Consider the following 89941-nt stretch of genomic DNA (forward strand, 5'->3'; position numbering starts at 1 on the left):
CGGCGCGATGGAAAACTGGGGCCTGGTGACCTACCGCGAGGTGTACCTCACGCTTGACCCCGACAACACGGCGCTTGAGCTGAAGCAGCGCGTGGCCACGGTGATCGCCCATGAGTTGGCCCACCAGTGGTTCGGCGACTTAGTGACGATGAAGTGGTGGGACGACCTGTGGCTGAATGAAAGCTTCGCCAACATGATGGAGTACGTGGCGATCGACGCCATCGAGCCGGATTGGCACATCTGGGAGAGCTTCCAAACGGGCGATGTCCCCGCTGCGCTGCAACGCGATGCCACTGATGGCGTGCAGTCCGTGCACGTGCAGGTGGAAGACCCGGCCGAGATCGATGCGCTGTTCGATGGTGCGATCGTTTACGCCAAAGGGGCCCGGATGCTGGTCATGGTGCGTGCCCTGCTGGGCGATGACGCCTTGCGCAAGGGGCTCAAAGCTTACTTTGAGGCGCATCAGTACGGCAACGCCACCGGCGCCGACCTGTGGGCCGCGCTGGGCGCTGCCTCGGGCTTGGATGTCGGCGCCATCATGACGTCTTGGCTCGAGCAGCCGGGCTACCCGGTCGTGACCGCACAAGTGCAGGCGGGCCACCTCGTGCTCACGCAGGCGCAGTTCTTCATCGGGGCAGGGGTCAATGCGGACCGCGTTTGGCAGATTCCGCTGAACGCCAACTTTGCCGCCCCGACCCTCATGACCGCGGCCACCCTCGACCTTGGCGATTACACCGCCCTGCGGCAGGCTGCCGGCAAGCCGCTGCGGCTGAATGTGGGCAATAATTCCCACTTCATCGTGGCCTACGATGAAACGCTGAGCCAGGATCTGCTGGCGCAGGTCGCCACACTTGACGCCATCGACCAGCTGCAGTTGCTACAAGACGCGCGACTGTTGGCCGAAGGGGGCAAGCAGTCCTACGCCGCCGTGGTGCCGCTACTTAAGCAGTTCGCCGACACCCGGGCTAACGTGGTGTACGCCGCGCTGTACCAAGCGGCCGTCAACCTCAAGAAGTTTGCCCAACCCAAGACCCCGGCAGAGGCGCAACTCAAGCAGCTGTTTGACCAGTTGAGCGCCGCGCAGGTGGCCCGGCTGGGCTGGCAGTCTCAGGCAGGGGAAAGCAACGATGATTTGCTGATCCGGCCATACGCACTGGCGGCCGCGGTTTATGCGGAAAACCCAGCGGAGCAGGCCGCGGCCCATGCCATCACGGCCGCGGTGGCGGATTACGCCGAGCTGCCGGCTGACACGCGCGCTTATTTGCTCATCAACGAGGTCAAGCACTACGGTAGCGTCGCGCTGTTCGATCAGTTGCTGGCGGCCTACGAGGCGACATCCGACCCGAGCTACAAGGAAGACTTGGCGGCGGCGTTGACCAACACGCCGGACCCGGCACTGATCGCGCGGATCGTGACGGCGTTCGAGGACGCCACGATCATCAAGCCGCAGGACCTGCGGAGTTGGTTCCGCGGCGTGCTGGCCAACCCGCAGGGGCAACAGGCGGCCTGGGATTGGCTGCGCACCGAATGGGGCTGGTTAGAGCAAACCGTCGGCGGGGACATGGAGTTCCCGACCTACATCACGGTTGTGGCCCGAATCTTCGAGACGCCGGAACGCCTGGCCGAGTTTAAGGCTTTCTTCGAGCCAAAGCTCAAGGACCAGGCGGTGACCCGTGAAATCATTATGGACACGAAGGTAATCGAAGGCCGCGTTGCTCTGATCGCGGCTGACCAGGCCGCGGTCACTGCGGCGGTCGCGAACGCCTTATAAGCACCTGAAAGAGCCGGCCGCTTGCGACCGGTTTTTTGGTGCGCTAGGGTGTGTTTTAAAAAGTTCTCATAGCACGCGTTCCGCCGCCACCCACCGGAGCTGGAAGTGTCACTGGCTGGACCGGGGTCCGGGATTTTAAAACACATGCTAGCCTAAAAAGGGCCCTGATTCTGTCTCATTGCTTGGGCACAATTGAAATCAAGTGCCAAAGCTGGCACACTGAGAGTAAAGGAGCGTGAAAACATGGCAGAGATTCAACTATCTGACGCATTGGTGGCGCGGCTGCGCGAGCGCGGGCTGGCCGACCGCGAGCTGCTCTTGATCACCGACGATGGCGGTGGCAAGTACTCCCTGCAGGGCGGCGCTTGTAGCATTGGCACCAAGTTCACCTTGATCGTGCTGGACGCCCCCGATCCCGATTATCCGGTGACCCTGCGCAACGATGCAGGGCTGCACCTGCACACCTCGGACTACGATCTGATCTTCCTCGGTCCGGGGCTTGCGATGGACTACGCCAACGGGGCCATCAGCCTTAAGGACAACGCCCACGCGTTGGACGCAAGCGTTCGGATCGCCACGGGCCAAGAAGTGTTGGCGGCGTTTGAGCGGGGCATCCTGCTGGAAGGCGCAACCTGTTAAAGTCAAAAAAGCTGCCTCGCGAGCCTTGCGTGGCAGCTTTTTAATTCGGTTGGTCTGGCAAGGCGATGGTCTTGGTGAAGTGCCGGTCGTTGACGTTGGTGTCTTGCATCTGGCTGTCAACGTAGGCCTTGAGGCTTGGCACCGTGGCGCAGACCTGGTAACCGCGGCTGGCGTGCAGCTTGGCCAGTTCGGCCTGCGTCGGTGAGTCCGCGCCGGCGAGGTAGCGCCAGTTCAGGTCATCGAGCAGCTTGACGGCCGCCTTGAGGTCCGCGTCACTGACCCCGGGCTGCGCGCTCAGCATGCGGGCCGCCATCATGCCACCGTGGCCGGCAAACAGCGACTTGAGGTAGGTCTGATAGTGCGTCAGGTCCTTGTTCTGGCGCTCTTTGGCCGTGAGCACCGGCGTCAGGTCGGTGGTGGCCATGCGGTAGGTCAGCTTGGTCGGCGTGACCGTCACCTTACCGTAGCTGCCGGGCGACACGGCGAAGCTACCGGAGGTCACCTCGGTGGTGGGGCACTGGTTGTCTGGGTCGTTCATCACGTCTTGGGCGTGAATGTGGCCTGAAAACAGCACCGGGACCTGATAGTCAGTCAGCACCTGCCGCAACTTATCGGCGTTGCTCAACACGAAACCGGTGCTGATCATTTGGCTGTGCGAGTACAGAGTGTGGTGCATGAACACCAGGCTGGTGCGCCCGGCCTGTTTGGCGGCCTGCAGGCGCGCGCGCAGCCACTTAAGCGTTGTCGGGGTCAAAACGCCACCGGTGTTGGGGTTGCTGGAACTGGCCTGGATCGGATAGATGCAACTGTCCAGCAGGATGAGCTGGTACTGGTTGTTCAGGTCAACGGTGTAAGACAGCGAATCGGTGTCTTCACTAGTGGCGTGCATGTAGCCGTCAGGGAAAACGCGCTGCCAGTCCGTCGGGCCGATCTGCGCCACCTTCAGCTGATTTTGGCCTTTGAACGCGCGGGCCCAGCCGTCATAGATGTCGTGGTTGCCCGGCACCACCAGCACGCGAATACCGGCTTTTTGCAGCGGCCTGAGGCGTTTGGCCAGGCCCTTGGCAGAAGCCAGCGCACCGTTAAAGGTGATGTCGCCGGTGATCACCACCGCGGTGGGCTTGGCCTTGAGTGCGGCGTGCACGAACGCGCGGATCGCGACCGGCTGGTAGTCCAGGTCCTTGCCGGCTGTGCTTTGCTTGATGGCGGTGAAGGCCTGCTTCTGATCGTGAAGGGCCGGGTCAATGAAGTGCGTGTCGGACAGCACCCAAAAATCAGTCTTGTCGGCCTGGGTGAGCTGATGCACGGGGGCGTGTGGGGCAGCCTGGCTGAGGCCCCAGGCCGTGGCGGTCAAAACCAGCAGCGCCGCCGTGAGTTTTAGCATGAATTTCATCCGTTCACCTCGAACACTTGAATTGGCTTGAGGACAAGTCTGCCCGCATTATACGCCACGGTGCGACCGGCGGCGAGGGTTATTTGGCCGCGCCGTGCACCAGGCGGCGGAACAGCAGGAAGATAATGCCCCCAAACACGATCAAGAGCACGAACGCCCAAAACGAGCCGGCCGCGACGGCCTGCGCGTGAGTCCAACCGGGTTCGTGGCGCATCCCCATCATCAGCGCCAAAACCGTGGTGCCGATCGCCCCGGCGACCTGCTGGCCGGTGTTGTATAGCGCGTTGGCATCGTTTTGCAGGGACTGGTCTAGATGCTTGAGGCCAAAGGCAACCGAATTACCAAAGGCCATGGAGCGGCCCATCGCAAAGATGAGGTAGGCGATCGTCACGCCGAGGACGCCCATGCGCGCGCCAAAGACGGCCATTGCCAGCAGGCCCAGCGTGAACAGCGCATCGCCAAGGTACAGGGGGAGCTTGCCCCCGAAGCGATCGAGCAGCCACCCGTAGACGGGCTGGCCGGCACCGTTGAGGACACTGCCTGGCAACAGCACCAGCCCGCCGATCAGCGAGCTGGCCGCGAACACGTCCTGCACGTAGTTGGGCAGCAGGAAGTTGATGCCGACATTGGCGAACTGAAGTAGCACGTAAGGCAAGAAGCTGTAAAGAAAGGCCGGGGCCTTGAACACCGCCAGGGAAAACAGCGCGCGTGTGGCATGACGCGAGGCGCGGATGAATCCCCACAGCGTGGCAGCCCCGAGCCCAAACAGCACCGTCGCCTGAAGCCATTGGCCGCTGCCCAGCGCGTTAAGACCGGTAATCAGAGTGATGAGGCTGACACTGAGCATGGCAAACCGGCCCCAGTCAAAGGCGTACTGGCCGGTTGGGGTGTACTGTTGGATGCGGCGGTGGCCCAGCGCCAGCAGCACCAGTGCCACCGGCAACGTGCCCCAAAACAGCCAGCGCCAGTCCGCAAACGCGACGACTGCGCCGCCAAATGTCGGCCCCAGCGCAGGGGCGATCAGAATGATCAAGTTGGCCATGCCGATGTAGGCGCCAAGCTTCGCCCGCGGCACGACGTCCAAGATAATATTGACCATCAATGGCGTGCACAGCCCGACGCAGCCCGCCTGAATCAGCCGGCCGAGCAGCAGCACCCAGAAGGTGGGCGCGAGGCCGCAGACCACGTCGCCGGTGATGAAAAGTAGGGCGGCTGCGGTGAACAGGGCGCGATTGGTGGAGCGGCGTTTCATGTAGGCCGAGGTCAGCATCACCAGTGCGGTCGTCAGGAGGTAGCCGGCCGTGACCCACTGCACGGTGCTGAGGGTGACATGAAACTCGCGCATCAAGGCGGGAAAGGTGACATTCATCGCCGTTTCCGTCAGCACGCCCATGAACGACATCAAGGCCACGATCGCGACCACTAGCATCGGGTTGGTCTGGTTCTTTGCTTGCATTGGGCACCGTCCTTTTTCTGAAAACGTAATGCTTCCATCTTGTCGCCATCCGGGCGAAATGTCAACTTTGGTCGCGTTGGCGTATACTGAGGTGTTGTGAGAAAAAAGATAAAGGAGTCGCTAATGATCACCCAAACCGCTCGCTTGACCCTCCGTCCGCTGACCGAGGCTGACCTGCCGGCCCTGTGCCGCACGCTGACCGACCCACTCGCCATGTACGCCTACGCGCACGCCTTCAGTGACGCGGAGTGTGTGGCCTGGCTGACCAAAATGCTGACGTGTTATCAAACCGATGGCTTCGGGCTGTGGGCGGTGATCCGCCAAAGTGACGGTCAGTTCCTCGGCCAGTGCGGTCTGACACGGCAAAACTTTAACGACACAGCGGTGGTCGAAATTGGCTACTTGCTGGAGCGCCGCTTCTGGCATCAGGGCTACGCCATTGAGGCCGCGCGCGGCGTCAAAGCCTACGCGTTCGATCAGCTGCAGGTGCCGCGCGTCTGGTAGATCATTCGCGACACGAACCTCGCGTCGATGAACGTGGCGATCCGCAATGGCATGCTGGTGCGCGGGCGCATGGTAAAGCACTATTACGGGATCGATATGCCACACCTCGGGTTTGCGGTGGACCGGCCTGCAGCGCAATGAGTCTTGGTGTATACTGTGTAAGCACTTACGATTTTTGAGGAGGAACTCTAGTCATGGATTTAATCGTCGTTCGCCACAGTATTAGCGTCGCCAACCACCAGGACCTCATCTCAGGCGCGGATTCCGACGTGCCGCTGTCAGCAGAAGGCGTGGCTTACGCCCAGAAGGTGCGCGCCGCGTACGACTGGGACCGCTTCGATGCCGTTTACGCCAGCCCCTTGCAGCGCGCGCAGAAGACGGCGCAGATCCTGACCGCTGACCGCCCAGACATTCAGCTCGATGCGCGGATCGAGGAGATGCACTTCGGGGAGTGGGAAGGCCTGTCCGCGGACCCGATTCGCACGGTTCACCCCGATGCCTTCGACTACATGGGGATGTTTAACGAAAACTATGCCAAGTACGCGCCAGGCGCTGAGTCTTATGCCAGCGTGATCGCGCGCACCGCCGCGTTTTTGGCGGATGTCGAGCAGGCGCACCCGAGCGATGCGGTGCTCGTGGTGTGCCACGGCATGACCATCCGGGCACTGATGGCAGCCGTCTTGCACGCGCCGGTGTTCAGTTTCGGGACGGTCCACAACGTGACGCTGAACCAGGTGCACTTGGACGAAAACGACGGCTTCCGGCCGCGGCTTGAAAGTTACGACCAGGCGCTGGTTTGATTCACCGGCGGAACAAGTCGCGATGAGCGCGACACGCAAAAAGGGCCCGAGAAATAATGAGCGGGCCAAGAATGCGTCGTGACGATCCCGGAATAGGAGGAGTCAAAATGCAATGCCCTGCCTGTATAAGACGGCGCCCCTGACAAACCAGCACTTAGGTTTGTCAGGGGCGCCATTTGATAAGCTGGGCGTAACCGCGTTTTGGCTTAGCTTTTTCGTGTGTGTTAGTTGAAGTGAAGAAGGGTGTACCAGTGGTCGCCGACATTGGCGTAAGCGCTGGGGTCAAAATGGTTCAAGGCGACGCCGGCGAAGGCAAGCACAGCGCCGAAGACGATCAGTCCGAGGGCGAGCGGGAGGAGGCGACGTGGTTTCATGCGAACACCGCCTTTGGCCGCTGCCATTGTGTGGCCACCCAGCGGAAAAGCAGCGCGTGCCCACGCCAGCACAGGCGCGTCAGCTGCCAGGTCGCCCAGCCGATGAGCAGTCCCGCCCCCAGTAGTAGCAAGCCGGCGCCGAGCTGAGTGAGGCCGTAGTCGAATGTGCCGATGAGCGCAAAGGGGCTGACCACAACGGCCAGGCCACCCCCAAGGGTGAAGCCAGACGCCAGACACGCCCCAATCAGTGGGCCGCACCACAGGATCAGATCCAGGCTGGCGACCACGCACAGCGCCGCCACCGCAAGAGCCCCCCACAGTGGGGCGCCCAAGATGAGCAGCAGCCACAGGAGGAGCCGCGGATGCGCCGGCTGGCTTGGTGTTTCGGGTACCGACTGCGCGGCAGCAAAGACCAGGTCATTGGGGTCACCCACCTGCGCGACCGCGTCAGCTTCCGTGCTGCCATCCTCTATCAGGTCCTGGATCATCTCATCGTAGTAGGCGACGAGCCGCTTAGCCTCACCGGCGGGCACGTGACCCCGCAAGCCAGTGCCAAGCCGCATTAGAAAAGTTTCTCGAGTCATTTTTGGGCCTCCTGGTCAGGCAGCATTTGGGCTGCCGCTTGTATCTGTTCCACAACGGTTTCGACCTGTGGCCACTCCGCCACAAAGTCCTGAATGCTTTTGCGCCCGAGCGACGTCAGGTGGTAGTACTTGCGCGCGCGCCCTTGGTGCAACCGGGTGAACGTGGTCACGCGGCCATCGCTTTCCAGCCGGCGCAACAGCGGGTACAGCGTAGACAACGTGACCCCAAGCGCCGGTGGGCAGTCCTTGATCACTTGGTAGCCATACGAATCGGCCGGCGCCAGCGCGGCAAGGACGCTGTATTCGAGCAGGCCTTTTTTGAGCTGACTGTCCATCAAAGCGCCCCCTTTTTGCATAGTATACAATACACACTATCAACCGCCCTCGGTCTTAGGGCCGAAATCGGTCGCCTCGGACTTGGGACGGATGCACGCACCACCTTGCATCGGGATAATGGCACTATGAGAAAGAAGGACAACCGAATGCAACTGAAAATGATGCGGGGGCTGCTGGTCGCCGCCCTGGGCCTGACCCTGGGGCTGGCAGGCTGTGCGCCCACCGCCGCCGAGCAATCCGCCGGCACGACCACAAGCACAAGTCGCGCGGCGGCCAAAACCCCGCAGGATTATCTCGACCACGTGAAAGAAGCTGGCCTGACCGTCAACGCGGCGACCGCCATCGATGTCGGCACGCTGCCGAATGGCGTGACCGCCACCAGCGGGGTCCGCTTCACCAGCGACAGCGGTGTGACCTTGCAGCTGCTTGTGTTCAAGTCGAATGACCTGGCACAACAGGCCCGTGCGATTTACGCCACACAGGGGCAGCGCGTCTATGCGGACCGAGGGCTACTTTTGACCGCGGAGCGCGGTTTGGCCAAGGACTGGTTTGAGAAGTATCGCGTGCGGATCTTCCGCCAATCGTAATGAAAAACGGGTTGCGGCCCGTTTTTTGCGTGCAACGGGAGCCGGATCGTCGAGCTACGTGTCGCATGAGGGGGCGGTCTTAGCCCAACCATCATAACCGCGCCACTTCGCTCCGTCGTACAAAAAAACCGCGCCTCCAGCGAGACGCGGTCATGATTGGGTAGATAGGGATCGAACCTATGATTATGGATTCAGAGTCCACTGCGTTACCACTTCGCTACTACCCAATAACTTAAGCACGAGTAATAGTTTAGGAAAAAACCAGGCGAATGTCAACCGGAAACCGCCAAAAAACGGAAAGAAATTCAAAAACGAAGCCAACAAGATATCGGCGTTGACCCGCCTCTTAATTAAGAACTAGGTTTAAATTAATCGTGAGTTCCTGAGTAATAGCGTGAGCATAAATGACAGCATGATAACTAAATTGTGATAAACGAAACGACTGAGGACATCAGACTAACACTAAGTTGCGGAGAGCCACATTAAACTCTTTAAAGTACCACTTAGTAAATGAATCTAACGGAAATCAATATATAATGATTCTGTGTTCGTCACTCTAATTATGCCTTGATATGATTTTTATATATTAAGGGGGATGAGCATTGAAACAGTTTTGGAGTAATATATGTCGTTCGGTTCAAAATCGCACAGGAAAGATTTGGGGGTGGGCAAAGACCCCTGAAGGGTTGATTCTGGTGACATTACTATGTCCACCAATCGGGGCCTGGTTAATTATGCGTGATGAGCATTTTAATGATTGGTTCCGTTTTGCAATGGGAATTATAGTGGTTCTTGTGACTACAATACTTCTGTCACTGTGGTTGGGTAATACGGGACAAGGTCTTCAGGTTCAAAAACTGGAGGCAAAAAGTGAACAGTTAAAGGCACAGAAAGCGGATATCTCGAGTCAGTATTCTCAGATTAGTGATTCTTACGATCGCCTTAAAACTCAGCATGCTGCTTATCAAAAGAAAATGTCACCGTACGAGAAAACAGCTACGGCAGACGAGCAGGCAGTTCAGAAAGTTCAGACACTATTTGATGCATTACCAATGGTGACGGAACTTTCGGTTGAGCAAAAAGATCAGCTGTTGAATGCTCGCCAAAGTTATGACACTCTGACGGATAGTCAAAAAGTGCAACTGGATACAACGCGCTTAACTCAGTTGGAGCAGAAAATGCCAGAGATTGAAAAAGCAGCTGCGGATAAAGCCGCTGCAGACAAAGCTGCCGCCGAACAGGCCGCTGCGGCGGCTGCTGCTAAGGCAGAAGAAGAACGTAAAGGTTACGAAACCGGCACCACTTATGATCAGCTGGCTCGTACACCAGATTCTTACATCTTTAAGAAAGTGAAGTTTTCGGGTAAAGTGATTCAGATTATTGAGGGCGATGATTCCGTGCAGGCAAGGTTAGCAGTTGGTGGTAACTACGATCAAGTTATCTTGTGTGAATGGAAAGATACTGCCGTTTCATCGCGAGTATTAGAAGATGATCAAATCACCGTTTTTGGGACCTCAGCAGGATTACTGACTTACAAATCAACGATGGGTGGCAAAATTACAATTCCATCTGTCAGCGTTGACAAGATTGCACAATAATACTAGTAAAAAAGACAATTCAATTTTCCTTGTCAGAGGAGACTGAATTGTCTTTTTTGTTACAGAATGTGGATCTGATGGGCCTCGCAGTCGTCGATCATCGTTTGCGGCCAGACGCTGGCCTGTACCTCACCGACGTGGGCCTTGCCCAGGAGCAGCATGCACAGGCGTGATTGGCCGATACCGCCACCGATGGAATATGGGAGCTCGGCGTTCATGATCTGCTGGTGGAAAGGCAGGCGCAGGCGGTCCTCGGCGTGGGCCAGCTTCAGTTGGCGCGCCATAGCGGCCTCGTCCACGCGGATGCCCATGCTGGAGATCTCGAGTTTCGTGTTGAGCGGTTCGTACCAGAAGACAAGGTCGCCGTTCAGCGACCAGTCATCGTAGTCTGGCGCGCGGCCGTCGTGGCGCTCGCCGGACTTGAGCGGACCGCCGATCTGCATAATGAACACGGCGCCGTATTCCTGGGCGATCTTGTTTTCCCGCGTCATCGGGTCAAGGTCCGGCCAGCGGTCCTCAAGCTCCTGGGTGGTGACGAAGTGCAGCTCATCGGGCAGGTGGTGCACGGCGGTCGGGTACTTGTACCAGACTTCGTGTTCCATGTGCTTGATCACTTTGAAGATCTGCTGAACGGTGGCCTGAAGGGTCGCCATGGTGCGCTGGTCTTTGGTGATCACTTTTTCCCAATCCCACTGGTCAACGTAGATGGAGTGGAAGTTGTCGAGGTCCTCATCTTTGCGAATCGCGTTCATGTTGGTGTACAGACCTTCGCCGGGTTTGAAGCCGAAGCGGCCGAGCGCGGCCCGCTTCCACTTCGCGAGACTGTGGACGATCTCCATCGTTTCGCCGGGCATGTCGCTCATTGTGAAGGCCACAGGAGCCTCGGTGCCGTTCAGGTTATCGTTTAGTCCGGTGGCGCGGTCCACCATCATCGGGGCGGACACTCGGGAGAGGTTCAGTTGCTTGCCGAACTCATCTTGGAACGTTTCGCGGATGTAGCGAATCGCTTCTTGGGTCTGGCGGACGGACAGCTTTGGGTCGTAATCGGTGGGGTAAATGGTGTGCATAACAATGCCTCCTAAGATTAAGAATGATCCTGAGGCAAAATAAAACGTCCCTTGTCTCAGACAAGGGACGAAAAGGACTGTTTTCGCGGTACCACCCAAGTTGCCTGCAAGCAGGCCACCTCACAAGCGCACAAGCATGCGCTACCGGATGATAACGTCCCGGTTCACGTCGCCGCCTACTAGCCAAAGCGTTCAGCGCGAGACAACGCGAGTGTTATTCGGCGGCTCGGTGCCTCGCTGAGTTTCCACTCACCCCAGCTCACTGTCAGGTCGCACCGCTTACTCGTCTCGCATATCGTCGTTCGTTTTTTATTGTTGCGACTATACTAGCATGTTTTGACCGTTTGTCAAACCCTAAGTGAAAACTAATTGCTTGCGCACAATCAACTGATTCGCGATAATGTTGGGGATAGGGAGGTGGGCGCATGACACGCACCACACATTTTGAATCAACGGCCTTCGGGGCGCTATTGACCGCAGCGGCCGGTGGGCTGGACGCCTACTCGTACTTGGTGCACGGCGGCGTGTTTGCCGGCCTGCAAACGGGGAATCTGATCCTGTTAGGCGTGCAAGGCGGGCAAGGCCACTGGACGGCGATGAGCCGCTACCTGCTGGCGCTGGCCGCTTTTGCGGCGGGCACACTGATCGTGCGGCTGGTGCAGCGCCACCGCCGCTTCGTGCATCACCGCAACCACCGGCGGCGCGCCATCATCGGCTATGTGTTGCTCTTGCTGGGCGGCGTGTGGGCATTGGGGCCGCATGTCAGTGACCCACTGGCCGTGGCGGGGCTTTCCCTGGCTGCGGCGGCGCTGTTACAGGAGTTTCGCCAGCTAAACGGGGCGCCCTTCACGCCGCTCATGATGACTGGCAACCTGCGCACGCTGACGGAAAGCCTGCTGGATGGTTGGCTTTTCGGGGACCTGCCGGCCCGCACCCGAGCGGGCCGCACGGCCGTGATCATGCTGACTTTTGCTGTAGGGGCGGCGGGGGTGGCGGCGCTTGTGCAGTGGGACGCCCGGTTGGCGCTGGGGCTGCCGGCCAGCCTGCTACTGATCGCGGGGGTGGTGGGATGACGGAAAATACGTTGGCCACCCTCATTAACCTGATGCTTGCGCCGGGCACCCGCGACTGGGAGCGCGCGCAACTGAAGGCGGCAAAGCTTGCCATTGAGGCTGGCGCGCGCCCGGCGGCGGCCCTGGCTACCCTGGAAGCGGCGTTGCGCCCGCTGGCAGTGCGCGATAACCTGACGCCGGATGTCGCCGACTTCTACGATACGTTGAAGGGGGAGGCGGTGGCGCAGTTCGACCTCACGCCGTTTTACACCAGTGATCCAGCGCATCAGGCGCGCGCCATCTTTGCCGGGGGCTGTTTCTGGTGCATGGTGCACCCGTTCGACCAGCACCCCGGGATCGTGGCGGTGGTGTCCGGCTACACCGGCGGGACCACGGCCAATCCCACGTATGAGCAGGTGCAAGGGGGGAGCACCGGGCACGTTGAAGCGGTGGAGATCATCTACGACACGCGAGTGCTGGACTACCAGACGCTACTGACCACGTACTGGGGGTTGATCGATCCGTTCGATGCGCACGGCCAGTTCCAAGACCGTGGCGCGCGCTACCAGGCCAAGATCTTCTATCTGAATGCGGCCCAGCAGGCGGCGGCCACCGCGCTTGTGGCGCGGACCGCAGCGGCGAGTGCGCGACCGGTGGCGGTTGAAGTCGTCGCGGCGGGGCCATTTTGGCCGGCAGAAAACCGACACCAGGACTTCTACCGCAAGCAGCCGAAGCGCTACCGCGCGATCATGCGCGAGCGGGCGCAGTTGATGAAGTACGAGCAGTTGACGCAGCGCCTGAGTCGGTGACCATGTCCGTGCGACGGATTTGGTTCAGATCACTCCGAAAAAACCAGCAACCACGCCCATGTTTTTGCTGGTGGCGGTTGCTGGTTTGTCGCGGGGTTCAGTTCGTTGCCAGTGCCGATATCTGCGCGATCAACGCGTCGAACTCGGTGACTTGCTGCTGGTAGTCGCTGAAGTCTGCGCCGTGCTGCGCGTAATACTCCTCGGGTCCGCCGGCGATGAAGGGCCACTCGTAGTTGCGGATCGCCGCGTAGGTCGTGCGAAACGCTGAAAGTAGGTCGACCGGCACCGGGTCGCGCAGCTGCAGAGCGAGCTCAACGATGCGCATGTCGGTGTACGCCAGCTCGAACTGCACGGCGATGGCCCGGGCGAACGGCGAATGGTTTTGGATATGCAAGAAGTGGTGGTCAACGGTCCACTGCAGGTTGGCCAATGCTGGGGTGACATCAGGTGTCATTTCGGGCGCCTCCTTTGATGAGGACAGGGTGCGATTCACTTAACAATACCGTGATGATACGCCGCCTGCCGCCAAAAAGCGCGCAAGTTGACTCGAAGGTTGCCACTTGCCCCACGGCTTGAGGGTGTGCGACAATGCGGGCAAACCCACGAAAGGATGAGCGATATGACAGATATTCGCATCAAACCGACGGCCGAGATGACGGCCTATGAGCTGCTGGAGGTGATGCGCGCCCGCGTGGCCGTGTTTGTGGTCGAGCAGCGTTGCTTGTACCAGGAGGTGGACGGCAAGGACGCCGTGGCCGTGCATGTGATGCTGCGGCGCGCGGGCCAGCTAGTGGCGTATGCACGCATTGTACCGCATGACGATGGGGTGCACATGAGTTTTGGCCGGGTACTGGTGGTGCAATCGGCGCGCCACGAGCACCTTGCCACGGGCGTGGTGAAAGAAGCCCTACTGGCGCTTGCCGAACGCTACCCTGACATGCCGGTAAAAATTCAGGCGCAGCTGTACCTGCAAGCCTTCTATGAAGGCTTCGGCTTTTCCGCGATCAGCGATCCGTACCTCGAAGACGGCATTCCACATGTCGACATGGTGCTGACGGAACCCGCCTGATGCGTTAGAATAGAGGGTAAACTCTATGGAAATCAGGTGCAGACTTGGCCCAACTTTTGAACATTCACCACGGCTTCAACTTCCGCGACCTTGGCGGCTATCGTACGACAGACGGGCGCCAGGTGGCCCCTCACCGGCTGGTGCGGGCCAGCAAGCTCGACCAGCTGTCCGAGCGCGACCAAGCTTATCTGGCGGACTACGGCGTGCGCTGGGACGTTGACTTTCGCTCGCCGGAGGAACGGGACCTGGCGCCTGATCGCGTGCCAGCCGGGGCCACGTACCATTTTGACCCGGTGTTTCCGTACGACGAGACGCAGGTGACGACGTGGAAGGAGCAGCAGAAGGCCTTTGCGTTTGACGCGCAGGGCGGGTACAAGAACATGCTCCAGACGTACCAAGACATCATCACCAATCCGCAGTCCCAGACCGCGTACCGTCAGTTCTTTGACTTGCTGCTTCAAAACGAGACCGGTGCGCTGTTGTTCCACTGCTCGGCGGGCAAGGACCGCACGGGGATGGGGGCCGCGTTTGTGCTGGCCGCGCTGGATGTGCCGGAAGCCACGATTCGCACCGACTACATGACGACCAACCAGTACGTGGGGCCCGCGGTGGATGAGGTGCTGACCACGGCTAAGGCGGCCGGGGCCAACGCCAACACGCAGGAAAGCCTGCGCGACCTGTGGATTGCGCGCAGCGAGTATCTCGACACGGCGTTCGCCACGGTCACGCAGCGCTACGGCTCGATGCGGCGCTACCTCAGCCAGGCGCTGGACCTGACCGATACACAGGTGGCGCAGCTCAAGCAGCTGTATTTGCTTTGATGAAAGGAAGCGAGACCATGCTCACGATTCGCCCGGTCAGCACGATGCAAGACCGCAAGCAGGTGCTGGCGCTGTACGAAGGCGCGGCAGATTACTTTAAGCTGACCGACCAGAATTACCCCAGCCGCGCCACGGTGGAAGAAGACCGCACCGCGCGGCCGGCGGCATTGCCTGCTGACGCCAAGCATTTTGGCCTGATTCTGGCAGATGGCGACCCGATCGGCGTACTGGATTACCTGATCGGCTACCCTGATGCGACCAGCCTGTTCATCGGCCTGTTGTTGCTCCCGGTCGCCAATCGCCGACAGGGCTACGGTCGTCAGGTGGTCACACAGCTTTTGGCCGCGCACCCCGATGTCCAGCGCGTGCGCGTGGGCGTGGCGGATGCCAATGAGGCCGGCATGGCCTTCTGGCTGGCGCTTGGCTTCACCTTTGTGTCAGCCGGCCAGGCCAGCTTGGGAAACGGCCATGTGCTCGATGTGACGATCCTGGATTGGCACCGAGAATAAAAAATGGCACCGTCCGATTCGCGATTTGCGAACAGGACGGTGCCATTTTTAGTTCGACACACAAGGCGGGTCACGCTCATTGCCGCAGCTTCGGTGCCAGGAACCAGAGCATGAGGAAGTTGACCAAGAGCATACTGGCGGTGGCAAAGAACACGACGTTGTAGTCGAACAGCCCGGCCAGCGTGCCGCCGAGGAGCGACCCCAGCATGTTGCCCAGCGCCTGGAAGGACTGGTTCCAGGAGAAAATGGCGCTGGTGGCGCTGACCGGGGAGTATTTGGTCAGCAACGTTTGAATCGTGGGAAATAAGGCGCCGTCTGAGACGCCGACGAGAAGGCGCAGGGCACCGAGGGCCCAGACGCTGGTGACAAACCCCTGAGGGAGGTACACAAGCACCGCGAACAGGTAACCGGCGATCAGGATTTTGCCCGAGCCGTGCCGGTCGCCGTATGCCCCAAGCCGTGGGGCCGCGATGATGTTGGCGAGCCCCGGTAGAGCTGCGATGATGCCGGCGACAAAGGCGATGCGCCCGGCGCCGCCCATCAGCTCCTTGACGTATAGACTGATGATGGGCGCGATGGAGGTGTTCCCCAGCTGAACGAACAGGGTTGACAGCAGCAACAAGATGATAAGCTTAGGGTCAGGGAACTGGCTGAGCAGTCCGCGCAGCAGTCCTTTGCCGGCACTGGGGCGCTTGGGCAACGGCACGAAATGTTCGGTCACCATGGTCGCAGACAGAATGCCCGCGATGAACATCAGTCCGGCGGTGATGAAGAACGTCATGCGAATGGAGAACACCGAGGCCAGCGCACCACCGAGGATGGGCCCCATCAACATTCCGGATGTCGACCCGGTGACCAGCGTCCCGAGGGCTTTGCCCGCTTCCTTGCGCGGGGTCTGCGAGGCGATCAGGGCCTGGGCGTTGCTGATGAACCCGGAGAATAGGCCCTGCAAGGCGCGCAGGGCGATGAGTTGCCAAATGTTGGTGGCCAGGCCCATCAGGAACATGGCGGCCCCCATCCCGAAGCTCGCCCGAATCAGCATGATCTTGCGGCCTTTGCGGTCGGCCAACGCGCCCCACATGGGACTGACGATGGCCGTGACCAGAAACGTGGCCGCGTAAACCAGCCCGGAGTAAAAGGACACCTCCGCTTTGGTGAAATGCCCTAGCTGGCTGACGTACAGCGACATGAATGGCATTAACTCTGAAAAGGCCACCCCTGCCACGAAGGTGCAGCCCCACAGGACATACAGGTTACGGCGCCACAGGCCGGTATCTTCCGTCATCATTCATCCTTCTTTCCCACCACGACCTTTTAGTGTGCCGGAAAAATGTGAAGATTTTGTGACCGGGTCGTCTGATCAGCGGCGACCGAGCGTGATCATCCCTGATAGCATCAGGAAGCTGAGCACCGTGCCTTCCCGCACAGTCAGCGGCAGGTGCAGCGCCCACGCCAATCCGATCGCTAAGAGCACGCACCCGGCATCAACGCCGTAGCGGTACCGCTGAAAGCTGATGCGTGTGCGCGCTGCCATCAGCGAGCACCAGGTTTCAATGGGAAACTTGAGTAACGCATACTTGAGCACCCGGCCGGTGCCGAAGCCCCCCATAGCGGTCCCGAGCAGAAATAGTGCCAGCCGTGCCACGTACTGATGCGGTGCCAGCGGACTGAACACGACATAGGTGAAGAAGTTGATGCAGCTGCCGAACAGAAGCAGCGCCACGGTCATCAGCCCGTACTGGCGCCACGAGCGCGCAGGGTCCAAGGCGAGGCACGCGGCCATGAAGGTGAGGTTCAGTGCGGTGGTGAGGGTGCCGACCTGAATGCCGGTGGCGGTGCTGAGCGTGACGTTGAGCGCCGAGAAGCTGCTGACGCCGACCGCAGCGATGATGGTCAGGCTGATACCGACTGCCGTGAAGAGGTAAAATCCGAGGGACAAAAGCATTTGACGAGGGTGCATAAGGACCTCCAATAGAATTGATAGTCATAGCGTACCCGCAGGCGTAGACTGGCGGGTAGGAGATATCTCACAGAGGAGGGCAAAAAGATGTTGCAATCACCTTGGGGTGCGCGGACCGATGCGCCGCTTGCCGCGTTTCCGTTTTTGACCGATGCCGTTTTGCGCCAGTGCGTGTGCCGCACCTTCGGGGACCGCGAGCCGCTAGTCACGGCCGGGGCGCCGGTGCCTGATCTGATGATCGTACTGCGTGGGCGCGCCCGCATTATGGCGACGGCCGCCAACGGCAAGGCGGCGCTACTCCAGTTTGTGCAACCGGGCGACCTGCTGGGCGAGCTGACGTTGGTGGGCGCCGAGGATGCGGCCAAGGCGGTACTGGCGATCGGACCGGTGGCTTGCCTGGCCATTCCCCAGTCGGTGATCGAGGCGCAGCTGGCGACGGCCCCAGCTTTTTGGCAGTTGTTGGCGCAGCACATCGGCGTCAAGCTCCTGCGGCGGATGACGCACATGGCCAGCGCGCAAACACAGGCGTTCAAGTACCGGCTGGCCGAACTGATGCTGACCGTGGCGGTGGCTGGCGTGTACCAGGAGAACAACGTGCAGATCGCCGATTACCTCGGGGTGTCATACCGCCACCTGATGTACACCCTGCGCCAGTTTCGTGAGGCGGGGCTGATCGCAAAGCAGCCGGGCGGGTATCGGCTGGATGCGCCGGCCATGCGCGCCTTTTTGACGGCCGGGGACCGCTGAGTGTGGCAGCGCGCAGGATGTTTTCAAAATGAGTTGACACTCACCGAAACGTGGCGTACAGTAACGGTTGTTAAGTGAGTGAACACTCACTTGGGAGGGATTAACATGGCAGAACAACTGATGGATCTGAATCATCTGCAAAAGAAATTCGGGCGGCAAACCGTGTTGACGGATGTTACCCTACACGTGGCCGCTGGCGAAATTCTCGGGCTGATTGGCCCGAGTGGGGCCGGCAAATCTACGGTGATCAAGACGGCGCTGGGGATGGAAGTGGCCGATGGCGGAGAGGCGCTGGTGTTGGCCACCCACATGCCCAACCGCCAGTTGCTCGGGCGCATCGGCTACATGGCGCAAGATGATTCGCTGTATTCGGCGCTGACCGGCGCGGAGAACCTGCGCTTCTTCGGGCGGATGAAGGGCGTGGCTAAGGCCACCCTGGCGGCGGCGATTGCGCACGTGGCGGCGGTCGTGGACCTGACGCCTGACTTGAACAAGTTGGTGGCCGGGTACTCCGGTGGGATGAAGCGGCGGCTGTCCTTGGCCATTGCGCTGCTCGGGGACCCCGAGCTGTTGATCCTAGATGAGCCAACGGTCGGTATCGACCCGGCGTTGCGGCGTAAAATCTGGACCGAGTTGCACCGGTTGCGTGATGCCGGTCGTGGGGTGCTCATCACCACCCACGTGATGGATGAAGCTGAACTGGTCGATGAAGTGGCGCTGCTCTTGGGCGGCAAGGTGATGGCTTATGGGGCGCCGGCGCTGTTGGAAGCGCAGTATGGCGTGACGTCCATTGAGCAGGTGTTCCTCAAAGCGGAAGGGGTGGCCTGAGATGCGGTCTTTTTATATTGCGCGGCGCGTGGTCAGTGAGCTGTTCCGTGACAAGCGGACGCTGGCGATGATGTTCGTGGCGCCCGTGTTGATCATGTTTCTCATGAAACTAATTTTTACTCAGAGTGCGACCACAAGCGTGACAGTGGCCACGGTCGGCGTTGACGGCAACATCCGCACAGCACTGAACGACATCAAGCATGTGACGGTCCAAAAGCAGGCCAGCAACCGTCAAGCGCAACAGGCGCTCAAGGACCAGAAGGTGGACGCGGTCATTCACGAAACCAGCGCCAATCACTACACCGTGACCTACGCGAACACCGATGCGACCAAAACCAGCCTGGTCAAGGCCGGCTTCAACGCTGCGCTGACGGTCAACGGCATGAAGACGTTGACGCAAACCACGGTGCAGCTGAGCCAGACCGTGGCCCAGCTGACCGCCACGTTGGCAAAGGTGGCCCCGCAGGCGGCTGGGACCGTTCAGATGCCTAAGCGCCAGCAGCCGACCAGCACCAAGATCACGAGTCGCTACAATTATGGCGATAAGGACAGTGGCTTTTTTGACAAGATCGTGCCGATCTTGATGGGCTTTTTCGTCTTCTTCTTCGTTTTCCTGATCTCAGGGATGGCGCTGTTAAAGGAGCGCACCACGGGCACCTTGGACCGTCTGCTGGCAACACCGGTGCGGCGCGGCGAGATCGTTCTCGGGTACATGATGAGCTACGGTATCTTGGCGCTGATCCAAACCGTCATCATCGTTTCCTGCACGGTGGGCTTCATGGGGGTTGAGATCGCGGGCAGTCTGGCCGGGGTGATGACCATCAACTTCCTGCTCGCGTTGGTGGCGCTGGCCTTTGGCATCCTGATGTCGACGCTTGCGCAGTCGGAATTCCAGATGATGCAGTTCATTCCCATCATTGTCATTCCGCAGGTATTTTTCTCCGGCATCGTACCGCTGGATTCACTGGCCACTTGGGTCAAGGATATTTCGTTCGTGCTACCGCTGACTTACGCCGGGGATGCGATGACGCAGATCATTATGTACGGCACGCCACTGACCAGCCTTGGGCGCGACATCGCGGTCCTGCTGCTCTTCCTGCTTTTGCTGACGGCCTTGAATGTGCGCGGCATGCGGCGCTACCGGAAGGTCTGAGCGCGATCGATCGCGCTGGTGCCCAGATATCTTGACCCACGCCGGTTGCGTGTCGGGTATAATGAAGGCAGAGAGGGGCGCAAGCAATGAGTGTGAATGATGTGACCACGCTGTTCGACCAGACGCTGGCCGAAAGCGACTTGTCCGATAAACAAAAAGCGGTGCTGCGCGCCAGCTTGGCCTTGTTTGCCAAGCAGGGGTTCGCGCGCACCAGCACCAGCGATATCGCCCGGGCGGCGGGGGTCTCCGAGGGCACGGTGTACAAGCGCTTCAAGACGAAAGATGACATTCTGCAGGCGATTTTGCGGCCGTTCATCGCGGAGGTCGTCCCCAAGGCGGCCGGTGAGTTTGCGGCCAGCACCATGACCCACGCGCCGGAAACGTTCGAGGCGTTCCTGCGCCTTGTGTTGACCGACCGCATCACGTTTGCGCTACGCAACTACCAGGTGGTGAAGATCATGGTGGGTGAGGCTTTGCAGCGTCCTGAACTGGTCGCGGACGTTAAAATAGCGTTCACGCAGCTGATGCAGCAACGCCTTGTGCCGGTGGTCCAGCACTACCAGGCGGCGGGGCAGCTCGTCGACTGGCCAGCCACTGAAATCATTGCGTTCACTGCAGGGACGATCGCCGGCGACATCGTGCCGCGGTTGCTGGCCGGTCAGTCGGTCACCGCGATCGACGCGATGGTGGATCGCGAGGTGCAGTTTTTGCTCAAGGGGCTTGCCCCAGAATAGCGCTAACAAAAGTCGCGTTGCCCTCAGCCATAATGGCGAGGACAGCGCGACTTTTTTGGCGGGCGCGACGCGACTGTTTGTGAAAAAATATTTTTGTCATTGAGGCAAAAGGGGCACGAGCCGGCCGCATGGCGGCACCGCCCCTTGTGAAGTTAAGAAATTGTTTGACAATTAAACCAATTGGGCGGATAGTGTGTTTTTGTCAATGGCATGAACAGTTAATGCGGTTGAAGTGAAAGCCCATTTTTAAATTTCCAGACCCGGTTGGGGTTGGATGAAGGAGTTGAAAGTGATTTTGTTAACGCACGAATTCAGAAACATTGCCAAGAATAAGGGACTGATGGCAGCGATGGTGGTGATCTTGTTCATTCCGTTCGCCTACTCATTTTGCTTCCTCACCTCGGCGTGGGACCCGTACGGCAACACCGGGAAGATCCCCGTTGCCGTGGTGAACTTGGACGAGCCGGCCACGTTGAATGGCAAAACGATCAACGCCGGCCGCGACACCATCAAGCAGCTGCACGATGACAAGCAGCTCAAGTGGGTTTTTGTCACCCCGGAACAAGCCAAGAAGGGCCTGGCCACCAACCAGTACTACACGGTGGTGACATTCCCGAAGGACTTCTCCAAGAACGCCGCCACGGTGCTTGACGCGCACCCTAAGCAGATGAAGCTCACGTACAAGACGAACGGGTCTTTGAACTACGTGTCCGAGATCATCAGCCAGGTCGGCGCCGACAAGCTGAACAGCCAGATCCGCGAGAAGGTCACCACGGCCTTTGCCAGCGAGCTGTTCAGCCAGATCAAGGGCATCGGTAAGCAGATCAAGACGGCCAGCGATGGCGCCACCCAGATCACCGCGGGGCAAAACCAGCTGCACGACGGGCTGACCCAACTGCATGGCAGCGTGCCAACACTGTCGAGTGGGGTGACCCAGCTGGCGAACGGCGGGACCCAACTGCATGATGGGTTGGGCCAGCTGAATGGCAATGTGCCGGCACTGACCAGCGGCGTGTCGCAACTGACCGCTGGGGGGAACCAACTGAACGCAGGCTTAGGTCAGCTTCAGGCACAGGTCCCGACGCTGGGGGCCGGTGTGGCGCAACTGAATAATGGCCTCAATGAACTGGCCGCCAATGTGGGCAATAAGCCCGATTCTGGCGATCAGAGTAAGTTGACCTCAGGTGTGCGGCTCCTCAAGAACGGCATCAGTGAGCTTTACCGCTTAACGCTGACCGAGCGTGATGGCAACCCAGACATGCCGACAGGGGTCGCGATGATGAAGGCTGGGATGGACAAGTTGGTCACCGCCGTTCAAAATCAGAACACGCTGATTAGTACTTCCTTCATGCCTGTTGATATGGGCCTGCCTACTGTCGCTGGGGTCACTGCGGCAGATATCGGCTTACCTGCTGGCTCGAAGCTTTACCCGCTGTACCATTTTGAAAAAGCGACCACGGCTGCGACTAAGCAGTCTAAGACCGATCTTGATAGTCTGACTGCCGCTGTCGCCGCGTCAGGTGACGCGAATGCGCAAACTGCTTTGGATCAGTTCAAGCAGTCCTATGCAGCGGAACAGGCCGCCAATCAGGAAGGATACAAGACGGTCAAGGCGTATCTGAACTACGCAAAGACGTCGATTACGGATACGTCCACTGATAAAGACGGCGATCCGAAGGGGTTACTTAACGCTGTCAAAATTTTCCAGGCCAAGCTCACAACACTAGATAACGAGCTGAGTCACCCAGAAAATAGTGGCCACGATACGTATCGGAGTGCCGTTGAGCAATTACAGGCAGGGCTCACGCAACTTGACACCAAGGTTAACGGCGCAGACGCCAAGAGTTTGATGAACGGCGTGGCCCAACTCAAGGCGGGCATGAACCAGTTGTATGCGGCGGTGCCGACCCTGAAAGATGGTGTCTCCCAGCTCTACACCGGTTCCGGTCAGCTGGCCACTGGGCTCAACCAGCTCAACGGCCAGACGCCGACCCTTGCCAGCGGCGTGTCCCAGCTCTACACCGGTTCCGGTCAGCTCAATGACGGGCTGGGCCAGCTGAACGCGCAGGTCCCGACGCTGTCTGACGGCGTCAACCAGCTGTACGATGGCTCCGGCAAGCTGGTGGCGGCCAACACGCAGCTGTCTGACGGCTTAGCGGATGGGTACGACCAGATCGCCAAGACCAAGCTGACCAACCTGACGGCGAAGATGTTTGCCGCGCCATCGCAGGACGTGCAGCTCAAGTACTCCAGCGTGAAGAACTACGGGGCCGCCTTGGCGCCTTACGTGCTGGCTCTGGCGCTGTTCATTGCCATCATCATCTTCAACTTCGCCTACCCGATGAAGCGTGACGACGATGACGACCGCGCACCGCTTCAGTGGCTGCTGGGCAAACTGGCGATCGGCACAGGGGTGGCCGTGGCCGCAGGCGTGATCGAAGCAACGCTGATGCTGGTCATGGGGCTGCCGGTCGATCACATCGCGGGCTTCTTCGGCATCACGATTCTCTTCGCTTTGGCCGCGCAGTACCTGACCATGGCGCTGAACATCGCGTTTGGCCGGGCGGGGATCTTCGTGGCCCTGGGCCTGTTGACGCTGAGCGGGTCCGGCGGGTTGTTCCCGGCTGAGACCATCAGCCCGCTGTACGAAAGCACGCAGAAGTTCTTGCCGCTGACTTACGCGATCAATGGCTACCGGGAAATGATCACGAGCGGCATTGCGGCCGGCACCGTTGCGACAAGTGTCTTCGTGCTCATCGCAGTCGCGGTGGTCAGCCTCGCACTGATGATCCCGGCCACGGCCATGCAACACAAAGGCCACGTGACGGACTAACTGGTTTGGGCTGACTGAAAAGGGGAGAAGCAGATGAGCGATCCACAACTCTTGCAGGATTACCTGCGCATGTACTGGCAGACCTTCAAGCGGCTGGATGAGCTGATCGCCGAACCCATGAAGGCAGATGGCCTGTCATTCGAACAGTTTTTGATCATGCGTGACTTGGAAGCCGGCCACGAGCTGGCGGTCAGCGAAATCGCCCAGCACCGCGGGGTGACCCGCGCAGCGATCTCGCGGCAGATTCGCGCGCTGATCACGCGGGGTATGGTGATCCAGCTGCGGCAGGCCAACGACCGGCGGCGCCTGCCGCTGGCGTTGACCCCGGCGGGCACAGCGGTGACGGTGCGGCTCAACGCGCGCATCGAACAGCGCTTTGCCAAGTGGGTCGATCTGCTCGGCGAGGCGGATGCCCGCGAGCTCCTGCGGCTGATGGAGCGGGTGGGCGAGAAGATCGTCAAGCAGTGAAAACTGACCGTTCCCGCCCCCAATTTTGACCCTTGCGGATTCCCCCGTCGTGGTAAGCTGAACAAGCAGTTCAACGCGAAAGTCTGTCGCCTGCGGGTGGCAGACTTTTTGCGTCGGCTGGGGTATGCTAGACCTGAGGTGAGCAGATGAGCACGTACGAGCAGGTCCAGCAGGGACCAAGACTCCCATTCAAATTCTATTCGCATGACCCGCTGACCACGATCGACGTGGCGCCGCACTGGCATCAGGGCATTGAGCTGAACCTGCTGGTGGCCGGGGGGCCGCTTTCGTTCGTAACGGATGGCCACACCACGACCCATCAGCCAGGGGCGCTGTGGGCGGTGAACCGCCGCGCGGTGCACAGTGCCAGCGGCCCGCACCGCGCGGACTGGGACGAGTTTGGGCTGATCATCGACGAGGCCTTTTTGACCGCACGCCTGCCGCAAAGCCCCAACTGGCACCTGACCTTGAATGGCGCGGCAAGCCGCACGCTGGCGCCGGCCGCGTATGATGCGATGGTGGGGCACCTGACCGCGATGCGCCGCTTGATCGAAGCGGGATTGACCCCGAACGCCCGGCTGATGATCCTCAGCCACTTCTATCCGGTGCTGGTGCTCCTTGATGAGGCGTTTGCCACACCGCTGGCGGATGCGGATGTGAACCCAAATCCCAGCCTCGTGGACATGGTGATGGCTCGGATCGACCGGGATTACGCGCAGCCGCTGACAACGGCGGGGATCGCCGCGCAGTTTCACGTGTCGCTGACGACGCTCAACCAGCAGTTCAACGCCGCAGTGCAGATGCCGGTGGCCCATTACGTTCGGCTGGTGCGGCTGATGGCCGCGCGGCGCCTGTTGCTGGAGTCGGACAAGCAGATCGACTACATCGCCGACACCGTGGGGTTTGGCAGTGTGAAGTCGTTGACGCGCAACTTCAAGGTGTGGAAGCAGCTGACTCCCGGCGCGTATCGGCGAGCGTATGCGCGAACGGCCAAAATTGACCATGATTGCCTTTAGAAGTGTCGCATTGCGCCGCGGTGGCATGATACACTCCTCCTGTAAGCGTTTTTGACAGGAGGTTTTTTGATGTCTAAGGATCATGAGCGGATGGTGACGGGTCAGCTCTACGATGCGAGTGCCCCAGACTTGGCCCTAGCCCGCAAAACGGCGCAGCGGCGACTGTTTGCCTATAATCAGCTGGCCCCGGAGGCAACGGCCGAGCGGGCGGCATTGCTGGCCACCATGGTGGATTGTCCCAGTGAGGATGCGCATATTGAGGCGCCCGCACACATGGACTACGGGGTGAACATTCACATTGGCCGACGTTTCTACGCGAACTATGACGTCATTATGCTGGATGTCGCCCCGATCACCATTGGCGACGACGTGATGTTCGGCCCGCGCGTCGGCCTGTACACGGCGGGTCACCCGCTGGATGCAGGGGTGCGCACGGATGGGCTGGAGTACGGCCACCCGATCACGATCGGTAACCGGGTCTGGCTCGGCGGGTCGGTCACGGTGTGCCCCGGCGTCACCATTGGCGATAACGTCGTCGTGGGCGCGGGGTCGGTGGTGACCAAAGACCTGCCGGCCAACGTGGTGGCCGCCGGGGTACCGGCGCGGCCGATCCGGCCGCTGACGGACGCAGACACCCGCTATTGGCGCGCCGAGCAGGCCGCCTATGAACAGGAGGAAAACGAATGATTCGACTTTTTGCCACCGACATGGACGGGACTTTTTTGCGCGATGACAAAACCTATGACCGCGCCCGCTTTGCGGCGGTGCACGCCAAGATGCAGGCACAGGGCATTCAATGGGTGGTGGCCAGTGGGAACCAGTACTACCAGCTGCGATCGTTTTTTGAGGATTACCCAGATACGCTGTACGTGGCGGAAAATGGGGCGTATATCGGCACAGCCACTGAGACGCTGAGCGTTCACGCGTTCAGCCAGGCCGCTGTTGACGCCATCATTGCGAACTTGTTGGCACTGCCGCAGGTCGCGTTTTTGGCCTGTGGGGCGCAAGCGGCCTACGCCGTGCCGAGCACGGACGCGGTGTTTGTGGCGGATGCACGCCGTTACTACCACCACTTGGACATCGTGGCCGACTATTCGCAGATGAACGACCGGATCTTGAAGTTCGGGCTGAGCTGTCCGGCTGATGAAACGGATGCGCTGCTGGCGTATTTTCAAGCGACCTTGGGCGACTGGGCGGTGGCCACGAGCTCTGGGCGCGGCGATATCGATCTGATTCAGCCGGGCCAGCACAAGGCGGCCGGGCTGGCAGAGGTGGGCCGGTTGCTTGATGTGCCGCTGAGCGCGATGGGTGCGTTTGGCGACGGCGGTAACGACCTGGAAATGATCCGGTCGGTTGGGCTAGGGGTCGCCATGGCGAACGCCCAGCCGGACGTGCTGGCCGCGGCCGATGCGGTGACGACCAGCAACGAAGCGCAGGGTGTCTTGGCTTTCCTTGAGACACACCTCGCCGGGAATTGAAGCACCACAAACTTTGTGCGGGAATGCGCGGGCTAGTGGCCTGTTGTGAAGGCGTCGGAATGCCGTTCCGACGCCTTTTGTGCGCGGTTATAAAAATAAATTAGGCGTGCCCAATAATTCGCTTGTTTTCTGAAAGAAAGCGGCGTAAAGTAGCCTGTGGGGTTTGAGCGAGCGCTCAGTACACTGAGCGAAGTCGACACCAAATTTCTAAACCAATAGAAAAGAGGCCGTTCGAATGAAGGCAACTGAACCAAAAAAGAAGCGCGAGGTGCTCCACTTCGCCGAAGAGCCAGGCCAAAAGAGCCTGGATGAAGTCAACGGGACCGTCGAAGTCCCGAAGAATGCCGGGTTCTTTCGCACCCTGATGGCCTACACGGGCCCAGGCGTGCTGATCGCCGTGGGCTACATGGATCCCGGGAACTGGATCACGTCGATTGCCGGGGGCGCGCAGTACAAGTACCGCTTGCTGGCCGTTGTCCTGCTGTCCAGCCTGATCGCGATGCTGTTGCAAAGCATGGCGGCCAAGCTGGGGATCGTCACTGGCCGCGACTTGGCCCAACTGACCCGTGAGCACACGGGCAAGGTGTCTGGCTTTTTGCTCTGGATCGTCGCCGAACTCGCCATCATGGCAACAGATATCGCTGAAATTATCGGGTCCGCGATCGCGATCAAGCTCTTATTCAATATCCCGCTGATCGTCGGGATCATTATCACCGCGGCGGATGTTTTGATCCTGTTGCTTCTGATGAAGCTCGGGTTCCGCAAGATCGAAGCCATCGTGGCCACACTGGTCACCGTCATCCTGCTGGTGTTCGCTTATGAGGTGTTCCTGGCCAGCCCAAGCGTCACGGGGATCCTGGAAGGCTACATCCCGACCAAGGATATTTTGACCAACCACGGCATGCTGTACTTGACCCTGGGGATCGTCGGCGCCACCGTGATGCCGCATGACCTGTACCTCGGGTCCTCGATTTCTCAGACGCGCAAGGTCGACCGCAGCAATCGCGAAGAGCTGCGTCAGGCGGTGCGCTTCTCCACCATCGATTCCAACTTGCAGCTGTTCCTCGCGTTCATCGTCAACTCGCTGCTGCTGATCCTCGGGGCGGCGCTGTTCTACGGCACCAACTCCGACCTCGGCCGCTTCGCCGACCTGTTCCACGCGCTGAGCGATTCCCAGATCGTTGGCGCTATCGCGAGCCCAGTGCTCTCCATGCTGTTCGCCGTTGCGCTGCTGTCTTCCGGGCAAAGCTCGACCATCACCGGCACCCTGGCCGGCCAGATCATCATGGAAGGCTTCATCCACCTGAAAATGCCGATGTGGGCCCAGCGCCTGCTGACGCGGTTGCTGTCCGTGACGCCCGTACTGGTCTTTGCCATCTACTACCACGGTAACGAGGCCAAGATCGAAGACCTGCTGACGTTCTCGCAGGTGTTCCTGAGTGTCGCCCTGCCGTTCGCGGTGATCCCGCTTGTGGCGTTCACCTCCAACAAGGACCTGATGGGCGAGTTTGCCAACAAGACTTGGGTGCGTGTCTGCGCATGGACGGCCACCTGGGTGCTGATTGGCCTGAACGTCTACCTGATCCTCCAGACGCTGGGCATTGCAGGCTAGCGATACTACCAGCGGATTCACCGCGCTCAGCTGATGCGCATTGCGCGCGTCAACTAGATTACATCAAAAAGGCCAGACTCTCGATCGAGTTTGGCCTTTTTGGTGTGATCGCTTAGGGTGTGTTTTGAAGCACCCGCTAGACCAGCCGCTTGCGCAGCGTGCCGGACAGCCAGTCAACGGCGGTGACCATGATGATGATGCCGATCAGGATGATGCCGACCCGGGACCAGGAGCGCGTTTGGATCGCGAAGATCAATGGCGTCCCGACCCCACCGGCGCCAACCATCCCAAGGATCGAGGCAGAGCGAATCGCCAGCTCGAAGCGGTACAGGGTGTTGGAGACGAATTCGGGTAACAGCTGCGGCAAACTGGCCAGCAGCGTAACTTCCAGCCGGTTGCCCCCGGCCGCGGTGACGGATTCACCGGCGCCGCTGTCCATGTTTTCAATGGCTTCTGAGAACAGCTTGGCCAGCATGCCGACACTGTGGAAGCCAACGGCCAGCACCCCAGCAAAGGAGCCTGGGCCGACCGCTTTGATGAACATCAGCGCCATGACGATTTCTGGGAACGTCCGGATCGCGGTCAGGATGAACTTCCCGGAGCGCGACGTCAGCCAGAACCTGTTGGGGGTGTGCGCGGCCCAAAAGGCGAAGGGCAGGCTGATGATGGCGCTGATGAACGTCCCGAGGAACGCGATCCCGAACGTCTGGAGCAGGGCGTTGGTCAAGTCCTCGCCGTCGCCGGTCCAGACGTACGCCCAGTCGGGGTGGGTCAGGCCGTGCCACATAGACTTGGCGACGACCACGGCATTTTCCTTCAGCGCAAAGCTTGGCATGCCGGTGAAGGACCAGCCGATCAAAAGGAGCACCAGCGCCCAGCCGACCCAGAAGTACCAGCGGTGTTGCGCCGGCGCTTTGGGTAACTTTTTGGTTTCTGTCATAGTAAGGCCTCCCGCGTTTTGCCGCTGACGTAATCGATCGCCAAGACGACGATGAAAATGACCAGTACCATCAGGCCGACGCGGTCGTAGCGGAACATGGACAGCGCCTGCTGCAGGTAGACCCCGATCCCACCAGCGCCCAGGTATCCAAGCACAGTGCTGGCACGGACGTTGATCTCGAACGCGTACAGGACGTAGGAGACGAAGTAGTTGGCGATCTGGGGGAACACGGCAAAGCGGATGATCTCCAGCTTGCCGGCCCCGGCGGCCCGCACGGCCTCCAGTGGGCCCGGGTCGATGGTTTCAACGGCTTCGTAGAATAGTTTGCCGACCATCCCGAAGGTGAAAATCGCCAGGGTGATCACCCCAGCAACCGGGCCGATCCCGACCACGGCCACGAAGAGGGCGGCCAGCATCAGGTCAGGAACCGTGCGCACGATATTCAGGATGAAGCGGAACAGCCCGACCACGACCTTGTTGGTCACAATGTTGCGGGCAACGAGAAGCGCGTACGGAAAGGCGAGTAGGGAGCCGATCAGGGTCCCAATGACGGCCATTTTGATGGTTTCAACCATCGGTCCGAACACATAAGGCGTGTAGGCCCAGTCCGGGTGGCACATGTCGATGAAAATCTTGGTGAACTCGCCGAAGTTTTCGAAGAACTTACCGATGTGGGCATCGGTGATGAAGGCGGACCAGATCAGCCCAAGCACCATCACGGCAGTCATCACCCATTTTTGCCAGGGGAAAGCCCGTTTAGGGAATGACATGCTAACCCTCCTCTTGGCCGGTGTAGATCTGGGCCATGGTGGCGGCATCGGCGTCTGCGACCGGCCCGTCAAAGACTTTCTCGCCGGCCCGGATCCCAACGATGCGGGTGCCGTACTCAAGCGCAAGCTCAACGTTGTGCAGGTTGATCAGCACGGTGATGCCGAGCTCCTGGTTAATGCGGCGCAGGTCATCCATCACGCGCTTGGTGGTTTGCGGGTCAAGGCTGGCGATCGGCTCATCGGCGAGGATGATGCGCGGCGATTGGGTGAGCGCGCGGGCGATGGAGACACGCTGTTGCTGACCGCCAGACAGCTGATCAGCGCGGGTGTAGACCTTGTCTTCCAGCTCAACGGTTTGCAGGGCCTCATAGGCGCGCTGCTTGTCCTCAGCAGAGAAGAGGCCGAATAACATCTTCCAGGTCGGGTAGTAGCCGACGCGGCCGGTCAGGACGTTTTTGAGCACCGTGGCACGCTTGACCAGGTTGAAGTTTTGGAAAATCATGCCGATCTTGCGGCGAATGTGCAACAGTTGCTTCCCGCGGGCCTTGGTGATGGATTCACCATCGATCCGGATGTCTCCGGTGGAGATATCGTGCAGGCGGTTGACGGCGCGCATCAGGGTACTCTTGCCGGCCCCGCTGAGGCCGACAACGACCACGAATTCACCGGGCATGATGGTGAGTTCAATGTCCTTCAAGCCGACGACCCCGTTGCTGTAAATCTTGTTCACGTGCTCGAATTCAATGACGGGCTTTGGTTCTGCCATGTGGATTTTTCCTCCTATGATTGCGGGCGACAACGCTTGGTTGCCGCAAACACGCGGCCGCACAGCGTGCGACCGCGTGTAACAGGTTTGTCGGACACACCTGGTGTCACGACAGATTATAGCGCAAGTGATGGGGCTTGTCTGCGCCAAAAACGAGGCTGAGAGATGGTCTCAGCCTCGTTGGAAGGGTGACTTACTTCGTCTCGTCGTTGGCAATCTTTTCGTACTTGCGCACGATGTTGAAGTTGGAATCCTTGCTGTGGACGTAACCTTCGTGGGTGTAGACGCTGGAAATGATGGCGTGGCCCTTCTTGGTCTTGGCAATCTTGATGAATGCGTCGGCCAGCTTCGTGCGGAACGCCTTGCTCATGTCGGTGCGAACGGCGATCGTGTCGTTCGGGATCGGCTTCGTGAAGTAGATCGGCAGGACTTCGGTCATGATGTTTGGCACGTCCTTCTTCACCACGTTACGCGCGTCTTCAAAGACGAAGGCCGCATCCGTGTCGCCGTTCAAAACGGCCATGACGCCCTGATCGTGGCCCTTGACGGTGACCAGTGTGTCGTCCTTGGCGATGTCGATGCCCTTTTGCTTCAGTTCGACCATCGGCCAGATGTAGCCGGCAGAACTGGTGACGTCTTGAACCGCGATCTTTTTGCCTTTGAGGTCCTTGATCGACTTGATGCTCGAGCCCTTTTTGACGATGACCATGGACCGGTAGCTGTCGGCCAACTTGGTGGTGTTGAGACCACCGGGCTGCTTGATGCCAAAGCGTTGCGCCTGAAGCAGGATGTCTGCAGCGCCTTGCTTGTGCGCTTGAACATAGCCATCAGGTGGCAGGAAGCCGACGTCAACTTGTTTGGAATCCATCGCTTCAACAATGGAGTTGTAGTCGGTGGAAACAGAAACCTTAACTGGGATGCCCAGCTCCTTCTTCAGGAGCCCTTCCAGTGGCTTAGCCTTGGCTTCAATGGTGTCGGCTTGAGAAGATGGGACGAATTGGATATTCAGTGACTTTGGCGTGTAATCGTCCTTACTACTGCTCTTGTCGCTTGCGGACTTGCTGCTGCACGCCGTCAGTGCGACGGCGGCGAGCAGGGCGGTCCCGGTAACAGCGAGCGTCTTCCAGAACTTCATTCTTTTGGTCCCCCAATGGATTAGTTTTGTCTGTGCAGCTGCATAGCGTGGCGAAATCCGAACATTACCTGAATGGCGCGACTGATCAGGTCGCCAGGGCCGAATTTCTCTTGCCAAGATGCAGTATAGACCGGCTTTTATGAAAATACAACCCGAAATTCCCGGAAAACGCACGGAATGTTCATTAAATCCCGAACGTTTATATTGATACTGACGAATTTGTTGCACGATCGCGTAAAAACGGGCAAATTCGCTTGGGTCAGGTCGGCAAACTCTGCTGGCCGGTCGATGAGTGCGGCACCGAGACGGCGACAACGGGTCGCTTTGCATTGCGAGTGCTTGTATGACTTGAAACATGCAGGGGGCGCGGTGCAGGCGGGGGGCAGGGCAGTAATCGTTCACACGGCAACTGATTATTAAAAACCCTTGTCTGACCAGCAGTTGGCGATGCCACCATAAGGCAAAGGAAAGCCGAAAATAAAGAATATGATAATGGCCAATTCAATCATTGGCCATCTAGCCGTGTGCGTCCTATCTGTGGTAGAATGATAATGTGAAAACACTCCCAATATTCCCCCGAAAGGATGACGTTTAATGAAGATCATAGTTGTCGGTGCAACGCACGCGGGCACCTTCGCGACGCAGCAGATTTTGACCGAGCACCCCGATTATTCGGTGACGGTGTACGAGAAGAATGAGACCTTATCGTTTCTGTCCTGCGGCATTGCGCTGTGGGTTGGGGGCCACGTTTCTGACCCCAATAAGATGTTCTACTCCAGCCCCGAAGCCCTACGCGACTTAGGCGCTGATATGCAGATGCAACACGAGGTGACCGCCATTGACACGGCTAGCAAGACGGTCAGCGTGACCGACCTGACGACCGGCGCCCAGTTCACGGACAGTTACGACAAGCTGGTGTTCACGCCGGGCTCCGCGCCGATCCTGCCACCGATCCCGGGCATCAAGGCGAAGCGCGTCTTCTTCTGTAAGGACTGGAACGATGCCCAGCGCCTGCAGCAAAACGCCGACCAGATCAACTCCGCCATCGTTATTGGGGCGGGCTACATCGGCGCCGAGTTGGCCGAGCAGTACGCGGTCAACGGCAAGGCTGTGACGCTGGTCGATGCGCTGCCGCGCGTTTTGGCCAAGAACTTTGACGCCAGCATCACCGACCGCGTGCAAGACCTGTACACGGCGCACGGTACCACGCTGGCGCTGAACGAGAAGGTCGTGGGCTTTGAAGAAACCGACACGCAGATCACGGTGACGACCGACCGCGGCGACTACACCGCCGACATCGCCGTGCTTGCGATCGGCTTCCGCCCCCACACCGAGCTTCTGAAGGGCCAGGTGGAGATGCTCGGCAACGGTGCGATCGTGACGGACGACTACATGCGCACCAGCAACCCGGACATTTTCGTGGCCGGTGACAGCGCGGCGGTCCACTACAACCCAACCGGCAAGTCCGATTACATTCCACTGGCGACCAACGCGGTGCGCCAAGGCATGCTGGTAGGGAAAAACATCGCGGCGCCGACCCAAAAGTATCTTGGAACGCAGGCCTCCAGCGCCGTTGAGCTGTTTGATCACTGCATTGCCGCCAGTGGGTTGACCACGGAAGGGGCCAAGGCGCGCGACGTTGACGTGGCGACGGTCACCATCGAGCAGGATTACCGCCCTGACTTCATGTTGTCCACCACTAAGGTGCTGGCCAGCCTGACCTGGGATCCGGTGACCCGGCGCGTGCTCGGTGGCGCATTCTACAGCCAGCACGATGTCTCCATGTCTGCCAATGTCATCTCCATGGCGATTCAGACCAAGATGACCATCGACACACTGGCGATGGTGGACTTCTTCTTCCAACCAAACTTCGACCAGCCCATCAGCTGGGTCAACGCGGTGGCGATGGCCGCGGTGGCGCAGGCGGATGCGGTGGTGACGGCCTAAGTCAGACCGAAAGGCGTGATTCCCCTCACGCTTTTTTGTTTGCGCAAGAGCCGCGTGTTAAACTAAGGAGGATCAAACGAAGGAGAAACATTTATGAAGCAAAAAATAATCGGGCTCTTAGTGCTGACCGCGGCACTGCTTGGCTTGACGGCGTGCGCGACGCGGCGCGACAGCTCGGCGATGGGCGCCGTCTATGAGGCCAATCAGTACACGGTGGGCAGTAAGATCACGACCATCAAGGCCACCGATGGGGTGAGCGTTGAGCTGTTCTTGGCGGACGGCGGGAAGTCCGGGGTGCTGGCCACGGCGGCCGCGTCGGGCAGCACATTTTATCGGCGCTATGAAGCCGTGACGATCAAAACCAAGGGCGACCAGCTGACGCTGACCACGACCGGTGAGGTGGCTGCACTGCGGTACGGCAACGCGGACGACCTGGCCAACAACGTAAACCCGGCGACTTACTCCTACACGCTGGACGGTCAGCAGAAGAAGGTGGGGACGCTGACGAAAGCGGGCAAGCGCGTCGCCCTCGTCATGGGCAAGACCACCTGGCACTTACCGCAGACGCAAAAGCGCACGCGCTACCTGCTGCCGTACGGGGTGGCGGATCAGGCCAAACAAAGCAAGATCGACCAAGAGTGATCCAGTGGCGTTCCTGGCCTACATGGCCGGGAACTTTTTTGCGAAGGCGGAATGCCGACCGCAAAAATGGTATCCTTCAAAGGGAAGGTGAGGACATGAAAAAATGGGTTCTGGGGCTGATCGGCCTGCTGGCGGCAGTGGGGCTGATCGGTTATGGGGTGGCAGCGCACAACCAGCAGGTGGCGCGAGAGACGGCCAGTCACCGGCGGGCCGTGCAGGCGGCCAGCGCGCGGCAGGCGACGAGCAAGCGGCGGGCAGCGGCCAAGGCACAAGCAGCCAAGGCGCAGGCAGCCAAGCAAGCGGCGGCGAAACAACAGGCAGCCAAGCAACAAGCCGCCGCGGTGACCGCGCAGCCGTTGCCCCAGGGCACGAACCACGCGGCCACGGCGGCGGCCTATGCGCACCCCGCGCAGGCGGTGCATGACACCATGTTCAGTCGTTTTGACCCCGCGCAACCCAAGGTCGTCTATTTGACGTTTGATGACGGGCCCAACCTGACGATGACGCCGAAAATTCTGGCGGTGCTCCAGGCCGCCAAGGTGCCGGCCACGTTTTTTGTCATCGGCCAGCAGATCGGGGCCAGCACCGCGCCAATGCTGCGAGCCGAGTACGATGCCGGCCACGCAATCGGCCTGCACAGCTTCACCCACACGTACGGGTTTGAGATCAACGGGGACGCGGCGGCCACGGCGCGCGAGCTGAATCAGACGCTGGCTGCGGTGCGCAGCGTGCTTGGGCCGGGGTTTGCCACGCAGGCCTGGCGCTACCCGGGCGGTCACATGTCCTGGCACCACCTGCAGGCACCGGATGCCGTCATCGCCCAGGCGGGCATGAGCTGGATCGACTGGAACGCCGCGTCCGGGGATGCACTGGGGGCGAGCAGTCCGACCACGGTGCCGGCGATGTTGGCCTACCATGAGCAAAGTATCCACGCGTACGGGGACCACAACTCAACGGTGGTCTTGATGCACGATGCGCCAGATAAAACCACCACGCTGGCCGCCTTGCCGCAGATCATTGCGTACTATCAGCAGCATGGTTACCAGTTCGGCGTGATCGAGTAAGTCCCGCCAATTTGGGGGTTGCGCTGAAACGCGTTTCAGCTGATACCCTGATCTCGGGCGATGGCCCACGAAAAAAGAGCAGTCTAGGAGTGACAAAATGGTTCGCATGATTTTTTCTGATATGGATGGCACGTTGCTGGATGACCACGGTTACGTGACGGACACGAACGCCCAGTTGATTCGCGACAGCGGCATTCCGTTCACGCTGGTGTCGGCGCGCGCGCCGATGGAGATGGCAGAGGCCATCGACAGGCTGGCCTTAAAGGGGCCACAGATCGGCTTCAACGGCGGGCTGATCTATGAGCGCGCCGGTTCGGGTTGGCGTGTGTTGGACCAGGCACCGATGGCCAAGGCGGACGCCGAGCGCATCATCGCCGCGGTCAGTGCACGCTTCCCCAATGTCAGTCTGAGCTACTACACGGTCACCGACTGGTACGCGGCGCGCATCGATGAGGGCCTGCGCGGCGAGATCGCGGTGTCCCACCAAGCACCGACGCTGGCGGATTACCGCACTGTGTTCGCGCAGGAAGACTTGGCGGTGCTGAAGATCATGCTGATCAGCTTTGACCCGGCGGAGTTTGCACGGCTCAAGGCCTTCTTCGCTGAGGCGCAGTTCCCCGGCGTGTCCGCGCAGCAGTCCGGCACGGCGTGGTTTGAGATCACAAGCCTGGCGGCCAAAAAGTCGCGTGGGATCGACTACGTGTTGCGCCGCGAAGGCATCGATGCGGCGGACGCCGCAGCGTTTGGTGACGGGCACAACGACTTGCCGATGCTGAACATGGTGGGGACGCCGATCGTGATGGCTAACGCCTTGCCCGAGATCAAGCAGGTCGCCAAGCACCTGACCGCGGCCAACACCGAAGACGGGGTGGGTCATGGGATCTGGCGGTTTCTGAAGTAGCTTGCGCCGGCAACTGAAATGGCGGATACTGAAGGCGATGAAATGGCGATGGTGTTCGCCTAACCGTGCGCGCACGGTGATGACACCTACCTTGTGAACAGCGGGGTAGGTGTTTTCTTTTTTGGGGCGGCGGGACTTGAAAGGATGCGAGACGTGATGAAGCTTAAACAACTGGGTTCAGGACTGGCTGTGTTTGGCGGCGGGGCCGTGGGTGGGGTGGCGCGCTACGGCGTGGGCCTGTGGCTCAACGACAGTCAGACGCTGCTGGGAACGCTGGCAGTGAATGTGCTGGGGAGCCTGTTGCTGGCGCTGTTGACCTATGGGTTAGCGCCGCGCGCCAGTCTGCCGGATTGGCTGATCCTGGGGCTGGGGACCGGCGTGATCGGCGCGTTCACCACGTTTTCGACCTATGAACTGAACGCGTGGCAAACCGTGGGTACGCGCCCGATTTACGCGATGGTGGTGGCCGCGGTCACGCTGGGCGCCGGCTTGGCGGCCGCTGCCATTGGGCGCCGGCTGGGCGAACGCGGAGGCCGCGTATGGTGAGCTGGGTGGCGCTGGGCGCCGGCGTGGGTGCGGTGGGCCGCTACCTCGTGACACGGTTGGGCCAGCGGTGGTGGCCGACGCTACCGCTGGCCACGGTGGCGGTGAACCTCATCGGTGCGTTTTTAGCCGGCCTGTTGATGGGGCTGCCGCAGGGGGCGGCGCGCGCTTTTGGGCTGACCGGTGTGTGCGGTGGGCTGACTACGTTTTCCACCATGATGGTCGATACCCTGATCCTGCGCGAGCGCAGTCGCTGGGCTGCGTGGTTGTACGTCCTCGGGACCACGGCCCTGGGGCTGTTGGCGGTCGTGGCCGGCGCGTGGGTGGCGGCGTGTTGGCGAGGGTAGCCAAGGCAAGCAAAGAGGTTGAGACATAATTAACGGCCCAAGAATGAACCACGACTATTCCAGGACAGTACGACACAAAAAGCGACGCCCGAGCCGTATAAGCATGGCCTCCTACAAAACCTAAGTTCGGGTTTTACAGGAGGCCATGCTTATACTCTGGGCTAAAACCGCATTTTGTCTCAGCCTCTTTTGAGTGGTCTAGGCGCTCGCCGTGGCGACCACGGGTTTGCCGACCGCGGCAATTGCGGCCAAGAGGCGGGTGATGTCGGCGTCATGGACGTCGCCGATGGTGCCGATGCGAAAACTCGCGCACTGGGAGACTTTGCCGGGGTACAGCACGAAGCCGTGGGCCTTCATCGTTTGATAGAAGGCGTCAAAGTCAAAATCGGCGCTGGGAAACGCGAAGCTGGTGATGATCGGGGATTGCCAAGCGGCATCGACGATCTGTTCAAAACCAAGCGCCGCCATCCCGGTGGTCAGGTGTTGCTGATTGGCGGTGTAGCGGGCGTTGCGGGCTGGGACACCGCCTTCCGCGAATAGCTCGGCCATCGCTTGCGCGGCGGCGAGCACCACGTGGGTGGGCGAGGTGAAGCGCCACTTACCGGCGTGTGCGTCCATGGTGGTCAGCTGGGCGAACAGATCGAGGCTCAGGCTGCGCGCATTGCCCTTCGTTTGCGCGATGGCGGCGCGGCGGGCAATGACGAAGGCAAATCCGGGCACCCCTTGCAGGCACTTGTTGGCGCTTGAGATCAGGTAGTCGATGCCAAGCGTTGCAGGGGCGATCGGCACGCCGGCGAAGCTCGACATGGCGTCAACGATCGTGGTCAGTCCGTGCGCCTTCATGGCGGGGATCACGGTTTCGATCGGATTCAGGATCCCGGTGGTGGTTTCACAGTGGATCATGGCAAAGTGGGTGACTTCGGGGTGTTGCGCCAGCACCTCAGCCACTCGTGGCAGCGTGACGGGGGTGGTTTCGTCAAACACCACATCGACGTGTGCCAAGTGCAAGTAGTCGCAGATCTCGCTCATTCGCCGGCCGTATGCCCCGTTGATGGCGATCATCAGCGTGCCATTGGCGGGCACCGCGGTTTGAATCGTACCTTCCACCGCGTAGGAGCCGGACCCCTGGAGCAGCACGGCGGCGTAGTCGCTTGCGGGGACATTGGCGAGGGTGAGCAGGTCGCGACGCAGGCCCTGGGTGATGGCGTTGTAGTCGTGATCCCAGGTGCTGTAATCGTGTTGCATCGCAGCCTTTACCGTGGCCGTGGTGGTCAAGGGACCGGGCGTCAATAAGAGGTAATCGGCAGTCATGCGGGCATCTCCATTTCGTTTTTGATCAGGGTGGTCAACGCCGCCGCGTTGGGCACGATCACATCGGCCCCGGCAGTCGCGTACTGGCGCCGCACGGCCTCCGCGTGTTGCTGTTGGTCAAGGGCCGGCAGCGCGGCCCACTCGGCTTCGCTGAAGGCCAACAGGTTAGAGCCCTCGATGATGCCCACCGAGTTTGCGCCGGCGGCTTCGGCGGCCAGGATATCGTTGACGGTGTCGCCGACAATGAGAACGTGAGCGGGGTCGCGGATACCGAGTTGCGTCATGGCGCGGGCGTTCATCGCCGGTGCTGGCCGGCCCACGCCATCGGTTTGTTCGGACGTGACATTGACCTGCGGGGCCAGTCCGAGCTTGGCCGCCAGCGGCAGGATGCGGGCCAGCATGTCAGCATCGTAACCCGAGGTGCTGCCATACGGGATCCCGGCATCCGCCAGCGTGGTCAGTAGCTCAGCAATGCCCGGCTTGAGCACCACGGTTTCAGGCAAAACGGTCAGCAACGTCTGCTTGAACTGTGCAAACAGGGTGCGTGCCAACGGCTTGCCGGCCAGGTCCGGATGCGCCGCCAACTGGGCGTGCACGGTGGGATCCTGCAACAGCTTTTGGATGTGCTGAATCTTGTCCATGCCCATGTCGCGGCGAATTTTGGCGGCGGGAATAGTGACGTCGTAGCGGGCGAAGGTGCGTTGAAAGGCAATCAGTGGGGCGCGGCTACCATAGTCAATGGTGGTACCGGCCCAGTCAAAAATCACGGCTTTGATCGACATAAGGGTCCTCCAAGTCTTGCGAAGTAAGGGTCAGGCGGTGCGGCGGCGCAGCTGAACGGCCACGAATTCCAGCACGAGGGCAAAGGCCAGCACGAGGTAGACGATGGCGCCCACCTCTTGAAAATCGAAGTAAAAGGCGCTGGCCATGAACAGGTAGTACCCGATGCCGCCGGTGCCGGCCGCCGCGCCGACGGCCACGGCGTTGGTGAAGTTGATCTCAAAGCGAATGAAGGTCCAGCTCAAGAGGCTTCCGCGCACGCTGGGCCACACGGCGTGGCGAATGATGAGCAGCGGCCTGGCCCCACTGGTGCGTAAGGCGTCCAGCTTCGCCGTGGGAATGGCCTCAATGGCTTCGGCGTAAGCCTTGGTCAGGTAGGCGACCGAGTGAAAACTCAGCCCCACTACGGCAGCCTCGGTGCCCAGGCCGATGACCACGGCGTAAACCAGCACCCACAAAATGGTGGGAATGGCGCGAATCAAGGCCATCAGGGTACGCATCGTGGTCGCCAGCCAGGCCGGCGCGAGGTTGCGGGCGGTCAGCAGCGCGCAAGCAAAGGCGACCACGGCCCCGATGATTGTTGTGTAGGCGGCCAGCGCAATGCTCAGGCCAAGGGCCCCAAGCAGTTGGGCCAGCGTGTCCTGGCCGAGGTGCGGCTGCAAAAACATCAGCTTGAGGTTGTGGGCCAGGCTGAGAAGGGCGGGACCGAGCTGGCCTGGCGCCAAAGTCAGCAGGCCGACTGCGGTGACGAGCAGTAGCGTGCCAAGCGTGGCGCGCACCGCGGTCCGGGAGCGGCTGCGGATGCCTTTGGGGACGGTGAGGTCTAACTGTGGCGGCTCAAGGCCGCTGGTGACGGGGGTTTCAATCATGCGTTCAGCACCTGCCTTAGTTTGGTGGCGCTCAGCTCGATGGCGATCGTCACCAGAATGATGGCGCAGACCACGAGCCCAGCAGCCGGGTAGCGGAAGCTTTTGAAGTAAAGGTCGAACAGGAAGCCGACGCCGGTACCGGTCAGCATCCCGACCAGCGTGGCATCGCGAATGTTGTTTTCGATCATGTACAGCAGCCAGGATACCAGTGGGGCGGCCGCCGCGGGCAGCACGCCCTGGCAGATGATGGCCCAGTATCCGGCCCCGGTGGCCTCAAGCGCCTCGATCACGCCGTGGCCGACCTCGTCGAGCGTTTCCATGAACGCGCGGGTGAGGTAGCCAACGGACATCAAGAGCAGCGCGAGAAAGCCGGTGAACGGGGTCTGCTTGAAAGAAAACAGAAGCACCAGCGCCCAAGCGACGAACGGGATGTTGCGCATGATGCTGGCAAAGGGCCGAATCAGCGCCTGGGCGAGGGGCCAGTGGCTCGTGGTACGCGCCCCGGCCAGGGCTAGGAGCAGTGCCACCCCAGCCGCGACCATGGTGGCCGCGATCGCGATCAAAACGGTGGCCGCAAGCTGCCAGCTGATCTCGCCAAGCGCGGGGAAGGCGCTGGCGATGGGGGCAAAGTTAGCGACCAGCCACCCCCAGCCGGCGAACACGCCGGTGGCGGCTTCGATCACGTTCAGCTGCAAGGCGACTTGGGCCAGCAAAAGCAGGGCCAAAAGGGTGCCGAAGACCAGTAGCCGCACGCGGCGCTGGTGGCTGAAGTAGCGCGTGAGCTCAGCCATTGACCATCGCCTCCTCTTGGGCGTAGATGCGGGCCAGGGCGGCGTCATCAAGGGCCGCGGTCGCATCATCAAAGACGCAGCGCCCCGCATTGATGCCGATAATGTGATCGGCGTACTCGCGGGCCAAGTCGACCTGGTGCAGGTTGATGATGATGGTCAGCTGCTTTTGCTTGGCCAGCTTGGCTAGTAGCGTCATGATGGTGGCGGTGCTTTGCGGGTCGAGGCTCGCGATCGGTTCGTCACACAGGATCACTTGCGGGGACTGCATCAAGGCGCGGGCGATGCCGACGCGCTGTTTTTGGCCGCCGCTGAGGCTCTTGGCGGGTTGGGTGGCCGACTCGGCCAGCCCGACCTCCTGCAGCAGTGCCATGGCGCGCTTTTTTTCGGCGTGGGTGTAAAGCCCCATCATGCCAGGTAGCAGGCGCTTGTCGCCCAGCGTGCCGTGCAGCACATTCTCCAAGGCCGACAGCGGCTCAATGAGGTTGTAGTCCTGAAAAATCATGCCGATATGGCGCCGGGCCTGGCGCAAGGCGGCCCGAGTGGCGCCCACCAGCTCCAGGCCGTCCAGCTCGATGGTGCCGCTTTCCGGCGTGATGAAGCGGTTGAGGCTGCGCAGCAGGGTGGTTTTCCCGGCGCCGCTGGGCCCAATGATGGCAGTGACGGTGCCGGCCTGAAGTTCGAACCCGACGTCGATCAGGCCGCGTTTACCGTTGGGGTAGGTTTTGTTGAGCGCGGTAACGGTCAGCATTAGAGGCCGATCAGCGCGTGCGTCGGCTGGTACCACTTGTCGGTGACCGGCACCAGTCGGGTTTCTGGTGTGGTTTTGACAAACAGCATTGGGACCTTGGCGTCTGGGGCAGTGAAGAGTTTCTTGTTGTCACTGAAGGCTTTGCTTAACAGCAGCTTCGTAATGGCCTGCTGGGTGGACTTGTCCAGCACCTTTGTGTTCAGCACCCATGGCTCGCGCTGAACCGGCAGGACATCAATGGCGGTGACGGACTTGCCGGCGAGGCCCTGGAATGGTTCTGGGGCATCGGCCTTCACCGTGAAGACGCTCCCTGGGGTGTCGTAATCGCCTTGGGTGACCTCAAGGTAGGGGCGCAGGTCGACATCGTCAAAGGCTGCGGCGTCCACGTCCCCTTTGACGAGGTTGACGGCGCTCCCTTGGTGCGAGCCGCCGTACAGGACGGTTTTGAAGAAGTCGCCGGATTTTTCCAGGCTGTCGGTGTTTTTCAGGTTGAAGGCCTTGGTCAACGCGGCACCGGGCACCACGAAGCCAGAGGTGGACGAATTGGAGACGAAGCTGAAGCGCTTGCCCTTCAGCGCGGTCAGGCTGTAGCTGCTGCCGGCCTTGTAGTCGTTGGCTTTATCGCTTGGTACCATGATGTAGCTGCGGTAGGCGGCGCCTTCAAGCGTACCGGTCGGGCCGGAGATCGCGGCCACCGGCTGGATGGCCTTGTTCAGGGCTCGGGCGTGAATGTAGCCGGACGCGCCCATGAAGGCGATCTGAGCCTTGCCCGAGGCGAGGGACTGGATGGCCACGTTGTAGTCCGTGGTGGTTTGTAGCTTCACGGTGCGGCCGGTGGCCTTTTCGAGCAGTGTCTTCAGCTCATTGCGCGACGGGGCGAAGCTCTTGGCGGATTCGTTGGGGTAAAACACCATCGTCAGGGGCGCCTTTTTGTCGGCTGCCGCGTTGTTTCCTTGCCCGCAGCCCACCAGTGCGATCCCGGTCAGCGCGGTCAGTGTCGTCATCGCCAAAGCGGTTTTCAGTGCAGGTTTCACAGTCATCATCCTTTGTGGTTGTATTTAGTACCCCTTTAGCGTAGGCGGTGAACGTAAATATCAGACCCCACTAATGTAAGTATTGTGTGAATGTTGACCGGGAAAATGTAAATTTCATAAGGCCACTTATAAAAGCCGGCATTGCGGCAGTTGATCCTGCCGCCAAATGCGGCCAACGACTGCCGCGCAAGACGCGAAAAGAAGCGGCGCAGGACGCAGGTTTTGGGCGCGGCCACGCCAAAAATCACCCCCCGAGGAATCGAGGGGTGATGGCTGCGTGGCTTATTTGGTGCGCTTTAGTGCGCGCATCAGGCGCTTGCGCAGTGGTCGAACGATGGCCTCGGCGACCAGGAACCCGACTGCCAGGCTGATGGCGATGGTCAGCGTTTTGATCAGGCCTTGCTGCGCCGCCGTTTCCTGACCGAGGGTGAAGTCCTTCATACTCATGTAAATGATGGCACCGGGCACGAGGGAGACGAGGCTGGGGATGTACATCACGTTGACCGGGGCCTTGACGATGAGGGCAAACGCGTTGGCGACCAGGCCGATCGTGACCGCTGCCAGCAGGCTTGGCAGAATCACGCTGGGGGTGGCTCCGGCGATCAGGACGTAGACGACCCACGAGACGGCACCGGTGATACCGGCGGGGAGCAGGGTGCGTTTGGGAATGTTGGTGATGATGCCAAACCCAACCGATGAGGCAAAGCTGACGAGGGTGTGAATGAGGAGCGTCATTAGCGTAAGCCCCCCATCATTAACGTGATCAAGGCGCTGCCGACCACGACGCCGCCGCCGATGGCCCCGGCCACCATCACCGCATCCACGGCGCGCACCAGTCCGGAAATGGTGTGCTTGGCGATCAGCTCCCGCAGCGAGTTGGTGATCGCCACCCCCGGCACCAACGGCATCAAGGCGGAGATGATGATGTTATCCGCGCTGGTCCCCACTCCGCCCAGCTGAAGGGCAGTGGCCAGCAGTCCGATGACGGCGCCACCGGCCGCCACGGCGATGTATGGCGTGGCAGTGTGGCGGGCCGTCAGTTGCGCCGCCAGGTATCCGGCAATGCCGACGCCAAAGGCCAGCGCCAGGTCGGCCCAGGTGGCCTGAAACAGTAGCATCGGGGCCACGGACACCAGCCCAGCGCCGAGAATTTTGATCGGCCACGGATAGTCGCGGTGTTGCGCCTCGATCCGGGCGATCCCGCTTTGCAACGCGGTGAAGTTGATTTGGCCGGCGGTGAACTGGCGCGACAGGGTGTTGACCGCATCCACTTTGCGCAGGTCAAAGTCCTGCGTGCGCACCTTGACGAGGTGTGTGGCGGTGTCGGTATCGACGTCGACGAACAGGGCGGTCATGGTCGCGTGACACGAGATGGGCACGCCGGCCGCGGCCCCGATGTACTCGACGGTGCCTTCCACTCGGCCGGTTTCAGCGCCGTATGCCAGTAGCAATTTGCCGACCCGGCCGCATAATTCGATGATGACTTTTTCACTGGGCATTCGCGTGGCCCCCTTCAAGGACTGATTGCCTTCAGTATACGGGTCATGTTCTGGTTTCGGCAAGTTGCCGTGTGTGGGTAAAAAGGGTTTAATTTCGGCGATAACGCTGGTAATATTAGCGCATTGGAGTTTTTTAAGGAGAATTGTCATGACTGATCAGCAAAAGGGGCTCTTCTGCGCGATCCTGGGGCCGATGTTTTGGGGTGTGTCGGGGAATGTGGCTCAGTGGTTATTCAAACAGCCGGGGATCCAACCCGATTGGCTCGTGACCGTGCGGCTGCTGGGCGCGGGGAGCCTGCTTATGGCGTACAACCTCGTGCGTCAGCGCCCGAGTCTGGCGCGCGTGCACCGCACACCGCACGCACTGTGGGACCTGTTTGTGTTCGGCGTGCTTGGCGTAGTGGTGTCACAGTTCACCTACTTTGAGGCGGTGCACACCAGCAACGCGCCGACCGCCACAGTGCTGCAGTACCTCGGCCCAGTTTTCATCATCGTCTACCTGGCGTTGCGGCACCGAGAGTGGCCGCGCCGCGTGGATGTGGTGTCTATTCTCGTGGCCTTTGTCGGCATCTTTTTCCTCGTGACGCGGGGACACCTCGACTCGCTGGCACTGTCCCCGGCGGGGTTGATGTGGGGCATCGGTGCGGGGCTGGGCGCCGCGATCTACACCCTGATGCCCGCCAAGCTGTTGACGCAGTTCAACGCGCTGATCGTTTCGGGGTGGGGGATGCTGCTCGGTGGGCTGACGCTTTTGCCGGTACTGATCGTGCAGCGCGGCCCACACCTGACATTGCCTATCGTGCTGGGGATCGGCTATGTGACCGTGTTCGGCACGCTGTTTGCCTACCTGCTGTACCTGCAAAGTATGAAGTATCTGCGGCCGACGACCGTGGCGATGCTCAACGTGTTTGAGCCGCTGTCTGCCACCCTGATCGCCATCCTGTTTTTCCACGCGAGCTTCGGCCTGGCTGAGGTCTTCGGCGGCCTGCTCGTCTTGTCCACCACGTTTTTGCAAACCATGCCGGCGCGCAAGCTGCGCTTGCCGCGGCGGTGAGCGCGGCACCGGCTCAAGTTTTAGTACTTACTTGAGTTTCGCCAGCGCTGCCGATGGAACCGCAGTTTTTTCGACTGCCTCGTAGGTGAAGACGTGCGCGCCTTTGTTGCGGATTTTTAGATAGCGGCCTTGCTTGAAGACCTTCATGCCCATAAAGCGAATCGGGCGTGTGTTGCCAGATGGATCGACTGCTGTTTGCACATAAATTGGCGTGTGGTGTTGTTCAAACGTGCTTGGCTGAGTGGTTTTCGCATACACCGTTCCTTCTTGAACAAGCGGGTTGAATGAATCGATGAGTGCGGCGCCCGCCGAGCTGAGCTGTGCGGTTACAAGCTTCGCGCCAAAAAGCGCCAACCCAACGACCACCACCAACCCGGCTAAAATTCCAAATACTTTTTTCATGAATGACGTCCTCCTAATTGCTGATGAATCCAGCGTATCAGGAGGACGTCTTTTTGCCTATCCGTCTTGCGCATGAGGCGCCACGTGACCCACCGACTGATTTTGTTCGTTGGTCGTGGCTAGCAGCTTATCCGCGCTGTTGGATAGCCTGATTGCGATGACCGTAACAGATGTAACGTCTTGTCGGAGGATACGGCCTATAAGGCAGGGACCTCATCTTTTTCGATTCAGGGCTAGTTGAAAAGTCGCTGTGCATTGCTCAGTCTCATGTAACTGTTGTTTTGCAAACGTGATCAACTATCGGAAACTCAGCGTAATTCTCAATCAGAGGGCGGAGGTTCAGTCAGCGGCACTGGAAGTGCCGTTGGCTGGACCTCAAAGCAACTTGAGGGCGAAACCTGCGGACACAAAAAATCGTTCCCGTGGCCAGCCGGTCGCGAGAACGATTTTTTGCGTTACAGCGTTTGGGTGAACCGGTCGAAGGCGGCCAAGCCTTCCTCGGTCCGCTTGAAGACGCCGGCGTCCTCAAGCACGCGGGCGAAGACTTGCCCCACCGCCTGGTTTAGCAGGTCATCGGCAGTCGCGCGCGTCCAGGCATACTGGGCGGCGAGGGCCTCGGCCCACGGGCGGTGACTGGCCAGCATCTGGTTGGGCTCGCCCAGCAGGAAGCGCTTGACCTCGGCCAGCTCGGTGCGCAGGCGGGCCGGCAACACGGCCAGGCCCATGACCTCGATCAGGCCGATGTTCTCCTTCTTGATGTGCTGGACGTCTTGGTGCGGGTGAAAAATGCCATCCGGGAAGGCGTCACTGGTTTGGTTGTCGCGTAGCACGAGGTCGAGCTGGTAGGCGGCCCCCACGCGCCGCGCGATCGGGGTCACCGTGTGGTGCGGTGTGCCGGCCGTTAGGGCGCGGACATCGACAGATTCATCGGAGTAGGTGGTCCAGGCGGCGCGAATGTGTTCGGCGGCAGCCGCCAGCTGCGTGCGATCCTCTGCAGTCAGGCGGATAACACTCATCGGCCACTTCACGCGGCCCGCAGTCACGGCCGGAAAATCAGGCAGGGGGAGCGTCTTTTCCACCGGCGCCTGCGCCATCGCAAAGGTGTGGCGGCCACCCTGATAGTGCTCGTGGCTGAGCATTGAACCGCCGACGATGGGCAGGTCGGCGTTGCTGCCGACGAAGTAGTCGGGGAACAGGGTCACAATGTCCAGCAGGTTGGTGAAGGTTTGGGCGTTGATGTGCATCGGCGTGTGTTCAGCGTCGAGGAAGATCGCGTGCTCATTGAAGTAGGCGTAAGGCGAGTACTGGAAGCCCCAGGTCCTGCCGCCAAGGGTGAAGCGCACGATGCGGTGATTGCCACGGGCCGGGTAGTCTGCGCGGCCCAGGTAGCCTTCGTTTTGGAGGCACAGCTGGCATGCTGGGTAGCCGAAGCGGGTGGCTTTGGCGGCCGCGGCGATGTCCTTCGGGTCTTTTTCCGGCTTGGAGAGGTTGATGGTGATCTCTAGGTCGCCGTAGTCGGTGTGCGCCGGGAACTTCAGGTTCTTGGCGATCGCTCGGGTCTGAATGTAGTTGTTCGCGCGGCTCAGGGCAAAGAACCAATCCGTCGCGGTTTTGGGACTGGTCTGGTACTGCGCCCAAAACGTTGCGTTCACCGTGCTGGGCTTGGGCGTGGCCAGCGCCATCAGCTCGGCGGCGAGGATCTCGTGGGCACTGGCGGTGTTTTCGCAGGTGCCGTTGGTGACGGCGGCTTCGACCAGGCTGTCGAGGTTGGTGAGCGGGTCGCTGGCGCCAGGGAACGTGGCCGCGGCATCCCCGCACAACGCAAGCACGCGATTGGCGAGGTAGACACGGTCCAGCCCCGTGTAGTCGGGGTTATGCGCGAGAATGAAGTCCACTTGATGGTCGAGGGCGGTCACCGCTTATCACCGAATCCTTCCGGGCGCGCCTCATGCCACTGCCAGGCGGTGGCGATGATGGCTTCCACGTTGTCGTAGTGAGGCTGCCAGTTCAGCACGGTACGCGCCTTGTCGGAGGCAGCGATCAGCGTGCTTGGGTCGCCGGCGCGGCGTGGCCCGATCGTGGCCGGGATGGGCTTGCCGGTCACCTTGCGGGCGGCCTCCAGGATCTCTAGATTGGAGAATCCAGTCGCGGAGCCGAGGTTGAAGGCGTCGCTGGGGTGGCCCGCCTGCAAGTACGCCAGCGCCAGAATGTGGGCATCGGCCAGGTCGACAACATGCACGTAATCGCGAACGTTGGTGCCGTCCTTGGTTGGGTAGTCATCGCCGAAGATCTGCAGGCCATCGCGCGTCCCGGCCGCGACTTGCAAAATGATCGGGATCAGGTGGGTCTCCGGGTGGTGGTCCTCCCCGATCGAGCCGTCAGGCATGGCACCGGCCACGTTGAAGTAGCGCAGGGCAACGAAGTGGATGCCGTACGCGACGTCAGCCCAGTGCATGATTTTTTCCATCGCCAGCTTGGATTCGCCGTACGGGTTGGTCGGCACCTGCGGATCGGTTTCCTTGATCGGGATCATCTTGGGCTCGCCGTAAGTGGCGGCGGTGGAGGAAAAGACGATGTGTTGAATGCCGAACTCGTGCATGGCCTCAAGCAGCGTGATCATGCCGCCGGTGTTGTTATCGAAGTACTTGAGCGGGTCCTTCATCGACTCAGGCACGATGGAGAAGGCAGCAAAGTGAATGATGCCGTCGATGTGCTCTGCGCGAAAGACCTGACTCAAAAAGTGGTAGTCGCGAATGTCGCCTTGGTAAAAGCGCGCCTTGGGGTCGACCGCGCGGCGGTGGCCGGTGATCAGGTTATCCAGCACCACCACGTCTTCTCCGGCTTTGATCAGCTGGGCAACGGTATGGGAGCCGATGTAGCCGGCGCCCCCTAAAACAGCAATTGTCATGTGGTTATCCTCCTATTGTGTGCGGGTCAATCCAGCTGGCGCGGGCCGTCAGCAATTTCGGCGACGTAGAACTCAGCCGGGTAACCGATCTTTGCTTCGTATACCTGGCCGACCGCTTCGGTGAAGGCTGGCACCTGCGCTTTGGCCACCAGGGCGATGGCACAGCCGCCAAACCCGGCACCGGTCATCCGGGCGCCCAGAACGCCGGGTTGCTTCAGCGCGGTTTGCACCAGCGTGTCCAGCTCCACGCCAGTGACTTCGTAATCATAGGCGAGTGACACCCCGGAGGCCGACATCAGCCGGCCAAACTGGGCCAGGTCACCGGCGTTCAGGGCGGCGGCGGCCTGAAGCGTGCGCTGGTTTTCAAACACGGCGTGGCGTGCGCGCTTGATCAGTGTTTCATCATAGATCAGCGCGGTGTGCTGGTCAAATTCATCGATGGACAGCGCGCCGAGGCTTGGCACGTCCAGCTGCGTCTGCAGGCGGCGCAGGGCTTCCTCACATTCGCTGCGGCGTTCGTTGTACTTGGAGTCCGCCAACGCCCGTGGCTTCTTGGTGTTCATGATGACTACCACATTGTCGCCCATTGCCAGAGGCAGGTATTCATATTCGAGGGTGTTGGTGTCCAGTAAGGTCGCGCGGTTTTTTTGGCCCATGCCGATGGCGAACTGGTCCATGATGCCCGAGTTGACGCCAATGTACTGGTTCTCGGTGGTCTGGCCCGCCTTGATCAAGTCCAGCATGGTGACATCCAGGCTGAACGTGTCCTTGAGGATGATCCCAGTCAAAAGCTCCAGCGAGGCGGACGACGAGAGCCCGGACGCGGCTGGCAGGTTGCCTTCAATGTAGACATCCAACCCGTGGGTGAGGGTGGCGCCTTGTGCGGCCAGCACCTGGGCCATGCCTTTGAAGTAGTCGGTCCAGGCGTTGTCCTTGGGGCTGGTCAGCGCGTCCAAGGCGAGGGTCGTGAGGCCTGCGGTGGGAAAGTTGGCCGAGAATAACCGAAAGGCGTTCAGGTCGTTAGGCCCGACCGCCGCGTAGGTGCCAAGGCTGATCGCACAAGGAAAAACGTGGCCGCCGTTATAATCTGTGTGTTCCCCGATCAGGTTGATGCGCCCTGGGGCGAAGTAGGTGTGTGCTGGGGCGTGGCCGAATTGGGCCTGAAACCCGGTGCGTAATGTTGCTGTATCCATAATGATGCGCCTCCTATGCGTGTGTGTGCGTGGTTGAATGTGGCGGGGGATTAGTCGCTGCTGTCGCGCAGCACGAGCTGGCTGCCCAGGGTCAGGCGCACCGGTGCGGTGGCCAGCCCATCCAGCTGATCTTTGAGCAGGCGCGCGGCGCTCATGCCCATCATCTGGGTCGCCACCTGTACTGTGCTCAGACTCGGATTCAGGAAGCGGCCCACCGCCAAGTCGTTGAAGCCGATGACACTGACCCGTTTTGGCACGGCGATGGCGTGCTCCTGCAGGGCCTTGATGGCGCCGATGGCCATCGCGTCGCTGGCGACGAAAAACGCGTCGGGTAGCTGCTCGCCTTGTGTCTCGATGGCCCGCGTCATGGTGGCATACCCGCCTTCAATGGTGAACTCGCCGGCAAAAATCAGGCTTTCGTCCAAGCTGGCTTGCGTGCGCATGGCGCGCTTAAAGGCGACGAGGCGCTGATCGACTAACGCGACCCCGTCGGTGGTGGCCTCGCTCCCAGTGATCATGCCGATGCGCTGGTGGCCGCGCGCCAGAAAGTGGGCAACGATCTTGTCCACTGGGTCACCGAAGCTCGTGGTGACCGAACTGATGCCTTGGGCCAAGGTGTCTTGGTCCACGATCACCAGTGGCCGGTTCAGCGCTTTGAAGGTCGCAAGCTGGGCCGGGGAGTACTTCCCAATGGCGATCAGGCCGGCCAGTTCGCTGGCCGGCGGCAGGGGTTCATTGGAAAAGACGCGGTCCACGGCGAAATCATCGGCTTGCAGCTGCGTCTCGGCCCCCCAGCGAATGGCCCGGTAGTAAAGGTCGTTGGTTTCGGCTACCTCTGAGTACCATTGGACTAACCCGATGGTCCCCGCGCTGGCGGGGGCACGGTGCTGGTGCTTGGTGTAGTTCAGCGCCTCGGCGGCCGCAAAAATGCGCTGGCGGGTCTCGGGGCTGACCTGCAGGGATGTGTCGGCGTTGAGGACGCGAGACACGGTTGCGCTGCTGACATGGGCGGCTTGCGCAATATCTTTAAGCGTCGCGATAACACTCATCTCCTTCTTTGCTGTCGAATTTATTTTACTAAAAGATGGTAAAAATGTGAACAAAAAGATTTCGTTGGTTGCCTTTTCCCGGGGGGGCTATGGTACACTGTAACCGGTTGATAACCCGATTCAACACCGTGAATAGTTTAGTAAAGAGAGTGGAGGCTCACGCTATGTTTCAGTATTCCTTGCGCTACACGCTTGACCCACGTTCCAACACACCGGTCAAAGATGACAAGCTGATCGCGTTCGTTCAAAAGGCCAAGGTCGACAATGTCGCCTTCTTCATTAACCCTGAGGAGCTGAACGCCAGCCACCTGACGGAAGCCCAGACCCAAGTGTGGCTGGATGCCATCCGGCCACTGGCCAAGCGGCTGGCGGCCCTGAACGTGTCCACCAGTCTGAACCCATGGACGACGATCATGCACAGCGACCGGGGCAAGGTGATCGACCCGAGCATCGGGTTCGAGACGCTGGTCGACATCAACGGCAAAAAGGCCACCTCGATGGGCTGTCCGGCCGATCCAAAGTGGCGCAACTACCTCGCGGATCGGTACGCGCAGTATGCCACCCTGCACCCGCGTGAGCTGTGGCTGGAGGACGATTTTCGCCACTACAACCACACCCCGCTGAAGCTCGCGTGTTTCTGTGACCGGCACATGGCGCTCTACCAGGAAAAACTGGGCCGGGCCATCAGCCGCGCGGACTTCGTGAAGGAGATGCTTCAGCCCGGTGAGCCAACTGAGGCGCGCCGGGTGTACCTTGACGTGGCGCGGCAGGAGATGAAGGACACCGTGCACCAGATCGAGGGCCGCGTGCACGCCGTGTCCCCTGAGACCAACCTGGCGCAGATGACCTCGTTCCCGAACTGGCACGCGATCGAAGGCCGCGACTGGGCCGGGCTGTTCGATAACCTGCGCGGCGCCGGGCACCCGCGGGTGGCGCGGCCGCACCTGCCGGCGTATAACGAGATCGCGCCGCTGAAGTATTCGCGCGTGTTTGAGGACTATACGCGCACGACCGCCGCTTACCTGGGGGATGACGCGGTTTTGTTCCCCGAGCTTGAAAACTATATGTATTCCCCGTTCGTGAAGTCCGTGGCCTTCACCCGGTTCCAGATCGAAACCGCGGCGCTGGCTGGGGCCAGTGGCATCCTGCTGAACCTGTTTGACATGATCGGCAACGGCATCGATGACGAGTACCACTATGCCGAGATGCTGGCCGACAGCAAAGCGTTCCTCGACCGCATCACCACGCGCCGGCTGCGCATGAGCCAAACACGCGGCATCCAGGTGCTGGTGGATCAGGATTCCAGCTACACGATCCACACCTTGGATGGGGCGGCGCCAGAGGAAATGCTACCGCACGAAACCAACTGGGCCGCGCTCCTTTCGACCTTTGGCTTCTCCACCACCATCACGCCGGTGCAGGCGGGTGCGACCTTCACCAAGGCGCGGCTGGCCATTTCGGGACAGCTGCTCCGCAACTTTGATGACGCCACCGTGCGGCAGTGGCTGAGTGATAACGTTGTGCTGTTGGACGGTGAGGCGGTTCAGGTACTGCTCGACCGTGGGTTAGGGGACCTGCTGCACATCAAGTCCGCCCAGTGGCACAAAGTCCGCAGCGGATTCCAGTCCTTTGAGGCGGCCGATGGGCACACGGTGGAAGGCATTGCCGCGCCGCGCATCACGATGCTACAGCACACCGGTGATTACCTGCGGCTCGAGTACGCGGCCGGGGCCGATGTCGCGATCTGGAGCCACGCGTACAACGAGTTCGATGAGCAGCTGGGCAACGTGATGGCAGTCATCGACCACCGCATCGTGGTCATGCCGATGGACGAGGACCCGAAGTACGGCTGGGAGTCGCAGTACATCGGCTTTAAGCAGGGGCTGTACCAGCAGATCCTCAGTGAGCTGACCGACGTCGATTATCTGATCGGCATGCCTAATACCAAGCTGGTCGCCACCGCGCAGGAGGGGCTGACCCTGTGGGCCGCCAACTTTACGCTGGATGATTATCCGCAGATCGTGTGGCACCCAGCCACACCGCTGATGACGACGCACGCCACGGTGATCGCCCGGGTCGGCGACCAGGTCCAAGAGACGCGCGTGGCGCTTGAACAGGTGGGCGACCGCGTCATCATTCCGGTGCCACTGGCACACCTGCAGCTTGTGCAGATCCGCTTCGACTAGCGCGTAGACAAAAAAGGTTCGTGCGTCACCCGATGGGGTGGGCACGAACCTTTTTTATTGGAACAGTAGGTTGTTGAGGCCGGCAAAGCTGAGATAGTACAGGAACACCAGCAAGGCGTTGGCGATCAGAGACAACACGATGATGGCGTAACGGAGGGTGAAGTTGTGGGCCCAGGTGTTGAAGTTGAACCAGCCCAGACGCTTGCCCTTGTAGCCAAAGGTCATGACCAGCAAGATCAGCGCTAGGCCGCCTTGGAGGGCGAGGCCGATCGCCGTGGCCGGCCCGCCGGCAGGTTGAAGCGTGTATAGCCCAAAGGCGAGGGCATCGAGTAGCAGTGCAAGTAATGGCATGAGTTTCTCCTTAACGCGTTATTAGGGGCATTATAGCATAGTCAGCTGAAGAGGCTGATCAGGCCGGCGAGAATGAAGAGACCGCCGATCAGGAAGCTGAACCACAGCCCCAGCGGCATGAAGCCATTGGTCGTACGCACTTTGCCGCTGACAATGTGACGCGTGCTCCGCCAGGTCATCCATAGTTGAAACACCCCGAGACCCAGAAAAATTAACCCAATCACAATAGTCATCCCAATTCCCCCTTATGACTCAACGATACCGCAGTTCGGGGGTGGGGCATCCGCCTAAAGACTGAATCAAAGTCACATTCGGGACTGCCGATTGATTGTGAAACTTGGTACAATACAAGCGAGGAGATGGTGAGATGACCCAATTTGAGCTGATGCCGTGTCGGTGGCGCTGGACGCAAACGGCGCCGACCCGGGCCGTGCAGGTGACTGCGCGGCAGGCGGCGGTGGATTGGCCGATGCCAATCGGCGCCGAGCTCAACCTTGCGGCAATTGAATCCCAGGCCGGGGCGCCACGGGTCGTGAACTATCTGCGCTACGCCCTAGTGCTCGATCGCACCACCGCAACGGTCGCCGGGGCCGCATTGCCACTGACCGGCCGGCGTGAGCTGATGGTGGTGATGAAAAACCCGAGCGCCACGGCGCCACCGTTGCTAGAGGAAACTTTCGCCCGGCTGGTGCAGTACCTGCCGATGCAGTACGCACAGCTGCGGTGCGTCAACGTGGTGCCGGTAGTGACCGGTGACGTCAGCTTTTTGCGGGCGGGCACACTGAGCGCCGCCGCGCAAACTTACGGGCTGGCACACTGGCAGCGGCGGTTAGTGGACGGCCGCCGTGAACCCGTCACCAAGCGTCAGCTGGGCCGCTACGACCGTGAAAACGCGCGGCGCGTGGGTCAAACGGTTGGCGCCAGCGGCCCACTCAGCAACCAAGCCGCCATCACGCAGTGGCTCGCGCAGCACCCGGCCACCGATGTGCTGCTGGCCACCGGCTGCCTGCGAACGCCAGTGCTGGTTGACGCTTACGCGCGCTTGCTGACCCAGCTAAGCCCACTGGGTCAGCAAGGGCGCCTCAAGGTGTTGGGCTTAGCGGCCGATGCGCGTTTTGGGCGCAACCCCCGGCCGCAAAACCCCCGCGATGCGCTGACACTGGTCGCGGGGACCTGGCCACTGCAGGCGGTGGGCGTACAGGCTGACCGGTTAGTCAGCCGGGCTTGAATAAAGCGTTTGCGCCTGCGCGCCTGACTGATTACAATAGAACCAACACAGATTTTAGACGACAATCAGATGGGGGGAGTGCCAAGTGTTAAAAGTGTGGGGAAAAGCCGCGCTAGTCGCGGGGAGCTTACTGATGTTGTGGGGCTGTGAAAAGGCCCCGCAGGTCAAACAAGCGCTCAAACAGTTTACTGATAGCACGAGTTCGCTCGGCACGAAGCCGTTTTATACCAAGCCGGATTCGAACCTTTCGGCGGCGTGGTTGAATCGCGCCGAGCACGCCAAAACCCAGGCAGAAGCTGCTACCCCTGCCATGACCCCTGAGCAGGCGGCCGCATTTGCCGAAGCGGACGCACAGCTGCGTGCGGCCAAGCTGTTTGTCGCGGCGCAGACCGAGCTGGATCACGCGCTGGGCGCAGATGCGGTCTTAGTGGACTCGACCTACTCACCGAGCGCTGTTCAGACGACCTACGCCACCTTGCAGCAGACGGCCCCGGCCTACGCCAAACGCATTGGTGACCGGGTGAAGCTGGTGGTGGCTGAGGTGGCCGCGCTTCAGGCGGTGACGGTGGCCAAAGAAACACCGACAGCGGCGAATGTGGCAACGGCGGACGCCTTGGTCAGGGCCGTGCCGGTCGCGGCGTTTCAGGCGCACTACCAGCCTATTTTGGCGGCCTTGACGCCTGCGCCGGTGCCGGAGACGCCGGACACGACGACACCCGAAGCGAGCCAGCCGACCGATTCGGCGGTTGCGACAACGTCATCAGATTCACCAGCCGCCGAAGCCCCCGCGGAGACGCCAGCCGGCGATGCGACCCCTTCGACCGCAGTGGCGGAAGCGCCTGATTCAACGCCCGCGACGACGGCCGACCCAGATGACGCAGCTGACGCGGCCGCTGAGGCGCCCGCGGCGACGATGACCATCAACGGGCCGTTCGCGACAATGGCAGAGGCCGTTGCGGCGATGAAGACGGCGCAGGCGGCAACCGGCCAATTGGCGACCGCGTACTCGCTGACGCAAGCTGATGGGGCGGTGGTCTACTCCTGGCAATTCGTGACCGATGACGAAACAGATGAATGACGGGGGAAAAGCGTGGCGCGTGATGCCACGCTTTTTTTGACTCGTGCGCTGCCGCTCCGGCTGGGTGTCAGAGATACGCGGCACAAGCCGCCGGCAGCAACCTACGCGACACGCATTCAGTGGGCAGAGTTGGTTCAGGCGCTTTAGGGACGACTGAACACCCACAGGCCCAGCAGAAGCGCGGAAAGGCCCAGCCGGATCAGTAAGTGCGACCAGTGGTGGCCGCCCAGTTGGGTGCCGTTGACGTACGCTGCCACCAAGAGCAGCAAAAGCCCCAGCGGGACGGCCCAGCCCCACCAGAGGCTCAGGATCAGGCTGCCGCTGCCGCATGCGGTCAGCGCTTTGGCCCATGCGGGGAGTGGTGCAGTTGCGGCCGCCCACACCATTAAACCGGCATAGAGCAGTAATAGCGTGTGACTGATCAATGCGATGATGGCGTTCACCTGCTTTGCGAATAATTGGATTAATTATAGCACGGGCGCGTTGGCGGGCGATAACTGGTCTAGACATTTCACGGCCGAGTGCGGTACAACTATTAGAGACAATGATTGGGAGGACGAATCACTTCATGACTAAAACCTTGATCTTCGGCACTGCGATGGTCGATGCCTTAATGAACGTGCCGAGCGTGCCCGGTAGCGGCGGCAACTCGCTGGGTGAGTTCCTGGAGTACCAAGTTGGCGGCTGCGCGATCAACGCCTACTGCGGGATGCGTTACGGCGGCGGGCAGGCAGACCTGTTCGTGCCAGTGGGCCACGGCGCCAACGCCGACCGGATCGCCGCGCACATCACCAAGGTGGGTGAAACGCCGCGCGTGATCCCCGGCACGGCTGACAACGGCTGGACGGTAGCGATGATCGAACCCAACGGCGAGCGCACCTTTATCGTGCTGCCGGGGATGGAGCAGCTCATGCGGGCGGACTGGCTGCAGCACCTGGATATTCCCAGCTACGACCTGTTTTACCTGAGCGGCTTTCAGCTGTCCAACCCGCTGGTCGCCCGGGATGTTGTCGACATGTACAGCCGCCGCAGACCCGAAGCACGGGTGCTGTTCGATGTTGCGGCGCGGATCGAAACCGTGGACCAAGCGCTTTTGCAAGAGCTGTTGCGCTCGGGCGTCATGGTGCACTGTAACGAAGTCGAACTGCCGCAGGTGGCCAAAGGCGACACCTTTGCCGACCGGGTGGCGTACCTGCACGACCTGACGCACCAACCGGTGATCGTGACGATCGGCGCGCGTGGCACCTACTACTACGTCAGTGACACCGACCAAGGCATCGTGCCAGGCGAAACCGTGCGCGTGGTCAACACGGTCGGCGCCGGTGACAGCCACTGTGGGGGGATGCTCGCGGGGCTGAGCAAGGGGCTGCAGATGAAGGATGCCGTGGCGCTGGGCAACAAACTGGCCGCCAAGGTGTGTGGCATGCAAGCGAACATGTTGCCGGTGACGGCCGGTCGGCGTTAGGGTGTGTTTTTAATTTCCGGGCTCCGGTCCGGCCTTCGATGATGAACGCGCTAGGCTGCTAATGAAATGCTAGTGTTCGTACACCAATGACTATCGAAGTATGTGCTGTGCTGACAGTTGAAATCACACGCCCAGGTAACAAAAGGATTCGCATAGCCGCGAATCCTTTTTGCTTGCCCTTTTTTATCGGCAATGGTATCTTATAACCATCCAAGGAGATGGTTATAAGATGGTAGAGAACAAAACAGAGAAACTGACCTTTAACTTTACCGCGACCGATTTAGCCGCAATGGATCTGCTGGTGGCGAATGGGTTTTATCGTAATCGCACGGACTTTGTGCAGCAAGCCGTGCACAGTCGCTTGGAAGCCAGCGAGGATCTGGTTGACGGGCTGATCGCCAAGGAGCGCACGCCGAGTCTTGTAATCGGCGTGCAGGTGGTGACGCGCAGGCGCTTGCTGGAAGCGCAAGCGAATCACCAGATGCTTGAGTTGAAGACGTATGGCATGCTGATCGTGGAATCGGATGTCGAGCTGGCACTGATGCAGGCGACGGTGACCCGTGTGCAGGTCTACGGCATCACCAAGGCGCCACGCCTCATTAAGACGGCGTATGGTTTGTGAGTACAAGAAAAGGCGGTGACCACGCGCGTAGTCACCGCCTTTTGCTTGCCTTACTCCGCCAAAAAGCCGTGCTCCAGAATGTCCATGTAGCCCATGGCCTGCTGAACGATGGGATCAAAGGCCTCGATCGAGAGGGCGGGGTTCGTGCTGATCATCGCCTTGCTTTGCTCGGCAATGGCGTTCAAGACCATCATCACCATGCCTTGCACCTGCTCGGCGGACACGCCGGCGCGGAGTTTCAGCCGGCCGACCACCGGGCTGGTGATCGTTGGCACACTAGTCGCCATCAGTTTCTGCCAGATGGCGCGGACCTTGGGCCGCAGAGTCTCGGGCAGACTGCCGAGCTCGGCGTAGGCCGCCATGCTGAGCGTGAATTCATCGGGGTATTGCAGCTGCAACTGGATCTTGTAGCGTAGGGCGCGCGCCACCATGGTGCGAAAATCCGGGGCGTCCTGCCACACGCTGAGGTCGGCCGCGGCCATAATTTTGTCAAAAGTGGTCTGGATCGTCTCAAGGTACAGGTTGGCCTTGCTGCCGAAGTAGTGGAAGATCAGGCCCTTGGACACGTCCGCGGCGTTTGCGATCGCATCGGTTTTGGCGTCACGGTAGCCGTGGTGGGCGAATTCGTGCATGGCGGCCTGCAGGATGCGGGCTTTTTTTTCGGGATCGATCGGTTGTCGGGTTCTTGGCATATCTTCACCTAATTCTCTCGTAAGTCACGTCTAGCATACGCCAGGTAGCCGAGTACGAGCAACCCCAGGCCAAGCGCCGTCATCCAGCCGGCCTGACCCCAGTCAACGGCTTTGAGGGGCACGTCATTGACCCAGCCGTAAGGGGTCAGCTGCTTGGCCCAGTCGGGGAAGTCCAGCAGGCTGCCGAGGTACAGGGAGAAAAAGCCGTAAGCGGGCAGGGCCCAGGCCACGCTTTGCCAACGCTGCAGCGCGCCCACGAGCACGGCACTGACGCCAAAGGTGACGATCAACGCCGGTGCGTACCCCCAGAAGCCGCGCATGTAACGGCTCAGGCTGAGCGCGTCGGGGCCCATCGCGGCACCGCCGGCCAGCTGCATGCCCCAGATGGCCAGCGCCAGCCCGGCCAGCGCGATCACCAGGCCGAAGCCGGTGACACTGGCGTACAGGCGCAGGCGGCTCACGCTTTTGGCGTGCACCAGCTCCAGGCTACCGCGGGCCTCGTCACGGTTGAGCCGAAACAGGGTGATCAGCCCCGGGATCGTGGCGAGAATGACGAAGATGACGGTCAGCTTATTGGCAAAGGCCAGCACGATGGCGCGGTTTGCAAGGCGCACGCCGGTGGTGCCGATCAGCTTGGCCATGGTCGGGTTGCTGCTCATCAGGTCGCCTGCCGTGCCGAAAATGGAGCCATAGGTCGCCCCGAGGATCAGCAGTGCGATCAGCCAAATGATCGTGCTGGTGCGCTCCAGGCGTGCGACGAGCCCAAGCGGCCCGCGCAGGAAGGGGCTGGCGGTACGCCGACCTGCGCGCTGTGGCAACAGGCCCGCCCCAAGATCGCGCTGGGTGCCCAGCCGAAGCGCCAGGCCACCGACCAAGGCGGTCAGGGCCAGCATCAGAAGCACCGGCCACCAGGTGTTTTGGTCGTAGATGGCGAGCTTTTCGATCCAGCCATAAATGGTCCACCACGTCAGCTTGGGGTCCGTGACGTCCGTGACCATGCGGGCGATGAACAGCAGGCCCAGCCAGCTATAACTGAGCAGGGTGGTGCCGCGGGCCGAGTCGGCGACCTGCGCGAACAGCAGGGTGAAGGCCCCAAACATCAGGCCAAACGCGCCCAGACCGAGGCCAAAGAGCCAGTTGCCGGCGGCGTCCGCGCCGGTCATCCCAGCGGCTTGCAGCCCCAAGGCCGCAAGCACGGCGGTGATCAGGTTCAGGATCACCAGCTCCAGGCTCGCGGCGGTCAGGCTGGCGCTGCGACCCACAGCATGCGCGCGGATCAGCTCCGCGACACCGGTGTCCTCCTCCGCGCGGGTGGTGTGCACGGCAAAATAACTATTCATCATCGCCACGAACAGCCCCATGAAGACCATCATCTCCGCGGCGTAAACGTTGGCGACCGTGTAAGGCGCCTTCGCCGTGAAGGGGCCGAGCAGGGAGACCATCGCCGGCGTCTTGAGCGTCTCGATGATGGTGGCCATCGCCTTGGGTGAGCCATACAAGGTGTCGAACTTGCCCGCGGCGCCGGCCATCAGCCCGACCACGCCGAGCAGCCACAGCACGATTTTGAGCCAGTCGCGGCGCAGGGCCGTTTTGAGCAAAAAGCCTGTCTTAGCGTGTTGCATCGTCAGCCCCGCCTTCCTGGTTGTAGTACCGCAGGAACAGGTCCTCAAGCGTCGGCGGCGTGCTTTGCAGCGCCGTGATGCCCAGCGGGGTCAGGGCGCGCATGACGTCGCCAAGCGCCTCGGAGTCCACCGCAAACGTGGCCTTGGTGCCGGTGGCCTTGAAGCTGTGCACGGCGGGCAGCGCGGCGATGGCGTCAAGCGGCTGCTGGGTCGTCACGCGGATCTGCGTGCGGGAGAGCTGGCGCATCGCGTCCAGTGTGCCGGTTTCGATGATGGTGCCTTCGCGGATGATCGCGATGCGGTCACACATCCGCTCCACCTCGCTGAGGATGTGGCTGGAAAGCAGTACACTTTTGCCTGCCGCCTTGAGGCCCAGGACCTCCTGCTGGAAAACTTCCTCCATCAGGGGATCCAGGCCGCTGGTCGGCTCGTCAAAAATGTACAGGTCCGCGTCGGTGGACAGCGCCGCGATCAAGGCGACCTTCTGCCGGTTCCCCTTGGAGTACGTGCGCGCCTTCTTGCGGACATCCAGGTCGAACTTGGCGATCAGTGCGTCGGTGCGCGGTGAGTGGGCCTGGTCATTCAGGCGCAGGAACAAGTCGATGGCCTCGCCCCCGCTGAGGTTGGGCCACAGCGTCACGTCACCGGGCACGTAGGCGAGGCGCTTGTGAATGGCCACGGCTTCGTGCCAGACATCCTGGCCAAAAATCGTTGCGCTGCCCCCAGACTTCTTGAGGATCCCCAGCAGCGTGCGAATGGTGGTCGACTTCCCGGCGCCGTTAGGGCCGATAAAGCCGAAGACCTCGCCGGCGTTGACCGTCATCGTAATGTCCTTGAGGGCCTGAAACTTGCCAAAGTGTTTTTGTAGATGCTCAATCACGACAATCGGTTCTGTCATTGTGTTGCCTCCGTTTTGGCGGCTTTTTGCCGCTGATTTGATTGCGCCTAGAGTGTAACACCACGTTGTCTCGTTGGTCAATGACTAACCAGTCAATTTATTTATACGAGTTGGCATGCGCCCACGCAAAAACGCTTGAGCCTGGCTCAAGCGCTTCTTTGCCATGATTTCCCGTCAGCGGCGCGTGATGGTCAGCTGCCCATCGGTGAGGGTGAACGTGGCGATCACGGTGTTTTGCTGAATCGCATTTTCGGTCAAGCGGTTGATCGCGTCGACCATCCCCACCGTGGTGGTGCCGGTGGCGTCGGTCGACAAGACATTGGCGTAGTGGTCACCGCCTTGCGCATCCGCCAGCTCAAACAGGTGAATGGTAGCGGCGCTTGGGGTCGTGGTGGTGGGATCGCGGCTGATCTTGGTCAGCGTGCGCACAGTACCTTGGCCGATGCGCACCAGCTTGCTGGCGGACAGGAATAAGTAAAGATAGGTGCCATCGCTGCCGGCCCGGGTGGTGGCGCGCGGCATCGCATAGTTTTGGCTGAGCGCCAGCCCCTGGTTATTGCTAAAGACCAAGTTGGCATACAGCGTTTGGGCCTTGATGTGCTTGAGCGACTGGATGGCGACGCGGTAGGTCGACCAGGTCACACCGGCGCGCTCGGCGCGGTAGAGGTTGCCGTGGGTGACGACGACTTGATCGGCGCGGTCGTCTTGTGCCGCCCACCGCCCGGTGATGGCCGCGTCACTCAGCCAGCGCTTGGGGGCCTGGTAGATGTCCGCGCGGTACACGACAACGCGGTCCGCGGTGGTTGGCGTCGGGTCGCGCTGATTGCCATAGGCGTAGCTGAGCGGCAGGCCGTACAGGGTGTGACCGACGGCGAGGTAGCCGTAGCTCATGTGGGTAAAACAGGCCAGGTCCTTGAAGCTGGTCAGCTGGACCTTGGCGCCAGCGGCTTTGAGCGCCGCGTTGAGCTGCGCCAGTGTGAACGGTCGCGTCTTGGTGCCGCTGAACTTGTCCGTGCGGGTCAGCGTGGCCTTGAGCTTGGCGTAGGTCGTGGCCCGGTTGGCACCCAGTGCACCGGCGTGGGTGGTGACCGTCTGGCCGGCGGTGGCCGTGTGGCGGGTGGGCGTGGTCAGCGCGCCAGTGGCTTTGGCCTTCGAGGTGTAATAGGTGGTTTGTTGCCAAATCGTTTCGGCTCGGGTCAAAATGCGCTGCGAGGCGGCTCGCGGCGAGGGGCTGGCCGGTTGGGCCTGGTGGCAGGCGGCCAGGGGCAGTAAAAGCAAAAGGCAGATCAGGAATCGTTTCATTGGCGTATCCTCCGTGCTCAGTGTGCGCGATTGCCAAGCCCTTGGCAACCTTTTGTTCAGCGGTGAGCCAAATTGACTTTTGGGTGGTGGCTCGGTACGCTAGTTGGAGTTTGTTTTCATTGGACACAAAGTATCTCGCTGAACGCGTATGAAATTGAGGATCGCATGAACATTACGCCAAAATCAATCGTTATCTTATTATATGGCCTCCTGGCAAGCGCCGTGATGGGCAGCTGCTCGGCGGTTTTTACCTGCTGCAAGGGGCGCTGATTGCCTGGGTCGGGATCGGCACCGGCTTTCGGCCGTGGTTCACGGCGGCGTGGCTCGGTGTGGTGGGGCTGCTCATCTATGCGTGTCAGCGCACGGTGGGGGCCATGCCCAAGCCGCTGGGGCTGATCCGCGCGGAGCTAGCGCATGATGGCCGCACCGACTATCGCTTCGTAGGCCTGCAGCTACTGTTACCCGCGGTGATCCTCACCAGCGGGACCAGTCTCGGTCCGGAGGCCACCTTGGTCAGCTGTACGCTCTTATTTGGGCAGTGGCTGACGGAGAAGCTCGCCTACCTGACGGCGGGTTCGGCTACCAACACCCGCGCGTGGTGGCGCGCGGCGCTGGCCCCGCATCGAGGCCTGGCGCCAACCGCGCGGCTGCGCTGGGCGCCGCGCACGGTCGCCTTTTTGGCGGTGGGACTCACGGCATTTTACTGGACCTGCCGCTGGGGTGGTGAGCCTTCCGTGCGCGTGATGCTCGGTGCCAGTCGGTGGGGTCACCGCGAGCTGGCGCTGCTGCTACCACTGATCGTCCTCGGCTGGTGCTTGGGACACTTGGAAAAAGCGGCAATGATGGCGCTACGGCAGGTCTTGCTGGGCCGCGTGCGCCAAACCGGGGCGCTGATCGTCGTCGGTGGCGTGGCGATTTACGCGGCAACGCTGTGGTTGCCCGCCATCAATTTTTCGGGGATGGCCAACTTCCAGCTGCTGGCGACCTCATGGCCGGCCCGCTCGGTGGGCTTCTTGGCCCTGGCAGCCGGGCTCAAGCTGGCGCTGTTGACCATTTGCCTGAACACCGGGTGGCTGGGCGGCGACATTTTCCCGGTGCTGTTTGCCACCACCGCGCAGGGGCTCGCGCTCAGCCACCTGATGCCCGGCGTGGATGCGCTGTTTGTCGTGGCGGTGTTGGCGATCAGCGCTGGCGCCACGATCTTGGGCGAGCCGCTGGTGGCAGGCGGCGTCATGGCCGCGTTGTTTTTGCCCGGCAACCTCGCGCTCATCAGCGTGGCCACCACGGCCCTGATGTCCCTGCTTGAGCGGCGCAGTGGCCCCCCGGTCGCGTGGGTGCGGCGGCGCCGGTTGGTCGAGTGAAGCTGATGATGCAAAAAAACCTGGGCTCGCGGCCACTGCGCTGCGAGCTCGGGTTTTTTGCGTCAGTGCGTGGTCGGGACGCGCTGCGGCCAGGCCTGAATCAAGAAGCGTGTATAGCGCACCGTCACCATCAGCACCACGGCGGTGATGACGGTCCACTCAAGCCACTTGACTGCCTGCAGCACCGGCTGCGTTGGCGCGAACACGGCGGTGTACTTGGCGATCGCCGTGGCAGTGATGGCCAGCGGGAAGGTGAAGGCGCCCATGCTAGGCACGAAGTCGTGTGCGAAGTACGGCACGACTCGGATCAGCGCGATCACGTACAGCAGCTGGCAAAAAGCGAACAGGCCACCGGCGAACACGGCGTTGGGCTGGGGCGTGACAGTGAGGTAGGCGGCCAAACACAGGCTGGCCGGCGCCGCTAAGATCGTGGTCAGCGGAAGCGCCGGGGTGGGCAGCGGTAGGCGGATCAGTCGCCAGATGACGACCGGGAACACCCCGGCATAGAGCACTAGGGCTAGCCAGGTGGTGGCGGGGCCCAGGGCGGGGGCAAACGGGGCGCAGGTGACGGGGATGACGCCGATGCCCACGAAGGTCACGAACCAGCTGGGCATCACCATCGCCAGACGCTTTGGCGCCCGCCACAGGTGGCGCCAAAAGAAGCCGCCCATGATCGCATAATGCCCGATGACCGCGAGCCACCACAAGCCGGTGGTCACCGGCAGCGGCACGCCGAGCTGGGTGAAAAACACCGCGAGGATCATCGTTGCCATGGTCAGGTTGGGCAGAATCGACGTGACGACGGGATCGGCCAACGCGGCCAATGCGCTGCGCGGGACCAGCAGGCACTTCAAGATCACCAAGCCCCACAGCCCCAAGGCCACCCCCTCACACAGCGCCCACAGCGGCGTCAGGCCCAGTGCGCCGTTCAGACTGCCCAGCGATGCCAACCCAAGCATCAGCCCACACACCGGCAAGGGCAGGCGGGTCAAAAAAATTTTCATGAATCAAACCTCCAAGTGTCAATAGTCACAAGGAGAAGTATACCGGAAGCGCTTTCGTTTGCAACCGCTTCCGGCCACGTCGAAAAGAACGTACTTGCTTGACAAGGGTATGCCGACCTAATATACTTGCACTGCAAGATAGTGAGGTGAGCACATGAGCCAATTACCGACACAGTTGCTGAAGGGCACGCTTGAAGGGGCGATCCTGGCGCTGATCGAAGAACAGGAAACCTATGCCTATGCGCTTCATGAGACGCTTGAGCGGCGCGGCTTTGGGCCGGTGGCGGACGGCACTATTTACCCGCTGCTTTTGAAGCTGGAACGCGCGGGACAGATCCAAGGCATCAAGTACGCGTCACCTAGCGGCGGGCCGCCGCGGAAGTACTACCACATTTTGCCGGCCGGGACTGCGACCCTGGCCACGTTTCGGCAGGATTGGCAGCAGTTAGCACAGGCGATGACACGGGTGATGGGGGCAACGGAAGATGACGGATAAGTTGTGGACCGAGAATCAGCAGTATTACGATCGCATCGAGGCGTATGTGACGGCGGCTTTTTACGTCGATCCGGCTGCGGCACAGGACACGTTGGCGGAAATTCACGCCGACTTGCTGCAGGCGCAGGCGAGCGGGCAGTCGGCTGCGGCTTACTTTGGGCAGGCCCCGCAACCGATCGCGGCCGGCATTGTGGCCAACCTCCCGCGCCGCCGCGGGTCGGATTGGCTGATGATGGGTGCCTTTTTCTGGGGCGTGCCGTTTTTCATTTTCCTCTGGCGCCAGGTGATGAATGGGCGGCATCCGGTGGCGCTCGGCACGGCCGCGGTGATGGCCACGCTGATGCTGGCCGGGGTGGTGGGCCTGGCGCTGTGGCGCCGCCACCGCGCCTTCGCGCATCAAAGCAAGCTGGAGGTGAAGTTTTTGGGTGGGACCACCCTTATCGCGTGGCTGCTGATGGTGCCGGTCGGTGAGACGCTTTTGCCCAAAATGGGGCTGGTGGCTGTGCCACCGGTGGTGATCGTGGCCGTTAGCCTGGGGCTGTGGGCACTGGGGCTGGCCGGTGCGGCGTGGCTGGATAGCGTCCACTCCTGGTTCCTGCGCGCCTTTGAAGCGCTCCTGCTCCTGTACATCGCGTGGCCGCTACCGGCGTGGCTTGGCTGGTCGGTGGGCGGGCTTTGGTTTGGTGCGGCGGTGCTGGTCGGCAATGTTTTGCTGATCTGGGTGCTGGGGGCGCTACTGCCGGCCAAGCATCAGGCGCAGTAGGACCACAAAAATACCGGCAGGGGCACTTTTCCATCAAGGGAAAGTGCGCCTGCCGGCTTTTTTAACCTCAGCCGTTCTGGCGCCGCGTGCGCCACACGCGAAAAATCACGATCAGCAGGCCGAGCCCGGACAGCGCCGTGTTGCCCCAGAACACCCACCCGAACGCCGGCAGAAAGTCGGCGGTGTGGGCGGTGACCTGCTGAACCCCGGGCAGCTGGGCGAACAGGAGGATCGCCCCGAAGGTCATGCCGACGGTCATCCCCAACGTGCGGGCAAAGGCGTTGAGCGAGCCCGCCACGCCGCCGAGGCTGCGCGGCACCGTGTCCATCGTCAGGGCGTTGTTGGGCGACAGGAACACGGCCAGCCCGATGCCGTTGACGACGATGGGCCAAAGAATGTCAGGCATATCCCGAGTGGCGGGGTACAGCGCGTAACCGGCCTGCGACCCGATCAGGGCCAGCAGGCCGATGACCGTCAGCCAGTAGCGGTTCCAGTGGTCGGCGAGGTAGCCGGCTAGCGGCGTGACAAGTAGCATCACCACGCTTTGCCCCATCATGATCAGCCCGCTGATGAAGGCGCTGAAGCCGAGGTAGCTCTGCAGGTAAAATGGCAACAGAATATTGGACACCGCGTTGACCAGCATCACGATCAGCAGTGTGCTGACGGAGATCATATAGTCCGGATTGCGCAGAAGCTGCGGGGCGATCCAGGGGCTGGCCGCCCGGTCATCCTGGGCGAACGATCCCACGGTCAACAGCAGGCCGATCAAGAGGCCGCCCCACGCGATCAGGCGCCACTGCGCGGACTGAAGCAGGCCACCACTGAGGAAAAAGGCGAGCAGCCCGATCGTGAATAGGTTCTGGCCGGTCCAGTTCGCCTCGTGCCAGACTTTTTGCAGCTGCGCGCGCGGGGGCAGGCTGGGGGTCAGCACCCGCCAGCCGACCAGCAGGATCACGAGCCCAAGCGGGACGTTCAGCAGGTAGATCCAGCGCCAAGACAGCAGGCTGATGAGCAACCCGCCGATCGCTGGGCCGGAGATCGCGCCGATCGACGTGAACATGGAAACGATCGCCAAGGCCTCGGCGCGGCGCGCGCTGGGGAAGTTGTCCGCGACGATGCCCATGTCGTTGGCCATGATCATCGCGATGCCGATGGCCTGCACCACCCGCCCAACCAGCAGGAGCCAAAAGGCGGGGGCGATACCGGCAACGAGGGAACCGAGGACGAAAACAACGCCGCCGAAGAAGAAGACGCTGCGTTTGGACAGCAGGTCGCCAATGTGGCCGAACATCACCAGCAGGATGGTGCTGGTGATCAGTCCGGCCGAGACGGCCCAAGTTGCGGTACTGTTTGTGATCGCGTAGTCGCGCGATAGTTCAGGGAGCGCCAGCGTGAGGCTGGACCCGGATAGGCTGGTCAAAAATGAAATCAGCCCCAGGACAAGGATCGTTTGCCATTCAGTATGTTTCGTCTGCATTGTGTTTCCTCCATAATGTCCAGCGTACGCGGTGTGCGCCCAAAGGCCAAGCCATCTGCTTGTGAGGTGGGCCACATGCTGCGGCGATGGATTGCGCACACTAAAACGGCCTCATGCAAGCGCGCATGGGGCCGTTCGGGCGGTGATGTTACGGCAGGGCCTCAGCCGGTGGCGCGGCCACGGTGAGTTGCCAGTCGATCTGCGCCTCAAAGCGCCGCTGAGTGACCGGTTCGGCCTGCGGGTAAGCCATCGCTTTGAGCTGCGTCTGAAAGGAGCTGGGGGCCGCATCAGCGGTGAGCAACGTCACCGGTGCGGCACCGGGCCTCAGGACCGCGTGGTGGTGCTGGAAGTCCAAGGCAATGGCGAAGGGGAACGATTGGAAGGCCGTCAGCTTGGCGCTGAGCGTCCACCGCTCCTGGTCGGTAATCAGCTCGGGCGCTCGTTGATCGGTGACCACAAGGGCCCCCTTGACCTGGGCAGGTTGGGGGAGCGCGTTATAGAAGTCGCGCCAGCTGTACTGCCAGCTGAGCTCACGCGGCACGCTGAACGACAGGGTGCCGGGATCCAGGTGGACAATGAACCCCGCGTAATTCGTACTGTAGCGGTAGGCGCTCCCACCGCTGACCGCGGTCATCACGAGTTGGAGGACATCGGGGGTGTCTTTTTGCGCGGCCGCATGCGCGTGGCGCAGCAGGGGACTGCCACGCTCAAACCGTAGGGCAACCGCGGCGTCTGAGAGCGTGGTGGCGTGCCCGTTACCGCCTGCCACGCCCATTTCCGCTGTCAGAATTGTGTCGGTGGCGGGGTCAACGACCAGCGTGCCATCGGGGCCAAACTTGCTGGCAAAGCGGTGCCATTCATAGTGCCAGGTCGCGCCGGGTAAAAGCGCGTTGAGACTCGCAAGTCCCTGTGTCGTGTGCGTGAACACGGGCTCGCTTTGGCGGCCCAAGTCCAGCGATAGCGCAGGGAGTCCGCCCACGTAGACTGGTTGGCTGGCCTGAACGCGGGTGCCGGTGGTGGGCGCCGTGGCCGTGGCAGTCAGCGTTTCGGCAAAGCCAGGGGTGGGCCCCATGTTGATCCGGGTCGGGGTGACTGGCGCGATGGTGGCATCGGTGTTATTTTGCTGCTGCACGCGCAACCCGCGGCTGGTTTGCCACTGCACCTGGGCGGTCGCGTTGATCGGCGTGATCTGCGCCGCAACGGGCCACCAAGGGTTTGAGGCGATCAGGGGGAACACCGTGGTGGGCGCCTTGAGGGTGATGCGCTCAGGCGCGATCAGCTGCGGTGTCACCAAGATGCGCCCGATCTGGCTCGTGTACGTCGTGGCTGAGCTCTCAAAGGACCCGGTGAACTGGTAGAAGTAAGTCCCCGGGGCCTTGGGGATAAAGGTGAGCTGGCCATCGACTTCGTACTGAAAGAGGTTCACGTAGGCCGCCACGCTGTTCCTGAATACCTTCGTGGCCGTGTAAGGGGCGGTGTCAGAGACCTGCCAAATAATCAGGGTGAAGTAGGCGTTCGTGAAGACGTTGGTGAAGGCAGGACGAGACATTGTCGCGGTCAGCGCAATGGTGCCGTTGACCTTGATCGAGGTGCTCGCGCCTACCTTAGGCGTCTTGAAGCCGGCGGTCAGCAAATCCGGTGCGGGACTGGGGGTGCCGATCGCCGGTTGCCAGGTTTGCACCTGAGTGGGTAGCGTGGCGGCGGCTGCCACCGGCCGCGCGGGGCGCCCCCAGAGCAGGCCCATGATCAGCACTACGCCGAGGGGAATGAAGGACCATTTAGTCATCGGCTCGCCTCCTTACGCGGTGGACACCGCCCACAAGCGTCAGCCCCACCAGTGCCAGGCCCCACCCGCGGTTGAATGGGCGGTCACCGGTGGCGGGCAGGGGCTGGCGCGGGCGGGCGGGTAACACGACGGGCCCCACGGGTGCGGCAACAGGGGCCACTTTATCAGTGGCCCCTGTCACGCGGAGGGTGGCGGTGCTTTGTGCGCCGTGGATCGGGGTCAGTGGGGTCAGCCACAAAACGGTGAGGACGCCGAGGCTAACGATGAGGGGTTTGATCATGCGTTGTCTCCTTTCGGCGCCACAGGAGCAGGAGCAACAACCCGATGACGAGCGCCAGCCCCGCACTGACCCATAACCAAGGGTTAAGGGGTGGGACTTGGTGGCCGAGCGTCTCGGCGCGAGTTGCTTGCGCGACAGTAAAATGATCAACCAGGTCGTAGGTCTGCTGGCCCGAGGTGAGCGTCACCCGCACGGTGTACCGCCCGGAGCCGAGGCTTTTTTCGGCCAGCGGCAGCGCAAGGGGCATGATGCTGGTGGCGGCCATTTCGGCCTGTGTCAGCGTCTGCTTGGTCAGGCGCTTGCCCGCGGCGTTGGTCACGGTGCTGACCATCGTGATGGCCCCGAAAGTGCGGGGGGTGTGGTTCGTGAGCTGTGCGCTCACGACCAGCCCGTGGGCGGTGCTGCGCAGGGCCGCCTGATTCAGGGTCAGGCGGGGGCGCGGCGTGGTGGGCGTCAGGCCGGTGAGGTGAATCGGCACGGCCATGGCAAACCGGTTCTGTAATCCTGCGGTGGCAGCCTTCGGGGCTTGCCGCCGAACGTAGAGGGCCCCGAGGTAATCGCCGGTCAAGCCCGCCTCGGGAACCTTGAGGTGCACTGTCACGGTCTGCGTGGTGTTGGCGGGCACGGTCACCGTTGGCGCTGGGAGGCTGGCCAGCTGCGAGAGCCGGGTCAGTTCCTTAGGCGTGGGGTGATCAGGTGTGTACTGAATTTTTCCGTCCGCACCGGTGCTTGCGTCCACCACTTGCAGGTCAAACGTCGCAGGCGCGGCGGCCTGATTCGTGAGGGCAAAGGTGAGTGCGCGCTCGGTGTTGGGCGCGAGGCTGAGCCGGACGAACCCCGGTGCGGCCGAGTCGGGCACCGTTTGGTTGAGCGTGAAGGCGGCGCGCGTTTCGGCCGCGGTGACGACTTGCGGCCCGGGCCAAGCCAGAACCAGCAGGATGAGTGTGATGATGTGGCGCACAGGGACCTCCTTAAGTGAGCTTACAACGAGGCGAACTTGTCAGCCGTGGCCGCAAGCGTCCAGGTCAGCGGGGCCGTGAAAACCGTGTTGTTCACCACTTTGACCTGTGAGGCGGTTTGCTTCAGTGAGGTCGCGATCTGCGCACCGTTGAGGATCTGCGTGCCTCGCTTGCTTGCGTCGCTGGTGATGATGGTGGCGGTGTCGTCGGTGGCCACCTGCCCGTCAAGCGAGAAGTGTGCCTGGTTAGCCGTGCCACTCAGGCTCAGGGTACTGGTCTCAAGGGCTGCGCCGCTGGCGTCCTTGAATTGGCCTAACGCCAGCGTCAAGGTCCAGCCGTTCGTGTAATCAAACGGCCGCGCATCCGTGATGGCTAAATCGCCACTGGCGGACCCGGTTTGGTTGAACCCGTTGTAAATCTTGCCGGCAGTCACGGTGCCATAGTCTAAGGCCGGGACCTTGTCCAGCGTGAGTCCGCCGTCCTTAGGCGTGGCGTCTTCGATCTTGACCACCGCTTGGGAGTTGTCTGTCAGGGCCGCAGCAACGGGGGTCAGCTGCGTGGCAGTCAGCGTTGCACCAGCGATGGCAAGGGCGAGTAAAAGAGTTTGTCGTGTCATGAGGAGCCTCCTATTAGTTGATAGCAATTTAATCTATTGCCACCGAAATCGTACCAGAAGTTCTGCCGGGTTTCAATGGAATAACTTATAATTACTATAGAAATTAATAGAGATGAAAATACTGATGCGATGCGCCCTGGCTAACCGTTGGCACGCGTGGGGTTGCACAAAACAGGCTGGAACAAAAAGCGGTTTTAGCCCAGAGAATAAGAGGAAGCCACTGACAAACCCGCACTTAGGTTTGACAGTGGCTTCCTCTTATTCGGCCAGGGCGGTGCTTTTTGTTCGTACTATTCTGGAATAGTTGTGGCGCATTCTTGGGCCGTTAATTATGTCTCGGCTCCTACAAAGGTCAAACGCGCAGCCTAACTCGAGGTGCTTTGGATGGGTTGCGCGGCCCTGAACCGCGTCGATTAGTGCTGCCGGTGCCTCAGCCACGCGATGCGGCCGGCCCACCCGGCCGCGATGGCAATGAGCGCATAGCCTAACGGAATGGTGAAGAAGAAAGGTTCGTGCAACGTGCCGTCAGCGGCCATGGTGCTGAACTGCGCGCCGATCAGCGGCAGCGCAATGGCCAAGCCGACCAGCGCGAGGGGATAACGGTACTTCATGGTGGCACCTCCTCTTTGCGATGAGTATAGCAGGCCTTTCAACCCGGCTGGGTCAAGATTTGGTTAAGCTTCGCGAACGGCCGTGGCGGCTGGGGTGACCGATCGGACAGCCCCTAGTTGCGCGTAAACGGCTGCCCAGGCTGCTACCCCCACGTAGGTCATGGGTTAAGCTTGGCCGGCAAAATGTGCGCGTGCCGCAGGTCCCCGATGGCGAGCCACTGGTCGTCCAGCATGACGCCATCCCCATCGGTGTAGCCGCGGACCTGGCCGCTCAGTGGCGGCGCCAGGGTCAGGTCTGGCGTCAGGGTGCGGCGTTGCACTTGCACCGGCGCACCGCTTGCCAACGCCTGGGCCAAGGTCGCCCGCACCACCGCCTCGGACTGCTCAGGGAGCTGCTGGGCGGCCTGGTGGGCGGCAAGCGCCTCACGCTTGAGTGCGGCGGTGTGGTCGGATAGGTAAAACCCCTGCCACTTCACCATGCCCCGGTCGCGGTACTCGTGGGCGAAGAATTGCTCGGTGCGGCGTAAAAACGCGGCGTGATCCATGCCATCACCTCCTCTTCTTGAGGATACAAACATACGTTCGATTCGTCAAGCGAACGCGCGTAAAAACGCCCCGCGGCAACAAATCCGCGGGGCGCACGTTAATCTTGTTCGGTGAGGTGAAAGTCGAAGAACTGGCGCGTGCCCGGCAACGCAAAGTCGGTGTAGTCGCGGGCGTGCCCGGTGCCGGGCACGACATGCACCGCGATGTCGCGCTTGAACGCGGCCGCCTGTTCGAGAAAGCGAAAGACGCCAGGCAGTGGGGCCAGCTCGTCGGTGGCGTTGTACATCAGGGTCGGGCCCAGGGTTTCGGTCAGGTGGTTCATCGGGTTGACCGCGGTCAGTTTTTGCGGTGACAGGTCGCCGAGGTAGGTTTGCACGAAGTACTTATAAAACGCGTCGTGGATCGCGTGGGGCTCGGTCAGACCCAGGCTTTGGCGGGCGTCCAGCGCCGCCTTGACGGTTTGGTGCTTTTGGACCCAGTTGGCAAAATCAACGATCGCCGACCAAGTCACCACCGGCCGGCCGCTGGCGATGCTTTCGGTGAGCGCCATCGTGCCTCCGACGCTGGCGCCGAGCAGGCCCAGCCGTTCGCGGTTGAAGGTGTAGGCACTGGCCGTGAACCAGGTGAGAAAGGCGCTGAGGTCTTCCTGCGCGGCCGGGAAGCGGTCAGCCGGGGCGAGGCGGTAGTTGGGAATGGCCGTGGCGTAACCGGCGTTGGCAAAGTACGCGCCGATGTCCGCCGCCTTGGCCTTGTCCCCGCGAAACCAACCGCCACCGTGCACAAACACGAGCGCCGCCCCGTTCGGCTGCGCCGGCAGATAAATGTCCGCTCGCTGCAGCGGATCGTGCCCATATGCTTGATCGATATCCTGGGTCATGTGACACCTCCATAAAGTCTTCGACTCTACCATAGTCCTAATGGAAGCGATTTTGCAAGTCGCTCAGCCAAGCGTCACGGCGATGGTGGCGCGAATCGACTGCGGCCCCAGGTCAATTCGCAGACCCGGTGCTTGGCGGTGCAGCGGATCGGCCAGCCGCGGGCCCACGGTCACGCTGGGGGTCGCGGGTTGCCCGTCAACGGTGACCGTGACGGGTTCGCTGGCCCCAACGATAAACAGTTGCATTGGCACCGTTTCGGTCTGACCCGCAAAGTGGCCGGTGGTGGCGGCAAGGGTGAGCGTGCGCGGCTGGGTGGTCAGCTGTGTCAACGCCTGTTCGCCGCGCTGGTACGCGAGCGTTTCGCCGTCGTCTTGCACCAGCGTCAGGCTGGCGTGGCCACCGGGCACCCACTCGAACCACCGGGTCTGCGTTGCGGCGGCCGGGTTTTGGTGCGCCGGCGTCAGCGGCAAAATCGCCCCGGCGCGCAGGAACAGGGGCAGTTGCGCCAGCGGGGTGGCGACATCGGTCAGCGTTTGGCGCCCGGTGTAGCGCGTGTTGGTCCAGGCATCGACCCACTCCCCGGCCGGTAGGTACACATGATCCCGTTTGCCAGCGCCGGTTTCAGTCAGGCCGTAAGCGCTGGTGAGCGGCGCGACCAACAGGGTGTCGCCGAGCAGGAACTGATCCTCCAGCGCCGGGCTTGTGGTGTAGGCGTCCGCATTGGCCCAGAAGGTGGGCCGCATGATCGGGGCGCCGGTGGTGCGGGCGGTGTGCGCCAGGCTGTACAGCAAGGGGATGAGCATCGTGTGGTAGCGCAAAAAGGCGCGGTCGATCGCGGCAAACGGCACCGGCAGTTGCATCCCCATCAGCCGCGGGGCGCTGCCCCAGCCATCCATGGCAAAAAAGTGGGGCGTGAACGCTTTCCACTGCAGGTCGCGGGTCTGGATCACCGGGTCGTTGCCGGCGTAGATGCCGTCTACGTCACTGGCGATGTTGGCCTGACCGCTCAGCCCGGCGGCCAAGTAGCTGGCGATGTGCGTCCGGAGGTTGCCCCAGTCCCCGCCGGCCTGGTCGCCGGTCCACACGGTGGCGGTGCGCTGCGTGCCGGCCCAGCCGTCCAGCGTCACGATCATGGGCCGCAGATCGCGGCGGGTGAACTCGGCGGCCGCTTTGGTGGTGGCGTTCAGGCCGAAGGTGTAGCCCTCACCGACCCACGCGACGTCGGTTTTGATCGCGCGCACGCCGGCTGTTACCTCGCGCGCAAAGTCGCGCTCGCCTTTTTGCGGGGCGGCGGGATCCTTGGGCGCAAGCGCCGCCTGAGTCCACAGCCCGGTGGTGACGCCGCGCGCCTTGGCCCAGTCCGCGAAAGTCTGGAGGTTTTCAAGGTCGCCGGCCAGGCTATCAGTCTGACCGTAGCCGGCGCCGTAGCCGTCATTAGGCAAAAACCAGCCGAGCGGCACGCCGTTTTCGGCGTAGCGGGTCACCACGGCGCGGGCGGAGAACTGCGGGTCGTGCTCGCCGTTGAGCGTCTCGCGGATCGCGGTGCGCGGCTGACCCGCCGCAGTGGGGTCAGTGAAGGTGACGCGGCCGTCGCCGTAGACGTTGGGCACCAGGGTCATACCCGCCACCGTGATGGCGCCGGGGCGAAAGCCGGTGTTGAAGGTCTCCTTGCGAATTGGCTGGTACGCCTTGTACCACTGCCCGTCCGCAAACTGGCTGGCGCCGGCAGAGTCGGGCGTGACGGCCACCCAGTAGTCGCGGTTGTAGGCGTTGAAGTGGGCGGGGTAAAACGCAAAGCGTGGGTTGAGGTTGGGCAGGCCGGTGAGCTCGTGGTAGCCGTGGATCAGCGCCTGCGGGGTCGACCCGAGGATCAGGTAGGCGTCAAACACGGGATCGTCGTGGCGCAGGTAAACGCCGGCGTGCGGATCCCCGAAGTCGTACTCGCCCGGGGTGAACGTGTGGGCCAAGAAGCCGTAGCCGCTGGTGCTCCAGTAGAAGGGCGCGGGGCTTGAGACGCTGCCGCGGGTCCAGCGATTCTCGTTTTTGATCGCCACCAAAAGGCCGTTAAGCGCCACGTGCCCGTTTTGCACGCCGCCGCCAAAGTACGCCGCCTGTGGGTCGCTGACCAGCCGCGCCGTCCAGCCGGTGGCGGTCAGCTGCGGCAGGCGCAGCGTGGCCACCGGCGCACCGTTTTGGGTGATGGTGAGCCGCCCGGCCGCCAGTTGGAGGGTGTGCGCGCCTAGTTGGAGGGTGCCGTCCTGCAGGGTCAGCGGCTGGGTGGCTGTGGCCGTGACCAGCGGCGCCTCAAAGTGCTGACCGGCCCCGCCGGTGGCAATGGTCTCATCCGCGTGCTTTTCCACGGTTGGGGCCGCGGGCACGCTGGGGGTTGCGGGCCAGTCCGGTTGTGCGGTGACCGTCAGGCGCACCAAGTGGTCGTTGACCGCTTGCAGGCGCGCGTGCCAGTCGTGGTAGTCAAAATAAATCGTGCCTGCGTGTTCGTGTAGATGGGATAACTGGTTAGGATCAGGGGCCATGAGGACACCGCCTTAAGGATTTTTCTTTAGTCTACCGCAAGGCCGTCGCGATTTCCGGTATAATAAAAAGAAAACTTCAAAGGCGGAGACTATGCGATACACATTCAGTTTTAAGGCAAACAAGGCAACCACCGTCAAGCGGCTCTTGGCTAAAAACGGCGTCAGCCACCGGCTGTTCAAGCGCTTGAGCGACGCGGGGATGGTGTGGCTGAACAACCGTCAAACCGCTAACGCCGAAATGATCCACGGCGCCACGGTGCGCATCGAGCTGCCGCCGAGCACAGAGGTGGCGGTCAGCCACCAGCCGATCGACGTCGCACTGGACCTGCCGAACTGGTTGGTGGTGGTGAAGCCCGCGGGCCTGGCCAGCGTGCCGGGGCCCAGCAACCTGACGGATTCGCTGCTCAACCGCGTCGCCGGCCACCTCGTCGACCAAGGCGTGGAAGGGCCGCAGCCGGCCATTATCACGCGGTTGGACCGCGACACCACCGGTTTGGTGCTGGTCGCCAAGCACGCTTACGCGCAGGGGCGTCTGGCCCAATCCGATGCCGCACTGGTGAAGGAATATCGGGCGGTGCTGGTGGGCACCCCGAGCCCGGCGCAAGGCGTGGTCACGCTGCCGCTGGCGAAGGCTGAAGACGGCATTCACCGCGTGGTCAGCCCGGCCGGCCAGCCAGCCGAAACGGCGTACCGCGTGGTCGCCCAAACCGCCACCGAGAGCCTGGTTGAGCTGACGCTACACACCGGCCGCACGCACCAGATCCGCGTGCACATGGCGGCTATCGGCCATCCACTGGTGGGCGACCCGCTGTACGGCACGGCCACGGTTGCGGCGCCACACCAGCTCCTGCAGGCGTTTCGGTTGACGTTCACCGATCCGTTTGACGGCGCGGCCCACACGGTGTTACTGCCGGTGCCGGTAGACTGGCCGGCCATCGCCACGGCGGGGCAGGAAAGCGGTACCGAGTGATTTTTAGCGGTTCCCCATTTTTTTCTCATTTAAAAATTCATTAATGCCGCCCCGTGTTCATGGCGACCGAACGGGTGCCTGTCGGAGCTGTCACCATTGCCGTTGGGTGAGCGTCGCGTGAGAGCAACGCGATAAAATGAGAGAAACCGTTCGTGAATTTTTTGCATATTGTTAGCAAATTCATTCAGGTATATAATTGTTATTCGGATTCTGAACCGCTTGAGGGAGCGGCTCAGAAGCTCACTGGGTGGTTACGGACCTAGTGAGAGGAATGTATGGATATTGAATAAACAAGAACCGACGTTTATGGGCCATCCGCGTGGGCTGCTTACCCTGTCGATGACCGAGTTCTGGGAGCGCTTCAGCTACTACGGCATGCGCGCCATTCTGATTTACTACATGTACTACGCGGTCGAACAGGGCGGGTTGGGCTTCGATAAGGCCACCGCGCTGTCGATCATGTCGATTTACGGCTCGCTGGTGTACCTGAGCTCAACCATCGGCGGCTTCATCTCCGACCGCCTGCTCGGCAGCCGCCGCACCGTGTTCTGGGGTGGGGTGCTGATCATGCTCGGCCACATTGTGTTGAGTCTGCCGATGGGGGCCGGGGCGCTGTTCGCCTCGATCGCCCTGATCGTTTTGGGCACCGGGCTGTTGAAACCCAATGTGTCCGAAATGGTCGGATCCCTGTACCCCGAAAATGACCTGCGCCGCGATTCCGGCTTCAGCATCTTCGTGATGGGGATCAACCTCGGCTCACTGATCGCCCCACTGGTCGTGTCCTGGATGCAGGCCGCTTACAACTTCCACGTAGGCTTTTCCTTGGCCGCGTTTGGGATGGCGGTCGGGCTCGTCGTGTACGTGATCGACGGGCGCAAGTACATCAACCCGAATGACAACCAGGCGCCTGACCCGATCACGCCGGCGGAACTGCGGCCGCTGATGGTCAAAGTCGGCGCGGGACTGGCCGCCTTGGCCGTCATCCTCGGGGTGATGGGCGCGACCGGTCAGCTGACCGTGGATAACGTCATCACGCTGATCACGATTTTTGCCATTGCGGTGCCGGTGACGTACTTCGTGATGATGCTCAAGAGCAAAAAGGTCACCAAGGTGGAGCGCTCGCGCGTGTGGGCCTACATCCCGCTGTTCATCGCGGCGGTGCTGTTCTGGGCAATCGAGGAGCAGGGCTCCGTGGTCCTGGCCGTCTTTGCGGCCGATCAGACGCAGCTGAACTTCGGCGGCTTCAAAATTCTGCCGGGGTGGTTCCAGATGCTCAACCCGCTGTTCATCTTGCTGTACGGGCCGCTGTTCGCCTGGCTTTGGGTGCGGCTGGGCAAGCGTCAGCCAAGCTCGCCGAAGAAGTTTGCTTACGGGCTCGTGTTCACCGGGATCTCGTATTTGGTAATGGTGGTTCCCGTGGCGCTATTTGGCACAGCGGTCCGCGTCTCCCCGCTGTGGCTGGTGCTGTCATGGGCCATCGTTGAGATCGCCGAAATGCTGATCTCACCGGTCGGCCTGAGTGTGACCACGAAGCTGGCCCCCAAGGCCTTCTCCAGCCAGATGATGAGCATGTGGTTCTTGGCCGATGCGGCCGCCCAGGCCATCAACGCGCAGATCGTGAAGTTGTACACGCCGGCCACCGAAGTGATGTACTTCGCGGCGGTCGGGGTCGTAACGATCCTGTTCGCCATTGTGTTGGCCTTCATGATCCCGCGCATCGAAAAACTGATGCAAGGCGTGAACTGATTTTTGAGCGTATCAAAAAAGCGGCGATCCAGCGATGGGTTGCCGCTTTTGCGTGTATGGGTTACAGAACGCGCACCCCAAATGATGGCATGAAGCCGTTGGCAATGGTGGCAACCTTGACCACATCACCTGGTTTGGGTGCGTGGATGTACTGGTTGTTCCCGATGTACAGCGCGTTGTGGTAGGTGCTGCCACTGTTGCCCCAGAACACGATGTCACCGGGCTGTAGGTTGCTCAGGCTGACACGTGTGCCTGCAGACTCTTGAGGCAAGGTGTAGCCCCCAATGTTCTTGCCGGCTGCGTGGCTGAAGAGGTAGGCCATCAACCCAGAGCAGTCGAAGCTGTCAGGCCCTTTGCCGCCCCAAACGTAAGGCTTGCCGAGCTGCTGCTTCGCCAGTGCGATGACTGCCGCCACGGTGCCGGCGGTGCTGGTGCTGCCCCCAGGGGTCTCAGTACTTGTGTCGCCGCCGGTGTAGATGGCCGCGCCGGCGCTGGCCACCCAGGCATTGGCCCCGATCTTGTACCAGGTGTAGCCATCCGCTTGTGCGGTCGCCGTGTAGGCGTAGATCGCCCCGGCCCGGACGTTCCCAATGATGCGGTAGCTGGTGCCAGCGCCGGCGCGTTGGTTGGCGGTTGCGGTGATCTGGATCTTGCCGCTGGCGGCAGTCTCGCCGGTGCCAGGGGTTTCGGTGTCCGTGCTTTCACCGGTTGAAACCGTGGCGCCAGCACTGGCGATCCAGGCGTTGGCACCGACCTGGTACCAGGTGTAGCCGTTGGCGCTGGCAGTCGCGGTGTACGCGAGGACCTGGCCGCGCGTGAAGCTGCCGCTGATGGCATAGCCAGTGCCGGGGCCAACGCGCTTATTGCTGCTGGCCGTGACCGTCACGTGACCGCTTGCGGGCGTCCCGGAACCGCCAGGGGTGGGGGTGCTACTGCCGCCGGTGATCACAGTGGTGCCGGCGCTGGCGACCCAGGCATTGGCCGCGACCTGGTACCAGGTGTAGCCATTGGCCTGCGCGGTCGCCGTGTAGCTGAGGACTTGCCCAGGGGTGAAGCTACCCGAGATGCCGTAGCCGGTCCCCGGCCCGGTGCGCCGATTCGAGGCGGCCAGGACCTTGAGGGTGCCGCTTGCCGTAGCCGTGTCGTCAGTGGCTTGCGCGCCGGCGCTGGCCACCCAGCGGTTCGTGCCGATTTCGTACCAGGTGTAGCCGTTCGCCTGCGCCGTGCGGCTGTAGGTGTAGTGCGCGCCGGCGGTAAGGCCGCCAATAATCTTGGCGCTGGTGCTTGGGGCCTGGCGTAAGTTGGCCGAGTATTTGATGGTCAGGCTACTGCTGGCGGCGACCGGCTGGCTGTCACTGAGCGCCAGTCCGGTCAGAACGGCGGCACTGACAAGAAGGGGCGCGGTTAACGTATGCTTCATGGTGTTTAAAAGCCTCCTGAATAATTGCGTTTTTTTAATAACGAGGTAATGCGTATGTTATCGCAAACAAAACCAGCTGTACTGGCGTTGACGAACTTTTACGATAACTACAGATTATCAGGATACTGTTACGAGAAGATTACTACGTGAAAACATTTCGACAACACCGCGGCGTTCGGGGCTCGCGCCAACGCACTCGGATGGCTTGCCCTGCCGCGCGGCGAGGCGAATTAATTGACGGCGCGAAGCGGGTCGGTACAATACGAGTATCAGGAGCGTGGCCAATTGTGGCTGAGCCGGTCCACTGACCTCGTTCGGCGGACCGGCGCGTGAGACGTTGCGGTGGCCGCGCCCCTGGTGGGCCCCCTGGCCCGTGGTATATTTCACACACATTGCCCCAAAATCCGATTGCCAGCGGATTTTGGGGCTTTTGAGTGGGCGAAAGATGGCGGTCTGGTACGATTGATAAAAATGGTGTGCATCCTACGATTTTGTGATAAACTTCTCTTGAGATAAAAAGCTTTCAAATGAAGGAGAGATGAAGATGAAGAAGTTTACCGTACTAAGTGCGACGTTGTTACTAGCCGTTGGGTTGGCCGCGTGTGGGAATGCCGGTGATTCAAGCAACAAGGATAGTAGCAGCAAAACTGTCACCAGCAGCTCGACCAGCACCAAAAAGACCACGAAGATGACGATCAACACTGGGGCCGACGCGGACGCAACCGTGCCAGGCGCCGGAACGCTGATCATGCGGCAGCTGTACGCGGCACCGCACGGCACGCAATCTTTCGCGGCCGTTAACGTGACGCTGAACGGCGACACGATCGTTGCGGCCCGGATCGATGAATTCCAGTACGTGGATAAGAGTGCAGACTGGACCGGTGTGCCGAACTCCGACAGCGACTTTGGTAAGAACTATCCGTCTGGCAAATTCCTGATCGCGAAGCTGGAGAACTCCAAGGCTTACTCCGCCTTGATGACCAAGGAAGCGAAGGCGACCAAGACTTGGCAAGAAAGTGCGACGGCCATTGAGAACTATGCAAAGGGCAAGACCATTGATGAGCTTAAGGCGGCACTGCCAACCGTGAAGAGTGCCAAGAAGGTGGGCGACGTGGTGTCTGGCGCGACCTTCGCAGACACCTACGGCTACCTGAGTGCCATCTATGATGCCGCCACGACCGGGATGGTTTCAACCGGGATCGCCACAACGGACAACACCATCACCGAAGGGCAAGTGCTCGCAGCACCACACGGCAAGCAGTCCTTTGCAACGGTGACCGTTGCAATGCAAGGGGACAAGGTTGCGGCCACGTTCGTCGATGAGTTCCAGTACACCCCGGCGGCCACCTTTGGCGCGGTGCCGAACTCGGATAAGGACTTCGGCAAAGACATCAAGGCAGGCACCGTGCTGGCTTCCAAGCGGGCCAACTCTGACGCTTACTCTGCACTGATGAAGAAGGAAGCGAAGGCGACCCACACATGGACCGAAAACGCGATCGCCATCAACGACTTTGCCAAGGGGAAGACCATTGCTGAGCTCGAAGCAGCCGTTGCCTCCCTGAAGGGCAAGAGCAAAGTGGCAGACGTGGTATCTGGCGCGACCTTTGTGGATACGGCTGGTTACCTGACCGCAGTGATCGAGGCAGCGAAGGCAGCGCAATAAGGCTCATGAAAAAGCAGCGGTGCGCGCACCGCTGCTTTTTTGCTGCGAAAAAAATCAGCAATCTCTCTCTGAATACTAATTCGGCGCTCATTTCTGTGCTATATTAACATGAATATCACGGCAATCGGGACATTGGGGGATGGCGAGATGGTTGAGTGGGGACTACGCGCGACAACGTTTGTGATGAACAGCTTGGTCTTGATCGGCTATGCCATGCTCTTCAATTGGCTGCAGACGACACCGTTCATTGAGGCGCGCCATCACCATCGCCGCGCACTGTACCTGGTGCTGATCACCGTGGCCTTTTTATTGCTGTTTCACTTTGCGTCTGAGTTTTTGATCGAAGAGGCGCACCATCGTCTCGGCTTCGGCTGGCGATACATCAACTTCCAGGTGGCGACGGTGCTGTACGCCCTGCTGTCCTCGCGCAAACGGTCGGTGTTGGTCAGTCTGTTGGTGAGCTTGGGGGTGTGGTTCTGGTGGCTGCCCAACACCCCGACGTGGCCGCTTTACTACCTGGCCTGCATGACGTTAATGCTTTTGGCCCACCGGTTCGGGGTGTGGCTGGGCTCGCGCGCCTGGCGGTACTACCCGTTTTGTCTGCTTTTCGTGGCGCCGTTTTTCGTCATGAATTGGCAGTCGTTACATGGTATTGAGGTGGGATGGCCGTGGCAGTTTGGGACCTTTTTGATCATTTGTGCGGAGCTGTGGGCGGTGCATTACGGGGTGCGCAGTCAACGCCGGCGCCAGCAGCGCTTGACGCAAGCGGCGCAAATTGACGAGCTCACCCAGTTGCGTAACTTTCGGGTGTTTGAGGCGGATCTGCAGGCCCATTTTGCGACGATGCAACAGCGTGGGATCGCCTACATGGTGTACACGTTGGATATTGACCACTTCAAGGCCATCAACGACCGCTATGGCCATCTGACGGGGAATGAGGTGCTGCGCCGCGTGGCCCACCACCTGCGGACGGTGGTCCAAAGCCTTGGGATCCGCGGCGTTAGCACGTATCGAACGGGCGGCGAGGAGTTCACGTTCATCCTGCCGGGGACGCAGCTCGACCTCACAGCTGCGGCCCGCATCGCGTGGACGGTGCATGATGCGCTGGGCCAGTTGGCGTTGACTGCGCCCAACGCCAAGCCGTTTCACCTGTCCGTCTCCTTGGGCGTGGGACGGGCACATCCGGATGACAGCAACTACCTGGCCCCATACAATCAGGCCGATCAGTCCCTTTATCTGGCGAAGCGTAACGGCCGCAACACAGTCGTGGTCAGCGGCGCGGTTCAGCCCCGCCTGTAGCGGCTAGGGGGCACCGGCCGCCGGCAGGGCGCGAGTTGTGGTACAATTAACCCGGTATCCGGCTGGCCGCATGATGCGTGCTGGTCGATAGTTCGCGGGCTTTGCCCCAATGAAGGAGACACTCATGACAGAAATCCCCCCGTTTACGCCCATTCTGCTGGGGAGCGACCTGAATGTGTATGGGATGGCCCGATCGTTTCACGAGCTCACCGGTCAGGTGATCGAGGTATACGCCCGGCAGCAGCTCGCCCCAACGCGATACTCCAAGATCGTGAACGTGCACCTGATCCCCGAATTTGATTCCGATCCCACCTTTAGCCGCGAGATGGCGAAGCTGGCGGCCCAGTACCGCGAGCAACCGGGAAAGGTCCTACTGATCGCGTGTGGGGATGCCTACGCGGCGTTGGTCACCAAGCACAAAGCGACCCTGCAGGAAACATTCATCTGTCCGTATGTGGACTACGCGCTTTGGCAGCAACTCAGCAATAAAGAAACCTTTTATCACCTGTGCGATGATTACGGTCTGCCGTACCCGGCGACCAAGATCGTGACCAAGTCGATGTACGCAAGCGGTGTGGTGACGACCGCCCCGTTTGAATTTCCGATGGCGCTTAAGCCGGCCAACTCGGTGGAGTGGCAAAGCATTCAATTCAAGGGGCGCAAAAAGGCCTTCACCATCCACTCGCAGGTGGAGCTGAACACCATCATCGCCAAAATTTATGACAATGGCTACCTGAGCGACCTGATTTTGCAAGACTTTGTGCCAGGCGATGACTCAAACATGCGGGTCCTGAACGCTTACGTGGACCAGCACCACCAGGTCAAGATGATGTGCTTGGGCCATCCGCTGCTGGAGGACCCGACGCCCGCGGCGATCGGGAATTACGTGGCGGTGTTGCCGGAATACAATCAGGCCTTGTACGACCAGTTCAAACAGTTTCTGGAGCAGATCCAGTTCACGGGCTATGCGAACTTCGATATGAAGTACGATGTGCGTGACAAAACCTTTAAGCTCCTTGAAATGAACATTCCCCAGGGGCGGAGCTCGTTTTTTGTCACCCTGAACGGCTACAACCTCGCGCAGTGGCCGGTACTGGATTATGTCAGCGAAACGCTCGCGGCCCAGCCGCCGGTGTTTGCGAATCAGGATGCCAGCAAGCACATGCTTTGGCTGGGGGTCCCCAAGTCTGTCTTCAAGACTTACGCCAAGGACAACGCAGCCAAGCGCCAGGCACTGGCCCTGATCCAAGAAGGGCGCGTGGGCACCACCGTGTTTTACGCGCGTGATCAGAGCCTGAAACGGTGGGTGCTAATGACGTACATGTTCCACAACTATGTGGGGCGCTACAAACAGTTCTTTGCTGAGAACAAGGGTTAGCGGTATACTGGAATCGTTAGGTTAACCTAAAAACAGGAGGATCATTATGGCAACAGAAGAAGCGTTCGTCGTTGAGTCGATGCACTACAACCGCCTGCTCCTCGCCGTCGATGATGACGACGATGAATCATCTCGCAAGGCGTTCAACTACGCCGCCACGCTGGCGAAGATCTACAATATTCCGCTGGGGATCGTGTCGGTGCTGGAAACCGGTGACCTTAACATTTACCAATCCCTGTCCCCTGATGTGTTGAGTCAGCGGCGGCGTGAGATCGCGGCGCACCTGAACACCTACGTTGAAAAAGCGCAGGCCTTTGGGGCGCAAGACGTGCAGCCACTCATTGGCGAGGGGAAGCCGGCGCGCGTGATCCTAGAGGAAATCGTGCCGGCCTTCAAGCCTGACCTGATCATCTTGGGCTCGCACACACGCCACGGGCGCTCACGCATCGGCCATGTCGCAGAAGAAATCGTGCGTGATGCGCCGATGTCGGTGATCACCGTGCGTTAGGCCTTGCCCCACGCGAGGCTGAGCCAAAATGCGGTTTTAGCCCAGAGTATAAGCATGGCCTCCTGTAAAACCCGCAAACTTAGGTTTTATAGGAGGCCATGCTTATACGGCTCGGGCGTCGCTTTTTGTGACGTACTGTTCTGGAATCGTCGTGGTTCATTCTTGGGCCGTTAATGATGGCTTTGTTTTTGCCCCAAAAGGAGGCCTTTGAGATGCAGTATGCGAACGTTGAACTCGCTACGGTCATCAAGCGCGTGTCGCGCTTCACCGTGATGGTCGAGTTAGCCGGCCAGGCGGTGGCCGCCCACCTGAGCAACACGGGGCGCAATAAGGAGCTGCTGATCCCAGGCCACGCCATCAGTGTGCGCAAAGCGGCCAACCCTGCGCGCCAGACCCCGTACGACATCCTTGCAGTCAAGCGCGATCATCGCTGGATTAATATCGACAGCCTCGCCCCCAATCGGGTGGTGAACGCCGCGCTGCGCGAGGGCAGTCTGCAACTGCCGGGGTGCGTGGGCCCGTATACGGTTCACCCGGAAACGCGCTACCTCGATTCACGGCTCGATTTTGCCGGTCATTCGGCGACCGGCCAGGCGTGGTTTGCCGAGACCAAGGGCGTGACACTGGCCAATGCGCGCCACGCCGCCTTTCCAGACGCGCCGACCACTCGCGGGCTCAAACACGTGCACACGCTCACCCAGGCGGCCAACGCCGGGTACCTCGCGTACCTGCTCCTAGTGGTGCAGCTGCCCGGCATCGATACGGTGACCATTTATCACGAGCGCTTTCCCGAACTCGCCCCGGCGATCACCGCGGCTAAGGCGGCCGGCGTTCAGGTGGTGGCCTTGGGGTGTCAGACCGGGCCGGATTACTTGGCATTGGATCGGCCCATCGCGTTTGATGAGACGTTGCCGTTCACCGAAGTGGCCGAGTGAGTGAGACCGAAAGTTGGCAAAAAAACGCCCACGTTGTACAATGAGGGGAACGAATGGGAGGCGAGCAAATGGCGAAAAATAAACGGTCGCGGGTCAAGACTTGGGCGTGGCGCATCTGCCTGACGCTGGGCTTGGTGTTAGGACTGGCGATGGTCTTCAACGAGCAGATCAAGCTCTTCATCGTCAACCAAATGACACAGTCGACGATGAAGACCGTCACCAAGGATTCCGTCAAAGCAAACCAGAAAAAGGCCGCCTCATACGATTTTGATGCGGTTGAGGCGCTGGACCTGACCACCGTGTCCAAGGCCATGATGGATGGCAGCAAGGATGCGATCGGCATGCTGGCGGTGCCGTCCGTGAACATTCACGTGCCGGTGATGCAAGGCGTCTCCAACGCGCACATGGCCGTTGGCGCCGGGACGCTGAAGCCGAACCAGCAGATGGGTGAAGGGAACTACGCGCTGGCCGGGCACAGTGTGCAGACCAGTGGGACGATCCTGTCGGAGCTCCATTCGGTGCAGGTCGGGGACCTGATTTATCTGACCGACATGACAAAGGTCTACACCTACAAGGCGATTTTGCGGACGCGGATCGACATGTCGCAGGTTTCCGTGATCGATGACGTGCCGGGTAAAAAGCTGATCACGCTGATCACGTGTGAGACGTTGACCAGCTCCAGCAAGGATCGGGTGTATGTGCGTGGTGAGCTTCAAAGCGTGACGGATGCCACCGATAAGACCATCAAAGTCTTCGAGAAATAAACTTTTGCCTTCGCGCGCCGGGACGCAAGACCCGGCGCGCTTTTTGGTGTAGTATGGGAGCAGACCTTGGGGAGGGAAACCATGACACGATACGAACGCTTCATCCACAATGACCAACTTCGCCGCGCAGCCGTGCTGCTGTCGGTCGTGGTGCTTTTGTGGCTGGCTCGCAGCATCATGAGCACCATCTTGTTGACCTTTATCTTTGCCTTTTTAGTGACGCGGGTCATTAACTTGGTGCGCCAGTTCGCGCACGTACGCGCCTCGGTAGTGGTGGCGCCCCTTTACATCCTCGTGGTGGCTGGGTTGGGCTACACGCTGATTCATTACGTGCCTGTGATCGCGCAGCAAACGGTCAACCTCTACAACTCGGTGCTTCACTTTTACAATAGCCAGGCATTTGCCGACAACCAGGCCATGCAATGGGTGCTGGACTCGGTGAATCAGATGAACCTCAAGGAGCAACTACAGGCCGGCATCAGCACGATCTTGGAGTACGCGGGCAGCATCACCGCCATGGGTGTAACACTGATGTTGTCGTTGCTGCTGAGCTTCTTTTTCACCGTGGAGGTGGATGAGCTCAAGCGCTTTGGCAATCGCTTCTTGGACTCCCCGTTTGGCTGGTACTTTGCCGATCTGAAATACTTTGCCGACAAGTTCATCAACACGTTTGGGGTGGTGATCGAGGCGCAGATTTTTATCGCCATCGTGAACACCGTCATCACGACGGTCACGCTGATCGTCCTGAAAATGCCTAACATTCCCAGCCTTGCGGTGATGGTTTTCCTGCTCTCCATGATCCCGGTGGCGGGGGCCATCATCTCCGTTGTGCCGCTGGCTATTATCGCCTACACCGTGGACGGCCTGCAAGGCGTGCTCACCATTATGGTGATGATCCTGCTGATCCACATGTTGGAGGCGTACGTGCTGAACCCGAAATTCATGAGCAGTCGCACGAAGTTGCCGGTATTTTTCACCTTTGTGGTGTTGCTGGTAGGGGAAAAACTCTTCGGCACTTGGGGCCTGATTGTCGGCATTCCGGTGTTCACGTTCCTTCTGGACATCCTAGGCATCAAGAAGATTCCGGATGAGCCACCGGTGCCCCCGGCAAAATCAGTCTGAGCCAAACCACCCGCCGTGGTGGTTTTTTATTTCCAGAGCAGCCGGGCATACAAAAAAGCCCGACCACACACAGAGGCGAGTGTGGTCGGGCTGAGGCACTGTGAGCGTTACGGCTCCGGCAGTGCGATGGCCAAGCCAAGGTACACCCAGAGCAGCACGCCGCCGCCCAAAAAGAACAACAGCCGGATCCAGGTGGCGTTGACGCCAAGCGTCTCGGCGAGCCCGCCGCAGACCCCGGCAAACATTCGGTTTGATGCAGATTTGTGTAAGTTCATGTGTGTCCCTCCGTTTGACTGAATGGTTCTAGTATACCCACTGCAGCGGTCGAGGACATCGACCCAAAGACTGAGGGCGCCTCGACACTGGGACGGAGTTAATCGCGGTGAAACAGCCGGTAGATCCCTCCGGCGATCAGGGCAAAGCCGCCGCCAAGCAGGGCGAGGTCCATCAGCCCGTGGCCAAACGACAGGGCGCTGGAGCGGTCAACCGCCGTGCGAAGGGCGGGACTGTTGACGTAGACGATAAAGTAAACAATGCTGATGGCCCAGACAAGGGCAACGGTGAACCAAAATTTGCGCATAAGTATGCCTCCCGTGCTAGTGTAGCAGAGCGCGCCGGCGAGTGGTAGTCGTTGACGTGAGGCACCGGTCGCAGTAAGCTGACGCCAAGCTGGAACCGATGGCACACAAAGGGGGGGTTTAGATGACACAACTAGTTCAGATCGGGCAGACCGCCGTGCAAACCAGCACGCTGGGACTGGGAACCAATAAAATTGGCGCCGAAAACGTGACGGATGAGACGAGCATTGCCACGGTGCGCGCCGCGATCGACCACGGGATGACATTGCTTGACACGGCGTACGCATACGGCCGTGGGCGCTCGGAGGAACTGATCGGGCAGGCGATCAAAGGCTTTGATCGGCACACCCTCACACTGGCCACCAAGGCGGCGCACCGCCCGGACGCGCCGGGGACGTTTGATAACTCGCCGCGCTTCTTGCGCCAGGCCGTGGATGATGCGCTGCGGCGGCTGCAAACCGATTACCTTGATGTGTTTTACATTCATTTTCCCGATGACCACACGGACAAGGCGGCCGCCGTTGAGGCCCTGGCCGAGCTGAAGCAGGCGGGCAAGTTGCGGGCGATCGGCGTGTCCAACTTCAGCCTCGCCCAGCTCAAAGAGGCGAACGCGGCGGGCCAGGTCGACATTGTGGAGGACCATTACTCGCTGGCATACCGCGCGCCGGAACAAACCCTGTGGCCGTACCTTCAGGCCCACCAGATCAGCTTCGTGTCGTACTTTCCGCTAGCGGCGGGCCTGTTGACCGGCAAGTACAGCCACGACCCAGGTGGGCGGCTGGCCCGGTTCGGGGATTTCTCCCGGTTGCAACGGGGGTTGCAAGTGGTGGCCGCCATCGCGGCCCAGCACGCCGCCACCATCACACAAGTGGTGCTGGCGTGGTACTTGGCGAACCCGGGCGTGACAGCGGTGATCCCAGGTGCGCGCACGGCCGAACAGGCGATCCAAAACGCTGCCGCGCAGGCGGTGACGCTGACTGCAGCGGAGTATGGCCAGATCGATGCCGCGTTTTGAGGTGCACGCCTTTCTGAAATAGTGTATTATAAGGTGATGTAAACCGTCAGCGTGCTGACAAAACTATAAAGCGAGGTAATCTCTAGATGGCAAAATTAGTGCTGATCCGTCACGGTCAAAGTGAATGGAACCTGTCCAACCAGTTCACCGGCTGGGTCGATGTGAACTTAAGCGAAAAGGGTGTTGAAGAAGCGAAGACGGCGGGTCGTAAGATCAAAGAAGCCGGCCTTGAATTCGACCAGGCTTACACGTCTGTTCTGACCCGTGCGATCAAGACGCTGCACTTTGCACTGGAAGAATCCGGTCAGCTCTGGATCCCAGAAACCAAGACATGGCGTCTGAACGAACGCCACTACGGCGCACTGCAGGGCCAAAACAAGGCCGAGGCCGCTGAAAAGTGGGGCGACGACCAAGTGCACACTTGGCGTCGGTCCTACGATGTGTTGCCACCGCTTTTGAGCGCTGACGACGAAGGCTCCGCAGCCCAAGACCGCCGCTACGCCAACCTGGACCCACGCATCGTGCCAGGTGGTGAAAACCTCAAGGTCACTCTGGAACGCGTGATCCCATTCTGGGAAGATCACATTGCCCCAGACCTGCTGGCCGGCAAGAACGTGATCATCGCGGCGCACGGGAACTCCCTGCGCGCGTTGACCAAGTACATCGAAAACATTTCCGACGAAGACATCATCAACTTGGAAATGGCCACCGGCGAACCCGTTGTCTACACCTTCAACGACAAGCTTGAAGTGACCGACAAGACCAAGCTGGGCAAGTAAGGCGCGAAACGTCTGCATCTGTGCAGGCGTTTTTTGTTTGCGACGGATTTACAATGTAAGTGCAACAAATTAACCAAATAGAAAAGACTCACAGCCTGAGTCCTTGTAAAATGAAATC

The 89941-nt window shown here is 60.9% G+C and carries 92 protein-coding genes, 1 tRNA gene, 1 pseudogene and 1 riboswitch (1 of these 95 only partly in view); of the genes and pseudogenes, 47 read left to right on the forward strand and 47 right to left on the reverse strand.

Annotation, left to right across the window (positions count from 1 at the left end):
- Together EKM88_RS07775 and EKM88_RS07780 are read left to right on the forward strand one after the other, a co-directional pair.
- On the forward strand, positions 1-1771 hold the 3' portion of the coding sequence (locus tag EKM88_RS07775; RefSeq protein WP_125704888.1) for a M1 family metallopeptidase. 755 nt of this gene lie to the left of the window's left edge; only the last 1771 of its 2526 coding nucleotides appear in the window; its start codon lies beyond the left edge, outside the window; the stop codon is at positions 1769-1771.
- Between the two features lie 243 nt (positions 1772-2014).
- A complete protein-coding gene (locus EKM88_RS07780; RefSeq protein WP_125704890.1) occupies positions 2015-2410 on the forward strand; it encodes an iron-sulfur cluster biosynthesis family protein in 396 nt (131 codons plus the stop codon).
- 40 nt (positions 2411-2450) lie between these two features.
- Here EKM88_RS07780 and EKM88_RS07785 read toward each other — a convergent pair whose 3' ends face one another.
- Both EKM88_RS07785 and EKM88_RS07790 read right to left on the reverse strand, forming a co-directional pair.
- Positions 2451-3794 carry a metallophosphoesterase gene (locus EKM88_RS07785; RefSeq protein ID WP_225418454.1) on the reverse strand — a complete coding sequence of 448 codons (1344 nt, stop codon included), beginning with the start codon at positions 3792-3794 and terminating at the stop codon, positions 2451-2453.
- Positions 3795-3882: 88 nt separating this feature from the next.
- Complete coding sequence (locus EKM88_RS07790) at positions 3883-5259, reverse strand: MFS transporter (RefSeq protein ID WP_125704894.1); 1377 nt, start codon at positions 5257-5259, stop codon at positions 3883-3885.
- Between the two features lie 123 nt (positions 5260-5382).
- Between EKM88_RS07790 and EKM88_RS07795 the strand changes: the two are divergent.
- Positions 5383-5904 (forward strand): annotated as a pseudogene (locus EKM88_RS07795) (GNAT family N-acetyltransferase).
- Between the two features lie 53 nt (positions 5905-5957).
- Positions 5958-6563, forward strand: a complete 606-nt coding sequence (locus tag EKM88_RS07800; protein ID WP_125704896.1) for a histidine phosphatase family protein — start codon at positions 5958-5960, stop codon at positions 6561-6563.
- Between the two features lie 224 nt (positions 6564-6787).
- Here EKM88_RS07800 and EKM88_RS13325 read toward each other — a convergent pair whose 3' ends face one another.
- From EKM88_RS13325 to EKM88_RS07810, 3 genes are read right to left on the reverse strand one after another with little or no spacing between them, the layout of a single operon-like run.
- Positions 6788-6937, reverse strand: a complete 150-nt coding sequence (locus EKM88_RS13325; RefSeq protein ID WP_164512046.1) for a hypothetical protein — start codon at positions 6935-6937, stop codon at positions 6788-6790.
- Complete coding sequence (locus EKM88_RS07805) at positions 6934-7521, reverse strand: DUF1700 domain-containing protein (protein WP_125704898.1); 588 nt, start codon at positions 7519-7521, stop codon at positions 6934-6936. The genes EKM88_RS13325 and EKM88_RS07805 overlap by 4 nt, the downstream gene beginning before the upstream one ends.
- The gene (locus EKM88_RS07810; protein ID WP_125704900.1) at positions 7518-7856 is read right to left on the reverse strand and encodes a PadR family transcriptional regulator; all 339 of its coding nucleotides are present in this window, start codon (positions 7854-7856) and stop codon (positions 7518-7520) included. The genes EKM88_RS07805 and EKM88_RS07810 overlap by 4 nt, the downstream gene beginning before the upstream one ends.
- A gap of 147 nt (positions 7857-8003) precedes the next feature.
- Here EKM88_RS07810 and EKM88_RS07815 point away from each other — a divergent pair, with 147 nt between their 5' ends.
- The gene (locus EKM88_RS07815; protein ID WP_125704902.1) at positions 8004-8444 is read left to right on the forward strand and encodes a hypothetical protein; all 441 of its coding nucleotides are present in this window, start codon (positions 8004-8006) and stop codon (positions 8442-8444) included.
- Positions 8445-8600: 156 nt separating this feature from the next.
- Here the strand turns inward: EKM88_RS07815 and EKM88_RS07820 are convergent.
- Positions 8601-8671 (reverse strand) — tRNA-Gln (locus tag EKM88_RS07820).
- A gap of 375 nt (positions 8672-9046) precedes the next feature.
- On the opposite strand from EKM88_RS07820, the gene EKM88_RS07825 reads away from it, so the two are divergent.
- Positions 9047-10042 carry a hypothetical protein gene (locus EKM88_RS07825; RefSeq protein ID WP_125704904.1) on the forward strand — a complete coding sequence of 332 codons (996 nt, stop codon included), beginning with the start codon at positions 9047-9049 and terminating at the stop codon, positions 10040-10042.
- A 59-nt stretch (positions 10043-10101) separates the two neighbouring features.
- Here the strand turns inward: EKM88_RS07825 and asnA are convergent, their stop codons facing one another.
- The gene (gene asnA, locus EKM88_RS07830; protein WP_125704906.1) at positions 10102-11109 is read right to left on the reverse strand and encodes an aspartate--ammonia ligase; all 1008 of its coding nucleotides are present in this window, start codon (positions 11107-11109) and stop codon (positions 10102-10104) included.
- A 425-nt stretch (positions 11110-11534) separates the two neighbouring features.
- Between asnA and EKM88_RS07835 the strand changes: the two genes are divergently transcribed.
- Together EKM88_RS07835 and msrA are read left to right on the forward strand one after the other, a co-directional pair.
- Positions 11535-12182 (forward strand): YoaK family protein, encoded by a 648-nt coding sequence (locus tag EKM88_RS07835; RefSeq protein ID WP_125704908.1) that lies wholly within the window; start codon positions 11535-11537, stop codon positions 12180-12182.
- Positions 12179-12970 (forward strand): peptide-methionine (S)-S-oxide reductase MsrA, encoded by a 792-nt coding sequence (gene msrA, locus EKM88_RS07840; protein ID WP_125704910.1) that lies wholly within the window; start codon positions 12179-12181, stop codon positions 12968-12970. The genes EKM88_RS07835 and msrA overlap by 4 nt, the downstream gene beginning before the upstream one ends.
- Positions 12971-13067: 97 nt before the next feature.
- Here the strand turns inward: msrA and EKM88_RS07845 are convergent, their stop codons facing one another.
- Positions 13068-13424, reverse strand: coding sequence for a hypothetical protein (locus EKM88_RS07845; protein ID WP_125704913.1), 357 nt, complete (start codon positions 13422-13424; stop codon positions 13068-13070).
- Between the two features lie 165 nt (positions 13425-13589).
- Here EKM88_RS07845 and EKM88_RS07850 point away from each other — a divergent pair, with 165 nt between their 5' ends.
- The 3 genes from EKM88_RS07850 to EKM88_RS07860 are packed head-to-tail and all read left to right on the forward strand — an operon-like array spanning position 13590 to position 15369.
- Positions 13590-14039: a GNAT family N-acetyltransferase gene (locus EKM88_RS07850; protein WP_404819966.1), complete on the forward strand. Its 450-nt coding sequence runs from the start codon at positions 13590-13592 to the stop codon at positions 14037-14039.
- Between the two features lie 44 nt (positions 14040-14083).
- Positions 14084-14860, forward strand: a complete 777-nt coding sequence (locus tag EKM88_RS07855) for a tyrosine-protein phosphatase (RefSeq protein WP_125704917.1) — start codon at positions 14084-14086, stop codon at positions 14858-14860.
- 17 nt (positions 14861-14877) lie between these two features.
- Complete coding sequence (locus EKM88_RS07860; protein ID WP_164512047.1) at positions 14878-15369, forward strand: GNAT family N-acetyltransferase; 492 nt, start codon at positions 14878-14880, stop codon at positions 15367-15369.
- A gap of 76 nt (positions 15370-15445) precedes the next feature.
- On the opposite strand, the gene EKM88_RS07865 is transcribed toward EKM88_RS07860, so the two are convergent.
- Positions 15446-16657 carry an MFS transporter gene (locus tag EKM88_RS07865; protein ID WP_125704921.1) on the reverse strand — a complete coding sequence of 404 codons (1212 nt, stop codon included), beginning with the start codon at positions 16655-16657 and terminating at the stop codon, positions 15446-15448.
- Positions 16658-16729: 72 nt separating this feature from the next.
- Positions 16730-17329 carry a YczE/YyaS/YitT family protein gene (locus EKM88_RS07870; RefSeq protein WP_125704923.1) on the reverse strand — a complete coding sequence of 200 codons (600 nt, stop codon included), beginning with the start codon at positions 17327-17329 and terminating at the stop codon, positions 16730-16732.
- A gap of 87 nt (positions 17330-17416) precedes the next feature.
- On the opposite strand from EKM88_RS07870, the gene EKM88_RS07875 reads away from it, so the two are divergent.
- The 10 genes from EKM88_RS07875 to EKM88_RS07920 all read left to right on the forward strand — a co-directional run bounded on the left by EKM88_RS07875 (position 17417) and on the right by EKM88_RS07920 (position 28198).
- The gene (locus EKM88_RS07875; protein WP_125704925.1) at positions 17417-18076 is read left to right on the forward strand and encodes a cyclic nucleotide-binding domain-containing protein; all 660 of its coding nucleotides are present in this window, start codon (positions 17417-17419) and stop codon (positions 18074-18076) included.
- Positions 18077-18181: 105 nt separating this feature from the next.
- Positions 18182-18904 (forward strand): ABC transporter ATP-binding protein, encoded by a 723-nt coding sequence (locus EKM88_RS07880; RefSeq protein ID WP_125704927.1) that lies wholly within the window; start codon positions 18182-18184, stop codon positions 18902-18904.
- Between the two features lies 1 nt (position 18905).
- Positions 18906-20057 carry an ABC transporter permease gene (locus EKM88_RS07885; protein WP_125704929.1) on the forward strand — a complete coding sequence of 384 codons (1152 nt, stop codon included), beginning with the start codon at positions 18906-18908 and terminating at the stop codon, positions 20055-20057.
- An 86-nt stretch (positions 20058-20143) separates the two neighbouring features.
- Entirely contained in the window at positions 20144-20791 is a 648-nt protein-coding gene (locus EKM88_RS07890; protein WP_125704931.1) for a TetR/AcrR family transcriptional regulator, read from the forward strand.
- A gap of 274 nt (positions 20792-21065) precedes the next feature.
- A complete protein-coding gene (locus tag EKM88_RS07895; protein WP_125704933.1) occupies positions 21066-23624 on the forward strand; it encodes a YhgE/Pip family protein in 2559 nt (852 codons plus the stop codon).
- Positions 23625-23657: 33 nt separating this feature from the next.
- Complete coding sequence (locus EKM88_RS07900) at positions 23658-24092, forward strand: MarR family winged helix-turn-helix transcriptional regulator (RefSeq protein ID WP_125704935.1); 435 nt, start codon at positions 23658-23660, stop codon at positions 24090-24092.
- Positions 24093-24238: 146 nt separating this feature from the next.
- Complete coding sequence (locus EKM88_RS07905; protein WP_125704937.1) at positions 24239-25108, forward strand: AraC family transcriptional regulator; 870 nt, start codon at positions 24239-24241, stop codon at positions 25106-25108.
- A gap of 69 nt (positions 25109-25177) precedes the next feature.
- Entirely contained in the window at positions 25178-25795 is a 618-nt protein-coding gene (locus EKM88_RS07910; protein WP_125704939.1) for a sugar O-acetyltransferase, read from the forward strand.
- Entirely contained in the window at positions 25792-26586 is a 795-nt protein-coding gene (locus EKM88_RS07915) for a Cof-type HAD-IIB family hydrolase (protein WP_125704941.1), read from the forward strand. The genes EKM88_RS07910 and EKM88_RS07915 overlap by 4 nt, the downstream gene beginning before the upstream one ends.
- A 235-nt stretch (positions 26587-26821) precedes the next feature.
- Positions 26822-28198 (forward strand): Nramp family divalent metal transporter, encoded by a 1377-nt coding sequence (locus EKM88_RS07920; protein WP_125704943.1) that lies wholly within the window; start codon positions 26822-26824, stop codon positions 28196-28198.
- A gap of 136 nt (positions 28199-28334) precedes the next feature.
- On the opposite strand, the gene phnE (EKM88_RS07925) is transcribed toward EKM88_RS07920, so the two are convergent.
- From phnE (EKM88_RS07925) to EKM88_RS07940, 4 genes are all read right to left on the reverse strand, one after another.
- On the reverse strand, positions 28335-29138 hold the full coding sequence (phnE, locus tag EKM88_RS07925) for a phosphonate ABC transporter, permease protein PhnE (RefSeq protein WP_125704945.1): 804 nt from the start codon (positions 29136-29138) through the stop codon (positions 28335-28337).
- On the reverse strand, positions 29135-29908 hold the full coding sequence (gene phnE / locus EKM88_RS07930; protein WP_164512048.1) for a phosphonate ABC transporter, permease protein PhnE: 774 nt from the start codon (positions 29906-29908) through the stop codon (positions 29135-29137). Before phnE (EKM88_RS07930) ends, phnE (EKM88_RS07925) begins: the two co-directional genes overlap by 4 nt.
- Position 29909: 1 nt before the next feature.
- Positions 29910-30674: a phosphonate ABC transporter ATP-binding protein gene (gene phnC / locus EKM88_RS07935; protein ID WP_125704949.1), complete on the reverse strand. Its 765-nt coding sequence runs from the start codon at positions 30672-30674 to the stop codon at positions 29910-29912.
- Positions 30675-30867: 193 nt separating this feature from the next.
- A complete protein-coding gene (locus tag EKM88_RS07940) occupies positions 30868-31809 on the reverse strand; it encodes a phosphate/phosphite/phosphonate ABC transporter substrate-binding protein (protein ID WP_125704951.1) in 942 nt (313 codons plus the stop codon).
- 594 nt (positions 31810-32403) lie between these two features.
- Between EKM88_RS07940 and EKM88_RS07945 the strand changes: the two genes are divergently transcribed.
- From EKM88_RS07945 to EKM88_RS07970, 6 genes are all read left to right on the forward strand, one after another.
- The gene (locus tag EKM88_RS07945; RefSeq protein WP_125704953.1) at positions 32404-33756 is read left to right on the forward strand and encodes an FAD-dependent oxidoreductase; all 1353 of its coding nucleotides are present in this window, start codon (positions 32404-32406) and stop codon (positions 33754-33756) included.
- Between the two features lie 93 nt (positions 33757-33849).
- Positions 33850-34398, forward strand: coding sequence for a hypothetical protein (locus EKM88_RS07950; protein WP_125704955.1), 549 nt, complete (start codon positions 33850-33852; stop codon positions 34396-34398).
- Positions 34399-34493: 95 nt separating this feature from the next.
- On the forward strand, positions 34494-35462 hold the full coding sequence (locus EKM88_RS07955) for a polysaccharide deacetylase family protein (RefSeq protein ID WP_125704957.1): 969 nt from the start codon (positions 34494-34496) through the stop codon (positions 35460-35462).
- Positions 35463-35559: 97 nt separating this feature from the next.
- The gene (locus EKM88_RS07960) at positions 35560-36363 is read left to right on the forward strand and encodes an HAD family hydrolase (RefSeq protein ID WP_125704959.1); all 804 of its coding nucleotides are present in this window, start codon (positions 35560-35562) and stop codon (positions 36361-36363) included.
- Positions 36364-36398: 35 nt separating this feature from the next.
- Positions 36399-36459, forward strand: a riboswitch (Fluoride riboswitch).
- A 60-nt stretch (positions 36460-36519) separates the two neighbouring features.
- Positions 36520-36909 (forward strand): CrcB family protein, encoded by a 390-nt coding sequence (locus EKM88_RS07965; RefSeq protein ID WP_125704961.1) that lies wholly within the window; start codon positions 36520-36522, stop codon positions 36907-36909.
- Positions 36903-37253, forward strand: coding sequence for a FluC/FEX family fluoride channel (locus EKM88_RS07970; protein WP_125704963.1), 351 nt, complete (start codon positions 36903-36905; stop codon positions 37251-37253). The genes EKM88_RS07965 and EKM88_RS07970 overlap by 7 nt, the downstream gene beginning before the upstream one ends.
- Before the next feature lie 198 nt (positions 37254-37451).
- Here EKM88_RS07970 and phnW read toward each other — a convergent pair whose 3' ends face one another.
- The 8 genes from phnW to EKM88_RS08010 form a co-directional block, all read right to left on the reverse strand.
- A complete protein-coding gene (gene phnW / locus EKM88_RS07975) occupies positions 37452-38564 on the reverse strand; it encodes a 2-aminoethylphosphonate--pyruvate transaminase (protein WP_125704965.1) in 1113 nt (370 codons plus the stop codon).
- On the reverse strand, positions 38561-39346 hold the full coding sequence (gene phnX, locus EKM88_RS07980; protein WP_125704967.1) for a phosphonoacetaldehyde hydrolase: 786 nt from the start codon (positions 39344-39346) through the stop codon (positions 38561-38563). The genes phnW and phnX overlap by 4 nt, the downstream gene beginning before the upstream one ends.
- A 30-nt stretch (positions 39347-39376) precedes the next feature.
- The gene (locus EKM88_RS07985; RefSeq protein WP_125704969.1) at positions 39377-40213 is read right to left on the reverse strand and encodes a PhnE/PtxC family ABC transporter permease; all 837 of its coding nucleotides are present in this window, start codon (positions 40211-40213) and stop codon (positions 39377-39379) included.
- On the reverse strand, positions 40210-41004 hold the full coding sequence (locus tag EKM88_RS07990) for an ABC transporter permease subunit (RefSeq protein WP_125704971.1): 795 nt from the start codon (positions 41002-41004) through the stop codon (positions 40210-40212). Before EKM88_RS07990 ends, EKM88_RS07985 begins: the two co-directional genes overlap by 4 nt.
- Positions 40997-41752 (reverse strand): phosphonate ABC transporter ATP-binding protein, encoded by a 756-nt coding sequence (phnC, locus tag EKM88_RS07995; protein WP_125704973.1) that lies wholly within the window; start codon positions 41750-41752, stop codon positions 40997-40999. The genes EKM88_RS07990 and phnC (EKM88_RS07995) overlap by 8 nt, the downstream gene beginning before the upstream one ends.
- On the reverse strand, positions 41752-42786 hold the full coding sequence (locus tag EKM88_RS08000; RefSeq protein WP_225418457.1) for a phosphate/phosphite/phosphonate ABC transporter substrate-binding protein: 1035 nt from the start codon (positions 42784-42786) through the stop codon (positions 41752-41754). The genes phnC (EKM88_RS07995) and EKM88_RS08000 overlap by 1 nt, the downstream gene beginning before the upstream one ends.
- 282 nt (positions 42787-43068) lie before the next feature.
- Positions 43069-43521 carry a threonine/serine exporter family protein gene (locus EKM88_RS08005; RefSeq protein ID WP_125704978.1) on the reverse strand — a complete coding sequence of 151 codons (453 nt, stop codon included), beginning with the start codon at positions 43519-43521 and terminating at the stop codon, positions 43069-43071.
- Positions 43521-44285 (reverse strand): threonine/serine exporter family protein, encoded by a 765-nt coding sequence (locus tag EKM88_RS08010; RefSeq protein ID WP_125704980.1) that lies wholly within the window; start codon positions 44283-44285, stop codon positions 43521-43523. Before EKM88_RS08010 ends, EKM88_RS08005 begins: the two co-directional genes overlap by 1 nt.
- Before the next feature lie 148 nt (positions 44286-44433).
- Between EKM88_RS08010 and EKM88_RS08015 the strand changes: the two genes are divergently transcribed.
- Entirely contained in the window at positions 44434-45339 is a 906-nt protein-coding gene (locus tag EKM88_RS08015) for a DMT family transporter (protein ID WP_125704982.1), read from the forward strand.
- Positions 45340-45366: 27 nt separating this feature from the next.
- On the opposite strand, the gene EKM88_RS08020 is transcribed toward EKM88_RS08015, so the two are convergent.
- The 5 genes from EKM88_RS08020 to EKM88_RS08040 form a co-directional block, all read right to left on the reverse strand.
- Complete coding sequence (locus tag EKM88_RS08020; protein ID WP_125704984.1) at positions 45367-45741, reverse strand: YxeA family protein; 375 nt, start codon at positions 45739-45741, stop codon at positions 45367-45369.
- 455 nt (positions 45742-46196) lie between these two features.
- Entirely contained in the window at positions 46197-47657 is a 1461-nt protein-coding gene (locus EKM88_RS08025) for a UDP-glucose--hexose-1-phosphate uridylyltransferase (protein WP_125704986.1), read from the reverse strand.
- Positions 47654-48649 carry a UDP-glucose 4-epimerase GalE gene (gene galE, locus EKM88_RS08030; protein WP_125704989.1) on the reverse strand — a complete coding sequence of 332 codons (996 nt, stop codon included), beginning with the start codon at positions 48647-48649 and terminating at the stop codon, positions 47654-47656. Before galE ends, EKM88_RS08025 begins: the two co-directional genes overlap by 4 nt.
- Before the next feature lie 26 nt (positions 48650-48675).
- The gene (locus EKM88_RS08035) at positions 48676-49842 is read right to left on the reverse strand and encodes a galactokinase (RefSeq protein WP_125704991.1); all 1167 of its coding nucleotides are present in this window, start codon (positions 49840-49842) and stop codon (positions 48676-48678) included.
- Between the two features lie 50 nt (positions 49843-49892).
- Positions 49893-50891: a LacI family DNA-binding transcriptional regulator gene (locus tag EKM88_RS08040; protein ID WP_125704993.1), complete on the reverse strand. Its 999-nt coding sequence runs from the start codon at positions 50889-50891 to the stop codon at positions 49893-49895.
- Between the two features lie 164 nt (positions 50892-51055).
- Here EKM88_RS08040 and EKM88_RS08045 point away from each other — a divergent pair, with 164 nt between their 5' ends.
- Positions 51056-53077 carry a hypothetical protein gene (locus EKM88_RS08045; protein ID WP_125704995.1) on the forward strand — a complete coding sequence of 674 codons (2022 nt, stop codon included), beginning with the start codon at positions 51056-51058 and terminating at the stop codon, positions 53075-53077.
- 54 nt (positions 53078-53131) lie between these two features.
- Here EKM88_RS08045 and EKM88_RS08050 read toward each other — a convergent pair whose 3' ends face one another.
- Both EKM88_RS08050 and EKM88_RS08055 read right to left on the reverse strand, forming a co-directional pair.
- On the reverse strand, positions 53132-53428 hold the full coding sequence (locus tag EKM88_RS08050; RefSeq protein WP_125704997.1) for a hypothetical protein: 297 nt from the start codon (positions 53426-53428) through the stop codon (positions 53132-53134).
- Positions 53429-53469: 41 nt separating this feature from the next.
- Positions 53470-53661, reverse strand: coding sequence for a hypothetical protein (locus EKM88_RS08055; RefSeq protein WP_125704999.1), 192 nt, complete (start codon positions 53659-53661; stop codon positions 53470-53472).
- 134 nt (positions 53662-53795) lie between these two features.
- Here EKM88_RS08055 and EKM88_RS08060 point away from each other — a divergent pair, with 134 nt between their 5' ends.
- Both EKM88_RS08060 and EKM88_RS08065 read left to right on the forward strand, forming a co-directional pair.
- The gene (locus tag EKM88_RS08060) at positions 53796-54656 is read left to right on the forward strand and encodes a hypothetical protein (RefSeq protein ID WP_125705001.1); all 861 of its coding nucleotides are present in this window, start codon (positions 53796-53798) and stop codon (positions 54654-54656) included.
- 85 nt (positions 54657-54741) lie between these two features.
- A complete protein-coding gene (locus EKM88_RS08065; RefSeq protein WP_125705003.1) occupies positions 54742-55734 on the forward strand; it encodes a hypothetical protein in 993 nt (330 codons plus the stop codon).
- Positions 55735-55877: 143 nt separating this feature from the next.
- Here the strand turns inward: EKM88_RS08065 and EKM88_RS08070 are convergent, their stop codons facing one another.
- The gene (locus EKM88_RS08070) at positions 55878-56159 is read right to left on the reverse strand and encodes a hypothetical protein (protein WP_125705004.1); all 282 of its coding nucleotides are present in this window, start codon (positions 56157-56159) and stop codon (positions 55878-55880) included.
- Between the two features lie 143 nt (positions 56160-56302).
- Between EKM88_RS08070 and EKM88_RS08075 the strand changes: the two genes are divergently transcribed.
- Positions 56303-57199 carry a PfkB family carbohydrate kinase gene (locus EKM88_RS08075; protein ID WP_164512049.1) on the forward strand — a complete coding sequence of 299 codons (897 nt, stop codon included), beginning with the start codon at positions 56303-56305 and terminating at the stop codon, positions 57197-57199.
- A gap of 229 nt (positions 57200-57428) precedes the next feature.
- Positions 57429-57821, forward strand: a complete 393-nt coding sequence (locus tag EKM88_RS08080; protein ID WP_125705008.1) for a hypothetical protein — start codon at positions 57429-57431, stop codon at positions 57819-57821.
- Positions 57822-57871: 50 nt separating this feature from the next.
- On the opposite strand, the gene EKM88_RS08085 is transcribed toward EKM88_RS08080, so the two are convergent.
- The 4 genes from EKM88_RS08085 to EKM88_RS08100 all read right to left on the reverse strand — a co-directional run bounded on the left by EKM88_RS08085 (position 57872) and on the right by EKM88_RS08100 (position 62335).
- On the reverse strand, positions 57872-58513 hold the full coding sequence (locus EKM88_RS08085) for a TetR/AcrR family transcriptional regulator (protein WP_125705010.1): 642 nt from the start codon (positions 58511-58513) through the stop codon (positions 57872-57874).
- Between the two features lie 8 nt (positions 58514-58521).
- Positions 58522-60135, reverse strand: coding sequence for an ABC transporter permease (locus EKM88_RS08090; RefSeq protein ID WP_125705012.1), 1614 nt, complete (start codon positions 60133-60135; stop codon positions 58522-58524).
- On the reverse strand, positions 60122-61033 hold the full coding sequence (locus EKM88_RS08095; RefSeq protein ID WP_125705014.1) for an ABC transporter ATP-binding protein: 912 nt from the start codon (positions 61031-61033) through the stop codon (positions 60122-60124). Before EKM88_RS08095 ends, EKM88_RS08090 begins: the two co-directional genes overlap by 14 nt.
- 174 nt (positions 61034-61207) lie before the next feature.
- A complete protein-coding gene (locus EKM88_RS08100) occupies positions 61208-62335 on the reverse strand; it encodes a hypothetical protein (RefSeq protein WP_125705016.1) in 1128 nt (375 codons plus the stop codon).
- Positions 62336-62667: 332 nt separating this feature from the next.
- Between EKM88_RS08100 and EKM88_RS08105 the strand changes: the two genes are divergently transcribed.
- Positions 62668-63696 carry a chloride channel protein gene (locus EKM88_RS08105; protein ID WP_404819967.1) on the forward strand — a complete coding sequence of 343 codons (1029 nt, stop codon included), beginning with the start codon at positions 62668-62670 and terminating at the stop codon, positions 63694-63696.
- 62 nt (positions 63697-63758) lie between these two features.
- On the opposite strand, the gene EKM88_RS08110 is transcribed toward EKM88_RS08105, so the two are convergent.
- The gene (locus tag EKM88_RS08110) at positions 63759-64700 is read right to left on the reverse strand and encodes a TDT family transporter (protein ID WP_125705020.1); all 942 of its coding nucleotides are present in this window, start codon (positions 64698-64700) and stop codon (positions 63759-63761) included.
- Between the two features lie 154 nt (positions 64701-64854).
- On the opposite strand from EKM88_RS08110, the gene EKM88_RS08115 reads away from it, so the two are divergent.
- Together EKM88_RS08115 and EKM88_RS08120 are read left to right on the forward strand one after the other, a co-directional pair.
- A complete protein-coding gene (locus tag EKM88_RS08115) occupies positions 64855-65196 on the forward strand; it encodes a PadR family transcriptional regulator (RefSeq protein ID WP_125705022.1) in 342 nt (113 codons plus the stop codon).
- The gene (locus EKM88_RS08120; protein ID WP_125705024.1) at positions 65186-65959 is read left to right on the forward strand and encodes a hypothetical protein; all 774 of its coding nucleotides are present in this window, start codon (positions 65186-65188) and stop codon (positions 65957-65959) included. The genes EKM88_RS08115 and EKM88_RS08120 overlap by 11 nt, the downstream gene beginning before the upstream one ends.
- Before the next feature lie 67 nt (positions 65960-66026).
- Here the strand turns inward: EKM88_RS08120 and EKM88_RS08125 are convergent, their stop codons facing one another.
- The 9 genes from EKM88_RS08125 to EKM88_RS08165 all read right to left on the reverse strand — a co-directional run bounded on the left by EKM88_RS08125 (position 66027) and on the right by EKM88_RS08165 (position 75646).
- Positions 66027-67436: an MFS transporter gene (locus tag EKM88_RS08125; RefSeq protein ID WP_125705026.1), complete on the reverse strand. Its 1410-nt coding sequence runs from the start codon at positions 67434-67436 to the stop codon at positions 66027-66029.
- Positions 67437-67584: 148 nt separating this feature from the next.
- Positions 67585-69222 carry a hypothetical protein gene (locus EKM88_RS08130; protein WP_125705028.1) on the reverse strand — a complete coding sequence of 546 codons (1638 nt, stop codon included), beginning with the start codon at positions 69220-69222 and terminating at the stop codon, positions 67585-67587.
- Positions 69215-69502, reverse strand: a complete 288-nt coding sequence (locus EKM88_RS08135) for a hypothetical protein (protein WP_125705029.1) — start codon at positions 69500-69502, stop codon at positions 69215-69217. Before EKM88_RS08135 ends, EKM88_RS08130 begins: the two co-directional genes overlap by 8 nt.
- Positions 69480-70463: a WxL protein host-binding domain-containing protein gene (locus tag EKM88_RS08140; protein WP_125705031.1), complete on the reverse strand. Its 984-nt coding sequence runs from the start codon at positions 70461-70463 to the stop codon at positions 69480-69482. Before EKM88_RS08140 ends, EKM88_RS08135 begins: the two co-directional genes overlap by 23 nt.
- Before the next feature lie 20 nt (positions 70464-70483).
- Entirely contained in the window at positions 70484-71077 is a 594-nt protein-coding gene (locus EKM88_RS08145; RefSeq protein WP_125705033.1) for a WxL domain-containing protein, read from the reverse strand.
- Between the two features lie 413 nt (positions 71078-71490).
- Entirely contained in the window at positions 71491-71688 is a 198-nt protein-coding gene (locus EKM88_RS08150) for a DUF3955 domain-containing protein (protein WP_125705036.1), read from the reverse strand.
- Positions 71689-71846: 158 nt separating this feature from the next.
- Positions 71847-72233 (reverse strand): phage infection protein, encoded by a 387-nt coding sequence (locus EKM88_RS08155; protein WP_125705038.1) that lies wholly within the window; start codon positions 72231-72233, stop codon positions 71847-71849.
- Positions 72234-72331: 98 nt separating this feature from the next.
- Complete coding sequence (locus EKM88_RS08160; RefSeq protein WP_125705040.1) at positions 72332-73111, reverse strand: alpha/beta hydrolase; 780 nt, start codon at positions 73109-73111, stop codon at positions 72332-72334.
- A gap of 63 nt (positions 73112-73174) precedes the next feature.
- A complete protein-coding gene (locus tag EKM88_RS08165) occupies positions 73175-75646 on the reverse strand; it encodes a TIM-barrel domain-containing protein (RefSeq protein WP_125705042.1) in 2472 nt (823 codons plus the stop codon).
- Between the two features lie 91 nt (positions 75647-75737).
- Between EKM88_RS08165 and EKM88_RS08170 the strand changes: the two genes are divergently transcribed.
- Positions 75738-76616 carry an RluA family pseudouridine synthase gene (locus tag EKM88_RS08170; protein ID WP_125705044.1) on the forward strand — a complete coding sequence of 293 codons (879 nt, stop codon included), beginning with the start codon at positions 75738-75740 and terminating at the stop codon, positions 76614-76616.
- A 306-nt stretch (positions 76617-76922) separates the two neighbouring features.
- Positions 76923-78362, forward strand: a complete 1440-nt coding sequence (locus EKM88_RS08175; RefSeq protein WP_404819969.1) for a peptide MFS transporter — start codon at positions 76923-76925, stop codon at positions 78360-78362.
- A 61-nt stretch (positions 78363-78423) separates the two neighbouring features.
- Here EKM88_RS08175 and EKM88_RS08180 read toward each other — a convergent pair whose 3' ends face one another.
- On the reverse strand, positions 78424-79782 hold the full coding sequence (locus EKM88_RS08180; protein ID WP_125705046.1) for a C40 family peptidase: 1359 nt from the start codon (positions 79780-79782) through the stop codon (positions 78424-78426).
- Between the two features lie 544 nt (positions 79783-80326).
- Between EKM88_RS08180 and EKM88_RS08185 the strand changes: the two genes are divergently transcribed.
- The 7 genes from EKM88_RS08185 to EKM88_RS08215 all read left to right on the forward strand — a co-directional run bounded on the left by EKM88_RS08185 (position 80327) and on the right by EKM88_RS08215 (position 87451).
- Positions 80327-81445, forward strand: coding sequence for a peptidoglycan-binding protein (locus EKM88_RS08185; protein WP_125705048.1), 1119 nt, complete (start codon positions 80327-80329; stop codon positions 81443-81445).
- A 108-nt stretch (positions 81446-81553) separates the two neighbouring features.
- A complete protein-coding gene (locus tag EKM88_RS08190; RefSeq protein ID WP_125705050.1) occupies positions 81554-82744 on the forward strand; it encodes a GGDEF domain-containing protein in 1191 nt (396 codons plus the stop codon).
- Between the two features lie 124 nt (positions 82745-82868).
- Positions 82869-84122 carry a carboxylate--amine ligase gene (locus EKM88_RS08195; RefSeq protein ID WP_125705052.1) on the forward strand — a complete coding sequence of 418 codons (1254 nt, stop codon included), beginning with the start codon at positions 82869-82871 and terminating at the stop codon, positions 84120-84122.
- Positions 84123-84168: 46 nt separating this feature from the next.
- The gene (locus EKM88_RS08200) at positions 84169-84630 is read left to right on the forward strand and encodes a universal stress protein (RefSeq protein WP_125705054.1); all 462 of its coding nucleotides are present in this window, start codon (positions 84169-84171) and stop codon (positions 84628-84630) included.
- 212 nt (positions 84631-84842) lie between these two features.
- Positions 84843-85565, forward strand: a complete 723-nt coding sequence (gene sfsA, locus EKM88_RS08205) for a DNA/RNA nuclease SfsA (protein ID WP_125705057.1) — start codon at positions 84843-84845, stop codon at positions 85563-85565.
- Positions 85566-85633: 68 nt separating this feature from the next.
- On the forward strand, positions 85634-86329 hold the full coding sequence (locus tag EKM88_RS08210; protein WP_164512050.1) for a class A sortase: 696 nt from the start codon (positions 85634-85636) through the stop codon (positions 86327-86329).
- 81 nt (positions 86330-86410) lie between these two features.
- Positions 86411-87451, forward strand: coding sequence for an AI-2E family transporter (locus EKM88_RS08215; RefSeq protein WP_125705061.1), 1041 nt, complete (start codon positions 86411-86413; stop codon positions 87449-87451).
- A gap of 107 nt (positions 87452-87558) precedes the next feature.
- Here EKM88_RS08215 and EKM88_RS08220 read toward each other — a convergent pair whose 3' ends face one another.
- Together EKM88_RS08220 and EKM88_RS08225 are read right to left on the reverse strand one after the other, a co-directional pair.
- Positions 87559-87726: a PspC domain-containing protein gene (locus tag EKM88_RS08220; protein ID WP_125705063.1), complete on the reverse strand. Its 168-nt coding sequence runs from the start codon at positions 87724-87726 to the stop codon at positions 87559-87561.
- Between the two features lie 98 nt (positions 87727-87824).
- The gene (locus EKM88_RS08225) at positions 87825-88031 is read right to left on the reverse strand and encodes a hypothetical protein (protein ID WP_125705065.1); all 207 of its coding nucleotides are present in this window, start codon (positions 88029-88031) and stop codon (positions 87825-87827) included.
- Between the two features lie 122 nt (positions 88032-88153).
- On the opposite strand from EKM88_RS08225, the gene EKM88_RS08230 reads away from it, so the two are divergent.
- A complete protein-coding gene (locus EKM88_RS08230) occupies positions 88154-89044 on the forward strand; it encodes an aldo/keto reductase (protein WP_125705067.1) in 891 nt (296 codons plus the stop codon).
- Between the two features lie 86 nt (positions 89045-89130).
- On the forward strand, positions 89131-89823 hold the full coding sequence (locus EKM88_RS08235; RefSeq protein ID WP_125705069.1) for a 2,3-diphosphoglycerate-dependent phosphoglycerate mutase: 693 nt from the start codon (positions 89131-89133) through the stop codon (positions 89821-89823).
- Positions 89824-89941: the final 118 nt, after the last annotated feature.

Source organism: Lacticaseibacillus daqingensis (assembly GCF_003946115.1).
Lineage (GTDB): Bacteria > Bacillota > Bacilli > Lactobacillales > Lactobacillaceae > Lacticaseibacillus > Lacticaseibacillus daqingensis.

What these genes read in the sequence shown, in the direction of transcription:
- sfsA (WP_125705057.1), top strand. Translation starts at nt 84,843, where the DNA reads ATGCAGTATGCGAACGTTGAACTCGCTACGGTCATCAAGCGCGTGTCG.
- EKM88_RS07955 (WP_125704957.1), top strand. Translation starts at nt 34,494, where the DNA reads ATGAAAAAATGGGTTCTGGGGCTGATCGGCCTGCTGGCGGCAGTGGGG.
- EKM88_RS08055 (WP_125704999.1), bottom strand. Translation starts at nt 53,661, where the DNA reads ATGACTATTGTGATTGGGTTAATTTTTCTGGGTCTCGGGGTGTTTCAA.
- EKM88_RS07990 (WP_125704971.1), bottom strand. Translation starts at nt 41,004, where the DNA reads ATGGCTGAGCTCACGCGCTACTTCAGCCACCAGCGCCGCGTGCGGCTA.
- phnE (WP_164512048.1), bottom strand. Translation starts at nt 29,908, where the DNA reads ATGTCATTCCCTAAACGGGCTTTCCCCTGGCAAAAATGGGTGATGACT.
- EKM88_RS08235 (WP_125705069.1), top strand. Translation starts at nt 89,131, where the DNA reads ATGGCAAAATTAGTGCTGATCCGTCACGGTCAAAGTGAATGGAACCTG.
- EKM88_RS08135 (WP_125705029.1), bottom strand. Translation starts at nt 69,502, where the DNA reads ATGATCAAACCCCTCATCGTTAGCCTCGGCGTCCTCACCGTTTTGTGG.
- EKM88_RS07950 (WP_125704955.1), top strand. Translation starts at nt 33,850, where the DNA reads ATGAAGCAAAAAATAATCGGGCTCTTAGTGCTGACCGCGGCACTGCTT.
- EKM88_RS08080 (WP_125705008.1), top strand. Translation starts at nt 57,429, where the DNA reads ATGGTAGAGAACAAAACAGAGAAACTGACCTTTAACTTTACCGCGACC.
- EKM88_RS07965 (WP_125704961.1), top strand. Translation starts at nt 36,520, where the DNA reads ATGAAGCTTAAACAACTGGGTTCAGGACTGGCTGTGTTTGGCGGCGGG.
- EKM88_RS08005 (WP_125704978.1), bottom strand. Translation starts at nt 43,521, where the DNA reads ATGACGCTCCTCATTCACACCCTCGTCAGCTTTGCCTCATCGGTTGGG.
- EKM88_RS08040 (WP_125704993.1), bottom strand. Translation starts at nt 50,891, where the DNA reads ATGAGTGTTATCGCGACGCTTAAAGATATTGCGCAAGCCGCCCATGTC.
- EKM88_RS08190 (WP_125705050.1), top strand. Translation starts at nt 81,554, where the DNA reads ATGAATATCACGGCAATCGGGACATTGGGGGATGGCGAGATGGTTGAG.
- EKM88_RS07940 (WP_125704951.1), bottom strand. Translation starts at nt 31,809, where the DNA reads ATGAAGTTCTGGAAGACGCTCGCTGTTACCGGGACCGCCCTGCTCGCC.
- EKM88_RS08185 (WP_125705048.1), top strand. Translation starts at nt 80,327, where the DNA reads ATGAAGAAGTTTACCGTACTAAGTGCGACGTTGTTACTAGCCGTTGGG.
- phnW (WP_125704965.1), bottom strand. Translation starts at nt 38,564, where the DNA reads ATGACTGCCGATTACCTCTTATTGACGCCCGGTCCCTTGACCACCACG.
- EKM88_RS08035 (WP_125704991.1), bottom strand. Translation starts at nt 49,842, where the DNA reads ATGGATACAGCAACATTACGCACCGGGTTTCAGGCCCAATTCGGCCAC.
- EKM88_RS07945 (WP_125704953.1), top strand. Translation starts at nt 32,404, where the DNA reads ATGAAGATCATAGTTGTCGGTGCAACGCACGCGGGCACCTTCGCGACG.
- msrA (WP_125704910.1), top strand. Translation starts at nt 12,179, where the DNA reads ATGACGGAAAATACGTTGGCCACCCTCATTAACCTGATGCTTGCGCCG.
- EKM88_RS08115 (WP_125705022.1), top strand. Translation starts at nt 64,855, where the DNA reads ATGAGCCAATTACCGACACAGTTGCTGAAGGGCACGCTTGAAGGGGCG.
- EKM88_RS07845 (WP_125704913.1), bottom strand. Translation starts at nt 13,424, where the DNA reads ATGACACCTGATGTCACCCCAGCATTGGCCAACCTGCAGTGGACCGTT.
- phnE (WP_125704945.1), bottom strand. Translation starts at nt 29,138, where the DNA reads ATGACAGAAACCAAAAAGTTACCCAAAGCGCCGGCGCAACACCGCTGG.
- EKM88_RS07810 (WP_125704900.1), bottom strand. Translation starts at nt 7,856, where the DNA reads ATGGACAGTCAGCTCAAAAAAGGCCTGCTCGAATACAGCGTCCTTGCC.
- EKM88_RS07900 (WP_125704935.1), top strand. Translation starts at nt 23,658, where the DNA reads ATGAGCGATCCACAACTCTTGCAGGATTACCTGCGCATGTACTGGCAG.
- EKM88_RS08170 (WP_125705044.1), top strand. Translation starts at nt 75,738, where the DNA reads ATGCGATACACATTCAGTTTTAAGGCAAACAAGGCAACCACCGTCAAG.
- EKM88_RS08150 (WP_125705036.1), bottom strand. Translation starts at nt 71,688, where the DNA reads ATGAAGTACCGTTATCCCCTCGCGCTGGTCGGCTTGGCCATTGCGCTG.
- phnC (WP_125704973.1), bottom strand. Translation starts at nt 41,752, where the DNA reads ATGCTGACCGTTACCGCGCTCAACAAAACCTACCCCAACGGTAAACGC.
- EKM88_RS08175 (WP_404819969.1), top strand. Translation starts at nt 76,923, where the DNA reads ATGGGCCATCCGCGTGGGCTGCTTACCCTGTCGATGACCGAGTTCTGG.
- EKM88_RS08075 (WP_164512049.1), top strand. Translation starts at nt 56,303, where the DNA reads ATGACTAAAACCTTGATCTTCGGCACTGCGATGGTCGATGCCTTAATG.
- EKM88_RS07850 (WP_404819966.1), top strand. Translation starts at nt 13,590, where the DNA reads ATGACAGATATTCGCATCAAACCGACGGCCGAGATGACGGCCTATGAG.
- EKM88_RS07880 (WP_125704927.1), top strand. Translation starts at nt 18,182, where the DNA reads ATGGCAGAACAACTGATGGATCTGAATCATCTGCAAAAGAAATTCGGG.
- EKM88_RS07970 (WP_125704963.1), top strand. Translation starts at nt 36,903, where the DNA reads ATGGTGAGCTGGGTGGCGCTGGGCGCCGGCGTGGGTGCGGTGGGCCGC.
- phnC (WP_125704949.1), bottom strand. Translation starts at nt 30,674, where the DNA reads ATGGCAGAACCAAAGCCCGTCATTGAATTCGAGCACGTGAACAAGATT.
- EKM88_RS08100 (WP_125705016.1), bottom strand. Translation starts at nt 62,335, where the DNA reads ATGAAACGATTCCTGATCTGCCTTTTGCTTTTACTGCCCCTGGCCGCC.
- EKM88_RS08045 (WP_125704995.1), top strand. Translation starts at nt 51,056, where the DNA reads ATGTTTCAGTATTCCTTGCGCTACACGCTTGACCCACGTTCCAACACA.
- EKM88_RS08130 (WP_125705028.1), bottom strand. Translation starts at nt 69,222, where the DNA reads ATGACTAAATGGTCCTTCATTCCCCTCGGCGTAGTGCTGATCATGGGC.
- EKM88_RS07885 (WP_125704929.1), top strand. Translation starts at nt 18,906, where the DNA reads ATGCGGTCTTTTTATATTGCGCGGCGCGTGGTCAGTGAGCTGTTCCGT.
- EKM88_RS07835 (WP_125704908.1), top strand. Translation starts at nt 11,535, where the DNA reads ATGACACGCACCACACATTTTGAATCAACGGCCTTCGGGGCGCTATTG.
- EKM88_RS07780 (WP_125704890.1), top strand. Translation starts at nt 2,015, where the DNA reads ATGGCAGAGATTCAACTATCTGACGCATTGGTGGCGCGGCTGCGCGAG.
- EKM88_RS08210 (WP_164512050.1), top strand. Translation starts at nt 85,634, where the DNA reads ATGGCGAAAAATAAACGGTCGCGGGTCAAGACTTGGGCGTGGCGCATC.
- EKM88_RS08230 (WP_125705067.1), top strand. Translation starts at nt 88,154, where the DNA reads ATGACACAACTAGTTCAGATCGGGCAGACCGCCGTGCAAACCAGCACG.
- EKM88_RS08125 (WP_125705026.1), bottom strand. Translation starts at nt 67,436, where the DNA reads ATGCAGACGAAACATACTGAATGGCAAACGATCCTTGTCCTGGGGCTG.
- EKM88_RS08180 (WP_125705046.1), bottom strand. Translation starts at nt 79,782, where the DNA reads ATGAAGCATACGTTAACCGCGCCCCTTCTTGTCAGTGCCGCCGTTCTG.
- EKM88_RS07960 (WP_125704959.1), top strand. Translation starts at nt 35,560, where the DNA reads ATGGTTCGCATGATTTTTTCTGATATGGATGGCACGTTGCTGGATGAC.
- EKM88_RS08095 (WP_125705014.1), bottom strand. Translation starts at nt 61,033, where the DNA reads ATGACAGAACCGATTGTCGTGATTGAGCATCTACAAAAACACTTTGGC.
- EKM88_RS07790 (WP_125704894.1), bottom strand. Translation starts at nt 5,259, where the DNA reads ATGCAAGCAAAGAACCAGACCAACCCGATGCTAGTGGTCGCGATCGTG.
- phnX (WP_125704967.1), bottom strand. Translation starts at nt 39,346, where the DNA reads ATGTCGATCAAAGCCGTGATTTTTGACTGGGCCGGTACCACCATTGAC.
- EKM88_RS07985 (WP_125704969.1), bottom strand. Translation starts at nt 40,213, where the DNA reads ATGATTGAAACCCCCGTCACCAGCGGCCTTGAGCCGCCACAGTTAGAC.
- EKM88_RS07905 (WP_125704937.1), top strand. Translation starts at nt 24,239, where the DNA reads ATGAGCACGTACGAGCAGGTCCAGCAGGGACCAAGACTCCCATTCAAA.
- EKM88_RS08195 (WP_125705052.1), top strand. Translation starts at nt 82,869, where the DNA reads ATGACAGAAATCCCCCCGTTTACGCCCATTCTGCTGGGGAGCGACCTG.
- EKM88_RS08020 (WP_125704984.1), bottom strand. Translation starts at nt 45,741, where the DNA reads ATGAAAAAAGTATTTGGAATTTTAGCCGGGTTGGTGGTGGTCGTTGGG.
- galE (WP_125704989.1), bottom strand. Translation starts at nt 48,649, where the DNA reads ATGACAATTGCTGTTTTAGGGGGCGCCGGCTACATCGGCTCCCATACC.
- EKM88_RS07800 (WP_125704896.1), top strand. Translation starts at nt 5,958, where the DNA reads ATGGATTTAATCGTCGTTCGCCACAGTATTAGCGTCGCCAACCACCAG.
- asnA (WP_125704906.1), bottom strand. Translation starts at nt 11,109, where the DNA reads ATGCACACCATTTACCCCACCGATTACGACCCAAAGCTGTCCGTCCGC.
- EKM88_RS08225 (WP_125705065.1), bottom strand. Translation starts at nt 88,031, where the DNA reads ATGCGCAAATTTTGGTTCACCGTTGCCCTTGTCTGGGCCATCAGCATT.
- EKM88_RS08215 (WP_125705061.1), top strand. Translation starts at nt 86,411, where the DNA reads ATGACACGATACGAACGCTTCATCCACAATGACCAACTTCGCCGCGCA.
- EKM88_RS07920 (WP_125704943.1), top strand. Translation starts at nt 26,822, where the DNA reads ATGAAGGCAACTGAACCAAAAAAGAAGCGCGAGGTGCTCCACTTCGCC.
- EKM88_RS08155 (WP_125705038.1), bottom strand. Translation starts at nt 72,233, where the DNA reads ATGGATCACGCCGCGTTTTTACGCCGCACCGAGCAATTCTTCGCCCAC.
- EKM88_RS07865 (WP_125704921.1), bottom strand. Translation starts at nt 16,657, where the DNA reads ATGATGACGGAAGATACCGGCCTGTGGCGCCGTAACCTGTATGTCCTG.
- EKM88_RS08200 (WP_125705054.1), top strand. Translation starts at nt 84,169, where the DNA reads ATGGCAACAGAAGAAGCGTTCGTCGTTGAGTCGATGCACTACAACCGC.
- EKM88_RS08090 (WP_125705012.1), bottom strand. Translation starts at nt 60,135, where the DNA reads ATGCAACACGCTAAGACAGGCTTTTTGCTCAAAACGGCCCTGCGCCGC.
- EKM88_RS07910 (WP_125704939.1), top strand. Translation starts at nt 25,178, where the DNA reads ATGTCTAAGGATCATGAGCGGATGGTGACGGGTCAGCTCTACGATGCG.
- EKM88_RS07890 (WP_125704931.1), top strand. Translation starts at nt 20,144, where the DNA reads ATGAGTGTGAATGATGTGACCACGCTGTTCGACCAGACGCTGGCCGAA.
- EKM88_RS07860 (WP_164512047.1), top strand. Translation starts at nt 14,878, where the DNA reads ATGCTCACGATTCGCCCGGTCAGCACGATGCAAGACCGCAAGCAGGTG.
- EKM88_RS08145 (WP_125705033.1), bottom strand. Translation starts at nt 71,077, where the DNA reads ATGACACGACAAACTCTTTTACTCGCCCTTGCCATCGCTGGTGCAACG.
- EKM88_RS13325 (WP_164512046.1), bottom strand. Translation starts at nt 6,937, where the DNA reads ATGAAACCACGTCGCCTCCTCCCGCTCGCCCTCGGACTGATCGTCTTC.
- EKM88_RS07870 (WP_125704923.1), bottom strand. Translation starts at nt 17,329, where the DNA reads ATGCACCCTCGTCAAATGCTTTTGTCCCTCGGATTTTACCTCTTCACG.
- EKM88_RS08165 (WP_125705042.1), bottom strand. Translation starts at nt 75,646, where the DNA reads ATGGCCCCTGATCCTAACCAGTTATCCCATCTACACGAACACGCAGGC.
- EKM88_RS08110 (WP_125705020.1), bottom strand. Translation starts at nt 64,700, where the DNA reads ATGAAAATTTTTTTGACCCGCCTGCCCTTGCCGGTGTGTGGGCTGATG.
- EKM88_RS08120 (WP_125705024.1), top strand. Translation starts at nt 65,186, where the DNA reads ATGACGGATAAGTTGTGGACCGAGAATCAGCAGTATTACGATCGCATC.
- EKM88_RS07805 (WP_125704898.1), bottom strand. Translation starts at nt 7,521, where the DNA reads ATGACTCGAGAAACTTTTCTAATGCGGCTTGGCACTGGCTTGCGGGGT.
- EKM88_RS07895 (WP_125704933.1), top strand. Translation starts at nt 21,066, where the DNA reads ATGAAGGAGTTGAAAGTGATTTTGTTAACGCACGAATTCAGAAACATT.
- EKM88_RS08220 (WP_125705063.1), bottom strand. Translation starts at nt 87,726, where the DNA reads ATGAACTTACACAAATCTGCATCAAACCGAATGTTTGCCGGGGTCTGC.
- EKM88_RS08010 (WP_125704980.1), bottom strand. Translation starts at nt 44,285, where the DNA reads ATGCCCAGTGAAAAAGTCATCATCGAATTATGCGGCCGGGTCGGCAAA.
- EKM88_RS08160 (WP_125705040.1), bottom strand. Translation starts at nt 73,111, where the DNA reads ATGACCCAGGATATCGATCAAGCATATGGGCACGATCCGCTGCAGCGA.
- EKM88_RS08050 (WP_125704997.1), bottom strand. Translation starts at nt 53,428, where the DNA reads ATGCCATTACTTGCACTGCTACTCGATGCCCTCGCCTTTGGGCTATAC.
- EKM88_RS08060 (WP_125705001.1), top strand. Translation starts at nt 53,796, where the DNA reads ATGACCCAATTTGAGCTGATGCCGTGTCGGTGGCGCTGGACGCAAACG.
- EKM88_RS07785 (WP_225418454.1), bottom strand. Translation starts at nt 3,794, where the DNA reads ATGCTAAAACTCACGGCGGCGCTGCTGGTTTTGACCGCCACGGCCTGG.
- EKM88_RS07875 (WP_125704925.1), top strand. Translation starts at nt 17,417, where the DNA reads ATGTTGCAATCACCTTGGGGTGCGCGGACCGATGCGCCGCTTGCCGCG.
- EKM88_RS07815 (WP_125704902.1), top strand. Translation starts at nt 8,004, where the DNA reads ATGCAACTGAAAATGATGCGGGGGCTGCTGGTCGCCGCCCTGGGCCTG.
- EKM88_RS08015 (WP_125704982.1), top strand. Translation starts at nt 44,434, where the DNA reads ATGACTGATCAGCAAAAGGGGCTCTTCTGCGCGATCCTGGGGCCGATG.
- EKM88_RS07915 (WP_125704941.1), top strand. Translation starts at nt 25,792, where the DNA reads ATGATTCGACTTTTTGCCACCGACATGGACGGGACTTTTTTGCGCGAT.
- EKM88_RS08085 (WP_125705010.1), bottom strand. Translation starts at nt 58,513, where the DNA reads ATGCCAAGAACCCGACAACCGATCGATCCCGAAAAAAAAGCCCGCATC.